Source organism: bacterium (assembly GCA_024742285.1).
Lineage (GTDB): Bacteria > Myxococcota_A > UBA9160 > UBA9160 > UBA4427 > UBA4427.
Genome location: JANSYR010000001.1, coordinates 285,507 through 400,849 on the forward strand (window position 1 = coordinate 285,507; position 115,343 = coordinate 400,849).

At 68.1% G+C, this 115,343-nt stretch carries 102 protein-coding genes, 1 tRNA gene and 1 riboswitch (2 of these 104 cut by a window edge); of the genes, 51 read left to right on the forward strand and 52 right to left on the reverse strand.

Features of this window, described 5'->3' with window-relative positions:
• Positions 1-656, forward strand: the 3' portion of a protein-coding gene (locus tag NXI30_01285; protein ID MCR9092825.1) for a PEP-CTERM sorting domain-containing protein. The gene continues 1 nt to the left of window position 1, outside the view; 656 of the gene's 657 nt are visible here — the last part of the coding sequence; its start codon straddles the left edge of the window (only 2 of its three bases are visible, at positions 1-2); the stop codon is at positions 654-656.
• Between the two features lie 45 nt (positions 657-701).
• On the opposite strand, the gene NXI30_01290 is transcribed toward NXI30_01285, so the two are convergent.
• The 4 genes from NXI30_01290 to NXI30_01305 all read right to left on the reverse strand — a co-directional run bounded on the left by NXI30_01290 (position 702) and on the right by NXI30_01305 (position 5,232).
• A complete protein-coding gene (locus NXI30_01290) occupies positions 702-1,931 on the reverse strand; it encodes a winged helix DNA-binding domain-containing protein (protein ID MCR9092826.1) in 1,230 nt (409 codons plus the stop codon).
• Positions 1,928-3,184 carry a hypothetical protein gene (locus tag NXI30_01295; GenBank protein MCR9092827.1) on the reverse strand — a complete coding sequence of 419 codons (1,257 nt, stop codon included), beginning with the start codon at positions 3,182-3,184 and terminating at the stop codon, positions 1,928-1,930. The genes NXI30_01290 and NXI30_01295 overlap by 4 nt, the downstream gene beginning before the upstream one ends.
• A 61-nt stretch (positions 3,185-3,245) precedes the next feature.
• Entirely contained in the window at positions 3,246-3,692 is a 447-nt protein-coding gene (locus NXI30_01300; protein MCR9092828.1) for a hypothetical protein, read from the reverse strand.
• Positions 3,693-3,762: 70 nt separating this feature from the next.
• Positions 3,763-5,232 (reverse strand): aldehyde dehydrogenase family protein, encoded by a 1,470-nt coding sequence (locus NXI30_01305; protein MCR9092829.1) that lies wholly within the window; start codon positions 5,230-5,232, stop codon positions 3,763-3,765.
• Positions 5,233-5,405: 173 nt separating this feature from the next.
• On the opposite strand from NXI30_01305, the gene NXI30_01310 reads away from it, so the two are divergent.
• Positions 5,406-6,188, forward strand: coding sequence for an SDR family oxidoreductase (locus NXI30_01310; protein ID MCR9092830.1), 783 nt, complete (start codon positions 5,406-5,408; stop codon positions 6,186-6,188).
• A gap of 20 nt (positions 6,189-6,208) precedes the next feature.
• Here the strand turns inward: NXI30_01310 and NXI30_01315 are convergent, their stop codons facing one another.
• Positions 6,209-6,838, reverse strand: a complete 630-nt coding sequence (locus tag NXI30_01315) for a glutathione S-transferase family protein (protein ID MCR9092831.1) — start codon at positions 6,836-6,838, stop codon at positions 6,209-6,211.
• 117 nt (positions 6,839-6,955) lie between these two features.
• Here NXI30_01315 and NXI30_01320 point away from each other — a divergent pair, with 117 nt between their 5' ends.
• From NXI30_01320 to NXI30_01340, 5 genes are all read left to right on the forward strand, one after another.
• On the forward strand, positions 6,956-7,753 hold the full coding sequence (locus NXI30_01320) for a hypothetical protein (protein MCR9092832.1): 798 nt from the start codon (positions 6,956-6,958) through the stop codon (positions 7,751-7,753).
• Positions 7,754-7,781: 28 nt separating this feature from the next.
• A complete protein-coding gene (locus NXI30_01325; protein MCR9092833.1) occupies positions 7,782-9,971 on the forward strand; it encodes a molybdopterin-dependent oxidoreductase in 2,190 nt (729 codons plus the stop codon).
• Between the two features lie 79 nt (positions 9,972-10,050).
• Positions 10,051-10,830: a DUF3050 domain-containing protein gene (locus tag NXI30_01330; GenBank protein MCR9092834.1), complete on the forward strand. Its 780-nt coding sequence runs from the start codon at positions 10,051-10,053 to the stop codon at positions 10,828-10,830.
• Positions 10,831-11,038: 208 nt separating this feature from the next.
• Positions 11,039-11,464: a DUF411 domain-containing protein gene (locus NXI30_01335; GenBank protein ID MCR9092835.1), complete on the forward strand. Its 426-nt coding sequence runs from the start codon at positions 11,039-11,041 to the stop codon at positions 11,462-11,464.
• 525 nt (positions 11,465-11,989) lie between these two features.
• A complete protein-coding gene (locus NXI30_01340) occupies positions 11,990-12,289 on the forward strand; it encodes a hypothetical protein (GenBank protein MCR9092836.1) in 300 nt (99 codons plus the stop codon).
• Positions 12,290-12,335: 46 nt separating this feature from the next.
• Here NXI30_01340 and NXI30_01345 read toward each other — a convergent pair whose 3' ends face one another.
• A complete protein-coding gene (locus tag NXI30_01345; GenBank protein MCR9092837.1) occupies positions 12,336-13,565 on the reverse strand; it encodes an amidohydrolase in 1,230 nt (409 codons plus the stop codon).
• Positions 13,566-13,674: 109 nt separating this feature from the next.
• Between NXI30_01345 and NXI30_01350 the strand changes: the two genes are divergently transcribed.
• A complete protein-coding gene (locus NXI30_01350) occupies positions 13,675-14,901 on the forward strand; it encodes a cytochrome P450 (GenBank protein ID MCR9092838.1) in 1,227 nt (408 codons plus the stop codon).
• Here NXI30_01350 and NXI30_01355 read toward each other — a convergent pair.
• A complete protein-coding gene (locus tag NXI30_01355) occupies positions 14,898-15,824 on the reverse strand; it encodes a LysR family transcriptional regulator (protein MCR9092839.1) in 927 nt (308 codons plus the stop codon). The genes NXI30_01350 and NXI30_01355 overlap by 4 nt on opposite strands.
• A 128-nt stretch (positions 15,825-15,952) precedes the next feature.
• Here NXI30_01355 and NXI30_01360 point away from each other — a divergent pair, with 128 nt between their 5' ends.
• From NXI30_01360 to NXI30_01370, 3 genes are all read left to right on the forward strand, one after another.
• Positions 15,953-16,372: a VOC family protein gene (locus NXI30_01360; protein MCR9092840.1), complete on the forward strand. Its 420-nt coding sequence runs from the start codon at positions 15,953-15,955 to the stop codon at positions 16,370-16,372.
• A gap of 3 nt (positions 16,373-16,375) precedes the next feature.
• On the forward strand, positions 16,376-18,052 hold the full coding sequence (locus NXI30_01365; protein MCR9092841.1) for a pyridoxamine 5'-phosphate oxidase family protein: 1,677 nt from the start codon (positions 16,376-16,378) through the stop codon (positions 18,050-18,052).
• A gap of 94 nt (positions 18,053-18,146) precedes the next feature.
• Positions 18,147-19,283, forward strand: coding sequence for a phytanoyl-CoA dioxygenase family protein (locus NXI30_01370; GenBank protein ID MCR9092842.1), 1,137 nt, complete (start codon positions 18,147-18,149; stop codon positions 19,281-19,283).
• 139 nt (positions 19,284-19,422) lie between these two features.
• Here the strand turns inward: NXI30_01370 and NXI30_01375 are convergent, their stop codons facing one another.
• Positions 19,423-19,557: a hypothetical protein gene (locus tag NXI30_01375; protein MCR9092843.1), complete on the reverse strand. Its 135-nt coding sequence runs from the start codon at positions 19,555-19,557 to the stop codon at positions 19,423-19,425.
• 91 nt (positions 19,558-19,648) lie between these two features.
• Here NXI30_01375 and NXI30_01380 point away from each other — a divergent pair, with 91 nt between their 5' ends.
• The 4 genes from NXI30_01380 (at position 19,649) to NXI30_01395 (ending at position 22,512) form a co-directional block, all read left to right on the forward strand.
• On the forward strand, positions 19,649-20,200 hold the full coding sequence (locus NXI30_01380; protein ID MCR9092844.1) for a DUF427 domain-containing protein: 552 nt from the start codon (positions 19,649-19,651) through the stop codon (positions 20,198-20,200).
• 151 nt (positions 20,201-20,351) lie between these two features.
• Entirely contained in the window at positions 20,352-21,008 is a 657-nt protein-coding gene (locus NXI30_01385) for a hypothetical protein (GenBank protein MCR9092845.1), read from the forward strand.
• A 132-nt stretch (positions 21,009-21,140) separates the two neighbouring features.
• Complete coding sequence (locus NXI30_01390) at positions 21,141-21,926, forward strand: SDR family oxidoreductase (GenBank protein ID MCR9092846.1); 786 nt, start codon at positions 21,141-21,143, stop codon at positions 21,924-21,926.
• A gap of 202 nt (positions 21,927-22,128) precedes the next feature.
• Positions 22,129-22,512, forward strand: a complete 384-nt coding sequence (locus tag NXI30_01395; protein ID MCR9092847.1) for a hypothetical protein — start codon at positions 22,129-22,131, stop codon at positions 22,510-22,512.
• A gap of 33 nt (positions 22,513-22,545) precedes the next feature.
• Here the strand turns inward: NXI30_01395 and NXI30_01400 are convergent, their stop codons facing one another.
• The 4 genes from NXI30_01400 to NXI30_01415 all read right to left on the reverse strand — a co-directional run bounded on the left by NXI30_01400 (position 22,546) and on the right by NXI30_01415 (position 32,608).
• Positions 22,546-23,382: a hypothetical protein gene (locus tag NXI30_01400; protein ID MCR9092848.1), complete on the reverse strand. Its 837-nt coding sequence runs from the start codon at positions 23,380-23,382 to the stop codon at positions 22,546-22,548.
• Positions 23,383-23,694: 312 nt separating this feature from the next.
• A complete protein-coding gene (locus tag NXI30_01405; GenBank protein MCR9092849.1) occupies positions 23,695-24,354 on the reverse strand; it encodes an EthD domain-containing protein in 660 nt (219 codons plus the stop codon).
• A 92-nt stretch (positions 24,355-24,446) separates the two neighbouring features.
• On the reverse strand, positions 24,447-24,989 hold the full coding sequence (locus NXI30_01410; GenBank protein ID MCR9092850.1) for a hypothetical protein: 543 nt from the start codon (positions 24,987-24,989) through the stop codon (positions 24,447-24,449).
• 14 nt (positions 24,990-25,003) lie between these two features.
• Positions 25,004-32,608, reverse strand: a complete 7,605-nt coding sequence (locus NXI30_01415; protein MCR9092851.1) for a hypothetical protein — start codon at positions 32,606-32,608, stop codon at positions 25,004-25,006.
• 283 nt (positions 32,609-32,891) lie between these two features.
• Here NXI30_01415 and NXI30_01420 point away from each other — a divergent pair, with 283 nt between their 5' ends.
• Positions 32,892-34,442: a hypothetical protein gene (locus NXI30_01420; GenBank protein MCR9092852.1), complete on the forward strand. Its 1,551-nt coding sequence runs from the start codon at positions 32,892-32,894 to the stop codon at positions 34,440-34,442.
• Positions 34,443-34,485: 43 nt separating this feature from the next.
• Here the strand turns inward: NXI30_01420 and NXI30_01425 are convergent, their stop codons facing one another.
• The 4 genes from NXI30_01425 to NXI30_01440 form a co-directional block, all read right to left on the reverse strand.
• Entirely contained in the window at positions 34,486-35,391 is a 906-nt protein-coding gene (locus tag NXI30_01425) for a PEP-CTERM sorting domain-containing protein (protein MCR9092853.1), read from the reverse strand.
• Between the two features lie 396 nt (positions 35,392-35,787).
• Positions 35,788-36,579 carry a PEP-CTERM sorting domain-containing protein gene (locus tag NXI30_01430; GenBank protein ID MCR9092854.1) on the reverse strand — a complete coding sequence of 264 codons (792 nt, stop codon included), beginning with the start codon at positions 36,577-36,579 and terminating at the stop codon, positions 35,788-35,790.
• 308 nt (positions 36,580-36,887) lie between these two features.
• Positions 36,888-36,964, reverse strand: a tRNA-Arg gene (locus NXI30_01435).
• Positions 36,965-37,199: 235 nt separating this feature from the next.
• Entirely contained in the window at positions 37,200-37,793 is a 594-nt protein-coding gene (locus NXI30_01440) for a phaC PHA synthase (GenBank protein ID MCR9092855.1), read from the reverse strand.
• 215 nt (positions 37,794-38,008) lie between these two features.
• Between NXI30_01440 and NXI30_01445 the strand changes: the two genes are divergently transcribed.
• Positions 38,009-38,806 carry a crotonase/enoyl-CoA hydratase family protein gene (locus NXI30_01445; GenBank protein MCR9092856.1) on the forward strand — a complete coding sequence of 266 codons (798 nt, stop codon included), beginning with the start codon at positions 38,009-38,011 and terminating at the stop codon, positions 38,804-38,806.
• Positions 38,807-38,887: 81 nt separating this feature from the next.
• Here NXI30_01445 and NXI30_01450 read toward each other — a convergent pair whose 3' ends face one another.
• Both NXI30_01450 and NXI30_01455 read right to left on the reverse strand, forming a co-directional pair.
• Complete coding sequence (locus NXI30_01450) at positions 38,888-40,537, reverse strand: NAD(P)/FAD-dependent oxidoreductase (protein MCR9092857.1); 1,650 nt, start codon at positions 40,535-40,537, stop codon at positions 38,888-38,890.
• Positions 40,538-40,543: 6 nt separating this feature from the next.
• Positions 40,544-40,714 (reverse strand): YqaE/Pmp3 family membrane protein, encoded by a 171-nt coding sequence (locus tag NXI30_01455; GenBank protein MCR9092858.1) that lies wholly within the window; start codon positions 40,712-40,714, stop codon positions 40,544-40,546.
• A gap of 132 nt (positions 40,715-40,846) precedes the next feature.
• On the opposite strand from NXI30_01455, the gene NXI30_01460 reads away from it, so the two are divergent.
• A complete protein-coding gene (locus NXI30_01460) occupies positions 40,847-41,269 on the forward strand; it encodes a PaaI family thioesterase (protein ID MCR9092859.1) in 423 nt (140 codons plus the stop codon).
• Between the two features lie 47 nt (positions 41,270-41,316).
• A complete protein-coding gene (locus NXI30_01465; protein ID MCR9092860.1) occupies positions 41,317-42,180 on the forward strand; it encodes an NAD(P)-dependent oxidoreductase in 864 nt (287 codons plus the stop codon).
• A 39-nt stretch (positions 42,181-42,219) separates the two neighbouring features.
• Here NXI30_01465 and NXI30_01470 read toward each other — a convergent pair whose 3' ends face one another.
• Entirely contained in the window at positions 42,220-43,455 is a 1,236-nt protein-coding gene (locus NXI30_01470) for a CoA transferase (GenBank protein ID MCR9092861.1), read from the reverse strand.
• Positions 43,456-43,678: 223 nt separating this feature from the next.
• The gene (locus NXI30_01475; protein MCR9092862.1) at positions 43,679-44,965 is read right to left on the reverse strand and encodes an acyl-CoA dehydrogenase family protein; all 1,287 of its coding nucleotides are present in this window, start codon (positions 44,963-44,965) and stop codon (positions 43,679-43,681) included.
• A 110-nt stretch (positions 44,966-45,075) separates the two neighbouring features.
• Between NXI30_01475 and NXI30_01480 the strand changes: the two genes are divergently transcribed.
• Positions 45,076-45,837: an SDR family oxidoreductase gene (locus tag NXI30_01480; protein ID MCR9092863.1), complete on the forward strand. Its 762-nt coding sequence runs from the start codon at positions 45,076-45,078 to the stop codon at positions 45,835-45,837.
• A gap of 13 nt (positions 45,838-45,850) precedes the next feature.
• Here NXI30_01480 and NXI30_01485 read toward each other — a convergent pair whose 3' ends face one another.
• Together NXI30_01485 and NXI30_01490 are read right to left on the reverse strand one after the other, a co-directional pair.
• Positions 45,851-46,624, reverse strand: coding sequence for an SDR family NAD(P)-dependent oxidoreductase (locus tag NXI30_01485; protein MCR9092864.1), 774 nt, complete (start codon positions 46,622-46,624; stop codon positions 45,851-45,853).
• A 157-nt stretch (positions 46,625-46,781) separates the two neighbouring features.
• A complete protein-coding gene (locus NXI30_01490; protein ID MCR9092865.1) occupies positions 46,782-47,633 on the reverse strand; it encodes a thioesterase family protein in 852 nt (283 codons plus the stop codon).
• A gap of 244 nt (positions 47,634-47,877) precedes the next feature.
• Between NXI30_01490 and NXI30_01495 the strand changes: the two genes are divergently transcribed.
• A complete protein-coding gene (locus NXI30_01495; protein ID MCR9092866.1) occupies positions 47,878-49,023 on the forward strand; it encodes an amidohydrolase in 1,146 nt (381 codons plus the stop codon).
• Here NXI30_01495 and NXI30_01500 read toward each other — a convergent pair.
• On the reverse strand, positions 49,020-49,931 hold the full coding sequence (locus tag NXI30_01500; protein ID MCR9092867.1) for a fatty acid desaturase: 912 nt from the start codon (positions 49,929-49,931) through the stop codon (positions 49,020-49,022). The genes NXI30_01495 and NXI30_01500 overlap by 4 nt on opposite strands.
• A 106-nt stretch (positions 49,932-50,037) precedes the next feature.
• On the reverse strand, positions 50,038-52,212 hold the full coding sequence (locus NXI30_01505) for a malate synthase G (GenBank protein ID MCR9092868.1): 2,175 nt from the start codon (positions 52,210-52,212) through the stop codon (positions 50,038-50,040).
• Positions 52,213-52,309: 97 nt separating this feature from the next.
• Here NXI30_01505 and NXI30_01510 point away from each other — a divergent pair, with 97 nt between their 5' ends.
• From NXI30_01510 to NXI30_01520, 3 genes are read left to right on the forward strand one after another with little or no spacing between them, the layout of a single operon-like run.
• A complete protein-coding gene (locus NXI30_01510) occupies positions 52,310-52,963 on the forward strand; it encodes a TetR/AcrR family transcriptional regulator (GenBank protein ID MCR9092869.1) in 654 nt (217 codons plus the stop codon).
• The gene (locus NXI30_01515) at positions 52,960-53,820 is read left to right on the forward strand and encodes a TauD/TfdA family dioxygenase (GenBank protein MCR9092870.1); all 861 of its coding nucleotides are present in this window, start codon (positions 52,960-52,962) and stop codon (positions 53,818-53,820) included. The genes NXI30_01510 and NXI30_01515 overlap by 4 nt, the downstream gene beginning before the upstream one ends.
• Before the next feature lie 43 nt (positions 53,821-53,863).
• Positions 53,864-54,508, forward strand: coding sequence for a DUF2270 domain-containing protein (locus tag NXI30_01520; protein ID MCR9092871.1), 645 nt, complete (start codon positions 53,864-53,866; stop codon positions 54,506-54,508).
• Here the strand turns inward: NXI30_01520 and NXI30_01525 are convergent.
• Positions 54,505-55,668, reverse strand: coding sequence for an epoxide hydrolase 1 (locus NXI30_01525; GenBank protein MCR9092872.1), 1,164 nt, complete (start codon positions 55,666-55,668; stop codon positions 54,505-54,507). The two genes, NXI30_01520 and NXI30_01525, sit on opposite strands and share 4 nt — an antisense overlap.
• 127 nt (positions 55,669-55,795) lie before the next feature.
• Between NXI30_01525 and NXI30_01530 the strand changes: the two genes are divergently transcribed.
• A complete protein-coding gene (locus NXI30_01530) occupies positions 55,796-56,893 on the forward strand; it encodes a dihydrodipicolinate reductase (GenBank protein MCR9092873.1) in 1,098 nt (365 codons plus the stop codon).
• Here NXI30_01530 and NXI30_01535 read toward each other — a convergent pair.
• Together NXI30_01535 and NXI30_01540 are read right to left on the reverse strand one after the other, a co-directional pair.
• Complete coding sequence (locus NXI30_01535; GenBank protein MCR9092874.1) at positions 56,890-57,369, reverse strand: pyridoxamine 5'-phosphate oxidase family protein; 480 nt, start codon at positions 57,367-57,369, stop codon at positions 56,890-56,892. The two genes, NXI30_01530 and NXI30_01535, sit on opposite strands and share 4 nt — an antisense overlap.
• Before the next feature lie 34 nt (positions 57,370-57,403).
• Positions 57,404-58,666 carry a cytochrome P450 gene (locus NXI30_01540; GenBank protein MCR9092875.1) on the reverse strand — a complete coding sequence of 421 codons (1,263 nt, stop codon included), beginning with the start codon at positions 58,664-58,666 and terminating at the stop codon, positions 57,404-57,406.
• Positions 58,667-58,922: 256 nt separating this feature from the next.
• Here NXI30_01540 and ccrA point away from each other — a divergent pair, with 256 nt between their 5' ends.
• Together ccrA and NXI30_01550 are read left to right on the forward strand one after the other, a co-directional pair.
• Positions 58,923-60,176 (forward strand): crotonyl-CoA carboxylase/reductase, encoded by a 1,254-nt coding sequence (gene ccrA / locus NXI30_01545; protein ID MCR9092876.1) that lies wholly within the window; start codon positions 58,923-58,925, stop codon positions 60,174-60,176.
• A 299-nt stretch (positions 60,177-60,475) separates the two neighbouring features.
• Positions 60,476-60,562, forward strand: a riboswitch (cyclic di-GMP riboswitch).
• 10 nt (positions 60,563-60,572) lie between these two features.
• Complete coding sequence (locus tag NXI30_01550) at positions 60,573-61,916, forward strand: HDOD domain-containing protein (protein ID MCR9092877.1); 1,344 nt, start codon at positions 60,573-60,575, stop codon at positions 61,914-61,916.
• On the opposite strand, the gene NXI30_01555 is transcribed toward NXI30_01550, so the two are convergent.
• Positions 61,913-62,830, reverse strand: coding sequence for an alpha/beta hydrolase (locus tag NXI30_01555; GenBank protein MCR9092878.1), 918 nt, complete (start codon positions 62,828-62,830; stop codon positions 61,913-61,915). The two genes, NXI30_01550 and NXI30_01555, sit on opposite strands and share 4 nt — an antisense overlap.
• 140 nt (positions 62,831-62,970) lie before the next feature.
• Between NXI30_01555 and NXI30_01560 the strand changes: the two genes are divergently transcribed.
• The 10 genes from NXI30_01560 (at position 62,971) to NXI30_01605 (ending at position 71,671) form a co-directional block, all read left to right on the forward strand.
• Entirely contained in the window at positions 62,971-63,942 is a 972-nt protein-coding gene (locus NXI30_01560) for a hypothetical protein (protein MCR9092879.1), read from the forward strand.
• A gap of 29 nt (positions 63,943-63,971) precedes the next feature.
• Positions 63,972-64,400: a hypothetical protein gene (locus tag NXI30_01565; protein ID MCR9092880.1), complete on the forward strand. Its 429-nt coding sequence runs from the start codon at positions 63,972-63,974 to the stop codon at positions 64,398-64,400.
• Between the two features lie 49 nt (positions 64,401-64,449).
• Positions 64,450-65,457, forward strand: coding sequence for a hypothetical protein (locus NXI30_01570; GenBank protein ID MCR9092881.1), 1,008 nt, complete (start codon positions 64,450-64,452; stop codon positions 65,455-65,457).
• A complete protein-coding gene (locus tag NXI30_01575; protein ID MCR9092882.1) occupies positions 65,457-66,827 on the forward strand; it encodes an MBOAT family protein in 1,371 nt (456 codons plus the stop codon). Before NXI30_01570 ends, NXI30_01575 begins: the two co-directional genes overlap by 1 nt.
• 92 nt (positions 66,828-66,919) lie before the next feature.
• Positions 66,920-68,131, forward strand: a complete 1,212-nt coding sequence (locus tag NXI30_01580; GenBank protein ID MCR9092883.1) for a cytochrome P450 — start codon at positions 66,920-66,922, stop codon at positions 68,129-68,131.
• Between the two features lies 1 nt (position 68,132).
• Positions 68,133-69,410 carry an MFS transporter gene (locus NXI30_01585; protein MCR9092884.1) on the forward strand — a complete coding sequence of 426 codons (1,278 nt, stop codon included), beginning with the start codon at positions 68,133-68,135 and terminating at the stop codon, positions 69,408-69,410.
• A gap of 85 nt (positions 69,411-69,495) precedes the next feature.
• Complete coding sequence (locus tag NXI30_01590) at positions 69,496-69,963, forward strand: hypothetical protein (GenBank protein ID MCR9092885.1); 468 nt, start codon at positions 69,496-69,498, stop codon at positions 69,961-69,963.
• A 46-nt stretch (positions 69,964-70,009) separates the two neighbouring features.
• A complete protein-coding gene (locus NXI30_01595; protein MCR9092886.1) occupies positions 70,010-71,101 on the forward strand; it encodes a hypothetical protein in 1,092 nt (363 codons plus the stop codon).
• Positions 71,102-71,125: 24 nt separating this feature from the next.
• Entirely contained in the window at positions 71,126-71,422 is a 297-nt protein-coding gene (locus NXI30_01600; protein ID MCR9092887.1) for a hypothetical protein, read from the forward strand.
• Positions 71,423-71,494: 72 nt separating this feature from the next.
• Complete coding sequence (locus tag NXI30_01605; GenBank protein MCR9092888.1) at positions 71,495-71,671, forward strand: hypothetical protein; 177 nt, start codon at positions 71,495-71,497, stop codon at positions 71,669-71,671.
• A 22-nt stretch (positions 71,672-71,693) separates the two neighbouring features.
• Here NXI30_01605 and NXI30_01610 read toward each other — a convergent pair whose 3' ends face one another.
• Genes NXI30_01610 through NXI30_01620 form a run of 3 tightly spaced genes read right to left on the reverse strand, consistent with a single transcriptional unit; the run spans position 71,694 to position 74,205 of the window.
• Positions 71,694-72,617, reverse strand: coding sequence for a hypothetical protein (locus NXI30_01610; protein MCR9092889.1), 924 nt, complete (start codon positions 72,615-72,617; stop codon positions 71,694-71,696).
• A complete protein-coding gene (locus tag NXI30_01615; GenBank protein MCR9092890.1) occupies positions 72,614-73,843 on the reverse strand; it encodes a phosphotransferase in 1,230 nt (409 codons plus the stop codon). The genes NXI30_01610 and NXI30_01615 overlap by 4 nt, the downstream gene beginning before the upstream one ends.
• Positions 73,840-74,205: a hypothetical protein gene (locus tag NXI30_01620; protein ID MCR9092891.1), complete on the reverse strand. Its 366-nt coding sequence runs from the start codon at positions 74,203-74,205 to the stop codon at positions 73,840-73,842. The genes NXI30_01615 and NXI30_01620 overlap by 4 nt, the downstream gene beginning before the upstream one ends.
• 107 nt (positions 74,206-74,312) lie before the next feature.
• Here NXI30_01620 and NXI30_01625 point away from each other — a divergent pair, with 107 nt between their 5' ends.
• A complete protein-coding gene (locus NXI30_01625) occupies positions 74,313-74,741 on the forward strand; it encodes a nuclear transport factor 2 family protein (GenBank protein MCR9092892.1) in 429 nt (142 codons plus the stop codon).
• Positions 74,742-74,976: 235 nt separating this feature from the next.
• Here the strand turns inward: NXI30_01625 and NXI30_01630 are convergent, their stop codons facing one another.
• Genes NXI30_01630 through NXI30_01645 form a run of 4 tightly spaced genes read right to left on the reverse strand, consistent with a single transcriptional unit; the run spans position 74,977 to position 79,734 of the window.
• Complete coding sequence (locus NXI30_01630; protein MCR9092893.1) at positions 74,977-76,191, reverse strand: cytochrome P450; 1,215 nt, start codon at positions 76,189-76,191, stop codon at positions 74,977-74,979.
• Positions 76,192-76,204: 13 nt separating this feature from the next.
• Positions 76,205-77,140, reverse strand: a complete 936-nt coding sequence (locus NXI30_01635; protein MCR9092894.1) for a cyclase family protein — start codon at positions 77,138-77,140, stop codon at positions 76,205-76,207.
• 38 nt (positions 77,141-77,178) lie between these two features.
• Complete coding sequence (locus NXI30_01640) at positions 77,179-78,924, reverse strand: amidohydrolase family protein (protein ID MCR9092895.1); 1,746 nt, start codon at positions 78,922-78,924, stop codon at positions 77,179-77,181.
• A gap of 30 nt (positions 78,925-78,954) precedes the next feature.
• Entirely contained in the window at positions 78,955-79,734 is a 780-nt protein-coding gene (locus tag NXI30_01645; GenBank protein MCR9092896.1) for an SDR family oxidoreductase, read from the reverse strand.
• Positions 79,735-79,792: 58 nt separating this feature from the next.
• On the opposite strand from NXI30_01645, the gene NXI30_01650 reads away from it, so the two are divergent.
• Complete coding sequence (locus tag NXI30_01650; GenBank protein MCR9092897.1) at positions 79,793-80,563, forward strand: glucose 1-dehydrogenase; 771 nt, start codon at positions 79,793-79,795, stop codon at positions 80,561-80,563.
• A gap of 94 nt (positions 80,564-80,657) precedes the next feature.
• The gene (locus NXI30_01655) at positions 80,658-81,299 is read left to right on the forward strand and encodes a nuclear transport factor 2 family protein (GenBank protein ID MCR9092898.1); all 642 of its coding nucleotides are present in this window, start codon (positions 80,658-80,660) and stop codon (positions 81,297-81,299) included.
• Between the two features lie 280 nt (positions 81,300-81,579).
• On the opposite strand, the gene NXI30_01660 is transcribed toward NXI30_01655, so the two are convergent.
• On the reverse strand, positions 81,580-81,759 hold the full coding sequence (locus NXI30_01660) for a hypothetical protein (GenBank protein ID MCR9092899.1): 180 nt from the start codon (positions 81,757-81,759) through the stop codon (positions 81,580-81,582).
• Positions 81,760-81,903: 144 nt separating this feature from the next.
• Positions 81,904-83,727, reverse strand: a complete 1,824-nt coding sequence (locus NXI30_01665) for a glycoside hydrolase family 15 protein (protein MCR9092900.1) — start codon at positions 83,725-83,727, stop codon at positions 81,904-81,906.
• Between the two features lie 26 nt (positions 83,728-83,753).
• Here NXI30_01665 and NXI30_01670 point away from each other — a divergent pair, with 26 nt between their 5' ends.
• The gene (locus NXI30_01670; GenBank protein ID MCR9092901.1) at positions 83,754-85,985 is read left to right on the forward strand and encodes a bifunctional alpha,alpha-trehalose-phosphate synthase (UDP-forming)/trehalose-phosphatase; all 2,232 of its coding nucleotides are present in this window, start codon (positions 83,754-83,756) and stop codon (positions 85,983-85,985) included.
• Here NXI30_01670 and NXI30_01675 read toward each other — a convergent pair.
• Positions 85,951-87,018: a potassium channel protein gene (locus tag NXI30_01675; GenBank protein ID MCR9092902.1), complete on the reverse strand. Its 1,068-nt coding sequence runs from the start codon at positions 87,016-87,018 to the stop codon at positions 85,951-85,953. The two genes, NXI30_01670 and NXI30_01675, sit on opposite strands and share 35 nt — an antisense overlap.
• A gap of 64 nt (positions 87,019-87,082) precedes the next feature.
• Positions 87,083-87,655, reverse strand: coding sequence for a hypothetical protein (locus tag NXI30_01680; GenBank protein ID MCR9092903.1), 573 nt, complete (start codon positions 87,653-87,655; stop codon positions 87,083-87,085).
• Between the two features lie 484 nt (positions 87,656-88,139).
• Here NXI30_01680 and NXI30_01685 point away from each other — a divergent pair, with 484 nt between their 5' ends.
• Both NXI30_01685 and NXI30_01690 read left to right on the forward strand, forming a co-directional pair.
• Positions 88,140-89,303: a lipid-transfer protein gene (locus NXI30_01685; GenBank protein ID MCR9092904.1), complete on the forward strand. Its 1,164-nt coding sequence runs from the start codon at positions 88,140-88,142 to the stop codon at positions 89,301-89,303.
• A 3-nt stretch (positions 89,304-89,306) separates the two neighbouring features.
• Positions 89,307-89,750: an OB-fold domain-containing protein gene (locus NXI30_01690; protein MCR9092905.1), complete on the forward strand. Its 444-nt coding sequence runs from the start codon at positions 89,307-89,309 to the stop codon at positions 89,748-89,750.
• A gap of 37 nt (positions 89,751-89,787) precedes the next feature.
• Here NXI30_01690 and NXI30_01695 read toward each other — a convergent pair whose 3' ends face one another.
• The 10 genes from NXI30_01695 to NXI30_01740 all read right to left on the reverse strand — a co-directional run bounded on the left by NXI30_01695 (position 89,788) and on the right by NXI30_01740 (position 101,523).
• A complete protein-coding gene (locus NXI30_01695; protein ID MCR9092906.1) occupies positions 89,788-90,279 on the reverse strand; it encodes a polymer-forming cytoskeletal protein in 492 nt (163 codons plus the stop codon).
• A 1-nt stretch (position 90,280) separates the two neighbouring features.
• The gene (locus tag NXI30_01700) at positions 90,281-91,810 is read right to left on the reverse strand and encodes an amidohydrolase family protein (GenBank protein MCR9092907.1); all 1,530 of its coding nucleotides are present in this window, start codon (positions 91,808-91,810) and stop codon (positions 90,281-90,283) included.
• Between the two features lie 81 nt (positions 91,811-91,891).
• The gene (locus NXI30_01705; protein MCR9092908.1) at positions 91,892-92,662 is read right to left on the reverse strand and encodes a DUF2238 domain-containing protein; all 771 of its coding nucleotides are present in this window, start codon (positions 92,660-92,662) and stop codon (positions 91,892-91,894) included.
• Positions 92,663-92,698: 36 nt separating this feature from the next.
• Complete coding sequence (locus NXI30_01710; protein MCR9092909.1) at positions 92,699-92,887, reverse strand: universal stress protein; 189 nt, start codon at positions 92,885-92,887, stop codon at positions 92,699-92,701.
• Positions 92,888-93,070: 183 nt separating this feature from the next.
• On the reverse strand, positions 93,071-93,724 hold the full coding sequence (locus NXI30_01715; GenBank protein ID MCR9092910.1) for a hypothetical protein: 654 nt from the start codon (positions 93,722-93,724) through the stop codon (positions 93,071-93,073).
• Positions 93,725-94,227: 503 nt separating this feature from the next.
• Positions 94,228-96,081, reverse strand: coding sequence for a hypothetical protein (locus NXI30_01720; GenBank protein MCR9092911.1), 1,854 nt, complete (start codon positions 96,079-96,081; stop codon positions 94,228-94,230).
• Between the two features lie 373 nt (positions 96,082-96,454).
• Positions 96,455-97,750 (reverse strand): ATP-binding protein, encoded by a 1,296-nt coding sequence (locus NXI30_01725; protein MCR9092912.1) that lies wholly within the window; start codon positions 97,748-97,750, stop codon positions 96,455-96,457.
• Between the two features lie 192 nt (positions 97,751-97,942).
• Positions 97,943-98,818 (reverse strand): LLM class F420-dependent oxidoreductase, encoded by an 876-nt coding sequence (locus tag NXI30_01730; GenBank protein MCR9092913.1) that lies wholly within the window; start codon positions 98,816-98,818, stop codon positions 97,943-97,945.
• A gap of 48 nt (positions 98,819-98,866) precedes the next feature.
• Entirely contained in the window at positions 98,867-100,414 is a 1,548-nt protein-coding gene (locus NXI30_01735) for an alpha/beta hydrolase domain-containing protein (protein MCR9092914.1), read from the reverse strand.
• A gap of 446 nt (positions 100,415-100,860) precedes the next feature.
• On the reverse strand, positions 100,861-101,523 hold the full coding sequence (locus tag NXI30_01740; protein ID MCR9092915.1) for an aspartyl/asparaginyl beta-hydroxylase domain-containing protein: 663 nt from the start codon (positions 101,521-101,523) through the stop codon (positions 100,861-100,863).
• Positions 101,524-101,680: 157 nt separating this feature from the next.
• On the opposite strand from NXI30_01740, the gene NXI30_01745 reads away from it, so the two are divergent.
• Together NXI30_01745 and NXI30_01750 are read left to right on the forward strand one after the other, a co-directional pair.
• Positions 101,681-102,901, forward strand: coding sequence for a hypothetical protein (locus tag NXI30_01745; GenBank protein ID MCR9092916.1), 1,221 nt, complete (start codon positions 101,681-101,683; stop codon positions 102,899-102,901).
• Complete coding sequence (locus NXI30_01750) at positions 102,856-104,073, forward strand: hypothetical protein (protein ID MCR9092917.1); 1,218 nt, start codon at positions 102,856-102,858, stop codon at positions 104,071-104,073. The genes NXI30_01745 and NXI30_01750 overlap by 46 nt, the downstream gene beginning before the upstream one ends.
• A 139-nt stretch (positions 104,074-104,212) precedes the next feature.
• Here the strand turns inward: NXI30_01750 and NXI30_01755 are convergent, their stop codons facing one another.
• Entirely contained in the window at positions 104,213-106,447 is a 2,235-nt protein-coding gene (locus NXI30_01755) for a fused MFS/spermidine synthase (protein ID MCR9092918.1), read from the reverse strand.
• Between the two features lie 123 nt (positions 106,448-106,570).
• Here NXI30_01755 and NXI30_01760 point away from each other — a divergent pair, with 123 nt between their 5' ends.
• Genes NXI30_01760 through NXI30_01785 form a run of 6 tightly spaced genes read left to right on the forward strand, consistent with a single transcriptional unit; the run spans position 106,571 to position 114,676 of the window.
• A complete protein-coding gene (locus NXI30_01760; protein ID MCR9092919.1) occupies positions 106,571-108,670 on the forward strand; it encodes a DUF1588 domain-containing protein in 2,100 nt (699 codons plus the stop codon).
• A 31-nt stretch (positions 108,671-108,701) separates the two neighbouring features.
• Positions 108,702-110,066, forward strand: a complete 1,365-nt coding sequence (locus tag NXI30_01765) for a DUF1552 domain-containing protein (protein MCR9092920.1) — start codon at positions 108,702-108,704, stop codon at positions 110,064-110,066.
• Between the two features lie 23 nt (positions 110,067-110,089).
• Positions 110,090-111,265 (forward strand): hypothetical protein, encoded by a 1,176-nt coding sequence (locus NXI30_01770; GenBank protein ID MCR9092921.1) that lies wholly within the window; start codon positions 110,090-110,092, stop codon positions 111,263-111,265.
• 13 nt (positions 111,266-111,278) lie between these two features.
• Positions 111,279-112,202 carry an amidohydrolase family protein gene (locus NXI30_01775; protein MCR9092922.1) on the forward strand — a complete coding sequence of 308 codons (924 nt, stop codon included), beginning with the start codon at positions 111,279-111,281 and terminating at the stop codon, positions 112,200-112,202.
• Positions 112,203-112,233: 31 nt separating this feature from the next.
• Positions 112,234-113,907 carry an amidohydrolase family protein gene (locus NXI30_01780; GenBank protein MCR9092923.1) on the forward strand — a complete coding sequence of 558 codons (1,674 nt, stop codon included), beginning with the start codon at positions 112,234-112,236 and terminating at the stop codon, positions 113,905-113,907.
• 55 nt (positions 113,908-113,962) lie between these two features.
• Entirely contained in the window at positions 113,963-114,676 is a 714-nt protein-coding gene (locus tag NXI30_01785; GenBank protein ID MCR9092924.1) for an alpha/beta hydrolase, read from the forward strand.
• Positions 114,677-114,737: 61 nt separating this feature from the next.
• Here the strand turns inward: NXI30_01785 and NXI30_01790 are convergent, their stop codons facing one another.
• Both NXI30_01790 and NXI30_01795 read right to left on the reverse strand, forming a co-directional pair.
• On the reverse strand, positions 114,738-115,253 hold the full coding sequence (locus tag NXI30_01790) for a nuclear transport factor 2 family protein (GenBank protein ID MCR9092925.1): 516 nt from the start codon (positions 115,251-115,253) through the stop codon (positions 114,738-114,740).
• 30 nt (positions 115,254-115,283) lie between these two features.
• Positions 115,284-115,343, reverse strand: the 3' end of a protein-coding gene (locus tag NXI30_01795) for a dienelactone hydrolase family protein (protein ID MCR9092926.1). It continues 687 nt past the right edge of the window; 60 of the gene's 747 nt are visible here — the last part of the coding sequence; its start codon lies off the right edge, out of view; the stop codon is at positions 115,284-115,286.

The following is a 115,343-nucleotide window of genomic DNA, read 5'->3' on the forward strand; positions in this document are numbered from 1 at the left end:
TGACGCTCTCGATCGCGATCCCCGGGGTCGCCTCCGCCCTCGCGGATCGGGACCACGTGTTCGACATCGATCCGATCACCGGGGCGGCGACCATGACCGTCGAGGATCCCTCCGGTTACGGCGCCTTCGTCTCGTTCCTCTCCGGTGAGGTTCCCGGCACGCTCGACATCCAGATCGAGAGCTTCGGGCCCTCGGAAGGCGGACTCGTGGGCGACATCCTCGGGATCCAGCTGGCCTCCGACGATGCGTTCGTGTTCGACCTCGACGCGAGCGGTCCCGACGTCGACCGGGTCTTCGACTTCCGGGACGTTCAGAAGAGCGGTCCCGCCCCGGAGCCCAAGCCCATTCGCGTGATCGACTTCGGGCCCGGCGGAACGTTCGCGCTGAATGGCCTGAGCGAAACGAACTTCACCCTCTCCGACCCGACGGGATCCGTCTCTCTGCTGGCGCTCGGCGGCGTCAGCCTCAGCGTCTTCCTCGGGTTCGATGGGGTCGACAATCCCGACGTGCCCGGGATCCCCTTCCCGGGCGACGTCCTCGTGCTCAAGCCGAAGGCGAAGATCCCCGTGATCCCGGAGCCGGGGACCTCCGCCCTCATGCTGCTCGGCCTGATCGGACTCGCGGCGACCTCGCGGCGCCTGGAGACCCAGGCCTAGCGCCGAACGAGATCCCGGTCGGAAGGGACCCGCGCGCAATCCACGTCAGTCGCGCGATCCCGAAGACCGCAGCGCCGTCGACAGCGTCCGTGCGAGGTTTCCCTTGCGCCCGACGCGCACGCGATCGGCGCCCACGAAGCGGGCGAGCTCCTCGAGCTCGCCCGCTGCCGTTTCGGCCACCTCGAGTGCGTCCTCGCCTTCCTCGACGTGCGCCGCCCGCACTTCGAGGACGCGGGCTTCGCGATCCGTCTTGAGGTCGAAGCGCGCCACGAGCCGATCGCCCATCAAGAGCGGCAGGACGTAGTAGCCCCAGCGCCGCTTCTCCTTCGGGACGTAGATCTCGATCCGGTAGTCGAAGTCGAAGAGGCCCTCGATCCGCTTGCGGCACCAGACGACGGGATCGAAGGGGGAGAGCAGCGCGGTGGCCCGGATCTCGCGCGGCCTTCGCGCTTCCGGATCGAGGTAGGCCCTGGGCTTCCAGCCCTCGACGTCGGCCTCGACGAGACGCCCGTCCTCGACGAGCGCAGCGAGCCGCGCCTTCGCCGGCTTCACCGGGAGCCGGAAATAGTCGACGAGACAGTCGGCGCTCGCGATCCCGTGCGCGCGCGCCGAGCGGAGCAGCAGCTCGTCGAGGGAAGCCTCGAGCCCCGGTGTCGGACGGTTCAGGATCTCGCTCGGCACGATCCGCTCGAGGAGATCGAACTCCTTCACGAAGCCGGGCCGTCGCCGGATTCCGAGCTCCCCCGTCCGGAAGAGCCAGTCGAGGGCGCGCGCGCCGGTCGATCGGTTGCTCCACCAGTCGCCCTGGTTGGGCCGCGGATCGGAGAGCTCGCCCGCGGCGAGGGGTCCGCGGCTCTTGATCTCGTCGCGAACCCGATCGAGGTAGGCCGGATCCTCGAGCACGCTCTTGAAGTATCGACCCCAGGTCTCGCCTTCCCGGGCGCGCTGCTTCACGAAGCGCAGCCAGGGCTCCATCTCGACGGGCAGCAGCGAAGCCTCGTGGCTCCAGGCTTCGAACCAGGGGTAACGGCCGCGATGGGGGCGGTAGGCGACTTCGTCGAGGAGCTCGGCCCGATAGGCGCCGAGCCGCGAGAAGAGCGGCATGTACTGCGTCCGCATCACGACCGGCACCGAATCGAGCTGGAGCAGGTGGAGCCGGTCCATCACGCGGTGCAGATGGCGACGATCGATCCGACCGGGCGGGCGCCGGTCCGCGAAACCCTGGGCCGCGAGCGCGATCCGTCTCGCCTCGGCGTTCGAGAGCGACTCGGTCAAGGCGCGAGGCCTTCGGGAAGCCTTCGCAGATAGGCGGCGGCGCGTTCCGCCTGCTGCCTCGCGCGCTCGTCGGGCGTCACGATCGGCGTCTCTTCCGGCAGGTGCTCGCGGAGCTTGCCGAGGGGCACGACCCGGCTCGTCGCCCCGAGATCCGCGCCGGGAGCGCCCCCCTCGAACTCCGCCCAGCGGAGCGTGAGGATCCCTTCACGCATGTCGCTCGGATCGAGCCAGTTCGGCACGCCCGGGTCGTGCTTCGACACGACGTAGGTCAACGTGCCGTCCGCGTTGCGCACGGACTGGGACAGGTTGAGGCTCCCGGTCCGGTCGACGATCCCGTTGGTATTGCCCCAGTAGTTCGTGATCGGGGCGATGAAGTAGCCCGCGCCACCGAGGTGCACGTCGATCACGAGCGCCTCGTCGTCCTCGAGGTCGAAGTGGCCCAGGATGTAGATCTGGTTGCGGAGCGCGCCGTCGGTGTCGCGATCGATGGTGAAATCGAGGACGTTCGCCGGCTTGTCGTAGGCCTGCTGGTTGTAGCGACGGGTGTTGCTCGCGAAGACCGCCATCGTCTCGGCGACCCGCTCCGCCTCTTCGTCGAAGGAAAGCTCGGGCTTCGTGGACGCGGGACCGAGTCGCTCGATCGCGAGGTCGTTCGGCGTGTCGACGGTCCAGTCCTGCAGGACGTCGCGGATGTAGAACTCGAGGGCCTTCGTCGAGGAGCGGATGTGGTTGGGCCGATCCCCTTTCGGGTCGGTGTCGACGAAGATCTCGAACGTCCGGTCGGATTCGAGGACGAGGCCGGAGCCGTCGAGGACGTCGACGGTATTCCAGTCGTGGTCCCAGAGCGTGAAGTAGTTCTCGGGGAGTCGGTGCTCGGGGACGCGACCGGTGATGCGGTAGCGCTCGGAGCCCGAGATCGGGATCTGGCGATAGACCGAGTCCGGGTTGTCGACCCCCCAGCGCGTCCCGGGAATGCGGTCGCCACCGAGGGGATGAGCGAGGCGCGTGATGCAGATCGTCTTCGGGCGGAGGGGATCGCGATTCGAGCCCCAGACCGCGGCCGAGAACATCACCTCCTCGAACGCCCGCTCGAAGCACGCCCGCATGTCGTCCCCGGGCGGGGGACTCCCCTGCCCGAGCCATTCGTCCCGGACGCGCTTCCACGCGGCGCGGACGGTCGCGTGCCGGGACAGCGCGAGCGCGTGGTGCTCGTGCGTGTGCTGCTCTTCGGTCGCGACGGGATGATCGGGCACGGCGGGCTCCTCGGCGCGAAGAGCGCCTCGAGACCAAGCTAGAGCGGATCGAGGCGCCGGGCTAGCGAGCGGCGTACGCCGACGGGACGTCCACGACGCGGGCCTCGTCTTCGAGGAGCGCCTTCACGCCGTCGAGGGTTTCGTCGTGGGCTTTCCGCGCCTGCGACACGACGAAGGGCCGGAGGAGCCACGGGGCGTCGACGAAACAGCGCTCGACGAGCCGCGTTCCCCCCTCGTGATCGACGAGCCCGTAGCGCGTATGGAGTCGCACGCTCGGCTGCTGCCACGCGTGACCGCGGATCTCGTCGTCGCCGCGCGGCTCGAGCGCCGCGACGTAGACGGTCTTCAGCTTGAAGGGGCCGAGCGGAATCCGATCGATCACACGGTGGACCTTCGCTCCGGGAAGCGCCTCCATCTCCGGCAGGTCCTGGATCGACTCGATGAAGGGATGGAGCGGGACGTAGCCGTGGAGGTCGCACAGGAACGCGTGCACGACCGCTCGCGGCACGCGGATCTCGCGCGCGAGCGTGAAGTCCGGCTCGGACTCCGCCCCGGGCAGGAAGGGGGAGCGCAGGGGTTCAGCCCGCCGGGATCGCGATCGTCTTCGACTCGAGGTGCTCCTCGAAGCCGATGAAGCTGTGCTCGCGCCCGATCCCCGAGTCCTTGTAACCGCCGAAGGGAACGTCCCAGTTGTAGTAGACGCCCCCGCAGACCGAGAGGGTGCCCGTCCGGATCTTCCCGGCGATCTCGATCGCCTTCTCGACGTCGGGGCCCATGATCCCGCCGGACAGACCGTAGTGGCTGTTGTTGGCGATCCGGATCATGTCCGCCTCGTCCTCGTAACCGATCAGCGTCTGGACCGGACCGAAGACCTCGTTCTGGGCGATCTCGGCGTTCTCGTCCGCGATCACGGCCGTGGGCTCGTAGTAGTACCCCTTGTCGTGCCGTTCCGATCGCTTGCCGCCGACGAGGAGCTTGGCGCCCTGGTCGATCGCGCGCTGGACGTGCGCCTCCACGCGCTCCCGCTGCATGGTGCTGTTGAGCGGCCCCATGATGTTCTCGGGATCGAAGGGGTCACCCCACTTCACGTTCTTCATCGCCTCGGCGAGGGCGTCCGCGCAGGCGTCGAGCTCGCTCTTGGGCACGAGCAGGCGCGTCAGGATCGCGCAGCCCTGTCCGGCGTGGAAGCAGACCGAAGCGCCCATCGCGCCGGCGACCATCGGCAGGTTCGGCATGTCGGGCATCAGGATCGCCGCCGACTTGCCGCCGAGCTCGAGCTGGACCGGCTTCAGGCTCCGGCCGCAGACTTCGCCGATGTGCTTCCCGACTCCGGTCGACCCCGTGAAGCCGACCATGTCGACGCGCGGATCGTTCGTGATCGCCTCGCCGACCGCCGCGTTGTCCTCGCTCGTCAGGATGTTGACGGCACCGGCCGGGATGTCGGTCTTCGTCGCGATGACCTCGCCCAGGAAGTTGGAGCACCAGGAGGTCGTCGGCGCGCCCTTCAGGACGACCGTGCAGCCTGCGGCCATCGCCCAGCCGAGCTTCTTCAGGTTGATGTCGTTCGGCACGTTCCAGGGCGTGATCGCCCCCATCACGCCGCGCGGCTCGCGGAGCACGTAGCGCTGGGTCTTCGCCCCCATCACCTCGGCGACGCCCATGTCCTTCTTCCACTCGAACTGATCGAGGTGGTCCGCGTAGTTCCCGAGCCACTTCACGCAGTCGTCGAGCGCCGCGCCGTAGGTCATCTGGATCGGACACCCGACCTCGCTCACGGTGATCTTGCGAAGCTCCTCGAGACGCTCCTGGAGCCCGTCGCGGAGCTGGCGGAGACAGCGCGAACGAAGCTCGTGGTTCGTCGACCAATCGGTCTCGTCGAAGGCCCGCCGCGCGGCGGCGATCGCCCGGTCGGTGTCCTCGACGGTCGCGTCCGGGACCTGACCGAGCACCTCCTCGGTCGCCGGGTTGAGGTTGTCGAAGGTCTTGCCGCCGGTGCCGGAGACCAGCTCACCGTCGATCAGGAGTCGCGCGTTCTCGTACAGGCTCATGGCGTTCTCTCGTGATGGGGGTTGGGGTCGAACGGAAAACGTTACCCCAGGAAGGCGCGCCCGGGCTTGCCCTACACATCTTCGGAATACCTCGAACCGGGGCGTCCGCGGCCACCGACTCGGGTGATAGACTGGCTCGCCCGGGCCGTGGGGCCCGAAGAGGAGACACGACGATGGGACGACTCGAAGGAAAGACCGCGATCATCACCGGCGGCGCCCAGGGAATCGGCCGGGCCTACTGCCTCCGGTTCGCCGAAGAGGGCGCCAACGTCGCCTGCATCGACCTGCGGATCGAGCAGGCCAAGCAGGTCGCTCAGGAGATCAACGAGAGCGCCTCGACCGGTCGCGCGATCGCCCTCGAAGTCGACATCACGAGTGAACCGGAGTGCGCCTCGATGGCGGAGGAGGTCGAGCGCGAGTTCGGCTCGATCGACGTCCTGATCAACAACGCCGCGCTCTACTACGACCAGGACATCATGGACCAGTCGATCGACTACCTGCGCAAGGTCCTCGAGATCAACGTGATCGGTCAGCTGATCTGCGCCCGATCGGTCCTGCCCGCAATGAAGCGCCAGGGGAGCGGCTCGATCATCAACATCGCGTCGACCGCGGCCTACCCGCTCCCGCTTCCGCCGATGCCCTTCGAGACGTTCTCGACGAACGCCTACGGGCTCTCAAAGTCGGGCATGATCTACATGACGAAGATGATGTCCCGGCAGGCCGGCCAGGACGGCATCCGGGTGAACGCGATCGCGCCGGGCGTGACGATGTCCGAGGCGACCAAGAAGATCGTCCCGCAGTTCGCCCTCGACGGACTCAAGGCAGGCTCCCCCCTCGGCTCGACGCTCGAACCGGACGATCTGACGGGGACTGCGGTCTATCTCGCCTGCGAAGACAGCCGGCTCATGACCGGACAGACGTTGGTCGTCGACGCCGGAGTCTGGCTGAACGGCTAGACGGCGGCACCCGCTCGGGATCAGCCCCCGTCGCCAGCGCGCTCCTTCGCCCGCTGATAGGCCGGCCGCGATTTGATCCGCTCGAGGTATCGCTGCATCGCCGGGTAGGGTCCGATCTCGCCGCGGTTGTCCACGACCTCGACGACCCAGCCCATCATCACGTCCGCCGCGGTGAAGCGTGGGCCGGCGAACCACTCGCGCTCCGCCAGCACGCTCTCCATGTACGCGTAGAGCTGAGCCATCCCGTCCTTCGCCATCGCCGCGAGCATCGACTCCCCGGGCGGTCCCGCGAGACCCGCCGCCTGGAAGTGGTCGAGCAGGATCGGGAGCATCGCCGAGCCCTCGGCGAAGTGCATCCACTGCAGGTAGTCGGGCCAGTCCTCGTCGGCGGGATCGGGCCGTAGCCCTCCATCACCGTACCGACCCACCACGTACTCGAAGATCGCCCCGCTCTCGATCAACATGCGCTCGCCGTCCCTCAGCATCGGCGCCTTGGCGTAGGGATGGAGCTTCCCCAGATCGGCGCCGGCACGCCCCGTCTTCGGATCGCGTTGATGGGTCTCGATCGCGTAGTCGACACCGAGCTCCTCGAGGAGCCAGACGAGGCGATCGGAGCGGGAGTTCTCGAGATGGATGATCGTGAGCGACATGGCAGCCTTTCGGTGTCTCGTGTCTCTCGATGCTATCCGACGCGACCGCGACTCGCCGAGCGGCGGTTTCGAGACGTGCCGCCTACCTTTGGGATCCGTTGATCGAGGGAGCCCCGCATGTCCCATCCCGTCGTCCGAATCCTCGAACCCGAGCGCTGCGAGTCGGTGCTCGCGGACATCAACGACTTCATCGACGCGCACTACACCGAGGCGAACATCCGCGCACGCCGCGCCCACGTGTACGAGTACGGCCTCGACATGGACGCCTTCGCGTTTCCGATCCACGCGCCGGGCGCCGCAGAGACGGACCACCTTCCCGGCTACCGCCTCGACGAGTTGCCCCCTTCCGTCGCGCGACTCACGGAGCGGGCGGTCGAAGCGCTCGACCTCGAACGCGGCCGCGTCCTGTGGAACGTCGGCCGCTACGCGGCGCACGCGGATGCGCTTCCTGCCCACTACGACGGCGAGCTCTTCGAGTTCGACGCCGACCCGGTCGGCGGGAACACCGTCCACAGCGGCATCCGCCCGCGAGAGGTCGCGCTCCTCACCCTCCGAAACGAGTCCGCCGGCTGTCAGACGACGCTCCACGACGCGGACGGGAAAGTGACCGAGACGCGCATGGAGCCCGGCGAGCTCCTCCTCTTCGACAATGTCGCCTATCAGCACGGCGTCCCCGCCACGGGGGCGAATCAGTGCGTGTCGGAGGAGGAGGCCGCGCGGCGATGGATCCGGGTCACGACGGGCTGGCGCTCGATGGACGAGGGCTTCGACTGGGACGACGCGCGCGAGCTTCGCCCGATCGACTTCCGCGAGTCCATTCGCCTGCACGACGACTTCATGGCGACGAAGTGGCCCGCCCTCGCGGAGGAGGACATCGCTCGCGCGACGCTGCCCTTCCCGCGACGCTACGTCTGAACCCGCCCATCGACCCGAGGGACCCCCCGTGGAAGCCGCCGCCGTCACGACGAAGAAGACCCTCTGCCGGATCTGCACGGCCCAGTGCCCGATCCTCGTCGACGTCGACGCCGACGGGCGGCCGATCGCCGCGCGGGGCGACAAGGACAACCCCCACTCCGAGGGCTTCTTCTGCCTGAAGGGCAAGCACTTCCCCGAGCTCCACACCGCGGACTCCCGCCTGCGCCACTCCCTGGCGCGAGGCCACGACGGAGCCCTCTCGCCGATCGAGGCGGAGCAGGCGATGGACGAGGTCGCCGCGCGGCTCGGCGCGATCCTCGAGGAACACGGCCGCGAATCCGTCGCGGTCTACATGGGCACGCTCTTCTACCAGCTGCCCCAGACCGCCTCCGTCGCGACGGCCTGGATGGACGCGCTCCGTCTCAGGCTCCGATTCAGCAGCGGCACGATCGATCAGCCCGGCAAACAGACCGCCGCCGCCGCCCACGGACACTGGCTCGCGGGCAGCTTCGTCTTCGACGAGTCGGACATGTGGATGCTGATCGGAACGAATCCCCTCGTCGCGATCAGCGGCGGCCTCCCCCACGCGAATCCCGCGCGCCGCTTGAAGCGCGCCCAGGCCCGTGGTCTCCAGCTGATCGTGATCGACCCGCGTCGGACCGAGACGGCGAAGCAAGCCGCGATCCACCTCCAACCACGGCCCGGAACCGACCCCGCCGTCCTCGCAGGCCTGATCCGCGAGATCCTGCGCGCGGACCTCGTCGACCACGACTTCCTTCGCGATCACGTCGACGGTCTCGAGACGCTTCGGGAGGCGGTCGAACCGTGGTCGCCCGAGGCGGTGGCCGAGCGCGCCGACGTCGACCCGGATCTCCTCGTGCGCGCCGCTCACGTCTTCGCGCGCGCGAAGAAGGGGGCCGCGACCGCAGGGACCGGCGCGAACATGTCCGGCTGGAGCAACGTGTCCGAGTACCTCGTGCTCTGTCTCAACTCGATCTGCGGCCACTACCGCCGCGCCGGCGATCGAATCGCGAACCCGGGCGTCCTCACCACGCGACGCACCTTTCCCGCCCAGGCGATCGCGCCCTACCCGGTCGACGGCTTCGGCAAGCCCCTGGTCTCGCGGCCGGATTCGCCGCCCGCGGTCTGCGGTCTCCCGACGTCGGCGCTGGCCGACGAGATCCTCCATCCGGAGAGCGGGATCAAGGCGCTCATCACCATCGGTGGCAATCCGATGCGCGCCTGGCCGGATCCGAAGCGAACCCGTCGCGCGCTCGAAGCGCTCGAGCTCCACGTCTGCGTCGAGCCCCGCCTGACGGACACGGCCCGACTCGCCGACTACGTGCTCGCGCCGAAGCTCCCGCTCGAGACGCCCGGCTGCAGTCTCTCGACCGAGAACCTCTTCACCGTCTCCCCCGCCCTCGGCTACACCGAACGCTACGGCCAGTACGCCCCCGCCGTCGCCGAACCGCCGGAGGGATCCGACCTGCGCGAGGACTGGCAGTACTTCTATGGCCTCGCGAAGCGTATGGGCCTCTCGCTCGAAGTCGCAGCGGGCGTCTTCCCGATCATGGGCTGCCCGACGCCGCGGAGTCCGCTCGACATGGAGAACGAGCCCACCTCCGACGACATCCTCGATCTGGTCACGAAGGACGCGTGGATCCCGCTCGAGCGTCTCCGGAAGGATCCGCAGCACCCGCTCTTCGACGACGAGCCCGACGTCTTCGCCCTGCCCGCGGACCCGGAGAACACGGCGCGACTCGACGTCGGCAGCGCACTCATGCTCGACGAGCTCCGCGACTTCGGCGCGGGTGATCGATTCGCCCGCGCCGGCTACGACTACCGCCTGATCAGCCGCCGCATGTCGAACACCTTCAACTCCGTCGGCACCGACATCGACGCCCTGACGAAGCGCTACGGCACGAATCCGGCCTTCCTCCATCCCGACGACCTCGCCTCCCTGGGGCTCGGGCGCGGCGACCTCCTGAAGCTCCGCTCTTCGCACGGTGAGCTCGAAGCGGTCGCCTGGCCCGACCCGGATCTGCGTCGCGGGCTGGTCTCGATGTGCCATTGCTGGGGCGGCGATCCCGAGGAAGCGACCGATCCGCGCAAGGCCGGGGCCAACACCGGTCTCCTGATCAGCGTCGAAGAAGACTGCGCACGCTTTTCGGGGATCCCCTTGATGAGCGCGATCCCGGTGGACGTCGCGAAGGCCTGACCGCCCCGGCGGAGGACGGGCTGGAGCGCGACGAATCGCTGCACTCCGCTCCCGTGTCGGCGGTTATGATCCGGGCGCCGTGGAACCGAATCCCCTCGAACGACGACTCTTCGCCGAGCGCGACGCGCTCCTGACCCACCCGCTCTACTCGGCCCTCGCGAGTGAGACCGCAGTGCTCCGATTCATGGAGCGCCACGTCTTCGCGGTCTGGGATTTCATGTCCCTCGTGAAGTCGCTCCAGCGAAGACTGACCTGCGTCGACGTGCCCTGGGTGCCCGTCGGTGATCCGGTCGAGCGCCGGTTCCTGAACGAGATCGTCCTCGACGAGGAGAGCGATCTCGATGCGGACGGCCATCCGCGATCGCATTTCGAGATGTACGTCGACGCGATGGGCGCCGCGGGCGCGGATACGAGACCGATCGAGCGCTTCGTCGACGCGCTCCGCAACGGCGAGCGCGTCGAGCATGCCCTCGACGCTGCGGATCCTGCGCCGGGCGTTCGCCGCTTCGTCGAGGGCACGCTCGAGCTCGCCGGGGCGAGCGACGTCGAGGTCGCCGCGGCCTTCGCCTATGGCCGCGAGCTCGTGATCCCGCCGATGTTCCAGGAGCTGGTCGGGAAGCTGCGCGAGCGCGACCCCGAGCGGTTCGCTCCGCTCGCTTTCTATCTGGAGCGGCACATCGAGACCGACGGCGGGCAGCACGGCCCGATCGCCCGACAGCTCGTCGACCGTCTCGTGGGCGACGACCCGGGGCGCACCGACCTCGCGATCCACGCGGCTCAGCGCGCCCTCGAAGCGCGGCGCGCGCTCTGGGACGAGATCTGCACCGCGATCGACGCCGCGTCCCCGGCCCGGCCCTGACTGCAACGGATCGCGGCAGCCCGCCGGCAACGGGCCTCCGAAGGCAACCCGCAGCCGACGCGCGGTGTCGAGCCTTCACGACTACCCTTACCACGCGTACACCCCACGCCGAACGCTCCGACGGTCGGCTCCGGAGGTCCCATCGATGACCAAGTCCCGTCCCGCACGCTTCGGCCCCGGCTTCTTCGCCGCCTTCGTCGCCGCCTTGATGGTGACCGGCGCTTTCTCCATGTTCGGCAGCCGCCCGGCGGACGCGACCACGATCCAGGTCTACAAGACCCCGACCTGTGGCTGCTGTTCGAAGTGGATCGACCATCTCGAAGCGGCGGGCTTCTCGGTCGAGGCGACCGACCTCCGCGACCTTTCGCAGTTGAAGGCGGAGGCCGGCGTGAGCCGCAGCCTCTCCTCATGCCACACGGCGATGATCGACGGCTACATCCTCGAGGGCCACGTTCCGGCGAGCGACGTCAAGCGACTGCTCGCCGAACGCCCGGCGATCACGGGCCTCGCGGTGCCCGGCATGCCGATGGGCTCTCCGGGCATGGAGCACCCGGATCCGAGCCGGCACGAGGCGTATGACGTGCTCGCCTTCGGACCGGAGGGCACCCGGGTCTTCGCTGCCCATACCCCATGAGGCCCCTGAGGCGCGCCGAGCCCGTGGGTCCGCGCTAGCCCTGCCCGCAGCGCATCATGCCAAGGGACTCGGTCGAAGGCGGCGACCCCGGCAGTCGGTCGAAGCGTCCCCTTCCGACGAAGCGCCGGGAACAGGACGGGCACTCGCTCGCGTCCTGCGCGACCGGCCGCAGACAGCGCGCACAGAAATGGTCCACCGCTTCAGGGGCGTTCTCTTCGAGACGGGTCGGCATCGTCTGGGTCTCCGCATCACGGGCGACGGCCGCGCGAAACGGCCGACACTCCAGGAGTGAGATGCCGTAAGGGCCGTTTCGGGACCCGAGGATTCACGGATTCTCGCGAGGCGCCGTCCAGCCGCGGGACGCGTCGTCAGCTTTCGCGGGGGCCGCGGATTCACCTGATTCACACGCGATTCCGGCTACTTGCAGCATTCCCCCGGGCTGGTTAGGTTCCGCCCCGACTGAAATCCACCCCGCCGGCGGCGCGTCGCGACCCGCAGTCCCGCCCGCCCAGGAGACCCTCTCCCATGTCGATCGAAATTCCCGACGAGTTCAGCTCGGTCCCGATCCTCACGTTCAAGACGCTCAAGAACACCGAGCTCGGCGCCCTCGAGATCGAGCGCGAGGACGACGGCTCCGTCATCGTGACCGGCATCCTCAAGCTCGTGACCGAGTCGATGCTCCAGTCCTACCCGCGCAGCGTCCTCGGCAAGTGGACGCCGAACCGCGCGCGCATCCGCTACAGCGCCGAAGACGCCGCCGGCCGCGACTGGAAGAACTACGAGACCGGCGAGTCGATCGACGTCGAGGGCGCACTCGCCCTCTAACTTGGTCGCCTGCGGGCGCTCGGCGACGGGTCTTCGGCGCTGCGCGTCAGCCGGCCGCGCCTGCCATCGCCTTCTCGGCGCGGGCGCGCTGGAACGTGATGCAGGTCGAGTCGGCCGGGATCTCGTCGAGGGGCTCCCGGACGAGGGTCGGCGTGATCGCGACGTCCTCAGCGCGTGAACGGAGCGCGTCGAGGTCGAACGAGTAGAGCGCGGCCGCGTTCTCGCCGAGCATCATGCGCACTTCGTCTTCCGGCACGTCCGCGAAGGCGAAGCGCATGTTCTCGCGCGAGTACGGGTAGCAGCCCTCGTAGTGGGGGTAGTCGTTGCCCCAGAGGATGCGGTCCTTGCCCACGATCTCGCGGCCGGCGATGTCCGCGGGGCTCGGGAAGCTCGCGCCGTACCAGCAGTTGCGCTTCGCGTAGAAGCTCGGGAGCTCCTCGAGAGGCGGGTCGTTCGACGTGTCGATCTCCCCGATCGCCCCCATCTTCCACGCCAGATACATCCCGTCCATGTGCTTCATGACCGCCGGCGCCCAGGCGCAGCCGCTCTCGGTCAGGATGAACTTGAGCCCGGGGAAACGCTCGAAGACGCCGCCCATGATCAGCGTCGTATAGCCGCGCTGGACGTAGAAGGTCATCTCCATCGCCCAGAGCGCGTTCGAGCCCTGCGCGCCCGAGTAGGTCGGGCAGCCCTGACCCGAGTGCTGATTCATGACCAGGTCGTGGTCCTGGATCGCGGCCCAGAGCCGATCGAGGGATCGGTCGTTCAGCTGCGGAAGGTGCACGTCCGACGGGGCGGGGAGCGGCAGCAGGACGCCGCCGCGAAGCCCGTTCTCGGCGATCCACTTCACGTCTTCGATCGCATCGTCGACGTCGTTCAGGTGGATCAGCCCGATCCCGGCGCGGGAGATCGGATCCTCCTGGCAGAACTCCGCCAGCCAGCGGTTGTGGGCGCGGGTCCCGGCTCGGAAGCGTCGGTACTGCTCCGGCGTCGCCGGCGGCGCGACGTGGAAGGCTTTCTCGTAGAAGGGCGGGACCGTGTTCGGGAAGATCACTTCCCCGACGACGCCATCGCCGAGCAGGTCGCCGCGGCGGAGCTCCGCGTCCCAGTTCTTCGCCTTCTTGCCGCCGATGTGTTTCTTCGCCGGGTTGCTGTACCCCCCGCGCCATTCGTCGAACTCGCCCCGGAATTCCGGGTCGAGGTAGTCGCGGTAGCCGGCAACGGAGTTGCCGGCGTGGGTGTCGGCGGTGATCACGATGTAGGGCGCTTCGGGCATGCTGGATTCTCGGGGTTCTGGGGTCGTTCCGGAGGCTTCAGAGCGTAACGAACCCGCTCGGCGCCGCGGGCGGCGCCCCCTCGCGATTCCCCTATCCTGAATCGACCTCATGTCGAACACCGGCTCCCTCCTCCTCGACCCCGACTTCGTGCGTGATCCCCACGCCGGGCTCGAGCGATTGCGCGAAGAGGAGCCGGTCTACCGAGACCCCCACCTCGGGTGGTGGTTCATCACGCGCTACGCCGACGTGAAGCGCCTGCTCGCGGACCCGAGCCTCGCCAAGAACCGGACGGAGTTCGAGGACTACGTCGCGCCCGACCCTTCGACCTTCGCTGGCCGATTCGACCGCTCGAGCGTCCTCAACAAGACGCCCGACGGTCACCGGATCTGGCGGAGCCGCGTCGCCGCCGGCTTCACGCCGCGTGCGGTCCGCCGGATGGAACGGCAGGTCCGGGAAGTGGTCGAACAATTCGCAGCGCCGATTCGCGAAGCGTCCGGGCGTGTCGACCTCCTCGCCGCCTTCGCCGACCCGATCCCGAACACGGTGATCGCGCGCATCGCCGGGATCCCGCCCTTCCCCGGCGACGAGGCCCGATTCCGCACCCTCGCCCAGGATGTCCTCCGCCGGTACGTCTTCTTCGCCGACGAGGCGAACGTCGCCCGGGGAAACGCAGCGCTCGAAGAGCTCGCGGAGTGGATCCTGAAGCTGACCGCGGAGCGGCGGCAGGAACGACGGGAGGACCTGGTCTCCGACCTCATCCACAACACCTCGGCGGAGGCGAATCATCCGCCGATGGCCGACGACGAGATCATGGTCTTCGTCTCGAGCCTGATCTCGGCGGGATCGGAGACCACGACCCTCGGCGCGTGCCACATGTTCCGTCATCTCTTCGACCATCCGGATCAGTTCGCGCTCGTGCGGAAGGATCCGTCGCTCGTCCCGAATGCCGTCCGGGAAGCCCTCCGCTACGACTTCGGCTCCCTCGCCGCGGTGACGCCGCGCTACGCGACCGAGGACTTCGAGCTCCACGGCAAGACGATCCGGCGCGGGGACTCGATCATGCTCTCGCCGGCGAGCGCGAACCGAGATGCCTCGGTCTTCGACGATCCCCATCGCTTCGACGTGACCCGCGACGCGCGCGAGGCGCTCACCTTCGGCCACGGGGCCCACTACTGCCTGGGCGCCAACCTGGCGATGCAGGAGCTCTCGTTCATGCTGGAAGCCGCCCTCGAGTTCCTGCCCGAGGACGCGGTCCTCGAGAGCGGGGACGACGACTGGGAGCAGGTCGGAATCATGCGCCGCCCGATCCGGATGATCGTCGACCTGCGGCGTTAGTTCGGACCCGAGTCCGATGCCCCGCCGAGCGCCGCGAGATCGGCGCGGAGCACGGGCCGCATCCAGTCGAGGAAGGCGCGGATGCGCGCCGACACCATGCGCATCCCCGGATAGACCAGGTGGACGGGAACCGGGTCGACGGCGAATGCGTCGAGGACCGACCGGAGTCGACCGGCCCGAAGGAGTGGGGCCGCCTGATACGCGAGGAACTGTCCGTACCCGAGCCCGGCGGCGCAGGCCTCGAGCGCGACGGCCGCCTGGTTCGACTTGAAGGCGCAGGGAACCGCAACGGTCGACGGGCGCCCGTCGTCCACGAAGCGCCAGACGCCACCCGGCGCCGTCCCCGAGAACACGACGCAGTCCCGCTCGGCGAGGTCGCTCGGCGCCGTCGGCAGACCGTCCCGGGAGAGCCGCTCGGGCGATGCGACCACGACGCGACCGATCGAACCGACGGGCACCGCGATCATCGACGAATCGGCGAGGGGGGCCAGTCGGATCGCGACGTCGATCCCCTCCTCGACGAGATCGACCACGCGGTCGAGGAGGACGAGCTCGACCTCGACCTGCGGATGCGCGACCGCGAAGTCGATCAACGCGGGCGCCACGTGCTGCTGGCCGAAAAGGACGGGCGCGCTGACCCGCAGCGGCCCCCGTGGCGCAGCCTGGCTCGCGACGACGGCCTCCTCCGCGTCGGCGACGTCGGCCAGGATCCGCCGCGAGCGTTCGAGGAAGTCGCGTCCTTCCGGCGTGAGCGACTGGGTCCGGGTCGTCCGTGCGAGCAGGCGGGCCCCGAGCGACGTCTCGAGGGTCTGGAGCGTGCGGACCATCGTCGGCAGCGATTTCCCGAGCGCCTCGCCGGCCCGGGTGAGGCTCCCCCGGTCCACGATCTCCACGAATGCCTGCATGGCGGCCAGCTTGTCCACGCGATCTCTATTACTCAAATATTCGGAGTAATCATATCAATTATAAAGCATTTATCCGAATGAATGGCGTCCGTAGGTTCCGGGCGTGGTCGCAGCCTTCTCCCGCGGCCCCTCCAGGAGAACGAGCCATGACTTCCAAGCAGCCGCTTCCCCGAACCGCCGGCGTCCACCACGTCGGCCTGACCGTGCCCGACCTCCACGAGGCGAGCACCTTCTTCCGCGATGCCCTCTCCTTCGAGGCGATCGGAGGCGTCCCCGACTACCCCTCCGTTTTCCTGAGCGACGGCAGCGTGATGCTGACCCTCTGGGAGGCGGCCAACGGACCGGACGCGACGCCCTTCGACCGCCGCCACAACCTCGGCCTGCATCACCTCTCCCTAGAGGTCGCGGCGGAGCAGGATCTCGACGCCCTCCACGCGGACCTCACCGCCCGCGATGACGTCGAGATCGAGTTCGCCCCCGAGACGCTCGGCAACGGTCCGACCCGACACCTCATGTGCGCGATCCCGGGCGGCATCCGCCTCGAGCTGGTCGCGCCGGGGGGCTGAACGATGGCGCCCCCCCACTCGAGTACGTCGAACCCGGCCCTGCCCTCTCCCTTTCACGACGGAGAGCGCGCCGTCCACGAACGCCTCGGCATCCAGGACATCGAGCCCTGGGCACGCCGCGTCGTCCGTCCCTTCCTTCCCGAAGAGCACCGCCGCTTCCACTCGGCCCAGCCCTTCCTGGTCGCCGCCGGCCGGGACGAGGAAGGACGACCGTGGTCGACCTTGCTCGTCGGTGACGAAGGCTTCGTGACGTCGCCGGACGACCGCACTCTCGCGATCGACACCCGGCCCGCAGAAGGAGACCCGCTCGCCGACGCGTGGCACGCCGGTCTCGACGTCGGCCTGCTGGGCATCGACCTGGCGACGCGCCGCCGGAACCGCGTGAACGGCCGCCTCAGCGCAAACAAGCGCGGCCTGTTCCACTTCGCGGTCGACCAGAGCTTCGGGAACTGTCCGCAGTACATCCAGGAGCGGGTCGTCGAACGCGTCGCCGACCACGTTCCCGGAAGGACCGAACGCAGTGCCGACCTCTCTTCGGCGCAGCAGGAGAAGATCGCCGAGAGCGACACCTTCTTCCTCGCGACGGGACATCGCGGCCGAGGCGAGCACGAATCGTTCGGCATGGACGCCTCGCACCGCGGCGGACCGGCCGGCTTCGTCCGCGTCGAGTCCGCCCGCCAGATCGTGTTCCCGGACTACGCCGGCAACAACCACTTCAACACGATCGGCAATCTGGTCGTCGACGACCGGATCGGCCTCCTCTTCGTCGACTTCGAGCGCGGCGACGTGCTACAACTGACCGGCCGCGCCGAGATCGTCTGGACGGGACCGGAGCTCGCGCGCTTCCCGCGCGCCCAGCGCCTGGTCCGCATCCGGATCGACGAGGTCGTCGAGCGAAGCGACGCCCTGCCGCTCCGCTGGCGCCCCGCCGCCTGGCACACGCTCGAAGTCGTCGATCGCGTGCAGGAATCGGATGACGTCGTCTCGCTCGTACTCGCCGATCCGAGTGGCCGCGCGCGACCGGACTTCGAAGCGGGCCAGCACCTCCCGCTCCGGCTCCGCTTCGACCCGCCAGGGGCCGTCGCCGAACGCACCTACTCGATCTCGTCCTCCCCGCTCCAGGACCCCTACCGGATCAGCGTGAAGCGAGATCCGAACGGCCTCGTCTCGAACGCGATCCATGGGCAGATCGAGGTCGGGGACCGACTCGAGGTCGGAAGGCCCTCCGGCGACTTCACGCTCCAGGACGACGACCGTCCGGTCTTCCTGATCAGCGCGGGGATCGGCATGACGCCGCTCCTCTCGATGCTCGGAACCTGGACCCGCCGTGCGCGTCGAGGACAGGACGTGCCGGCGATCGAGTGGGTCCATACGGCCCGCGACGGTGCCCACCATCCTCTCCACGAAGAAATCGACGTCGCGTCGACCTGGATCGATCGCTTCCGGTCCTTCGTCGCCTACACGCGGCCTCGACCCGAGGATCGGGAAGTCGGAGGCTTCGACCACGAGGGACGGCTCGATCTCGACGAGATCGCCGAGCGCGTGAAGGCGATCGGAGCGCGGGTCTATCTCTGCGGGCCGACCTCGTTCGCCAACGCCTGTGCCGCCGCGCTCGAACGAGCGGGCGTGCCAACGGAGGACCTCCTGTCGGAGTCGTTCGGCGGTGAGGCGGCGGGCTGATCGGTCCGACCGGGAGTCCGGGCGGGGAATCGGTCGGCTACCCTCGGGCGCGGTTCGCACGCGGGCGAAACGAGTCCCGCGCCAGGAGGACCCGATGACGCCCGCCGACGAACTCCACGCCTACTTCGACGCCGGTGAAGCCCGCGCACAGGCCCTCGGCAACCGCGGTCCGCTTCGTTTCGACGAACGGGGTCGCCTCGCCTCGGAGATCCTCGACGCCTATCACGAGATCGGGTTCTACGTCTTCGAGGGCGCGATCGACACCGAGGAGATGGCCGAGCTGGAAGCGGGCCTGGCCGACCTGCTGGAGCGCACCCCGGCGACCGAGGGCGCCTCGGTGGATCGCAAGGGCCGTCCGCTCGAGCCGGGACTCCCGAGTCTGCAATGGGCCCGCCCCCTCTCGGATCCGTGGGGCGGGACGAAGCTCCTGAACGGGCGGCATCCGGTCGCCATGGATCAGCCCGAGGCCGCGGCCGATTCGCCCGAGAAGGCGATCTTCCTTCTGCTCGGTCTCTTCGAATCGATGCCTTCTGCGCTCCGCCTCTCGGCCCACCCGGGAATGCTCCGCGTCGCGGAGTCGCTTCACGGGGCGAACTTCGTTCCGTACAACGACTCGATCTTCCTGAAGGAGGCCGGTCTCGGTGCGGCCGTGGCCTGGCATCAGGACGGCACGACCCATTGGGAGAACCCGGACTGGGACCCCGACATCCATGGCGCCAACTTCATGGCCCAGCTCGCGCGGACGACCGCGGCGAACGGTCTCTGGGTGCTTCCCGGGAGCCATCGGCGGGGACACATCGACATTCCGGAGCTCGTCGCGGAACACGAGGGATCGACGCTCCTGCCGGACGCGGTCCCGATGCTCTGCGAGCGGGGCGACGTGGCCGTCTGCAACCGCCAGTGTCTGCACGGATCGTTCGCGAACGACTCTCCGGATCCACGTATCACCCTCGTCTGGGGCTTCTTCCGCCACGACGCCGTGCTCGGTGCGGAGGTCGACATGCCGGCGACGCACCCGGACCAGCCGCCCGAACGCCGCCGCTATTCCGAAGACGATATCCACGAGCGTGCCGAGCTCGTCCAGCTGGCGATCGAGGCGCGCGCCGCCCATCGGCCGGAAGAGCCCCCCTACGCCTATGGACCCGGTGTCTACGCCGCCGGGCGGCACGCTGACGCCGCCGCGCGTTCGGCGGCGCTCCGCGGCTACCGCAACGGGACGATCTTCGTCTGAAGGGTCAGTCCCGGGCCGCCAGGATCGATTCGACCTTGGCGCGGAATTCCGCCGGATAGTTGTCCGCGAACTCGCGCCAGAACCAGCGATCGCCTGCCGTCCCGAGGACGCGTCGAACGAGCGTGACGCCCTGGGACGCTCAGGTCTCCGGTGAAAACTCCGTGACCACCGTCTGCGTGTGGATCTCGAGTACCGCCTCGGTCACGTTCTGGATCACGAGCCGATCGCGAAGCCGCTCGAGATCGTTGAGGCCCTCCGGCGCTGCGTTTCGCACTCGCCTCGAGGCGGCGGCACGACGATAGGCCGGCCCTCCCGGTCGGCGCGAGCCGGGAAGCTAGTGTCCGCATCGCCCGAGGAGAGACCTGGTGACCGAGTTCCTGCAGGCCGATGCCCGGATCGAAGCCTCCCGTTCGCACTGGCGCTATCGCGGTCAGGCACGACCCGACTTCGCGATCGCGCCGAAGGACGGGCAGGAGTCGGTCTGGGACTACCCGCGCCCCCCGCGACTCGCCGCGGACCCGCGTCGCGTCGAGGTCCGACTCGGGGACCGCGTGCTCGCGACGACGGACCGGGCGATTCGCGTCCTCGAGACCGCCAGCCCGCCGACGTTCTACATCCGCCCCGAAGACGTCGACGACGCATCGCTCGTGCCGAGCGGGCGGACGTCGCTCTGCGAGTGGAAGGGACCGGCGATCGACTTCGACCTCGCGAACGGGCCGGAATCCGTGGCGTGGAGCTACCCGCGCGTGTTTCCGGAGTTCGCGAAGATCGCCGGCTGGTTCGCTTTCTACCCCGCGCGCGTCGAGTGCTTCGTCGGCGGTGAGCGCGTCCGCCCCCAGCCGGGGGGCTACTACGGTGGATGGATCACCGACGAGATCGTCGGGCCGGTCAAGGGAGAGCCGGGGATCCACGGCTGAGCGCGGATCGACGACGACCGAAGATCTCGTCGCGTCGGCACGACGAAGTCGCTCGATGTGTGCGATCCTGGGACGAGATCGTCGCCGCGAGAAGCGACTCTCCGATCCCAGCGACGGGCCGAGGTTTCGGTCAGAAACGCGAGCCCGGACCATGATTCGCCCCACGAGCCTCGGCGCGCGCGCGCTCACGCCGATCGCGCTCGTCGTGTGCCTGCTCGCCGCCGGCGCCGCCCGCGCAGTCGAGGGCCACGTCGGCCTCCAGGTCGGCACCCACTTCTGGCCCGCCTACAGCAACCGCGACCAGGTCGAGGCGGACACGACACCCGGCTATTCGTGGATGGCCGTCGGCGGCATCGATCTGGGAAGCGAGATCTTCCCGGAAGAGTCGTGGCTACGAACGCGCCTCACGCCGCGCCTGCGCGTCCGAATGGAGATCGAGGTCGGGCAGCGCTTCAGCGACCTCCACGGCGTAAACGACGACCTGGGTCAACGCACGGCCGACGGCAAGAAGATCCGCGCGACCAACGCGTTCTTCAACCTCTGGCCGGCCTGGGCGTTCAGCGACCGCGTCACCGGCTACCTGGGTGGCGGCATCGGAAGCGCCTGGATCCAGACCCTCGGCAGCGACCGGATGCGCCTCGCACTCCAGGGCGGCGCCGGCTTCCTGATCGAGCTTCCGACCGAAGCGATCCCCATGACCGTGGACCTCGGCTGGCGCTCCTATTTCGCCTCGAGCGCCGAGTACCGGGACCGGCTCGTCGACTACAACACGCACGGGCCGACGGTCGGGATCCAGCTGACGTTCTGAACGACGGCGCGCGAGCGACGCCGAAGCGGATCGGGCCCCTGAATCGGGAGCCACGAGCGGCCGTACCCCGTAGACTGCAGGAGCGGGTCCACCCCCCGCGGCGACCGCGCCCTCCCGGAAGGAACGACTCCCATGACCCGACGTGTCCAGGACAAGGTCTCGATCATCACCGGCTCGACGAGCGGCCTCGGCGCCGCGACCGCGGCGCGCTTCGCCGCAGAGGGCGCTCGCGTCGTCGTGAGCGGGCGGAACGAGGAACGGGGCGCGCGCGTCGTCTCGGCGATCCACGAGGCGGGAGGCGAAGCCGCATTCGTTCGCTGCAACCTCGACGACGAAGCCTCGATCCAGGCGCTGATCGCGAACACGATCGACCACTTCGGACGCGTCGACAACGTGATCGCCAACGCCGCGGCGACGGCGACCGACTCCGGCGAGAAGGGCAAGGGGATCCTCGAGATGAGCAACGAGATCCTCGAGGCCTCGATCGCGACCAACGTCCGCGGTCTGCTCTGGCTCTTCAAGCACAGCCTGCCCGCCCTTGTCGAATCCGCCGACCCGGCCTCCAAACGAACGAGCTCGATCGTCGCGATCGGAACGTCGGGGACGCGAAACGGCGCCCCGGGCAGTCCCGTCTACTGGGCGACCAAGGCACCCGTCGAGGTCATGGTCCGGTCGCTCGCGCGAGAGTTCGGCGGCGCGGGCGTCCGCGTGAACTGCGTCTCCTCGGGACTCGTCGAGACCGAGTCCGAGATGAAGACGATGACCGAAGCGTTCCGCGACTACGTGCTGAGCCTGAACGCACTGCCCTACTTCGGGCAGCCGGACGACATCGCGAACGCATGCCTCTATCTATCCAGCGACGAAGCGAACTATGTGACCGGGACGACGCTCACGGTGAACGGCGGGGCTTCGTTCTAGCCGGTCGGCTCGAGCAGAGTCGATCGGCTCGCGAAGCGTCCGTCAGTGACCCAGTCGCGCACGACTCTGCCTCATGCGCGTCGCATTCGTGCGCTTCTGCACGCACATGTGCGCTGATTCCGGAAGCCTGACCGGACGTCGCGTCGCTCGTGACGGCTATCCTCGACGTCGCCGCGGGCGAATCGGGGGGCGAGAACGCACGATGCCGATGACCTATTCGATCGACGTGGACGAGAAGCTCGTCTACATCGTCGGCCACGGTCGGCTCACCGACGAAGAGATGGTCGACTGTGTCCGGGACCTGCGATCGGACCCCATGCTCCAGCCCGATATGAACGTGTTCTCGGACATGCGCGCGATCGAGATGGGCTTCACGCCGAGCGGCATCCGAAAGATGCTCGACGTCATGGTCGCGACGGAAGACCGTCGGTCGGAAGCCTGGGCGGCGCTGGTCGTGGCTCGGGACGTGACCTTCGGGATGGCGCGCATGCTCCAATCGAGAGCGAGGGAACACGTTGCCCCACACATCGAGGTCTTCCGTGACGTCGAGAAGGCGCGGGACTGGCTCGAAGAGCATCGCGCCTAGCGCCGAGCGTGCGGCACCCGGAGCGACGCGCGTCTACGCCGGAGCCAGGGCGCGCGCCAGGGCGTCGTGGAAGAGCACGCATCCCGCTTCGTTGCGTCCGAAGAGCGTGTGCTCGACGCGATCGGAGCGCAGGCTCGCGTGGACGCGCGCAGCCTCGGGATAGTCCTCTGTGCCGGTGATCCCGTTCGCGAAGACGAACTGCTCGGCGAGGCGTGCGCGCTGGGCGTCGGACGCGACCGGCCCGCGCGTGAAGAGCGCCTGCGTGACCTCGGTCTCCCCGGGCGAGATCGGACGGAAGCGCGAGATCGCGAGGACTCCGTGGTAGTGGCTCAGGATCCGGTCGGGCGCCAGGAAGTACTGGACGACTGCGTGCTCGAACAGGTCGCGGTCGGGTTCCGCGCGACCGTCGAGGTCGAGGATCGACTTCATCGGTACGACCAACCGATTGTGGGGCCCGAATCCGTGGGCGCTCGCGGCGATGCCGAGATACTGCGGCGCGAGGGACTCGCGATGGAGCGAGAACACGTGATAGGACTCGAAGAAGGTCTCGAGCAGGAGCTTCCAGTTGCCCTCGAAACGGTCGGTCTGCTCGGCGAAGGGAACGAAGTCCGCGTAGCCGTTCGAGTCGATCTCCTCGGAGAGCGAGGATAGCCAGGCGGCGACGTCGACCGAAGGCGCGCCCCGCTTCGGATCGACGACGATCAAGCCGGAGGCTTCGCCTGCGGCGAGCGATCGCAGGCCGTGGTCGGCGGGGTCGGTCGACGCGAACCCGTCGCAGGCGTTCGGTCGGCTGAGCAGACGGCCATCGCGCGAATCGTAGGTCCAACCATGGAACGGACACGCGAACGCGCGCGCCCTTCCCGCGCCCACGGACGACCGGGGCCGCCCGGTGGCGGCAGATGTTCTCGAAGGCCGCGACGGTCCCGTCGGACCGACGCGTGACGACGATCGGAACGCCGCCGACCTCGTAGCTGGCATGGTCCCCCGGATCCGGAAGCTCGCTCGAGAGCGCCGCCACATGCGGCTGACCCAGGAACCAGGAATCACGCTCCGCGCGGGCGTGATCCTCGTCGACGTAGTGCGAGACCGGGATCCGCCGCACATCGTTCGCCATCGCGGTCCCACCCGCAGCGTGCGCCGCGAGCACCTCGTCGATCAGGGCAAGCTCGACGTCCCGCCGCATCAGCTTCCTTCTCCGCCTCGGGCCCGCGCGCTCGCGCAGACGAAGGACGTCGCGAAGCGCAGGTCCAGGAAGTCTTCGTGGGAGCTGAAGGCGCGCTGGTCCTCCTCGCTCGGGAAGTAGCGATTCACGAAATCGTCGGTCGTCCGGAACCAGAGCTCCGAGATCGCGAGGACCCCCTTCGACTCGGGCGTTTCGCCATGGGTCGCTTCGACGTCGTTCTGCACGTACTGCCAGAGCGCCGGCATGTACTTCCGCGCGACGCCGACGTGGTCGCGGTAGTGGCCCCGGAACGATTCCAGGGAATAGCCGTCGGATCCGTGAAGGAAAGACACCTGTTTGACGACATCCTCCGGCGCGGCTTCGTCTTCGCGCTTCGACGGCCAGCCGATCTTCGAGGACACCGTGTACCGGAAGGACTCCTCGAAGACCGAAGCCCACTCGGAGGGCAATCCGGCTCCGACCTCCAGCCATGCGAGCGCATCGATCTCGATCGGGAACTCGAAATCGAATCGAGCGCGGGCTTCGTCCGAGGGATGCGGGAGATCGAGGAAGGCCTGGGTCGAAGCCGCTCCGTCGAGCCGATCGACGAATCGATCGAGCCCGAGTGTCGCTGGGTCGGCCGGACCGTTCCTGTATCGCAGGATCGCCACGTCACGCATGGACGGGAGTGTCGCTGATCGAGGGCGAGTCTGTCGATGCCGAAGTCGTCGCGCCGATCCTCGCGACCGAGGGCTGCACGGGAGGTCGATCGCTAGTCCAGGGACGGGCCGCGCAACAGCACCTCTGGAAAGATCCGAAGCGCAGCGCGCGCGGAATCAGCATCGGCGTAGTAGCCGAGCGGAAGCCGCCGATGGACCGAAACCAGAGGCGCGGAGCCGACGACCGATCCGGCGTGATACGCGACGCCGGTGAGCAGCGGGTTCGAAACTCTCTCGAGCCGCGCGTCGGCCTCTGGCGAGAGCTCGAGCAGGACGACGTACAGGTGCCCGGCCGACCGACGCTCGACCTGCCTCTGCTCGACGGAGAGAAGCTCGCCGACTCGAAGGGTGAGCACCGGGTCGCGCGACACGACATGCGGCACACGTTCACCGTCGGTCGACGAGACGGTCTCTTCGAAGCATCCCTCCCGGCACACGGTCTCGACGAGGGGGGACGGGGGAGCGGACGCTGGTCGCAACTCTGCCGTTGCCGAATGAATGGACACCAGGACGTCTTCTGCCTCGTGCAGCGAGGGATCCGAAACATGCAGCGGGATGTGACCCGCTGCGAGGCCAGCGGCGAGCACCGCGTACAAGAGTCTGAATCCGTTCATTCGGTTCCTCGCAGCTTCTTGATCCGAGTGGGGGTGAGGGCATCGAGCCGGTCGTAGAACTGATTGATGTACAGAGCTGAAGTCGGTTTGTGGCTGGTCTGATGCATGGCATTCAAGTGCAACATCAGATCGTAGATCTGCCCGTCTACGACGTCCTGCTGGTTCGCGATCGCTTCCCCGCGACGAATCAGCGAAGCGCGATCCGACCCCTCGGCCCGAATCTGGTTCAGGTTCTGTATCGCCGAGTCGACCAGGTCGACCGGGTCTCCGCCCATGGGTGGTCCGGAGGCTCCGAAGGCCCGGTCCAGGCTGACCTGCAGTAGCACGAAGACCGCGTCCAGCTCTTCGGCAAGCTCCGACGCCTGGTACTGCAGCTCCTGCATGGCGCCCTGATGCCGATTGAAGTGCTTTCCGTCCAGCGCTGGATGGGACTCCATGTCGACTTGCGCGGTAGATAGAGTCGAGGCCGTCGATGACGAGAGAACGCGATTCGACGCCGGTGTCAGCCGCCTCGTCGTCGTCGTCTCCGTCTTCTCGGCAAGCACGGTCTCGCTCCCGTCCTCTCCCTTCAGTACGAGCGTCGTCTTCTTCGTGGTCGTCTCTTCGTGATAGGAGTTGCCCGTGTTGCCCCGAATCGTCCCCCCGGCGCCCACTTCTCCCAATCCGTTTCCCACGCCCCGGTTGAACATGCCGGTCGGGTCGTCGTTGACGACTGGATTGTTTCGAGCGTAGGAATAGCCATTGTAGGCCTGCGCGTCCGTTGCGTCCGGAACCAGGGGATCTACCGAAAGGAAGGTTCCCGAGTGTGGATTCATCCATCTCGCGTTCATGTAGACGAGGCCCACATCCGTCTGACGATCGTGCCCGGCGTAGTAGCGACGGGATCTCTCGACACCGCTCCCGGACGATTCCGCCTCCTCACCAAACGGCTTGTAGGCGACGTGAGACACGCGCTGCCCCGCCGCGTCGATCTCGATCAGACTGCTCCCGATCGCATCGGCCATGATCCATCGATAGATCTCGGTTCCACCCACGTGCGGATTCACGGGTGGTCCGCCCGCCCAGACGCGAACCGGCAACAGCGCGACACCGAACGAGACGCCCATCGAAAGTGCGCCTCGAACCGGTAGAGGGGAGCGGGCCAGCGCTCTCGCCAGCAGTGAAAGCAGCATCATCGCGAGGGCGCACAGCGCGAACTCGAGTGATCTCTGGACTTTCGGGGGCATCTCCCATCCCGGTAGCAGCCCCACCACGCGGACCGCTCCACCCGTGACATGCTTGTACGCGACACGCTGCCCGATCGCGAAGACTTCGATCCAGTACTCCTGCGCGCTGCCAGAAGTGGGCTTCAGACGGAAGTCTGCACCCGCGTATCGGTAGCGTGTGGCTCCCATTTCCTCGCGCCGTTCGCCGTCGCCTCCGTACTTGACGCTCAGACGATCACATCCGCCGGCGACCGACCCCACGCACGTCATGCGACCTCGACCGTCGAAGGTGTAGTGGCTCTCGTTCGCCCCGCGGACCTTCGACTCGAGGTTCCCGGCCGCGTCGTATTCGTATGCCCAGGGTGTCGTGCCCTCCAGTCGCGTTCGGATCGCGTGCGCCGTCTCGTCGCTGGCATAGCCCTGGATCATGCCGGCATGATTCGTGAGGTTCCCCCGGCTGTCGTATCCAAAGGGGTACTCCTCGAGACTCCCGTCCTTGTCTTCGTCATACCGCCAATGAGACAGTCGATTCCGACCGTCGTACCGGTACTCCATCTCGTATGCATGGCTCCCGGACCCTGCGCCGATCGAAGCATCGACTCGCAAGAGATTTCCTGCTGAGTCGTACGCAGGGAGCGTACTGGCGCCATCCGGACCGAGGACGCCGTACACGAACTCGATGTTCTCGTCGGATCCGAGATTCGAGACATGGCCGTCGCTCGCGCGTCGTCCGGAGTTGCCGTCGTAGGTGAAGTTCCGGACGCCGCCTGGAGTGTGCATCGCGGTCGTACGGCCGATCCCGTCGTAGTCGATGTCGGAAACGATCTCGGTCGCCCAGGCAGACGTGCAATCCTCGGTCGTGTCCATGCCGAGGCTGCACACGGCCTCGAGGAGGGGGCCCGAGAAGTCGTAGCCGATGGTCTCGACGATGCCGTCGAGCGCGACGGGATACGAGATTCGAGTGGTGCGACCCATCAGGTCGTACTGGTAGTTGCTGAGCAGCTGCGGCGAGCCCGTTGCGCTGCGAATCTCGATCTCGATTCGACCGAACTCGTCGTAGAAGAACCTCTTGCCGAGATCGCCGTCTCTCACCTCCTCGACCTGAAGGAGGTCGGCGTCATACGTGAAGACCGTGGGCGCCTCGTTCGTGACCGAGATTCGTTCGGGTCGACCGAGGTCGTCGTACTCCGTTGCGACTTCGATATCTCGCGCATCGATGGTCGCTTCCAGCTGGCCGTACGCGTCATAGGAGAGCGTACTGACGCCGGCGTCCGGATCGTCGATCTGCACGATCCGTCCAAGCGTATCGAGGCCGTAGCGGAGCTTCTGATTCGCTTCGGCTCCGAACCGGTAGGGGCCTGTTCCGGTCGTCGCGATCGCGGTCGGGTCGGTGCGCTCGAGGAGCTCGCCGGTCCCGTCGTAGGTGAGCCGCGTGATGTCCGCGTTCTCGCAATCGACGCCGCTGATGTCGGTGAGATTCGGCTGAAGTGCCTGGTTGCATTCCGCGATGTAGACGGGACTCCCACCTGCGAGAAGCTCTTCGCGAAATCCCCCCAAGGCGTTCTTGCGCAGCACTCGATCGACAGACTCGACCGGCGAGGCACCATCGATCGAAAGCGTGTCGGCGCCGTAGTCGGAGACGAGCACGCCGCCGATCGGCGTGTCGATTCGAGTCGTTCGACCGAGCCCATCCCTCGTCCAGACGGTCGAGGTCTTCGAAGGCTCTGAGACGGCATCGCAGCTTTCCAGGATCGAGCTGAAGTCCGCCGATGATCCTGGCGTCACGGCTGGACATGCGAACGGCTCTGTTCGTTCAACCGTCCCGGAAGCCGGACTCGCGGTGACCTGTACTCCGGCCCCTCTGGTCGACGCGGACGACATCGATTCGAGAACGCTCACCGAGAGATAGGTACCCCCGAAGCCGTCGGAGACGGCGATCGACGACACTCCCTCGACACCTCCGGGCTCGGCATAGGCCGTCGTCGCGGTGTACGGAAGATGGATCTCCGCACCCCCGCTTCCGGGTTCGTAGGCGATACCGGACGTCGGGGAATCGACGTAGTGAGTCTGTGAGAGCAGCACGTGTGCGCTGCCGTCCCTCGGAACGAACCACTGATGCGTCGGACGGCCATGCTCGTCGAAGCCCGTCCGGGTATTCGGCACGTCGAGGTAGTCGGACTGCATCGATGCACCCGCCGCAAAGACGGGGTGCGGCGTCGAAGTCGACCAGTTCCCCAGGGCATCCCGAGTGCCCACGATCATGCTCCTCGAGCCGTGTCCTACTGCGCACCCCGCGTCGCCGTCATAGCAGTAGATCGTGGAGCGCCCGAGGCCCGAGGCGCTCTCGTTCTCCTGCTGTCGCGTCTCGAGGAGATTCCCGTTCGCATCGAATCGGTTGTAGGTCCACAGCCATCGGGACGACCCCATTCCGTCACGCGACGCCTCCAACCGCTTCGTGAGGCCGACCTTGTTCCGGGTGTCCGTCCCTGCTTGATCGGCGTACTCGAAATGCGTGTCCGAGAGAAGCGAAGTGTCCGTGCCCTCGTTTCGATAGACGGTGGTTTGCGCCACGCGCCTCATCAGATTCCGCGACACATCCTTTGGCGCCGGAGTCGACACGATTCGGATCGCGCGGCCGGGAACGTCCTCTCGGACTTCGGACACGAAGTTGTATCCGTGGGCATCGTCGTAGTCCCATTCGGTGGTCGATACCGAGCCCTGCAACTGCCTCATCACCGAGCCATACTCGTTCGCGCCAGTGGAGCTCTCGGGCCTTCCGATGTAGGCGAGATCGAGCCCGGAGGCCCCCGGCCCCGTCGCCCACCCGCCTTCAACGGAGACCGGGTCCGGCAGTTCCCAGAACGCGTACTCTGCCCTCAGCGGCATGTCTACGGAATCGTGGATCCAGGAGAACGACGGAACACCCACTCGGCCGTGCTTCTGGAAGAAGAGCGTGGTCGACCTGGTCAGATCCGCTCCCGTCTCCTCGACGAGGCGGAACCCCAGGTCGTTCTTCGTCTCGAGACACCGCCGTGGATGACCGTAGGCGAAGGCCGTTTCGGCTGGCTCGATACTCGGGCCCGTCACGATCCGTCGCGCGAGTACGGACTTGTTGGGCCAGTGCACGACGTCGTTCACGCTCGGCCATACGGGGTCCGGTCCGGGTGGCTCCGCCAGGCCGTCGTTGGAAGCGTCGCCGTCGTCGCTCGCCCAGGTCGCGTGCCAGAGAGCGGTCGATTCACGCGTACCGTCGCGCTGCTGGATCAGGCTCGCGTACTCGAACTCGACGACCACCCCACGACCGTTGTCGTAGGAGCGCAGCAGATCGGTTCGATCTCCGCCCGTGGTGGAGACGTACGAGTTCTGATCGTCCCTCCAGTCGGAAAAGGTCCTCTCGGAGGCAATGAAATCGACGATCCCGTCGCCGTTGAAATCGGTCATCCCGTATCCGGCGGGTTTCGGAGAGGACAGGTCGTTGTCGGTTCCACGAATGAGCAGCCCGCCGCTCGGTTTGTACTTGAACGCGGAATCCTTGACCCACACCGAGCCGGACTTCCCCGGGTTATGGAGATAGACGTACTCGATATCCTCCGTGAACGATTGGTGGTTCTCGCCCAACATGTCGACCCACCCGTCTCCATTGAGATCGACGAACTGAACTTTTCGATTCGGCGGAATGACGGAGACGGAGGCGCGACCTGCCGGGCTATCGCCCACGACGACTTCCATGAAGTCGGCGAACTTCTCAGGACTCTCGTACCGAGAGGCCTGATCTGCGCACGTGGCCACGCCATCGACGGCCGAGCTGGAACACCAGGCGCCATGCCGAGAAGCCGCGGCGGCGTAGTCTCCGGCGAAACCGCGATTCAGGAAGACGCCCCCTGCGCGACTGAACTCATCCAGCAGTGCGCCGCCCGGGCTGAAGATCATGTCGGGCAAGCCGTCCCGGTTGAAGTCTGCGAACCGCACGCCCTTGTCGACGTTGTGCGTGTTCGCGAACCCCCAGGTTCCCGCTGACGCGTTGGGCACGATGACGGAGCCAGGCACGTCTCCGTCGAACTGGATGACCTGGGCATGTGGATACGGCGGGTCGTAGGCGGGCGCTCGAACCCAATGGGGATCGCCGGATGCTCCGGTGGCCTGTGGGTTCTGGAGGTAGGCCACGCTGACGGGATCTCGTGTCTCGCGAAAGGCTGAAGGAAGACTCGTTCCGATCTTCCAGTAGTTGTTCTGGAAGAGTGCGTCTCGATCCGCCGACTCCGTCACGATCAGGTCCGGATAACCATCACCGTTCAGATCCTGGAAGGTCGGAGCGAGGTCGAACGTTCCGACACAGAAGTCCCAACTGTTCGAGAAGATGCCTTCATGCCATTCCCGATTCCCGCCGAAGCCGAGATTCAGGCAAGCACTCATCGCCCCCCGGTTCTCATCGAGCTGTCGGTAGCTTTGATCTTTCAGCACCTCCCGGTGGAACATGTCCGCACTCTCGAGCGCGATGATCCCGAAATCGGGCAACGAGTCGGCGATGACGCCGTCGGACGGGTCTCGACCGTCATCGAGATCCCAGCCCTGTCCGTTGTTGATGAAGACGATCCGTGTTCGCTCGCCCTCGACCCAGTTCGCGGCCGAGGGATCGTCCTCCGTCGGGGAATCGCAGGCGCCGAGGGACATGTGGTAGCCGGACAGGTAGACCGACATGACCAGGTCGGAGAGCCCATCGGCATTGAGGTCGGTGAAATAGAACTGCGGCCATGGCCGGATCTCGCTGTAGGCTGGCTCGTCCCAGGGCGGCGGCTGCGGATACCCGAAGTTCGACTGCCACTCCGTCGGATGATGACTTCGCTGGCTCGTCGCATCGAAGTAGGGAGCCTTCGCGGACTGCACGGCCGGGGCGAACTGGACGGAGCCTGCGGCTTCGACGAACTCGACCTCCGGGCTCGATTCACCCGGCATCAGGCATGTCCCGAAGATCGGGATCGGCCCATCGTCCCAGCCTTGCCGATAGATCTGAGTATTCTCGACCTGACGGACTCGATGACGAGGGAGATCGAAGCGAAGCGAGGTCAACCTCTCGGTCCACTCCGCGGACTCGTTCATGGGCCCGGTCGGATGATTCGGATCCGCCGTATTCGACCACTCCGGCCGGTCGAAGCCCGTGGTTCCGTTGTTGATGAAGACCTGTGGACTCGCCTGGTAGTTGACTGTGATGTTCCAGACTGACGCCAGAATGGGCGGATCATCGAGGGGATCCTGCGCGGAGGCAGCGGGGAGATCCGCGATCAGGTCCGGCAATCCATCCCCGTTGACATCGGCCACCTGCATGTTCTCGCCCGAAGCGAAGAACCCGCCACTTCCGAAGTTGGATTCGTAGGGGAACCAAGGAGGCTGTCCATCGTACGCGTCGAGCGTACCCTGAGGCTCCCACCGTTCGGTACGCGATACCTCACCTTGGTCCGTGTACTCGAAGGTCGCCGCCGGTAGAGAGGCGCAGTCGCCGGGAGTCGGGACCGGGTGTGCGCCTGGGTCGCAATCCGTGCCGAATCGCTGGATCGAGACGAGACGCGACTGCGTCGTGTCGATGGCCGTCTCGTATCCGAGCATCAGGCGGTGGTGGACCGCGCCGTTCACGAGAACTCGAATCTCGCGAAGCCTGCTCGTCTGCACGCGCTCGACTCCCCCAGCGAAGCTGTAGGTGGGATCGGGCCGCGTGGTCTCGTAGATGAACCTGACGAGTCGAGTATTGCCTGCGTAGCTGACGGTATGCAGAGCACGGACACCCTGGTTGCCGCTCCCGCCGTTCGTGTACGTGTAGCTGATTCGATTGCCGAACACGTCGGTGACGCTCGACAGATACCACTCGGCGGTGCCGCCCGGACCCCGCACCTGCGCGGAGAGGCCCTCACCGAACTCTTGAATCAGCCCGTCGGGAGACGTGACGACCCAGCCACCGGGCGCCAGCGAGGAATGCTCGATCTTCTGAAACGACTCCGTCAGCGTGTGATAGCTGCCATCGGCGTCTGGACCGACGAGCAGCTGCCCGGACAGCTCGTACCGAGGACAGCTCGAGTAGTCGGGGACGCCGAACCGCGTTGAGCAGGAGATCATCGGAATCGGCAGGCTCCACCCGATTCCGAGGATCCCGTTCCCTCCATCGCTCGAGTAGGAAAGCGCGAGCGACGGTTGATGACCATTGGTGCCGGGCGGCAGATCGATCGGGATGGACAGGACACTCGCTCCGGTCGATTCCGAGGCGTCGCCCGACACCACGGACAAGTCGACGTTCGGTTCGCCGATCGTCCCGTTGTCCGCCGTCTGGCCATGCGAGATCGCGAAGGATGGGCGTGGAGCCAGGCTCACGAGCTGGACTGCGGCGAGCGCGAGGAGGCCGAGTCGCACTCGGTCCGGAACGAACGACGGGGAGGTGACCGTCCTCGCCCTCCGTCTTCGCTGGCAATTGAGGAGGAGACGAATCGCGGATCGCATAGCCTGTCCTTGCACGCCGCGCGACGCCGAGGCTACGTCACGCTTCTCACACGTTGGGCAACCAACATGCGACTTCCGACGTTCAGAAGCAGGTCAAGTCGCACATCTCCGGGTGGAGTGTCGATCGAGTCACATGTGTGCAGGACGGTTCTCTTCGCTCGTTGATCATGGCGCGAGCTCTTTCGCGTTGCTGGCCGTGCTTGGTCTCCCCGTCGGAGCCCTGCACTGGGATTCGAGCGCCGGTAGCCTCGCCCTCTCCCTCGCCGGGCTGTTCATCGCGATGGATCGGATTCGTTCCCGTCCGGGGCTCGTGTCCGCTCTCGCCGCAGGAGGCGCCTTCGCGATCGGCTACGGGGCGGGTAGCGCAACCTGGGTCCCGGGCGCGCTCGATTCGCTGGGCGCAACGCGGCTCGAGAGCTGGATCGGCTACGTCGCGGCGATCACGTGGGCAAGCCTCCCCCACGGACTCGCGTGCTCAGCGGCGCTCTGGATCTGCTCGTCGGGATCGAAGCCCCTGGCGCCGCTACGGGCGGCGGTCGGCGTCGCTCTGTGCGAGCACCTTGTCCTTTCGATCCCGGGCTCGGTCCCCTGGACGCTGTGGGGGTACGCCGTGTCGGGTGCGCCGGGTCTCTCGCAGCTGGCCGTCGTCGGCGGAGTTCCAACGATCTCCGGCGTGCTGGTCGCGGCGGGACTCGCCTCGTCGAATGCGCTTCGGGGCACGACGTCGGCTGCAGACAGGCGACTCGACATCGCGATCCTCGCCGCGGTGACGAGCATCGCCCTCGCCGCCGACGAGGTGGCCCGGGCGATTCACGAGCGCGCCGAGTCGACCGGGCTCCCGATCACTTTCGTGGCGATCCAGCCGAACGCGCCACGCACCGAGCGTCTGAATCCGCGACTCCTGGAACCCAACCTCGACAGACTCTTTCGTTTCGCCACGAACGAGCGGAATCGCACAGCGGCCGGCGAGCCACCCATCCTCGTCCTACCCGAGAACGCGGTCGTGCTCGAGCGCTCCCTCTCGACGGCCGTCGATCCGCTGAGTGAGGCGATCGGAGCGATCGGGAGCCCGGCGATTCTTGGACTGGGCCACCCGAGCGGAGAGAGCGATGGGGCGGCATACGCCACCTCAGTGGCCTACTTCGCGCCGGACGGTTCGATGGTGTCCAGCGCTCGCAAGCACGCCGGTGTGCCCATCGTCGAGGCCGAGACATCGCACCCGATCGGCCGCCTGATCAGCCGGCTGATCGGAAAGGCGGGCGCCGGACCTCGGATCGTGGAGGACGACTCGCTCTCACCCCTCGCTGGCGACAGCGGAGCCGCCGTCGCGCTGTGCTTCGAGGTGCTCTTTCCGAGGATCGTGTCGGCCCGGCGTCCGACCGATGCTCGCTTGATCGCGAACCTCGCCGACGACTCCTGGGTCGAGAGCGAATCGGCTACGCGGCAGCTGTCGACCATTGCCAGCTTCCGCGCGATCGAGGAACGACTCCCCGTGCTGCGGGTCGCTCATGGAGGGTTGACCATCGTCTACGGCCGATTCGGACAGCCGATCGAGGAACTCCCGCTCGACGAGTTCGGAGCGTTCTCTTTCGAGGCCCCGGCTCGCAAAGACCTCCGAAACGTCGAACGCGCTGCCCAGCTCCTTCTCGCGTTCGGCTCGGGGTTGCTCGTATGGTCGATCCATCCGGTCACGGCAGCATGCATGCGTGCCGGACGAAACCCGGCAGAGCGGCACGCTGATCGATGAAGGCGCGTGCCTCGCGTCCGCAGAAGCCCGGTCTCCGCGGTGCTCAGCCGATCCCTTGATCCGCACCGGGGACTCGAGTGGCAACCGCCGAATGGCTCCTTGGCCGTCGGCGCCGAGCCCCGAACGCCAGTCCAACGAGCCCCACCGCGAGGGCCGAGAGCAGCCCCGGCTCCGGCACCGGGCAGATGCACACCCCGTCCACCTCGATCATCCAGGCCGAGGGCGCGCAGACGTATTCCCCTTTCACGGCACCGAAACCCGGCTGGCTCTTCCACTGCACGCGTTCGCCGGTGAAGACCACGTCGCCTTCGAAGACGGCCGAGTTGTGGATGATGCGATCGCTGTCGGGGATCTGTACGTCGGGCAGAATCGGCTGGCCGTTTCCGCGCCACCAGCTCTCCGCCTCGAACGGCATGATGCACGTCGTCGACTTGTCCAGGGCGCCGCGATCACCGAACCCATGCGGCAGGGTCGTCGGACTCGGTGAGCGGAAGCCCGTCGGGCCCATTCCGCAATCGTAGAAGGGTCCGCCGGTCGCGGTCGGCGGCGGGCTCGGAATGGCAGGCTTCACAGGGCATCCAGACATCAGATCATCCTCAACACGGGTACTGTCGAAGTCGGCCCAGACGCTCTTCGTCTGTGTGACGTTCGTGCAGTCGCCCACGAGCAGCAGTACGGAAGCGCCCACCTTAGAACCGAGCCTCTCCTTTTCTGTGATGCCGATGACATCGCGTACACGCGGGACCGAGAACTGCGAGTTCAGAGACCTGTCGTCGAGCTCTCCGCCCCGAGCGCGGTCTCGAACTCGATTCCCGATGAGACCAATTGTTCGAGGATCGCCGGGTCTCACTGACGAAGTCGGATCGCAGAACGCCCGCAACGGGAAGCAGCTGTCCGCGATTGGTCCGAGCCCTTCCATCGAAGCGTCGCGCCTTCGCAGGCTGGGCACTCGCTGGAGGGGAGGCGTCCCCACCTCGACCGATCATCGGAGTGGCCGAGACACGGGGGTCGCCTCAGAAGACATCGCGCTGTGGAACGACGCGAGCGTCAAATCTCGAAATCCGAGGAGATTGGATCTCGGGGATCATGCGCTCAGCGCGGAATCCATCCGGTATCGCCCCCGAAGCAAGGGAGTTGGCCCAGCGGGCGAATCGGTTGGGCGATCGAGAGATCCTGCGCGCCCGGCACAACTCGAACGTGCGACCGCTGGCTCCGCAAGCCCACGGGCGAGCTCGCTACGGATCCATCCAGCTGGCTGACTGCGATCGGCCCTTCGAACCGGGCAGCCGTTCGCGTTCCGTCAGAACGCTGCGCCGAAGCGCAGGAAGTGGCATGGGGAGACTCGTCACGGCCGACGCGAGAGCCCCATTCCGACCAACCCGAGGCCGAGGAGCACGGCTGCGGAGGGTTCGGGGCTGAAGATCGGAGCCTCCGCCGCGAGGACGGTCACGGTCCACTCGTCGTTCTCGAACGGCACCGGGCGCGCGCCCGGACCCAACACCACGAACCCATGATCCCTGACGGATGGGCTCAACGTCGGATCCGGCACTCCGAACGTGAGATCGAACTGCACGTCCTCGAAGACGACGTTGGCCTGGTATCGGAGTCTCACGTGCACGTCGCCGTCGCGGACCGCGAACCCATCGACGCCGGTATCGTTCAGGCCGGAGCCACTCGCCGGCGTGAGCGTGAGTCCCTCGATCGCGAGTACCAGGTTGTTGTTCGGCATCCTCGGATCAGGGTTCTGCCAGAGATAGAAGGGGTGGAGCTCCCGGGGACCGGGTGCCGACCCGATCCCGCCGAAGGACACGTCGCCGATTCGGTCGATATCGAAGAACGACGCTGCCCGCTCACCCCCCATCCACTCCAGCGCACCGACCGAGTGAATCGAGCGATCCGCGTCATGGCCGAACGCCGTGAGCTGCAAACCGTGGATGTCGATCTCGCGTTCGTTTCGCAGCTGCAAGTCGACGGTCAGGATGTCGCCCGCGGAGAGCTCGGTCGTGGAGTCACCGGTCGAGCGCACGTCGACGATGTCGACACCCAGCGCGAAGGCCGAGCTCTCGAGCAGAAGCAGAGGAACGACGACTCGAATCGCGAGCCTCGGCAGGAACCCGCGAAAATCGATCGACACCATAGAGATCCCCTCCTGGCTACTGACTGGTAGCACCTGATCGACAAAGGCCTCGGCCATGAGGTTGACGACCCTTCCATCCTGGATGCCTACGTCTCGAACTCGATCGTGGCGCCCATTCTTCGCTTCCAAGTAGCGCAGAGACCGAAGACGCGTGCGTCCCACTCGCCAATGGAGAGCGGCGGGCTCGGCCAGTACCGCCCGCTCCGACTGTCCGATCTCAACGGAGGAGAAGGCTTCATCGGAGTCCCCAGACGCGAAACGCGTGTCGTCGAGGCGAAGCGGTGGAGGAACCTCGAGGAAGAAGATCATGGCGCGCCCGGCACGACTCGAACGTGCGACCCCTAGCTCCGCAAGCTAGTGCTCTATCCAACTGAGCTACGGGCGCGCAGATCTTCCGGTGATGGCGTTCTCGGCTGGGAGCCGAAGCGGACCGCGGGAGCGGCACCGACCGGGGAGAGCCCCGAGGCCATCGGGAGGCGGATCCTAGCGGTTCCGCAGGCCGGCGCCCAGACCCCGCCCGGAATGCGGCCGATTCGACGGCAAACGCCCGGAATCGGGCGGTTTTCGGCCCGCGCCGACGCCGGGCCGGGGCCTCGATGCCGCCGCCGGCAGGTCGCCGATCAGTCGGGCTGCTTCGCGTAGTTGAAGAGCGGGAAGAACGGGAAGAAGCCGTTCTCGGCCATGTTGATGAAGCCGATCTGGAGGCCGTCGATCTGCTCGGTGATGTTCACGAAGCCGATCTGGAACTTCGACTTCTTCGAGATGTTGAGCGCGCCGAGGTCCGCCACCGTCTCGCCCTTGGCGATCTGGACGATTCCCACGTTGAAGGCGTTGCGCGTGTCGTTGACCATGTTCACCAAGGCGATGTTCGCGCCGCTGTCCTCGCCGGAGTGATAGTTCATGAAGCTCAGGGCGACGGCGCCGTCGGACTTCCCGGTCACGCGACTGATCCCGCCCACGATCGCCACGCCGGTGCGAACCTCGGTCTGGGAGACCGAGAAGAGACCCAGGTCGAAGCCCGAGATCTTCCGGTTCTTGCCCCAGAGAAGCGAGGCACGCATCCCGTTGACGCCTTCGTCGTCGGGGAAGTTCCGGTTGGGGACGCCCAACTGGAAGCCGGCCTCGGCCAGGGCGACTCCCGGCAGGGCCACGGCCAGGAGCAGGGAAACGACGAGCGCGAAGAAGGCGCAGTAGAGAGCGGACTGGCGGATCACGGCGACTCCGACGGGCGCTCGCGGACGGGTTCTCGAGCGCGGATCCGGGGGGACGCGCGCAGATTAGCGAAGCCGCTCGCGTCGGGTTCGATGGAGCGCCGCGAATCCTCCCGTCTTCGGACCCGGGGTCGTTTCCTCCAGACGGCGCACGTGACGCGCGTCACGTACCGTCTGCTCGACGCCGCCAGAACCGCGCGACGCGGCAGGAGAGCCCGATGAGCGACAACGAAGGCTCGATCTCGACCGAGGTGCGCGGGCACCTCTTCCTGATCGGACTGAACCGCCCCGAGAAGTACAACGGCTACACGCCGACGATGGCGAGGCAGCTCGGCGCGGCGATGACCCGCCTCGACGAGGACGACGATCTCTGGGTCGGCGTGATCTTCGGCCACGGCGACCACTTCACGGCGGGCCTCGACCTGCCCAAGTGGACCGGTCGCATGTCCGAGGGCGAGAGTGCTTCGAGCGACGACGACCGGGAAGAGCGGCTCGACGTCGTCGGTCTCGGGCGCGCCTGCCGGAAGCCGATCGTGACCGCCGTCCACGGGATCACCTTCACCTTCGGGATCGAGCTCGCCCTCGGCGGGGACATCGTGATCGCCGCCGACGACGCTCGCTTCTCCCAGCTCGAGCCGAAGCGCGCGATCCACGCGACCGGCGGCGCGACGATCCGCTTCGTCCAGCGCTGCGGCTGGGGGAATGCCATGTACCACCTGCTCACGTCGGACGAGTTCGACGCGACCGAGGCCCACCGGATCGGCCTCGTCCAGGAGGTCGTCCCGGCCGGGCAGCAGCTCGACCGCGCGATCGAGATCGCCGAGCAGATCGCGGCCTGCGCACCGCTCGCCGTCCAGGCGACGAAGGCCTCGTCGCGGCGCTATCTGCTCGAAGGCCACGACGCGGCCGTCGCCGCCCTCGCGCCCGTCCAGAAGGAGCTCCTCGCGAGCGAGGACGCGAAGGAAGGCGTGCAGTCCTTCGTGGAACGTCGGCAGGCGGAGTTCAAGGGACGCTAGGCGGCGCGGTCGTGGGCTCCGAGCTCGCCGAGCGCCCGCAGGCGAAGGCCCAGAGATCGCCGAGCGCCCGCAGGCGAAGGATCAGCCGAATGAGAAGCCTCGCCACCCGTCCTTGATGACGCCTTCGCAGATCTCGCGGTAGACGCCCACGCCCGCCGCGTAGGGCATGAAGACCCGCGGCTTGCCGGGCACGTTCGCCCCGAGGTACCAGGAGCCCGCCTTGGGCATGAGCGTCGCCGAAGCGACCTCGTTCACGTGCGCGACCCAGCCTTCTTCGGCCTCGCCGTTCGCCGCCACGGTCGTCGCCCCCCGCGACTCCATCTCGGCCAGGCAATCCATCACGAGATCGACGTGCTGCTCGATCGAGAGGACCATGTTCGAGAGGACGGAGGGGCTCCCCGGTCCGGTGATCGTGAAGAGGTTCGGGAAGTCCGAGACCATGAAGCCGAGATAGGCGCGCGGGCCGGCCGCCCACTTGTCTGCGAGGGATCCGCCGCCCACGCCGCGAACGTCGATCTTCGCGAGCGCGCCGGTCATCGCGTCGAAGCCCGTCGCGAGCACCAGCGAATCGAGCTCGACCGTCTCCGCCGCGGCGCCGCCGAGCTGGATCCCGGTCGCGGTGATCCGTTCGATCGGGGACTGCTGGAGGTCGACGAGGCGGACGTTGTCCCGGTTGTAGGTCGCGTAGTAGTCGGTATCGACGCAGAGGCGTTTGGTCCCGATCGGATAGGAGCGCGGGCAGAGCGCCTCCGCGGTCTCTGGGTCTTTCACGATCTCGCGGATCTTGCGGTGGACGAAGTCGGCGACGCGCGCGTTCGCGGCCTCGCTCGTCATCATGTCCTCGGCGACGCGCAGGAACATCGCGCCGCCCATCTGCCAGAAGCGCTCGCACGCAGCATCGAAATCGGCGTCGTCCGGCTCGAGCGCCGACGTCATCAGCGGCTCGAACTCTTTCGGCTCGATGTCGAGGTCGCCGAACCCGGAGGCGAGGCCGAGCTTGTGGAGGCGGCGGTGCTCCCGGTAGTTCCCCTTGAAGCCGGCGACCCAGTCCGGGTCGAGGTCGTGGTTGTGGGCGGGGACGCTGAAATTCGGCGTGCGCTGGAAGACCGTCAGCTGGTCGGCCTGCTCGGCGATCACCGGGATCGACTGGATCGCCGACGAGCCGGTCCCGATCACGCCGACGCGCTCTCCCGAAAAGTCGACGCCCTCGTGGGGCCAGGCGCCCGTGTAGATCGTCGGCCCGCCGAAATCCGCAAGGCCGGGAATCTCCGGAACGAGCGGGACCGAGAGGCATCCGGTCGCCATCACGACCACCGACGCCCGGGCGACGTCGCCGCCGTCGGTGCTCACGGTCCACTCGCGGGTGGCCTCGTCGTAGTGCGCAGTCTCGACTCGGCGCTCGAAGCGGATGTCTCGGCGCAGATCGAAGCGGTCGGCGACGTGACCCAGGTAGCGGAGGATCTCCGGCTGGGTCGCGTAGCGCTCGCTCCACTCCCACTCGTTCTCGAGCTCGGGCGAGAACGAGAAGGAATACGCGAGGCTCTCGGCATCGCAGCGGGCGCCCGGATACCGGTTCCAGTACCAGGTCCCACCGACGTCGTCGCCCGCCTCGTAGACGCGACAGGTCCGGCCCGCCTCGCGGAGGCGGTGGCTCATGTAGAGCCCGGCGAAGCCGGCCCCCACGACGATCGCGTCGAAACGCGCGCCCTCGTCCCTCGCAGCTTCCGCCATGGCTCGCTAGGCCGTCTTCTTCGTCACGACGAGCCAGAGCGCGTGGACCATCCCGGGGAGGCCGCCGAGCAGCGTCAGCACGATGTTGAGGAAGAAGTGGAGACTGAGCCCCACCTGCAGGAAGGCCGCCACCGGCGGCAGGAAGATCGCGAGGATGATCTTGACGAGGTCCATGATTGAGGCGCTCCTCGATGGCGGCCGATCGCCCGCCGCCGGAGGACGGGGGCGCGACCGATCGCGCCACGATAGCAAGGTCGCGCGAGCGCGATCCGGATCGACAGGGTCTGTCGAGCGCGCTTCCCTCTGACGATGACCGAATCCACCCTGACTCCGGAGCGCGTCAACGAGGCCGTCGCCGCGAGCTGGCGAAGCGCCCCGAACCGCTGCCTCGAGATCTCGCCGACCCACGCCGTCGCGGTCCACGACGTCGATCAGACCACGCTCCGGCCGGGCGAGCTGGTCTCGGGCCCCACGCTCTTCGCGCTCGCGGACCTCGTTCTCTGGCACCTGACCTTCGGCGCGACCGGCCGGATCGAACCGATGGCGCTCACCTCCGATCTGTCCATCCGCTTTCTGCGGCCGGCCCAGGGCCAGCGCGCCTATGCCCGCGCCGATCTCGAGAAGGCGGGGCGGATGATGGTCGTCGGGACCGTGCGGATCTGGATGGACGACGATCCGGACAGGCTCGTCGCGACGGCGCAAGGGACCTACGTTCTTCCCCGCAACGATTGAACCGAACCGCAGCGGCCCCGCCGCGCGCTCACGAGAGGAATCCCCCAATGGCAACCCGCGTCGGCTACATCGGACTCGGAGACATGGGCGGCGCGATGGCCGGCAACCTGGCGCCCAAGGGCTTCGACACCCGCGTCTACGACCTGAACCCCGTCGTCGTCAAGGAAGTCACCGAAACGGGCGCAACCGCCGGCACGAGCTGCCGCGAAATCGGCGCCCACGCCGAGGTGCTCTCGATCTGCGTCCCGGCGGACGCGCACGTGGAAGCGGTGCTCCTCGGCGAGGACGGCGCGCTCCAGGCACTGGCCGAGGGCTCCATCATCCTGATCCACAGCACGGTCCAGCCCGATACGATCGAGCGGATGGAGCGGGCGGCGGCGGAGCGGGGCGTGGGACTGATCGACGCCTGCGTGACCGGCGGCCGCGCGGTGGCCGAGGCTGGCGAGCTCACGATGCTATGCGGCGGGAAAGAAGCGCTCGTCGAGCGGGCGCGCCCGGTCCTCGAGGCCTACGGCAAGACCGTTCTCCACGCCGGCCCGCTCGGATGCGGCGCGAAGCTCAAGCTCGCGGTCAACCTGCTCACTTACGTGAACTGGGCTGCGGTCGCGGAGTCGTACCGGCTCGCCGAAGCGTCCGGGCTCGACCCGAACGTCTTCGTCGAGGCCGTGAAATCGAACGGACAGCTGTCACAGATGCAGCAGCGCTTCGTGTTGAACTGCGCGATGCCCCAGGAAGCCATCGAGTCGGACGACTTCCAGAAATTCATCCGGCTCCAGATGCACACCGCCGAGAAGGATCTCGCCCACGCCCTCGAGCTCGGGCGCAAGAGCGGCATCGCCCTGCCCGCCGCCGGCCTGGTCTCCCAGGAAATGGCGCGGATCTACCGGGTGGTCGACGACGGCCGCCGCTAGGCGACCGTCGTCTTCGGATCTTCGCGGCGTACGCGCTCGTTAGCCGAGCGCGCCGTCGTCGCGGAGCTTGGCGATCTCGTCGGCGCTCTTGCCGAGGACGTCGCCGAGCACCTGATCGGTGTTCGCGCCGAGCTCCGGGGCCATCGTCGGACACGGCGGCAACGAGCCGTTCACGTAGACCGGGAGCGGCAGCTGCTCGCAGCCGACCTTGTCCGTCGGGTAGAAGCCCATGCGGTGCTGGAACTGCGGATCGTCGCCGATGTTCGCCGGCGTGTTGAAGGGCGCGATCGTCGTGTTGTACTCGGTCGCGAAGTCGAGCCACTCCTTGCAGGTCTTCGTCATGAAGACCTTCTTGAGCTCGGCCTGCAGCTCCTCGTTGCCGCGCGCGTGGTCGGCGTACTTGCTGCCCGGCCACTTCTCGAAGAGGTCCATGCGGCCCGTGCCCTCGCAGAAGTTCTTCCAGAACGCCTGCTCCGACGCCATGAAGAGGACGTGTCCGTCCTTGGCCTCGTAGGCCTGGTATCGAACGCCTTCCCACATACCGGCGAGACCGGCGGGGCGCCGCACGTAGTCGTCGGAGGGGTTGCCCGTGACCTCGCTCTCGGGGCGGAGGTACGCGCGCTCGGACTCGATCCGGTACCAGTCCATGTACGCCGAGGCGTCGGACTGGGCCATCTCCATCTCGCAGCCCTCGCCCGTCTCGCGGGCCTTGATCACGCCGGCCAGAATCGCGATCGCGCCGACCATCGGTCCCACGTTGATGCCCACGTTCGGCATCGTCGGCGGGATGCGCTTGAAGCCCTTCTCGTCTTCCATCGGCTGGACGATCCCCGACCAGGTGTCGTAGGCGATGCCGTGGCTCGGCATGTCCTTGTAGGGGCCGGTGGCGCCGTAACCGGAGAGCGTCGCGAAGACGATCTTCGGGTTGACCTTCTTGAGGTCCTCGTAGCCGAGACCGAGCTTCGCGAGGGAGCCGGGGCGCATCGCCTCGACGACGACGTCGGCGGTCGCGACGAGATCCTTGTAGAGCTGCTTGCCCTCTTCGCTCTTCAGGTTGAGCGTGATGCTCTTCTTGCCACGGTGGGTGTGGAGGTGGAGGAGCGAGACGCCTTCGACGATCGGCCAGGTCATCTGGCGGATGTAGTCACCCGACGGCGGCTCGACCTTGATCACGTCGGCGCCGAGGTCGGAGAAGAAGGTGGCGACGTGGCCGGGGCCGAGCAGGCTCGACTCGATCACGCGGACGCCGGAGAGGAGGTTCTTGTTGTCGCTCATGGGGGTCGTCTCTCTTTCGATCGGGCTTTCGATCAGGGTCGTTGCGGATGCGCGGCGCCCTGGTTCGGGCCGCGCCGATTAACGGTACGCACCGTATCGTAATTAGGTGGAGCCGGAGCCTACCCGTTCGGCGACGGTTCGGCACCTCTCCCGGTGCCACCCGATTCGATCCCTTCGGGGACGGACAAGGCGCGCCGGTCGACGGGCCCGCGAAGCGCCAGCGCTACTTCCGGCCGCGCTTCTCGCGATAGGCCTTCCAGCGCTCCGCCGCCTCTCGCAGCTCGGGGTTCAGCGCGAAGATGGGCTCCATCTTCGCCCACGCCTCTTCCTTCTTGTACGGAATGAACTCGCGCGGGAAGTGGCCTTCGTGGGGCAGGTAGTCGCGCAGGACGCGGCGGGCGACGGTCGCCTTGTGGACCTCGTCGGCGCCGTCGGCGAGCCCCATCGTCGGGGCGTCCGCGTACATCGACTGGAGCGGCGTCAGGTCCGTCGTCCCGAGCGAGCCGTGGATCTGGAGCGCGTCGAAGGAGATCTCGCGAAGCACCTTCGCCATCGTGAACTTGACCGCGGCGATCTCCGTTCGGCACTCGCGCCCCGAGGTCCGGTCCATCTTCCATGCGGTCTCGAGCACGAAGAGGCGGAGCATCTTCAGCTTCGCGTAGGACTCGGCGATCTTCTCCTGGACCATCTGGTGGTCGGCGATGATCGCGCCGTGGGACTCCCGCGAGAGCGCGCGCTCGCACATCATGTCGAAGGCGAGCGTGCACTGGGCGATCGTGCGCATCGCGTGATGGATCCGCCCGCCCCCGAGCCGACGCTGCGCCAGCACGTGGGCGCCGTTCTCCGGCCCGAGCAGGTGGTCGAGCGGAACGCGGACGTCGCGGTAGAAGATGTGATTGTGGTTGCGGGGCTCGGGCATGATCTCGACGCCCGGCGCGTCGCGGGGCACGACGAACATGCCGTTCGTGCACATCACGAAGAGGATGTCGGCGACGCGCCCCGCCGACGTGAACCACTTCTCGCCGTTGATGACCCACTCGTCGCCGTCCTTGACGGCAGTCGTCTTGAACAGCGTCGGATCCGATCCGCCCTGGGGCTCGGTCATCGAGTAGGCGGAGAACATCTCCTGGGCGAGCAGGGGCTCGAGCCAGCGCTTCTTCTGCTCCTCGGTCCCGTGGGCGGCGAGCATCTCCATGTTGCCCGTATCCGGGGCGGCGGCGCCGAAGAGCTGGGGCGCGGCCGGGTACTTGCCGAGGATCTCGTTCACGAGCGCGAGCTTGAGCTGGCCGAAGCCGGGACCACCGAGCTCCTCGTCGAGGAAGAGCGCCCAGAGCCCCTGGTCCTTCACGTCCTGCTGGAGGTCGCGGACGTAGGCCCGGACGGCCGGGTCGGGGAGGCGCACGGCGTGGGGGAAGATGTGGCCGAGGGGCTCGACCCGCTCCTCACAGAACTGCTGAATCCAGTCGAGCTTCTCCTGAAATTCGGGCTCGGTCGAGAAATCCCATGCCATACTGCTTCCTTTGTCGTCGCGGGGCGGATCGTCGACCCGCGAAGCTACCGCACCCAGCGGGCCCCGCGAATCCGACCCGCCACGACGGGACCGGGGAAGGAAAGCCTGAGATGAGCGCACTGCGCGAAAAGAACGTCCTGATCACCGGCGCAGCCTCGGGCATCGGAAGAGCCCTCGCGAGCGCCGCGCTCGAAGCAGGCGCCCGCGCCACCCTCGTCGACATCGACGAGCGTGCGCTCGCGGAGGTCGCCGCCGGGACCGACGCCACGCGGGTCGCCATGAGCGTCGCGGACGGGGACGCGTGGAAGACGCTCGTCGTGCCCGACGACGGCTGGGACTTCGTCGCGCTGAACGCGGGCGTGATGAGCGCGCCGCGGGACGCCCCCGCGGAGGCCTCGGACTTCATGGCCATCACCGACGACCAATATCGGCGGATCGTCGGCGTGAACCTCGACGGCGTCGCCTTCGGTCTCCGCACGACGCTCCCCCGACTCGCGGAAACCGGAGCGATCGTCGCCACCGCCTCGGTCGCAGGACTCCTCGGCTTCGCGGCCGACCCCGCCTACTCGATGACGAAGCACGGGGTGATCGGACTCGTCCGCTCGGTCTCGGCGCAGCTCGCGATGCAGGGGCGACCCCAGCGTGTCTGCGCGATCTGCCCCGGCGGCGTCCAGACGAACATCGTGCCCGATTTCATGGCGGGCACGATGGACGACGCGGCGATGATGGACCCCGCGGTGATCGCCGCCGAGATCGTCGACCTGTGGACGTCCGGCGAGAACGGCGAGGTCCGCGCGAAGGTCCTCGCGGACCGACCCGCGGAACGCATCGGCGAGCCGCGGGTCGGCGGATTCGACATGGCGGACCTGTGATCCGGCTCCTCGCCTAACGCGGACCGAATCGCTGACCGGCGTCGAGCCGGATCGTGCCGCCGTTCAGCATCGGGTTCTCGATGATCGCCTTCGCGAGGAGTGCGTACTCCCGCGGCTCGCCCATCCGGAGCGGGAACGCGGCCCCCGCGACCAGGGCGTCCTTCATCTCCTGGGGCGCCTGCTGGACGAGGCCCGTATTGAAGAGCGAGGGCGCGATCGCGTTCACGCGGACGCCGATGTTCCCGAGATCCCGCGCGGCGACGAAGCTCATCGCGGCGATCGCGCTCTTGGCGGCGGCGTAGGAGACCTGGCCGATCTGGCCCTCGAAAGCGGCGATCGAGGCCGTGCTGATCACGCAGCCGCGTTCGGCGTCCTCGTTCGGCTCGTTCTTCGCCATCTGCTCTGCGCAGAGCCGGAGGAAGTTGAAGCTCCCGACCGTGTTCAGCTCGAGGGTCTTCGCGAAGTTGTCGAGATCGTGCGGTCCCTTCTTGCTGAAGGTCCGCGCGGGACCGCCGATCTGGCCGCCGGCGAGGTTCACGCCCACGTGGAGCGCCCCGAAGTGACCGACGACGTCTTCGATGGCCGCCCCCACGCCGTCGTAGTCCATGATGTCGATCGCGCGGAAGATCGCGTCGCCGGGAAGCGTCCCCGCCACCTCCTCGCCGGCCGAGCTCGCGAGGTCGAAGATCGCGACGCGCGCGCCCTCTTCCGCGAGGAGCTCCGCCGTCGCGCGGGCCATGCCCGAGGCGCCGCCGACGATGATCGCGACCGAATCCTTGATCTGCATGTCTGCCAGTCCTTTGCGTTGGCCGGGAGGCTCCCGGACGAATCGTTCGTGCGTCGCGTGCGCCTCGGGTCGAGCCGCCCGCCGCGGGTCGCAGCGTCGCCGACCGCGTGTCGCTCTGCAAGCGAGCGCGCCCCCGGCGCAGGACACGGCGGGAGCGCTAGAGCCCCTTCCTCGGGTCGATCGGCTTCGCTGCGGCGCGAACCATGCTGTCCTGGGAGAACGTCGAGACGAGCCGGCCCGCACGATCGAAGACCCGCCCTTCCCCGTAGACGCGACCGCGACCGGTCACCGTCGCCGACTGCCGTACGAGGACGGATTCGCGGAGATCGAAGCGCTCCTGGAAGTGGATCGTGTGCGCGATCACGCCGGTCGAGAGCGTTCGGTGCGCGTCTTCGATCCGGACCGTGTCGGAATGGGGCCTGAGCCCGAGACCGATGATCTCGCCGGGCTGCGACCAGGCCAGGATCGCCTGCTGGGCCGCGACGTGATCGAGCGACTCCGGGTAGCGAAGCCAGAAATCCAGGCGGGGCGTGCCATCGGAAGCCGTGGCCTTCGGATCGACGACCGTCCGCGTCTCGCTCCCGGGAAAGCACTGCGAGACCTCATCCACCGCGAGCGTCCCGGGGTCGGACGTCGGCGGCTCGAGTGCGGGCCCGTGGCGGATCAGATCCGGCTCGTCGCCGCTCAGCAGGAGCAGCCCGCGCGAGAGCAGCCGCTCCCCCTGGTAGGCAGTCACGGTGACGCTCCCGAAGGATCGCCCGGCGTGGGTCGTCTCCGTGCGGAGCGTCAGTGGCTGTTCATAGGTCCCCGTGCGAGAGAAGATCGCCTGGATCGACTTGACCTCGAGCGTCTCGCCGAGTTCCGCGTCCGCGGCCATGATCATCTGCGCGAGGAGCTGACCGCTGAAGACGACGCCCCGCCCTTCAGGATCCTGCTCAGGATGGGGCGCCGCATAGCATCCCTCCCCTTCCTTCTCGAGGCGCAGGACGTTCGGCAGGACATCGCTCATCGGGGTCGGACTCCTCGTTCTCCGGGCAGCGCGAACGGCGCGCGACCCGTCTATGCTAGATCGCTCGGATCGTGACGTCCGGACCCCGGCCGGCCCCGGAGAAGCGAAGCCGCGAGCTACGTGAACGGACAGGTGATCTCGGTGGACGGGGACTCGGGGGGCGATGCGATGAAGTTGCCCCTTCCGTAACGCAGGCCCCATTCGCGCGCGCGTCCTGATAGAATCGAGTCCGGAGGACGAAACGATGGATGCCCTCTCGCAGATGCCGGTCGTCGACGTGGATTCCCACTGGACCGAGCCGCCCGACCTCTGGAGCTCGCGCGCGCCCGCCAAGCTCAAGGACCGCGTCCTGCGCGTCCACCGGACCGACGACGGCGTCGAGCAGTGGATCATCGAAGACGGCCAGGTCATGGGCTCGGTCGGCTACTGCTCGATCCGAAAGGACGGGTCGAAGACCCAGGCCTCGATCGCGATGGACTCCTTCGAAGAGGTCCACCCGGGCGCGATCGACGTCGAACCCCGCCTCGCCTACATGGACGAGCACGGTCTCGCGATCCAGATCGTCTATCCGAACATCCTCGGCTTCGCCGGCAACCTGCTGATGCGCGTCGAGGACGAAGAGCACCGTGCGTTCTGCGCGACGGCCTACAACGACGCGGCTGCGGAGATGCAGAAGGCCTCCGGCGGACGGCTCTACCCGCAGGCGATGCTGCCCTTCTGGGACGTCCCGGCCGCGATCCGCGAGCTCGAACGCGCCCAGGACGACCTTGGCCTGACCGGCGTCGTCCTGACCGACAGCACCGACGACTGGGGCCTCCCGTCTCTCGGCGACCCCCATTGGGATCCGCTCTGGGACGCACTCCAGTCGCGCGGCATGCCCGTCAACTTCCACATCGGGGGCGGCGGCGGTCCCATGAAGCTATGGGGCACGTATCCGCCGGCGCGCGCCTTCGCCGCGCTGTCGACGATGGCCCAGATGGGCAACCTCGTCTGCATCACCAACCTGATCTATAGCGGCGTGCTCGATCGCTTCCCGAGCCTCAAGTTCGTTTCGGTCGAGAGTGGGATCGGCTGGCTCCCCTTCCTGATCGAGAGCCTCGAGTACCAGTACGACGAGAACGGCGTCGACGACCTGAAGCTCCGGCCGATGGACTACTTCCGGCGACAGATCTACGGCTCGTACTGGTTCGAGAAGAATCCCGCGCCGGCGATCGAAGCGCTCGGCGAGGACAACCTCATGTTCGAGACCGACTTCCCCCACGCGACGTGTCTCTATCCGGGGGTCCAGGACACGATGCGTCAGAGCCTCGCGGGACTCGACGAGCGCGTCCAGCGCAAGCTCCTCTACGAGACCGCGGCCCGGGTCTACCAGATCGACGTCGGCGTCTAGCGAAGACGGAGCGCGCGGAGCACGGCGTCCGCGTGGAACGCGAGATAGCCGCTCGAGAGGTGCTCGAGATCCGGCGCGAGCCGATCATGGAGCGCAGGGAGTGCGTGGTAGGGCACGCCCGGACTCGCGTGATGCTCGGCGTGGTAGGGCATGTTCCACATCAGCGTGCGAACGAGCGCGTTCGTGCGGATCGTCCGGGTCCGATGGATCTGGCTGCCGTCGTTCGGCAGCCCCGTGTGCTCGGGCATGAGGTAGAAGCCGAGCAGGAGATGCGCGATCGGCCACGCGAGCAGCGCGAACGCCACCGCGGGCGAGTTCACCGCCGCAACCCCGACCGCCGCGAAGACGAGGAGCGCCGCGCGACTCTCCCACACGACCCGATCCGCGCGCGTCTCCCGGATGAAGGGAAAGAAGCGACGCCAGAGACCGCGCGGCAGGAGCGCGCAGGCGATCGTGAAGCCGAGCTTGCCGACCATCAGGAACTGACCGCTCACGAGGAAGAGGTAGCTCAAGGGATCTCGCGGGTAGCCGTCGAGGAGCGCCGGCGCGCCGGAGATCTCGGGATCCTGCTCGAGATCCTGGGTCGAGCGGTGGTGTTCCCAGTGGAACTCGCGAAAGAAGCTCGGCGCCTGGAGCATCGCCAGCGCGCCGAGCCAGACCCCGACCTCGTTCGCGGTGCGCGAAGCGAAGGCCGTCTGATGCCCTGCTTCGTGAAGCAGCGGGAAGAAGGTCAGGACGCAGACGCCGAGGAGCGAGACCGCGACCCAGCGGAGCGGATCGTTCGCCTCGGCGAGTTCGAGCGTCGCAAGCAGGCAGGCGACCGTCGCGACCCCCTGGACGCCGAGGTGGATCACCGCGGGCGCGTCCTTTCGCGCGATGGAGGAGCCGTCGTCCGCGGTCGTCGCCATGGGTGCAGGATACCCGGGGCCTGCCTCGACGCGGTGGAGCAAATGGTTGCGCTTCGCCTAACGAAGGCAGTGCGAAGGACGGCGCCCCAGGGGCAGGCGCCGAATCTCAGTCCGGGTTCCGCTGCTGCTTCCGGCGAGCGCGTCGCGCGTGCAGGATCGGCTCGGTGTAGCCCGAGGGCTGCTCCGCCCCCTGGAAGACGAGATCGTACGCGGCGAGAAAGGCCTCGCCCGTGTAGTCGGGGGCCATCGGCTCGTAGGCGGGATCGCCGGCGTTCTGCCGATCGACGACCTCGGCCATCCGCTCGAAGGTCGCGCGGACCCGGGCTTCGTCGACGACGCCGTGCCGAAGCCAGTTCGCGATGTGCTGACTCGAGATGCGGCACGTCGCGCGGTCCTCCATCAGACCGACGTCGTGGATGTCCGGCACCTTCGAGCAGCCGACCCCGTGATCGACCCAGCGGACGACGTAGCCGAGAATGCCCTGCGCATTGTTCTCGATCTCGGCGCGAACCTCCTCCGCGGTCCAGGACGGAGCGATCGCGACCGGAATCTCGAGGAGCTGATCGCGCGTCGCGCGAGGACCTCCGGCGCGGAGCACCTCCTGACGCGCGCGGACGTCGACCCGGTGATAGTGGGTCGCGTGAAGCGTGGCGGCGGTCGGCGACGGCACCCAGGCACAGTTCGCTCCCGAGCGAGGATGGCCGACCTTTTCTTCGAGCATCTGGGCCATCCGATCCGGCGCGGCCCACATGCCCTTGCCGATCTGGGCTCTGCCGAGGAGACCGCAGGCGATCCCCGTATCGACGTTCCAGTCCTCGTAGGCCGAGATCCAACGCTCCGCCTTCATGTCGCCCTTTCGGACCATCGGTCCGGCCTCCATCGAGGTGTGGATCTCGTCTCCCGTCCGATCGAGGAAGCCCGTATTGATGAAGGCGATCCGGGCCTTCGCGGCACGGATGCACTCGAAGAGATTGAGCGTCGTGCGCCGCTCTTCGTCCATCAGTCCGATCTTGACCGTGTCGTGCGGTAGGTCGAGGACGCCCTCGACCCGGGTGAAGACCTCGTCCGCGAACGCAACCTCGTCGGGGCCGTGCATCTTCGGCTTCACAACGTAGATCGAGCCGGCCGGCGAGTTCATCCGCTCACCGTCGAGATCGCGCTTGGCGGCCAATACCGTCACGAACGCATCGAGGAGGCCCTCCGGGACCTCCTGGCCGTCTCGATCGAGCACGGCGGGCGTCGTCATCAGGTGCCCGACGTTCCGGACCAGGAGAAGCGAACGCCCGCGAAGCGTCCGCGTCTCGCCGTCGCGTCCGACGTAGGTCCGGTCGCTCGCCATCGCCCGGACGAAACGCTCGCCGCCCTTCGCGACTTCGGTCGTGAGCCGTCCGGTCACGAGGCCCAGCCAGTTCCGGTAGCAGGCGACCTTGTCCTCCGCGTCGACCGCCGCGACCGAATCCTCGCAGTCCATGATCGTCGTCGCCGCGGACTCGAGAAGAACGTCGCTCACGTTCGCCGGATCGCCTCGTCCGACGTCGTCCTCGGCGTCGATCCGGATCTCGAGATGGAGTGCGTTGTGCCGGAGCACGAGGGAGCTCGGAGTCTGCGCATCACCGGTATGCCCGACGAAGAGATCCGGCGCCTCGAGCGCGACCGATCCCTCCGCGCCGCGCACGGCGACCTCGAGCCCGGCCGGACCGACCGCAAAACCGATCGCGTCCGACCAGGACGCCCCCACGAGCGGAACGACCTCGTCGAGGAAGGTCCGGGCCCAGGCGATCACGCGCGCACCCCGCGCCGCGTCGTAGGGCCCCGGCGGCGGAAGGTCGCCCAACGCATCGGTCCCGTAGAGCGCATCGTAGAGCGAGCCCCAGCGCGCGTTCGCAGCATTGATCGCGTAGCGCGCGTTCGAGACCGGCACGACGAGCTGCGGCGCGGGGATCCGCGCGACTTCGTCATCGACGTTCTCCGTCGTGATCGCGAAGGCGTCGCCCTCGTCGGCCAGGTACCCGATGGACTCGAGGAAGGCGCGGTAGGCGGCGTCGTCGTGGGGCTTGCCTTCGCGGTCGCGGTGCCACGCGTCGATCCGCGCCTGGAGCTCGTCGCGCCGGCGCAGGAGTTCGCGATTCCGCGGTCCGAACTCGTGGATCAGGGACGAGAGCCCCGCGAAGAAGCGACCGGTCTCGACCCCGGACCCGGGCAGCAGCTCTTCGACGAGGAAGGCATGGAGGATCGGATCGAAGTGGAGGTCGGCCACCTCGACGCGGTCGGGTGCGGGCATGGCAGTCGGGTCTCCAGGGCGTGCGGACGACGGTGTAGCACCGATTCCTAAAAAAAGTGACTTGTCACTTTCTTTTTTCGGGCGTACCCTGTCGGCCATGGAACCCCTCGAAGTCCCTCGGACGCCAGCGCGCCGGCCGAGCCAGGCCCGAAGCCTGCGGACCCGGGCTCGCCTCCTCGAAGCGACCGTCGAGGCCCTCGTCGAGCTCGGATACGCCGGGGCCAAGACGACGGAGATCGCCGACCGGGCCGGGGTCAGTCAGGGCGCGCTCTACAAACACTTCCCGACCAAGCTCGACCTGCTGGACGAGGCCCTCGGCCATCTCCTCTCGCGACTTCGGCGGCGCTTCGACGATCGATTCTCGTCGGACCCCGAACGGGAGACCGATCCGGCCGGCAGCGTCTTCCGACACCTGTGGAGCGTCTTCACGTCGGCGGAGCTCCAGGCTGGCTTCGAGCTCTATCTCGCCGCGCGCACGGATGCGGCCCTCGCCGAGCGCGTCGTCCCGGTGATCGAACACCACCGCACACGGATCAGCCACCGGGCGCGGATCCTCTTCCCGGAGGCCGCACGGCGGGACGAGAACTTCGACGGCGCCGTCCAGGCGCTCGTCAGCACGCTTCAAGGCGCCGCGATGGTCGGCGCGCTGCTTCCCCCCGAGAGCGAGCTCGCTGAGATCCAGCAGCGCTCGATCGAACGCATGGTCCGCGCCGAGTTCGGGCGGATGAGCCCGACGAGGAGCCCCGCATGACGATCACCGTGACCCCGACCGACCAGGCCTGCGGCGCTTTCGTCGAAGGCGTCGATCTCTCCCGCGAGATCGCCCCGGAGACCGTCGCCGAGATTCGCGCGGCCTGGCTCGAGCACCACGTCCTCGTGTTTCCCGACCAACGACTCACGGACGAGGACCTGGAGCGGTTCGCGCTCGACTTCGGCCCCTTCGGCGAGGATCCCTTCTTCGAGTCCATCCCGGGCCATCCGCACGTCGCTGCGATCGAGCGCAGGGCCGACGAGACGACCTCGATCTTCGCCGAGACCTGGCATACGGATTGGAGCTTCCAGAAGAATCCGCCGATCGGAACCTGTCTCTACGGAATCACGATCCCTCCGCGGGGCGGCGACACGCTCTACGCGAACCAGCACCTCGCGCTCGAACGGATGCCCGAACAGATGCGCGCGCGATTCGAAGGGCTGACGGCGATCCACTCCGCGCGCCTGGGCTACTCGAAGGACGGCATCTACGGCGACGTCGAGTCGGACTCCGACCGGAGCATGAAGATCGTGGCCTCGGACGAAGCCCTCGAAGAAGAGTCCCATCCCCTCGTTCGCGCTCACCCCGAGACCGGTCGCCTCGGGATCTTCGGCGCCCCGCTCTCCTACATCGTCGGATTCGAGGGCGTCGGAGCGGAGGAGAGCACGCAGCTCATGAAGGACCTCCACGCCTGGCAGACCCGCGAGGAGTTCCTCTATCGCCACGCCTGGCAGAAGGACATGCTCGTCCTATGGGACAACCGGAGCGTCCTCCACCGCGCGACCGGCGGCTACGAAGGCCACGATCGGCTACTCCATCGGACGACGATCGGCGCGCCGATCGCAGAGGATGCCTGACCGACCTTCGCCCAGACCTTCGCAGGAGGAGCCGAGGATCCGCATGAATCTCGATCCCGGATCCAGCACGACCGTTCTCGTCCACTACTACCGCGCGATGGTCGGGCGGGCGGATACCTGGCGCGTGCGGATGGACACGACGACCCACTGGGCGATCGGTGCGACGGCGGCGTTGATCTCGTTCGCCCTCGGCGCGCCCGAGATCCCCCACTACGTCGTCTTCTTGGCGTCCTTCCTGACCTTCATCTTCCTGCTCCTGGAAGGAAGGCGGCTCGCCTTCTACCACCTCTGGCAGCAGCGCGTCCTCCTCCTCGAAGAACACTTCATCTCCCGGGCCACCGCGCCGGCGGCCACGCGAGACGGCGAGATCGACCTCGACGCGCTCCACCGTGCGCTCGCGCCCCATCTCGGGCAGACGGTGCCGACGATGTCGCTTCGCAAGGCGATGTCGCGACGGCTCCGGCGGGTGTACGTCTACCTCTTCCTGTCGCAGGTCTTCGCCTGGATCGTGAAGCTGGCGATCCATCCGTCCTCGGCCGCCTCTTTCGACGAATGGCTCGCGCGCGCCTCGGTCGGTGCGATCCCGGGCGCCGGCGTCCTCACGCTCGTGATCGGCATCATGCTCGTCGGCGCCGTCCTCGCCGCCTTCGGCGGTGGCCCCTGGTCGAAGGACAAGACGCCGCTCTAGCGAGCGCGAACCGCACGACCGAACGCGCGCACGTCCTCCAGGAAGAAGTCGGGATTCTCGAAGGCCGCGAAGTGGCCGCCGCTCGGCGCCGCGGTCCAGTGGACGATGTCCGTGTAGCGCCGCTCGGCCCAGACCCGCGGTGTCTGCAACATCTCGCCGGGATAGCGGCAATAGCCGACGGGGACGTCGACCTGGCCGCTCCAGGGATCCGCCGCGTAGTTGCCCGCGCGCATCGACTCGCAGTAGAGGCGCGAAGCGGAGTGGGCCGTCTCGGTGAACCAGTAGAGCGCGACGTTCGCGAGCACCTGATCCTTCGTGAAGCCGTCCTCGAGGCTGGCGTCACTCCAGGACTCGAACTTCTCGAGCTGCCAGGCGAGGAGCGCGACCGGCGAGTCGTGCATGCCGAAGGCGAGGGTCTGGGGCTTCGTTCCCTGGATCGCGCTGTAGCCGGTCCCGTCGGCGACGTTCGTAGCGGCACGCGAGAACGCTTCGAGCTCCTTCGGCGTGACCCCCTCCCAGACGTCCGGCGCGCTCATGTCGGTCGGCAGCGCGAAGAGCATGTTGAAGTGCGCGCCGATCACGTGCTCGGCGTGCGCCTCGGCGAGTCTCCGCGTGATCACGGCGCCCCAGTCCCCGCCCTGCGCGAGATAGCGCGCGTAGCCGAGCTGCTGCATCAGGTCGTCGATCGCGGCGGCGGCGCGGTCGACGTGGAAGCCGGCGGTCCGCGTCGGACCGGAGAAGCCGTAGCCCGGGATGTGCGGACAGACGACGTGATAGGCGTCCTCGGCGGCGCCGCCGTGGGCCGATGGATTGCGAAGCGGTTCGATGATCTCGAGGAACTCGACCACGCTCCCGGGCCAGCCGTGGGTGATGAGGAGCGGCGTGGCCCCCGGCTCCGGCGACGGCGCGTGCAGGAAGTGGATCCGCTCGCCCTCGGCGGTCGCGATTCCCTGCTCGTAGGCGTTGAACTTCGCCTCGACGGCGCGCCAGTCGAACGAAGTCCGCCAGTGCTCCGCATAGGCCTTCACGGTCTCGAGATCGGCACCGTAGCCCCAGCCGGCGTCGGGGAGCGTCTCGGGCCAGCGGGTGCGCGACAAGCGCTCGGTCACGTCCTCGATCGCGGCGTCGGGAATGGAGGCTTCGAAGGGTTCGATCGACACAGGATCTCCTGGTTGCGCGCCTCGGCCGGCGGGGCGCGAATCGCGGAGCCCGAGCATAGGGATTTCGAAGCCGAACTGGCTCCCTCGCTCCGGGCGTGGAAACGTTCCGGCTCGCGAGGAGGAAGCCATGGATCGGTATCGAGTGATCGTCTGGGGAACGGGCTTCGTGGGTCGAAGCGTCCTACGGAACCTGATCACCCATCCCGCCTACGAGGTCGTCGGCGTCCTCGTGAATGATCCGGGCAAGGACGGGCAGGACATCGGCGAGCTGACGGGCCTGCCGGCCGCTGGACTGAGCGCCAGCCGGGACGTCGACGAAGTCCTCTCCCGTGCGGCGGAGGCGGTCTGCTATTTCGGGCCGAGCGCCCTCCACATGGAGACGAACCTCGCCCACCTGACGAAGTCGCTTCGCGCCGGCAAGAACGTCGTCGAGACGACCGTCGGTGCGCTGCAGAATCCCGAGCGCGCGCCGGCTGCGATCCGCGACACGATCGAGGCCGCGTGCCGGGACGGCGGGACGACCTACTTCTCGGGCGGCATCGATCCCGGCTTCGGGAACGATCTCCTTCCCCTCACGCTGCTGGGACTCTGCGGGCGCGTGGACCGCGTCCACACGACCGAATACCTGGACGCGGGCTCCTATCCGGATCAGGAGAGCCTGGCGTCGATGGGACTCTGCTCCTCCCTCGAGGATGCGGCGCTCCTCGATTCACCCGGGCTGATGACGTCGATCTGGGGTGGACCGCTCTACATGATCGCCCAGGCCCTGGGTGTCGAGGTGACCGATACGGTCGAGCGCTACGAGCGATGGGCAACGCCCGAAGCCATCGACTTCGAGATGGGGCGCGTCGAGGCGGGCTGCGCCGCAGCTCATCGGATCCAGCTCTCCGGCGTCGTCGGCGGAGACGAACGGATCGTGATCGACCACATCCACCGCGTCGTTCCGGATGTCGCCCCGGAGTGGCCGCGGCCCGCCTCCGACCCGGCCCACGCCAACCGCGTCGAGGTCACCGGCAGCCCGAACATCGTCCAGGAGACCGTGCTCGCCGACGAGTTCACCGGCGACGGCAATGCCGGCGGCTGTCTGGCCACGGGCATGCGCGCGGTCAACGCGATCCCCGCCGTCGTCGCGGCGAAACCGGGGATCGTCTCGACCCTCGACCTCCCCCTGATCGCCGGGCCCGGCGGAATGGGTCACGCGAAGCCGCTCTCTCCGCTGGGCTAGGCCTGCCAGACGAACACCTCTCCACCTTGTCCGAGGAGCGCGGTCCCCGGAAAGACGCGCAGTCGCCACGGATCGAAGCGCAGGACCGAGAAGCTCTCGACTTCCGGTCCCGTCCAGCCGGGAATGATCTTGGGGTCGTAGCCGAGGGGCTCGGGGAGCTCGAGATACTTGTCCCAGGCCCAGCGGCGCGTCTCGAGATCGAAGTGCCATTCGGCGGCACACTCGGCGACGCAGGTATCCTGATCGGGCGCCCAGTAGTTGATGCTGACGTAGGGGCTGTGTTCGAGATGCCCGCGCTTGATCGGCGTGGCCGCCGTCGCCACCCAGCCGACGAGTCGCTCGCCGTCCCACTCCCAGAAGGGGTGGAGAACGCGGCTGCGCGGGCGGTTTTTCGCGTCGATCGTCGCCACGCTGGCCCAGACGATCCGATGCGCCATGGCCTGGAAGGCCAGGGCCGTCTCTTCGAGGGTGCTCATCTCGCGATTCTCCTTGTCCTCGACTGAACGTCGCTCAGCTCGCCTCGAGCGCCAACCGGGTCGGACCGCGCACGAGGAAGGAATCGACCCACTCGCGCGGCTCGGGCGTGCGCGTACGGTCATCCAGATGAGGAAGCAGGGCCTCGATCGCGCAACGGGCTTCGAGCCGCGCCAACGAGCTGCCGAGACAGAAATGCTTGCCGAAGCCGAAGCCGAGGTGGCCCTGGACGCGCCGGTCGACGTCGAAGCGGTCGGGATCGGCGAACTGACGCTCGTCCCGATTCGCGGAGCCGAGGAGCGGCGCGACCATCGCGCCCTTCGGAATCCGCACGCCCCGGATCTCGGTCTCGCGCGTCGTCTGCCGGAAGACGATCTGGACCGGCCCGTCGAAGCGCACGCCTTCTTCGATGGCGCCTTCGATCCGCCGCGGGTCCGCGCAGAGCTTCGCGCGCTCCTCGGGATGGTCGAGGAGCGCGTTCACCGTGTTGCCGATCAGGTTGGTCGTGGTCTCGTTGCCGGCGATGAGGAGCACCATCACGAAGGTGACGATGTCGTAGTCGCTGAGCCCCCGGCCGTCCTGGACGGCGACGATCTGGGAGATCAGGTCGCCCTGGGGATTCGCCCGACGCGCCTTCGCGGTCTTTCGCAGGTAGGCGGCCATGTCGACGAACATGTCGACGAACGGCTTGGCGAGTCGGTCGGCCCGCCCTTCGTTCGTCGAGATGCTCTCGATGACCGTATCGGTCCAGCCCTTGAAGGTCGCCAGCATCTCGGGCTCGATCCCCAGCAGCTCGGCGATGATCGTGACCGGCAGCGGCACCGCCAGGTCCTTCACGACGTCGAAGCGCTCGCCGCGGGCGAGCGGCGCGACACACCGGGCCGCGACCTCCCGGACCCACGGCTCGAGACTCGCGATCCCCCGCGGCGTGAAGCCGCGATTCACGATCGTGCGCATCTCCGCGTGCTCGGCGCCGTCCTCCATGATGAGGCCCCGCGCGGTCCCGAAATGCTTCGGATGCATGCGCGCCTTGAGCGCGACCAACCCGATGAAACGGATCACCCGCCAGGAGAGGTCCGGCGGCCCCTCGACGCCGCCTTGCATCAACATGATCCGCATGCCGTGGGACGAGAACGTCTCGTGCTCCTTCAATACGTGCAGGACGTCGTCGTAGCGGGAAACACACCAGACGTTCGCCTCGGGCGCGAAGTGGACCGGCGCCTCGTCGCGCAGGCGCCGATACGCACCGTAGGGGTCGGCACGGAGCGCGGGATCGAAGGGCTCGAAGCGGAGGGTCATCGCAATGGAACCTAGCGTCGGTTCGAGCATGACCCAGCCGAGTCGAACGAGAGAGACGCAGCTTCGGACGCCGACTATCCTGGTGCGTGTCGAACCCTTCGACTCCCGGTCGCCTCGAGGATTCCGTCCCCGAGGAGGGCTCGACGGAGACCCACTCGACACGGCGCCACACGATCGTGGCGACGCGCCCGACGATCGCGGAGAACGCACGAGATCGGGGTAAGGCCGGCCGTCCGGGTCGCCGTTAGGAGGCTGTATGAAGATCTGCCCGCTCGGTGAGTCGCCCGACCTCGGTGTCGTTCCGGAACAGATGCACGCTTCACTGATCCGCCCGGAGCGCTACGGCGAGCCGCGCGTCGCGTTCGCGCAGGAAGTCGTCGACACGCCGAAGCCCGGCCCCGGCCAGGTGCTGGTCCAGATCATGGCGTCGGGAATCAACTACAACAACGTCTGGGCCGCCCTCGGCACGCCGATCGACGTGATCGGCTCGCGCCAGCGTCGCACGGGCGACACCGATCCCTTCCACATCGGCGGCTCCGAGGCCTCCGGTGTCGTGTGGGCTGTGGGCGACGGAGTTCGCGAACGCGAGGTCGGCGACGAGGTGATCCTGAGCTCCTGCCACTGGGACGAGGGCGCCCCCGACATCCGCCTCGGCACGGACCAGATGACGAGTACTTCGCAGACCGTCTGGGGCTACGAGGACAACTTCGGCTCGTTCGCGCAGTTCTCCGTCGTGGACGAATACCAGTGCATCCCGAAGCCGCCTTCGCTCACCTGGGAAGAGGCGTCGTGCTTCATGCTCACGGGCGCGACCGCCTATCGCCAGCTGCACGGCTGGGAGGGACACACCGTCCGACCCGGCGATCCGGTCCTGATCTGGGGCGGCGCCGGCGGGCTCGGCTCGATGGCGATCCAGATCGTGGCGGCGGCGGGCGGCAAGCCCGTGGCCGTCGTGTCCAGCGAGGACAAGTTCGACTACTGCCGGAAGCTCGGTGCGGTCGGGGTGATCAACCGGAACGACTACTCCCACTGGGGCCGCCTGCCCGACCTCGACGACGCCGAGGCGATGAAGCCCTGGATGACCGAGGTGCGGCGGTTCGGCAAGGCCTTCTGGGACGCGCTCGGCGAGCGCAAGAACCCGCGAATCGTCTTCGAGCATTCGGGCCAGGCGACGATCCCGACCTCCATCTATCTATGCGACAACGGCGGAATGGTCGTCGTCTGTGGCGGGACCAGCGGCTACAACGGCGACGTCGATCTGCGCTTTCTCTGGATGCGACAGAAACGACTGCAGGGATCACACTTCGCGAACGTGCAGCAGTGCCATGCAATCACCCACCTGATCGCGGCCGGCCACGTGGATCCCTGTCTGAGCTGGACGGGCGAGTTCGCGGAGGTCGGCGAGGCCCACCAGCTGATGCGGGACAACATCCATCCCCACGGCAACATGGCGGTGCTGGTCAACGCGCCCCGCAAGGGGCTCAAGACGCTCGCCGACCACCACGGCTGACCCGCCACGATGGACGGGCCGGCCGAAGGCCGCCCGCGCAGGGCGCCCCTTTCGCTGGACGTCGCGCGCGATCACGACCACGCGGCCCGGCTCGCGCTCCGCGCGCGAGAGCTGGAGCCCCAGAACCCCGTCGTGCAAGACGGTCGCGTCCGGCGCGCATGTCCATGGATCGTGCCGCTTCGACGCGCGAGGCGTCGCGCTCCCAGGGTAAAGATCCCGCGTGGCTGGACGATAGACCGGGTGTCTCATGGGTTCGTCGCCACGCCCGCCCGAGGGCCGGACGTCGGCCCCGAGACCGCTTCACGAAACGGCAAACCTGCGGAAACGCAGGGGCGCAAAGCCAGTTGCCCTCCCGGACTTGATCCGCGGGTCGAACGGCTGTCGAAGGAGCTCCCGATGCCCCCCGCTCTCCACGCACAGACGGCGCCCGCGCCGTCCACGGAATCCCCCCAGCTCGCCCCTCCCGCCGAACGAACGAATCAGGATCGGCAATTCTGCTTCGTCGGGCGCCAACCGATCCTCGATCGCAAGGGTCGCGTCGTGGCACACGACCTGCTCTTCCGCGATTCGGAGCGCGCCACCGAAGCCAGCTTCGACGCGCCGCTCGCCGCGACGGTGCAGGTCCTGCTCGCGACCTTCGCCGAGCTCGGTCCGGCGACGCTGATCGGCGACCAGCCGGCCTTCGTCAACGCCGACCCGACGCTCGAGATCGCGGAACACCTCGCGGGCCTTCCGAAGGTCCCCCTGATCTTCGACATTCCTGCCGGGATCGAGATCGACGACACCTTCCTGGAACGAATCGATCTCGTCCGGAGCGCCGGCTTCGAGCTCTGTCTCGACGACTACGACTACAAGGACCCGCGCGAGGTGCTGCTTCCGCTCGTCCAGTACGCCAAAGTCGACTTCTCGCGGCACAAGTCGGCGGCCCTTCGCAAGATCGCCCGGACGCTCAACGAGCATCAGCTGGTCCGCGTCGCCACGCGGATCGAGACCGAGCGGGGGCAGCGGATCTTCGAGCAGCAGGAGTGGCACCTGGCGCTCGGCTATTTCTTCGCCCACCCCGAGCAGGTCGCGCGCGCTCGGCCCTCGATCCGTCGGAGCCGGATGCTCGAGCTGCTCGGCCGGATCGACGACGACACGCCGGCGGAGGAGATCGCGAAGCAGCTGAAGCGCGTGCCGCATCTCACGATGAACGTGCTCTCGATGGCCAACCTCGTCCGCGACGACGCGGCCCAGCGGATCGAGTCCGTCGAGCAGGCGGTCGTGATGGTCGGTCGGGATCGCCTGATGCGCTGGCTCCACCTCCTGCTCTTCGCAAGCGACGATCCCAACGGACTCGCGGATCCGCTCTGCCAGCTCTCGAGTACCCGCAGCACCCTGATGGAGCGCCTGGCGCGCTTCTCGGGGCAGGACGACCTGAACCCCGATCGCGCCGCCCTCGCCGGCCTCCTCTCCCTCGCCCCGGCGCTCCTCGGCATGAGCGTGAAGGAGGTCTGTCGCAAGCTCGCGCTCGAGTACTCGATCGAGAAGGCGCTGCTTCGGCGCGAGGGTCCGGTCGGCGAGCTCCTAGCCCTCGTCGAGTGTCGCGAAGAGCAGGACTCCGTCGGGATCGCAGAGAACCTGGCGAAGCTCGGCCTCGACTGGCCGGACCTCGAACGTGCGGCGCTCGAGACGATCGGCTGGAACCAGGAGCTGTCCGGCCTCCAGACGACCGGCGACCGACCCGTCCGCCTCGGCTAATCCTCCGCCGCGAGCGCCTTCTTCATCACGCCGAGCATCGACTCACGGAACTGCTTCGTCGCCGCGGAGTCCGCCACGATTCCGTCGAAGCCGTGGAAGACGCCGTCGACCACGATCGTCTCACACTCGACTCCGGCAGCCCGCAGCCGCTCGGCGTAGGCCATGTCCTCGTCGCAGAAGAGATCGAGAGCGCCGACCCCGATCCAGGTCGTGGGCAACCCGCCGAGGTCTTCGTTGCGCGCGGGAACGGCGATCGGATCCGCCTCCGCCGCACCCGCTTCGTGTCCCAGATACGACGACCAGCCGATCCGGTTCGAGCGGTTGTCCCAGAGACGGAAGGCGCTCTCGTCGAGGTCGGTCCGCAAGACCGTCCGATCGTCGAGCATCGGGTAGACGAGGATCTGCGCCGCGAGTCGGATCTCGCCCTTCTCCCGCGCGTGCAGCGCGACCTGTGCCGCGAGACCGCCGCCGGCGCTCGCGCCCGCCACTGCGATCCGACTCGCGTCGACGTCGTCGCGCTTCGCGAGCCAGGTGAGCGCGGCGTAGGCGTCGTCGAGCGCGGCGGGGAAGGCGTGCTGCGGAGACAGTCGATAGACCGGCGCGACCACGACCGCACCGAGCTCGTCCGCGATCCAGCGACAGAGCGCGTCGTCCTGTTTGGGCGACCCCATCAGGAAGCCCCCGCCGTGGAGCCAGAGGACCGCCGGCATCGGCCGATCCCCCGCCGAAGTCGGCCGATGGACCCGAAGCGGTCCCGCTCCGCTGTCGTCGAACTCGACGTCGTCCGGATCCGCACCGCGGCCCGCGAGGCCGCCCAGGAATCGGAGGAGCGGGAGGTTCCAGGAACGCGCGATACCGCGCGGGAGGAAGCGGGCGGCGGACTGGTACTCGGGGTCGAAAGGGCTCGTAGACATGGGGAGGGTCTCCGACGGTCGATCGCAGGGCGGGGAAGGACGATCCGCCCCCGCGCACACACCCTTTCTAGCAGGCGACGGCCGGGGACGAGAGCCCCCTCGGACGGGGCGCATGATCCCCCTGCGATACCCTGCGGACCATGGCGACGGCCGACGGCGTGCAGCACGAATCGCAGGGCGACGATCGTCTGCTCGAACGGCTCTTCGGCCTCACCGCCGGCGGAAACGGGTCGGTCGCCCGCCGCCAGCTCTTCGCCCTGGGCCTGCTCGTTACGACCCATCTCGTCCTGGAGATGGGTGGGTGGGCGCGAGAGGCGACGCCGCGCGCGCTCGCCATGCGCGGCGTCGTGGCCGTCGCGGTGCTTTCGCTCGGTCTACAGCTGGCGCCGTGGATCCTGCGAAGGCGGCGGACCGTCGACGAGGACGTGCTCGACCGCGCGAGGGGCCGTGCGGCGTGGGCGATGCCGATCCTGGTCGCCGCCGCCCTCGGCATGCACGCCCTCCTCTTTCCGGCGGCCGCCAATCACGCGGGACTCCTCGCCCTCGTATTCGTCGTCCTCGCCACCTTCGACGTCGCCCGCGACGAAGAGGCGCTCGCCGCGAGGGCGACGCTGCGGTGGCTCACGGTGATCGTGCTCTTCAGCACCGGTCTCCAGAAGGTCCTCTACGGCACCTACTTCCACGGCGACTTCCTCGCCTGGCAGCTCGCCCACGACGAACGCTTCCTCTCGTTTCTCCAATTCACCGTGTCCGGCGAGGAGATCGAGCGGCTGCGACGGCTCGCCGGCGGCGCGACCGACCTCGGGAGCTATCGATCCTCCGACCCGATGCTGCTCGTCGCGTCGAACGTGGCCTACCTGGGCGAGCTCGCCCTGCCCTTCGCCCTCGTCTGGAAGCGAACCCGCGCCTGGGCGATCCCCGCCGCGTTCGCGCTCTTCGTCCTGATCGAGGCGGGCGCGAGAGAGCTCTTCTTCGGCGTGCTCTTCCTGAACCTGCTCCTGCTCTTCGCGGAGCGGGACTGGCTTCGTCGGCTCGCGCCGATCTCGATCGCGCTCTATCTCGCCGCCTTCGCGAGTCGCATGGGCTGGCTGCCCGGATGGAATCTCAATTGAGGCGCGGACCGGACACGTACCGAACGCGCGTGCGCGCGATGATTCTGCTGCTCGGACTCGTCGCGGCGTGGCCCGTGGCCCACTACACGTGGGTCCAGCACAGCGGGGTCAGCCCCTGGAAGTTCTTCGGCTGGGCGATGTACACGACGCCGCGTTTCCAGGCCCAGTTCGAGTTCCGCGCGATCGACGACGGATCGGGGGTCGAGGCCGAGTCGGGGCGCCTTTTGCGCTATCCGCGCCGGCGTCCGGAGGCCCGTCGGGCCCTGGCCGCCTACCGCCAGGCGGAGCTGGCCTGGCTTCGCCAGACCGATCCAAGCGACCTCGTGAGGGCGGTCTTCGCGGCGTATCCCCGCGTACGGCAACTCGAACTCAAGCGACACCTCTACCGGTACGATGCAGAAACGGGACGCCCGGTACGGGAGACCGACGTGAGGGTTTTCGACCGCCGAAGCCTCTGACCCGACGGGCCCACGTTTCCGAGCCCCCGACGAAGAGGACGATCGCGCCGTGTCCGCCGACCTGCGAAATCTGATCCTCGTTCTCGTGATCGTGTTCGGCCTGCCCGCGCTGATCCGACCGGATCTCACGCCGACCCCCGTCGAGATCGGCTACGGCACGGGCGAGAAACCGGCGGGCGCTCGGACCTTCGATGCCTCGCCGATCGCCGAGCTCGAACGCGTCCAGCCCCGCTACCTCTTCATCGGCAACTCGAACACCTACACGCGGATCGACGAGGACCACCTGGCCTCGCTCGTCGGCGGCCCGGTCCTCGTCCAGGCCGAGTCGAATACCGGCGGCGTGCACTGGTACCTCCAACTCAAGAACCACCTCGTCGCGAGCGAGGCCCGCCCGGAGCGGGTCTTCGTCTTCTACCGGACCCGCGAGCTCGGCGACACGTACACCCGCGCGCCGGAGCAGCGCCACGCCTGGTCCCGCGAGCACGAGCCCGCCCTCGCGGCGATCGGCGAGGCGGACTGCTCGACGACCGGCGACGCATTCCGTGCCGCCGCCTATCGGCTGACCCAGACGCTCTGGCCGACGGTGGACATCCGCTCCGACGACCTCATGAACGTGGCCCTCGCCCTCGCTCCCGAAGCGCTCTACCAGGGAAGCGAGCCCTACGCCTTCCGTGAGGCACTCGGGCGTCGCTTCGGACTCGGCCACCTCCGCCCGACGGTCGGGGACGATCTGCTCGCCGGCGCGACCCTCGAGGTCGATGCGTTCGAGCGGCGCACGCGGTGCTCCACCCTGCCCTCGCTCCTCGCCCTCGCGCGCGACGAGGGAATCCCGCTGACGCTCGTCCGGATCCAGACCCGGACCTGGCCCAACGGTCCCGAGGTCGAGGCCTGGCATCAGTCGCTCTTCGCCGCTGCCGAGCGCTACGGCGTCGAGACCGTCGACTTCTCCGGAGACCCCGAAGTCCCGCGAGCCTGGTACGGAACCGCCGACCACATCGCCGAAGCCCACGAACGCGACTGGACCGAGCTCTTCGCGCGTCGGGTGCTGGATCTCTGATGCTCTTCCAGTCCTTCGAATACCTGGTCTTTCTCGCCGCCATTCTCTCGGTCTGGTGGCGCCTGCCCCGACGCGGTCAGAACGCACTCCTGCTCCTGGCCGGCGGAATCTTCTACGGCTGGATCCACCCCTGGTTCCTGATGCTGCTCGCGACGAGCACGCTCACCGACTACGCCTGCGGACTCGGCCTCTCGCGCGGGGGGACGGGACGTCGACGCTGGCTCGCGCTCTCGCTGACCGTCAACCTGGGCATGCTCGGCTACTTCAAGTACCGGGACTTCTTCCTCGAGAACGTCCTGGCCCTCGGCCTCGGCTTCTCCGAGCCGACGCTGCGGTTCATCCTGCCGGTCGGCATCAGCTTCTACACGTTCCAGACCCTGGCCTACACGATCGACGTCTATCGGGGACGCCTCGAACCCCACCGCGACCTGCTCGACTACGCGGTCTACGTCTCGTTCTTTCCCCAGCTCGTCGCCGGTCCGATCGAACGCGCCCAGCGACTGCTGCCCCAGGTCGCGAACGAGCGGCGCTTCGATGCGGTCGCCGTCCGCGAGGGCATCCTGCTGATGGTCTGGGGCTTCTTCAAGAAGCTCGTGATCGCGGACAACGTCTCGATCACGGTGGACCGCATCTTCAGCCTGAACGATCCGAGCTGGCCGCTGCTCTGGGTCGGCGTCCTCGGCTTCGGCGTCCAGATCTTCGCCGACTTCTCGGCCTACACGGACATCGCGCGGGGAACCGCCCGCCTGATGGGCTTCGAGCTCGCCGAGAACTTCCGCCATCCCTACCTGGCGCGCGGACCGAGCGAGTTCTGGCGACGCTGGCACATCACGCTCTCGACCTGGTTTCGCGACTACGTCTACATCCCGCTCGGCGGGAACCGTCGTCGCCACGGGATCAACCTCCTGATCGTGTTCCTCGTCAGCGGGCTGTGGCACGGGGCGAGCTGGAACTTCGTGATCTGGGGCGCCTACTGGGGCGTGCTGCTCCTGCTCGCCCAACGGCTTCCCTCACCCCCGCGCTGGGCAGCGCCGCTCCAGATCCTCGGCACGTTCGCGCTGACCCACGTCGGCTGGTTGATCTTCCGTGAGAGCGATGGCGACTGGCTCTGGCGACTCCTGACGCTCGATCCGATGGCAGCACCCGAAGCGGACTGGCGATTCGCCGGATTCCTCCTCGTGCACGTGCTCGTCTGCGCGACACCGCTCGTGATCCAGACCACGTTGGACGTGGTCTCGCGCGCACGGCTCGGCGAGCGCTGGGAGGAGCGCACGTTGCCGTGGCGCGCGCTCGGCGCGTCCCTGCTCTTCCTGGGGATTCTGACCCTGCGCAGCAGCCGCGGACCGGACTTCATCTACTTCCAGTTCTGAGTCCGGCGGACGACCCACCCGATCCGCAACGACTCGCTACGCTGGGCTCCGGCCCCGGCGCGACGTCTCTTGCGCGCAGATCGAGGGACGGGATGGACCACGCGATCGACCTCCACGACCATCGGCAGACCCAGAACATGGGTCCCCTCCTCGCGCGCTGGCGTCGGGACTCGCCCGTGGTCCGCCTCGACGGCGGGCAGGTCTACGTGGCTCGGATGGCCGACTGCTGGACGGTGCTTCGCGATCCGTTCACCTTCGCGAACGGCAACGGCTTCAAGGCCGTCGAGATGCCCGACGAGGAGCGCATGCTCGGCGAGATGGATCCGCCGCGACATCCGGTGCTGCGTCGGATCCTTCGCGGTTCCTTCGACAAGCATGCCGTCGAGGCGGCACGCCCCTTCGTGCGACGGGAAGCGACCCGACTCCTGCTCGACTGGGAACCCGACTCGCAGCGCGATCTGATCTCGACCTTCACGGATCGCATCAGCAATCTCTCGAGCTTCCACCTCGTCGGCTTCCCGGTCGAAGACACCGATCGGATCGTCGCCTGGGCGCGCGAGCTCCTCCACAGCGAGTGGACGTCGATGAATCGGACCGAGCGCGGCGAGGGCCTGGCCGGCGCCTTCCCCGAGTTCGCCGACTATCTGGACGAACTCGTCGACTCCCATCGCGGGCGGAACGACGATCCGAGCTTCCTCACGCGCCTCGCGCGAAGTCGACACCACGGCGAGCCCCTCTCCCCGACCGTCCTCCGGACGCTCGCCGCGCACATCGTGCTCGGCGGCATCTCGACCACGACCAACCTCCTCGGGAGCATCCTCTATCGCCTGCTCCGCGAGCCCGATCTGCACGCGACCTTGCGTCGCCGACCGGAGCTCGTGCCCGCCGCGGTCGAGGAGAGCCTGCGACTCGACCCGCCCGTGCTCTTCGTCATGCGCGTCTGCCGCAAGCCCGCCCTGATCGCCGACGTTCCGATCGAGGAAGGCGACTCGGTCCTGGTCGGGATCGCGTCCGCGAACCGCGACGAGGCGGTCTTCCCCGATCCGGATACCTACCGTCTCGATCGGGGCCTGCCCCGCCACATCTCCTTCTCCGGCGGTGCCCACCACTGCATCGGCGCCGCCGTCGCACGCCTGGTCGCCCAGGAGGTCACCCTCGCGTTCGTCGAATGCTTCGCCCCCGGCGACGTGGCCCTCGCCCCGGACTTCACGTTCGAGGGCGTGCCGGTCTTCCTCGAGTACGGTCCGGAACGACTCGACGCGATCCGGGCGGGGACGTCACGGAGCGCCGGGCCCGAGGCATGAGTTGAGATCTGCACCCGCCTCGGATCCGCCGGAGACCCACGACCGCGTCCGCACCTTCGACTCGCTCTCCGACCTCGGCTTCCGCTGGTTCTTCATCGCCTCCCTGGGCGTCTTCGGTGCGACGAACAGCTTGATCCTCGTACGCGGCTATCTCGTCTTCGAGATCACCGACTCCTATGCCGCACTCGGAGGCCTCGGCCTCGCCGGCGTCGTCCCGGGAATCCTCGCGACGCTCTACGGGGGCGTCGTCGCCGATCGCTGGCCGAAGTTCCGGATCGTCCAGATCGGGCAGAGCCTGATGGCGGCGTTCGCGTTCGGGATCGGGACGCTCCTCTACCTGGATCGCCTCGAGTTCTGGCATCTCCTCGTGTCGACGTTCGCGCAGGGCGGCATCTTCGGAATGCTGGCGCCTGCGTGGCAATCGATCATTCCCGAGATCATGAGCCCGAATCGACTGATGAACGCCGCGGCCCTGAACATGGGCGGAATGAACGTGGTGCGACTCGTGATGCCCGCCGCGGCCGGCGTCGCGCTGGGCGTGACCGAGACCGAGTTCGTCTACTTCGCGATCAGCGGCCTCTTCGTCCTCTCCGTCGTCGCCCTCGCCCGCGCCCATCGGGCGACCGAGGGGGTTCGTCGCGAGCGCGAGGCAGCGACGAGATCGACGGGAGACGACTCCGTGGGGCCGGTCGCTTCGCTCCTCGACGGCTGGCGCTACGTGGCGCGCCGCCCCGCGGTCTGGATGCTCCTCGCCAGCAACGTCGTCTTCACGTTCCTCTCGATGCCCTTCATGCATCTGCTTCCGGGATTCGTGAAGGGCGTGTTGGGGGGTGGGCCGGAGATGCTCGGCGCGATGATGAGCACGCTGAGTCTGGGCGCCCTCGCGTTGACGCTTCGAATCGCGTCGATGCGCGCCCGGAACCGCGGGCGAACGGTCCTGTTCGGAAACGCCGCGCTCGGGCTGGTCTTCGTCGCCTTCGCCTTCGCGGAGAGCGTCTGGCTGAGCTTCCCGCTCCTCTTCTGCATCGGTGCCGGCCAGTCCCTCCGAAATTCGCTCTCGAACGTCCTTTCCCAGACCTATGTGGACGATGCCTTTCGCGGGCGTGTGATGGCGCTCGTCGCGATGCAGATGAACGCGGCGCAGCTCGGCACCTTCGCGATCGGCATGGCCTCGGAAGCGCTCGGCGCTCGGGTCGCATTCGCCGGCATGGGCGTCGCCCTGCTCCTCATGAGCCTCTGGTTCTCGCTCTGGTTCGTGCCGATGCGAAGTCTCCACTGAAGACGTCCGGCCGGTCATCCGGTCCGTTAGTATTGGAGCACCGAAGAGTCCCCGCGGAGAGTTCCTCGAGACCAGGGAAGAATGCATGAGCACATCCGAAGAACCCCGTCTCGCCTTCCGACACGTCGAGGAGGAAGACTGGTACGAAGTGAAGGCCCAGATGCACGGGGACAAGCGGGTCTCCGTCTGGGAGAAGTACCTGGAGTGGACGCCGGACCGGCTGTGTCTGTACGCGCGCTACGACCCGGGCATGGTGATCGAACGTCACGGACACATGAGCGACCACATCGTCTACGTCCTCGAGGGCGAGATCGTGATCGGTGACCAGCGATGCACGAAGGGCATGCACGTGACGCTGGAGAAGGGAGCGATGTTCGGCCCGATCATCGGCGGCCCGGAGGGCGCGCTGCTCTACGAGATCATGATGGGCGATCCGCGCGCCGTTCCGGAGGACAAGGAGGCACACGAAGCCTTCTGCAAGGAACGTGGGATCGAGCTCTTGCCGAACCCGCCGCTCGAGTTCCCGGACTGGGTCGGCGAGAGGATGGACTGATGCGCGCTTCGCGCGTGGGTCGACCGCGAAGACGAGGACCCGCCTCGTGACCGAATTGCTCCCCTCGAAGATCGACGCGAGCGAATGGCCCGAGCTCAGCTATCGGCTCGGTCTGACCGACGGACTGCCGACCTTCCCGCCCGAACGAAAGGTCGTCGACGCTTTGGTCGAAGGTTCGGGCCTCCCGGCCGACCACGAAGTCGGTGAGATCCCGCCGCGACGACGAAGCGCGAACGTCGAAGCGATCGCGGCCAACGCCGCGATGGCCGGTTGCCGACCGGAGCACATGCCGGTCGTGCTCCGGGCGATCGAGGCGATGCTCGAGCCGCGCTTCAATCTGGCGGGCGTCGTGACGACGACCCACCCGTGCTGGCCACTCGTCCTCGTGTCCGGGCCCGTCGTGAACGCGCTCGAGATGGCGACGGGCGAGTCGGTCTGGAACGGCGGCGGCGCGCGCGCCAACCTCGCGATCGGCCGCGCCATCCGGCTCGTGCTCTGGAACCTGGGCGGGGCCTATCCGCGGGAGCCGGTCCAGGAGATCATGGGCCATCCGGGGCGGATGGCGTTCTGCCTGCCCGAAGAACCCGGGAACACGCCGTGGCCACGCTTCCACGAGACCCGCGGCTTCGACCACGACGAGAGCGCCGTCACGGTCTTCGCCTGCGAGTCCCCGCAGATCGCGAATCTCTGGGGCGTCGCGACGCCGGACGAGGGAAGCGTCGGCGAGCGTTGGCTCGAGCTCGTCGCGGACCAGATGAGCGCGCGGGGCAACTCGAACACGCACACGATGGGCGAGATCCTCGTCGTCTTCAGCCCGTCGATGGCGCGGACCCTCGCGAACGAAGGCTTCACCCGCGAGCGCGTCCAGAAAGCCCTCTGGCAGACCGCGCGCCGGCGGCTCGGCGACATTCGCGTCGAGGCGGACGGTCGCCCGGCGGTCTCCGAACGCGCTCACTACGACTGGTGGCCCGACTGGGTGGACCAGCAGGATCCGGAGTCCCGTGTCCCGGTCACGGCGTCGCCCGACGCGATCCACGTCGTCGTGAGCGGCGCCGACAGCATCCCCTGCGCGTCCGTCTGCCCATCCTGGGGACATCTCGGCGGCTTCGCGATCACGCGTTCGCTCGATACGGACTAGACTGAATCGAACAGGAGGAACGCCATGATCGAGCTCGTCGACCCCCGCGGCGCCATGCCGGAACGTTCGAAGTCGCTCGCGCGCCGAGTCGGCTCGCCCGAGGCGCTGCGCCGAGTCGGCTTCCTCAGCAATGAGCCCGAGCACATGACCGGCCCGCACTTCCCGGGCTATACCCGCGTCCTCGAGCGGGCGCTCCGCGAACGGCTCGGCATCCGCGACTTCCACCTCGAGATCAAGCCGGTCCTGTCCCGGCCCGCCGAGGCGGAGATGATCGAGCGCTTCAGCGGCTTCGACGGGGTGATCAACGGCCTCGCCAAATGAGGCTCCTGCACGTCGGGCAGTCTGCTCGACGCGGTCCACCTGGAGAGGCAGGGCACCCCCACCCTGACCTTCGTGACGGAGCCCTTCGCCCACGCGGCGCGTACCCACGCGAAGATGCACGGCCTCCCCGACCTGCCGCTGATCGTCGTGCCGTCGGACTACCTCGATCGATCGGATGAGGCGGTCGCGGAGAAGCTCGCGCCGCTGATCGACGAAGTAGTGGCTTCTCTGTCGCAGGACCCCGCCTAGCGCCGCGACCGGGTGAACGACTTCAGAGCCGCGCACGCCCCGCCGCGAGCCAGTCCGTCTCGGACCAGACGTCGTGGTTCTCACCCCAGAGAACGCATCCCGCGCCATCCCAGCGCACGAGGTTCAAAACGGCGTAGACGCCATTCCCGGCATTCGACGCCATGGTGTTCACGCACGTCCCCGTGACCTCGAGCCGCCGCCCCGCCGCGTCTTCCGCTTCGAGCCGGGCGGCCACGGGCATCCCGTCGCGAAGCGTGGTCTCGCGAACGCCGTCGACGAGCGCGGCCTCCACACCGTCTCGGAGCAGATAGCCGTGGGTGACGGCTTCCCGTCCGTCGTCGTCGGGCCGGATGTAGGCGAAGAACGCGTGCCCCTCGCCGGTCGCGTAGGCGTTGCCGAGGCGCAGCCGCTCGGGCATGTGGCGCGGTCCCCAGGACCGGTCCCGGATGGTGTGGCTGTCGACCTCGACGTCCCGTCCGTGGAGCGACAGACGGCCAGTGGCCCGCCCGGATTGCTCGAAGTGCCCCGCGAACATGCCCGGCGACGCCTCTGGCGGAACGGGGTTCGGCGGCATCATCGCTTCGAAGGTGAGATCGAGGGACGAGTGCGGCCCTTCGTGGCGGAGCGCATAGCGCGTGAGCGGCGACAGGCATTCGATCTGGAGCCGGCCCTCGACGTCCAGTCGAAGCAGATCCGGTTCGCCGTCGAGCGAGACCGTCATCCGGTCTCCGAAGAGCCCCTGCGAGTCCCCCGTCCAGCCCGCGACCGTCGCCTCGAGCTCTCCCAGGTTCGGACTGACGCGAACACGAACCGACGCCGAGAGCGACTCCTCGGGGAGGAAGAACGGAAACCACATCGTCTCGATCCAGGACGGATCATCGGACGCCGGCCGATGAAAGGCATCGTCCGTCGCCGTCACGACCAGCGCGGGATCCCGACCGATCATCGCGTCACCAGCGGCTGGGGCAGACGCCCGAAGAGAGGGCCGAGGAGCGCCTTCCGCGTCTCGGCGAGTCGATGCATCCGCTTCGCGTAGAAGCGCGCCAGATCGGCGACGCGCTCGTCCGGAAGGGGCTCACCCGAACCCGACACCCCGCGGAGCACCGCGTCGATCGCCGGCGCGTCCTGGAACGACTCGGGATCACGTCCCAGGAGCGCGGCGATCGCCTCGCGCTCCTCCGCGAGCCCATCCTCCGCGGAAGACGGCGGCGCGGGTCGTGCGATCCCGAGGTTGTCGCAGAGGACGAGCGCCGCCGCGCGGACCAGCAGCGTCTGGTACATGGTCATCTCCTCCACGTCGGTGGCCGCCGTCGGATGCGCCAGTCCGAGCCCGATCATCAAGCTGTTCCGAACGAGGACCAGCGCGCGGTAGTAGTGGACCCGCGCGAGGTCGACGGGACGTCCCGAGGCCTTCGCGTACTCCTCGAAGCGAAGCGTGAGGTCTCCGATCGGCGTCGCCATGTCGCGAATCGCGACCGCCGCCAGGTCCTCCATCGGATCACCGAAATGCGCGACCTCCCAGTCGACGATCCCGGTCACCCGCCCCTTCTCGTAGAGGAAGTTGCCCGGTCCCATGTCGCTGTGGACGAGGGAATAGCGATCGACAGAGGTCGGCACGTTCGCCCCGAGCCAATCGAGCGCGAACGAATAGAAGGGGTCGGCGGTCTCCCCGAGCGCCGCCGCGGCCCCTCGCGCCTGCGCGATCGTCCCCCGCGCGCAGTCTTCGGGTGCGGCCGGGAGCGTGAGGTGCGGGATGTCGAGCGTGTTCGGATCGAGACCGTGGAGCTTCGCCGTGAGGGCCATCAGATCCGCGGCGGCTTCTTCTTGAAGCGCCTTCGGCTGGTCCGGCGCGGGAAAATCCGATCGGCCGGGAAGCCGCGAGAGCAGGATCGCCGCGTGCGCGTCGTTCGTAGCGACCACCTCGGGAACGGGGACCCCGCTTCCCGCGAGGGCCCTGAGCACGACCGAATCCCGCGCGCTCCCGCCGCCCTCCCGCTTGTCCTGGAGGAGGAAGAGCGGCCGCGGCGCTCCGTCGACTTCGACGTCGACGTTCCACGCCGATCGGCTCGCACCCTCGTGGTGCGAAACGCTCGCCACCACCGTGCCCGCGGTCACCCGCTCGACCCATCCACGCAGGTCGTCCGCCAGCGGGATCGAGTCCGTCGGACTCACTCGCCGGACTCGACGACGGGAAAGAGCCGGACGATCCCCTCCGGACCGACGTCGACTTCCTGATCGACGACGACCGTCGGCGATCCCTCGATGTCCATGAAGCTCTCGAGGTCTGTCCAATGGGCCCGGCCGCGTTCGGTCTCTTCGTAGAACTGCGACGTCGCGGCGAGGCTCTCGGCGTCGGGCCAGTGGTTCTCGGCGATTCCCACGTAGGGCGTCGGGCCCTGGATCAGGAGGAGCCGGTTCTTCGTGATGTAGGGGTGGTCGACCAGATCGAAGTCCCGGGTGTGTTCGGCCCAGCGCTCGAAGAACGCCTCGTCGGTCCAGCCCTCGCGCTTCTTGACGAACGTGAACGTGATCATGTCCCACTCCTCGGCTTATGGGCGTCGCTCCGCCCTGGTCATCCTAGACGGGCGGAGACTCGCCTACAATCTCCGCGCGCGTTCGACGCGCGTCGATCGGGAGAGCCATGCCGGACCGCCGCTACACCCTCGAAGAGATGCAGGATCGCTTCGCCATCATGGACCTCTACGACCGCCAGCTGGCGGCGGCCGAGGCCTTCGACATGGACGCCTACGACACGACCTTCGCCGCGGATGCCCGCGTCGACCTCTCCGACTTCGGCCAACCGGAGTGCAGCTACGCCGACTACCGGGCCTGGCTCCTCGGCCTCCGCGGGACGATGGTCGAGGCCCAGCGAACGACCGGCGGGCTACGCCTCGAGCTCGATGGGGCCAGTGCGCGGACCCGGGTCCCGGTCGCGTGTCACGTCACGATGCAGATCGACGGAGAGCGACGGCTGACGCATACCGGGATCTTCTACAACGACGCGCTCGAGCGCCGCGACGTCGGCTGGCGGATCGTCCATCGCGTCGAGGAGCGGGCCTGGACGGGCTGATGCCGACCGGCCGACGGGTGCCTCTCTGCGACCGATGACCTCGAGGCCCGCCCGACAGAGCCAGGAACCCCACGCCCAGCAGGACGACGAAGCCCGGCTCCGGCACGACCGAGAGCCGATAGGTCCCCCGCGCCGTCCGCGCCGACTCGCCCCGGGTCGCCTCGATCACGTAGCTCCCGGTCTCGCTCGGGACGAAGCCGAGCTCGGTATCCGCCGACCTGACGCGCGATCACCGCTACGCCCCCTGGACGTCCCACTCGAGCGGAACGGGCGTGGTGATCGTCAGCGTCCCGCCCGACGCGTATCGGATCTCCGCCCCCTCGGCGAGGCGCAGATTGGGGAGACGGGGCAGCAGCTCCTGGAGCGTGATCGCCAGCTCCGTGCGCGCGAGCGCGTGGCCGCTGCACATGTGGATGCCGGTCCCGAAGGAGAGCGAGTCGGCCTTGAGTCCCGGGCGATCGAAGTCGACCTCGAAGGGCCGTTCGAACCGGTCGGCGTCGAGCCCCGCGATCGTGGTCGAGAGCAGGACCATGTCGCCTTCGCGCATCGGGACGCCGGCGAAGGAGCAGTCCTTCGCGACGATCCGACCCAGATTCGGAGCGCTGAAGCGACGGAGCAGCTCCTCGACGGCGTTCGGGATCTTCGCGGGGTCATCGATCAGCTGCTGGCGATGCTCGGGGTGGGTCGCCAGGAAGAGGATCTGGTGGAGCGTCGCGCTCGTGACCGTGTCGAGTCCGGCCAGCATCAGCATCGTCGCCATGCTCGTGAGCTCCGCCTTGTCGAGTCGCCGCCCATCGATCTCCGCGCGCAGCATGGCCTCGAGGACGTGCGCGTCCCGAGGCGCGTCGCGGTCGACCCTCTCGGCCTCGATCCAGGCGTCGAGCAGCTGGGCGACCTCGGTCATGCCGCCGAAGACGTCCTCCGGCGTCGTCCCGCGGAAGACGCGCTGGACGCCGGAGTCGAACTCTCCGCGACGATCCGGCGAGACGCCGAGCATGCTGAGGAAGATCTGGACCGGAAGCGGCTCGGCATACTCCGCGTTGAAGTCGGCGCGGCCGGTCTCGAAGAAGTCGTCGATCCGATCCCGGGTCATCGCGCGAAACTCGTCGGCGAGGGCGTCGATGATCCGCGGGGCGAACATCTGGCGGGTGAAGATCTGCTGGTAGGCGCGGTGCTCCGGCGGATCCAGGTTGTTCGGGATCAGTCGGTACGGGCTGTCGATCCGCGGCACGCTCACGCTCTTCGCCGAGAAGAGGTCCGGACGCATCCACGCCTCTTCGATCCGCGCCGCGCGGGCGAGAACCCAGTGGCCGCCCAGGTCCGGAGACCAGAAGACCTCGGGCAGATCCGCGGCGCTCGCGAAGAACGTCCACGGATCGGTCGCGATCCGCGGGTCGAGACGGAAGTCGAAGGCGTGGACGAGCTCGTCGGGGACGTGATCCGGGATCATGGACGGGCGGCCCCTACATCACCGCGATCGGATTGACGGGACAACCGGTCGCGCCCGGTACGCGCATCGCCCCGAGCGTGAACAGGAAGGTCCAACGCCCCGCCGAAGCGCAAGCCTCCGAGAGTTCACCGAGGGCGAGGTTGTCGATCAGCGGAAGACCGAGGCCGGTGATGCCGACCTGATGGATCGGAAAGGGCCATTCCGGAATCCCGAGTCCCGGAAGCGGATCCGAGATGCCGTCGCTCCCGAGCACCGAGATCTCGCGCTCGCGCAGCCAGGGAAGGCACTCGGCGTGGAGGCCGACCATCCCGTCCGCGGGATCGAGGGGCCCGCCCGCGAGGCGCCGGCGCGCGCAACGCCCGCTTGCCACGAGCAGGATGTCCCCCGTCTCGACGACCGCTCCCTGGCGCTCGAGCGTCTCTTCGACCTCTTCGAGCCGGATCGCTTCGTTGCCATCGATGTACTCCGTCCCGCGCGCATGGGCGAAGTCGACCAGGACGCCGCGGCCCACGACGCCATCGGCGAAGCTGAGGAGCGTGTTCCGACGCGCGCCATCGCTGCGCACGTCCTCCGCCGGAAACCCGTTGTACATCTTCCCGCGTACGAACATGTGGCAGAGCGCGTCGATGTGCGTGACCCCGAGACCGTGCACGTGGGCGCCGACGAAATCCCGCGCGGCCTCGTAGCCGGGGAAGCCGCTCTCGTCGCGCGCATCTCCCGCTGCCAGCATGTGGTGCTGGGCGGGCACCGGGGTCTCCGGCGACGGCGTGAGCTCGAGATCGTGTGCGAGGCTGATCGAGCGTCCCTCGCGAACCAATCCGGCGGCGCGCGCCGCGTGCTCCGGACGCAGGTGGTTGAGCGTCCCCCGTTCGTCGTCCTCGCCCCAGCGCCCCCAGTTCGAGAGCGATTCGAAATACTGGTCGAGCGCTTCCTTGGTCGGCGCGGCCATCGGCTGGTCCTCCTACTGATTCCTCGCGGCCGAAGCCGTCAACCATTTCCCGCAACGCGACGATTCCGGATCAAGCGCCCGGCATGTCGCCCCGTCGACGCCCCGTCCCGGAAGGCGATCTCGCCCGCGACCACCGTCGTCGCAAAGCCGATCGCGCCCTGCGAGAGACGCAGACCCCCACCGGGCAGATCGTCGACGAGCCGTGGCACGGCAGGACCCACGGCGGCGGGATCGAACACGTTCAGGTCCGCCAGCATGCCTTCCCGGAGCAACCCGCGATCCGTGAAGCCCCAGGCCTGCGCCGGCTCGAGGGTCAGCATGCGCACGCCCTCTTCGAGCGTGAAGGCCCCTGCATCGCGCACCCAGTGCCCGAGCAGATGGGTCTGGATCGAGGCGTCACAGATCTGGCTCAGATGCGCGCCGGAATCCGAGAACGTCATGACGGTCCGCGGGTGGCGCAGCACGTCGAGCAACACCTCCTCGTCCTGCGGATAGAGGCTCGGCTGGATGAAGAGCCGCTCGAAGTCGCTCTCGAGCGCGAGGTCGATCATCGCCTCCGCCGGCGACACCCCCCGCGCCTGGGCGACCTCCCCGACCGTCGGCCACGGCGGCAAGCCGCGATCGTAGACCCGGAGCCGGTCCCAGTCCGGCTTCCGCGGCATCGCACCGATCCCGCGCCAGCGATCGTAGTCGCCTTCCATGGCCGCCTTTGCGAGGCGCGCCCGGGTCTGCGGATCGCGCAAAGCGCGCTTCTGCTCTTCGATCGGCTGCTCGCGGAACGGGATCCACTCCGGCAGGACGTCGAAGGGCAGCCGCGTGCGGAACCCGAGCAGGACCGAGATCCCGCGGCAATGGCTCTGACCGATCATCCGGCCCCCCGCCGCGGCGATCCGGTCGATCCGGTCGAGCATCGCGCGTCCGCCCTCACGGGTCGCGATCAGCCCGGCGGTCACGGGGACGCCCTGCTCGACCGCGATCCGCCGGACGTGCTCGAAGACGACCTCGCGCTCCTCCGGGTCGGCCGAGAGGAAGCCCTCCGTCCCGCCTTCGAGCATCCCGATCCCGAGCTCGCCCATCACGTCGACCAGGGCGTGGAGCTCGTCCCAGCTCGCGATCCGGGACGCGACGGGGCGGTCGTCGGAAGTCTCGTGGTGCTCGCTGCGGGAGGTCGTGAAGCCGATCGCGCCGGCGACGAGCGCCGCCTTCAGCTGTTCCCGCATGCGCCGGAGATCGTCTTCGTCGGCCTCCTCCTCGAAGGCCCGTTCGCCCATCGCCCAGGTCCGGAGCGCCGAGTGTCCGATGTTCGCCGCATAGTGGATCGACTTGGGGACGCGGTCGAGGGCCTCGAGGTACTCGGGAAAAGTCTGCCAGGTCCAGTCGATCCCTTCGGCAAGCGCCGTCGCGTCGATGTCCTCGGCCCGTTCGAGGTTCCGGAGGACGAGGGCGCGCGCGTCGTCGTGGACCGGCGCGATCGTGAAGCCGCAGTTGCCCATCACGACGCTCGTCACGCCCTGCCAGCACGAGTTTGCGCCGCACGGATCCCAGAAGACCTGGGCGTCGAAGTGGGTGTGGCCGTCGATGAAGCCCGGCGTGACGGCGAGGCCGTCCGCGTCGATCTCCTCGCGACCCCGCTCCCCGAGGCGACCGATCGCGGCGATCCGATCGCCCTGGATCCCCACGTCGGCGCGGTAGCCGCCCGTTCCAGAGCCATCGACCACGAGGCCGCCACGAATCACGAGGTCGAAGGCCACCCTGCCCTCCTGCGTTCGCCGAGAAGCGATCACCGAGCCCGTTCGGCCTCGGCTCGGGACACGCTACTGCGCCACGTATCCACCGTCGACAGAGAGCGCCGCCCCGAGCACGAACGACGATCGCTCCGAGCAGAGCCAGAGCGCGGCTTCCGCGATCTCCTCGGGCTCGGCGATCCGGCCGATCGGATGCAGCGCTTCGAGCTCCTGCTGGAGCGCCGGCGTCTCGCGCACGACGTCCTCGACCATCGCCGTCCGCGCCGTCCCCGGGCAGATCGAGTTCACGCGGATTCCCTGCGATCCGTACTCGAGCGCGGCCGCGCGAGTGAGACCGATCACGCCGTGCTTGCTCGCCACGTACGCCGACTGGCCCGGGAAGCCGATCAGGCCGGCTCCGGACGCGCAATTGACGATCGCGCCGCCGCCGGCCGCGAGGATCGCGGGAATCTGATGCTTCATGCAAAGGAAGACCCCCGTCAGCATCACGTCGATCGTCCGCCGCCACTGCTCCTCGGGCATGTCCGCGACGAAATTCGGGGGCCCCGAGAGCCCGGCGTTGTTGTACGCATAGTCGAGACGCCCGAAGCGCTCGGTCGCCGTGGCGACTGCGCGGCCGACCGCCGCGTCGTCGGCGACGTCCGTCTCGACGAACACGGCCTCGGCGCCGGTCTGGCGGATCTCCTCGGCGACCGACGCCCCCGCCTCGCGATCGATGTCCGCGAGAACGACGCGCGCCCCCCGTGCCGCGAAGAGCCGACTCGCCGCGCGGCCGATCCCGGAGGCCGTGCCCGTGATGAAGGCGACACGTCCTTCGAACTCGTCGGTCGTCTCGAACGCCTCGCCCATCCCGATCCTCCTCGTCTGGCCCGAAGCAGGGCCCGAACGGCTGTGCCAACATCCTCGCATGGGCAGAATGGATGGCAAGGTCGCGTTGATCAGCGGCGCGGCGCGCGGCCAGGGCGAGGCCGAAGCCCGCCGATTCGTCGCGGAGGGTGCACGAGTAGTGCTAGGCGACGTGCTCACCACCGAGTGTACCGCCGTCGCCGACTCGCTCGGGGACGCGGCGCGCGCGCTTCCCCTCGACGTGACTCGCGAGGGAGACTGGGCACGGGCCGTCGAGACGGCCCTCGACGCGTTCGGTCGGCTCGACGTGCTCGTGAACAACGCCGGCATCGTCCGAACCGGCGCGCTCGAATCGACCTCGCTCGAGGACTACCGCGCGGTCATCGACGTGAACCAGGTCGGCACCTTCCTGGGCATGCGCGCCGTCGTCTCCGCCATGCGCGAAGCCGGCGGCGGCTCGATCATCAACATCTCGTCGAACGCCGGCATCGAAGGCGTGCAGGGCGTGATCGGCTACGTCGCCAGCAAATGGGCGATCCGCGGCATGACGAAGACGGCGGCCCTCGAGCTCGGGCGCTACGGCATCCGCGTGAACTCGGTCCACCCGGGTGGCGTCGCGACGCCGATGATCGGCGCCGACGACTTCGACTCGGTCGATCAGGACGCCGTATGGGCGGGCCAGCCGATCCCCCGCGTCGGCCAGCCCGAAGAGATCGCGAACCTGGTGCTCTTCCTCGCCTCCGACGAGAGCAGCTACTCGACCGGCTCGGAGTTCGTCGCCGACGGCGGCGGACTCGCCGGCAACACCGCGCGCGGGGTCGACACGGACTAGCTAGCGCCGCCGCTCGCCGCCCGCTGGAGAGGCGCTCGACAGGATTCCTGGTTGCGGTTCACTCGATGGGGAGCCATCTGCCATCGAGGTCCCCATGAACCCTGCCCGCTTCGTGTCCGCTTCCCCTCTCCTGGTCTCGCTGTCGCTCGTCGCGATCCTTGCCGTCGTGGTCGCCGCCGCGAGTCCCGACCCGTCCGACGTGCGCGACCAGCTCGCGCTGATCGAGCTGACCCACCGCTACGCCTGGGCGATCGACACCGTCGATCGCGACGAGCTTGCCCGCTTCTTCACCCCTGACGCGAGCGCCCACTACGTCGAGGTGGGGCCGAAGATCCTCGGCCTCGACGTCCGCCTCGAAGGCTTCGACGAGATCTGGGACTGGCTCTACCAGGGCCTCGCCCATCGCAAGGGACCCGCGGGCCTGCCGATGCACTACATGTCGAATCACCTGATCGAGCTCGACGGCGACACGGCCCGCCTCCGCTACTACATGCACAACCGCAGCCTGGCCGCAGGTGGCGTCTATTACGCCGAGGCCGTCCGGACTCCAGCCGGGTGGCGGATCGCGAAGCTGCGCCTCGAAGAGCAGACCTGGAAGCCGGAGGTCTACGAGAACACGCCGAAGCCCGACATGAAGCGCGGGCAGGCGCCGCAGTCGTCTCCGAGGACTCCCGCGGGCGCCGACCTCTCCGCGAACCTGCGCGACAGCGGACACGATCCTGTGTCACGCGGGTAGCGCCCCTCGAGAAGTCCCAGCGCGACAGGTCGATCCGGCCGTTCTCCGCGTGGGGGGCGGATTCGGAGCTCGCGCAGCCGGACAGGATCGCCGAAAGGACGATCCCGAGAACGAGGCGGAGGCGGCTCCTGTGGGGACGGATGGGCTTCACACGGGAAAGCCAATCCAGTCGAGACGCCCGAAAGCGCCGCACGGGAGATACGCGCGGTCATGTGTGGAGTCGTACACACACTGGCCCCGGGTTCCACCGCAGCGACCCTCGGAATGCGCAGAAGCGGGCCTAGTACCCCGTCTCGTTGTGCCTTCGCAGGCTGAGCGCGGTCCGTCGCTCGCGCATCTCGTCGCGGGTCTTCTGGAGCGCGGTCACGGTCTCCGTCTCGTCGTCGCCCATCGATTCGAGCGCCAGACTGATGGTGTACATCCATTCGTCCAGCAGTCGGTCGTCGATCGTCTCTCGCATGGCTCTCTCCTGTGCCGAACAGGGCGGAACCTAGCGGCGAGGCTGAACCGTGTACACCGCTCGCGCTGCGCGAATCGCGTCCGATCCGGTTCCCGAACCGCCCGTGTGGGCGGAGGCTCGCACCCTTCGCTCCGATCGCTCGGACTAGAACGCGTCTTCCCAGGAGCGCGAGAGCCGCATCGCCGAGTTGATCAGACCGACCATCGAATAGGTCTGCGGGAAGTTCCCCCAGAGCTCGCCGCTCTCGGTGTCGAGGTCCTCCGAGAGGAGCCCGACGGCGTTCCGCTTCGCGAGCATGTTCTCGAAGAGCTTGCGGGCCTCGTCCCTGCGGCCGATCGCGGCGAGGGCGTCGACGAACCAGAAGGTGCAGATGTTGAACGCGGTCTGCGGAACGCCGAAGTCGTCGGCGACGATGTACCGGTAGAGATAATCGCCCCGTCGGAGGTCGCGCTCGACCGCGTTCACCGTCGCCACGTAGCGCGGGTCGTCCGCACGGACGAAGCCGAGCTGTTCGAGGAGCAGGAGCGACGCATCCGACTCCGTCCCGTCGAAGGTCGCCGCGAAGTACGGCGCTCCGTCCAACGAGCCGTCGGCGCGGGGCCCCGCGGTGGCGCGCGTTTCGATTTCCTCGCGCATCTCTTCTGCGTGCTTCCGCCAGTAATCCGCACGCTCGGGCCGCTCCAGGCGACCGGCGATCCTCGCCAGCCGGTCACAGGCCGCCCAGCACATCACGGCGGAGAACGTATGTACGCTCGCTCGCGTCCGCAGCTCCCAGAGACCGGCGTCGGGCGTGTTCCAGACGCGGATCGCGCGCTCGCCCACGACTTCGAGCAGCCCGTAGAGCTGCTCGCTCGCGGGATGGAGCAGGCGCGCATCGAAGAAGGCCTGGGTCGCGGCGAGGACGGCGGACCCGTAGACGTCGTTCTGGATGTGCTCGTGGGCCTGGTTGCCGACCCGAACGGGGCCCATCCCCCGATAGCCGGGCAGCGCCGCTTCCTGGCGCTCGATCAACGCACTCTCGAGACCGATCCCGTAGACCGGTTGGAGGCTGCCCTCCGGCCCCGCCCCGGCCACGAGATTCGTCAGGTAGGCGAGGTAGCTCTCCATCGTGCCTGTCGCGCCGAGGCGATTCAGGGCATGGATCACGAAATACGCGTCCCGCAGCCAGCAGAAACGGTAGTCCCAGTTCCGCTCGGAGCCCGAATGCTCGGGGATCGAAGTCGTCAGCGCGGCGACGATCGCGCCGGTCTCCTCGAAGTGACAGAGCTGGAGCGTGATCGCGGCGCGAATCACCGCCTCCTGCCACTCGAAGGGAATCGAGAGCCCACGGACCCATTCGAGCCAATGTCGGCGCGTTCGCTCCTCGTATTCCGCGACGGTCGAGGCGATCGGATCCTTCCAGGTCTCGTCCGGCCCCAGGATCAGATGGATCGGCTGCCCGAGGGTGAAGGGCGTCTCGTCTTCGATGTAGGCGAGCGGCGCGTCGGTCGTCAGCCGCAGGAAGATCCCCTCCGTGATGTATCGGATGTGGTTCGAGCCGCGGGTCGTCGCGGCCTCGGCCTGGCCATAGTTCCCGCGCGGACGCAGGCGGACGCGGATCCTCGGCTCGCCGGCGAGGGGCGTGATCGTCCGCATGATCATCGTCGGGCGATAGACGCGGCCGTAGTTCGCGAATCGAGGCGCGAAGTCCCGGATCTCGATCGCCGAGCCGCGGGAGTCCCGGAGCGTCGTCTTGACGATCGCCGTATGCCCCTCGTAGGACTGCTCGCTCTCGACGAGATCGAGCAGCTCGACGGCGAATACGCCCTCGTCGTCGATCGTCTCGTCGAGCAGCGCACAGAAGACCGGGTCGGAGTCGAAGCGCGGCAGGCACGCCCAGACGAGTCGGGCTTCGGCGTCGAGCAGGCCGGCCCAGGAGCAGTTTCCGATCACGGCGAGCTCGAGAGACGGTCGATTGGGCATTGGCATCCTCCGGAAGCGCCTATCTTTGCGCAATGGTCGAGCGGACGAAACGGGGAAAGCTGATCGTTGCGAGCAATCGGCTCCCGGTCACGGTGAAGCGCAGTCAGGGGAAGCTCCGCGCGGAGCGTTCGTCCGGTGGGCTCGTGGCGGCGATGGAGCCTGCCATGCAGCGCCAGGGCGGGGTCTGGATCGGTTGGCCCGGAACCCAGCTGAAGGCCGGTGAGACGTTGGAAGTCGAGGGAGCCACCTTCGACATGGATCCGATCCAACTCTCGCCCTCGGAGACGAAGCGCTTCTATCACGGCTTCTCGAACGGCGCGCTCTGGCCGCTCTTCCACTCGCTACCCGAGCGGATGCAGCTCGACCCCCGAAACTGGTCGACCTACGAAACGATCAACCAGCGCTTCGCCGACGCGATCGTCGAGCAGCTCGAAGACGACGACCTCGTCTGGATCCACGACTACCACCTGGCGCTCTGCCCCGAGCTCGTGCGGCGGGCAAGGCCCGATGCGCGAATCGCCTTCTTTCTCCACATTCCCTTCCCGCCCTTCGACCTCTTCCGGATCCTGCCGACCTACCACGCAGTCCTGCGCGGGCTCCTGGCCAGTGACCTCGTGGGATTCCACTGCCCCGGCTACGTCGCCAACTTCGAGGACTGCGTCGAACGCCTGCTCGGCGTACGCGTCGATCGGGCGAACGGCGAGATCGAGCACGGCGATCGGGTCGCCCGGGTCTCGGACTTCCCGCTCGGGATCGACTACGCGCGCTACGAGAAGGCCGCGCGTGAAGGACCGCGGCCCCGGCGCGCGCCCCACGAGAAGATCATCCTCGGCGTGGATCGCCTCGACTACACCAAGGGTATCCCCGAACGCCTGCGCGCCTACGAACGGATGCTCGAGCTCCATTCGGAGATGCGCGGCGAGGTCAGCTTCGTGCAGATCGCGGTGCCGTCCCGGGAGCAGGTCACCGAGTATCAGTCGCTCAAGCGCGAGATCGACGAGCTGGTCGGACGGATCAACGGACGCTTCGGGCGAAGCGACTGGACGCCGATCCGGTACATCCACCGCTCCATCGACGGCGCCAAGCTTTCCGCGCTCTATCGCGACGCGGCGGTCGCCCTCGTGACGCCGCTCCGGGACGGCATGAACCTCGTCGCCAAGGAGTTCGTCGCGAGCCAGACGGATGATCCAGGCGTGCTCCTCCTCTCGCGGATGGCGGGCGCCGCGGAGACGATGCGCGAGGCACTCCGTGTGAACCCCTACAACGTCGAGGGCGTCGCCGAAGCGCTCCACCGAGCGCTCGTCATGCCCTCCGACGAACGCGAGGCGCGCATGCGGGCGCTCCAGCGACGGGAGCGCAAGCACGACCTCGGCGAGTGGCTCGATCTCTTCATCGGCCGGGCGACCGCGCCGCGACACTCGATGCGCCCGGTCGCCAAAGACGACTTCGAGAGCTGGCTCGGCGCGTTCTCGGGGACGCATCCGCTGGCGATCTTCCTCGACTTCGACGGCACTCTCGCGCCGATCGCTCCGCACCCCTCGCTCGTGAAGATCGGAGACGGCATGCGAGAGGCGCTCGCTGATTGCAGCGGCCGCCCCGACACCGATCTCGCGATCGTCTCGGGGCGCGGACTCGCGGACGTCCGCCGGATGGTCGACAACGATCGCTTCGTCTACGCCGGAAACCACGGACTCGAGATCGCCGGCCCGGGGATCGAGACGTACCGCCATCCCGACATCGCGCACTACGAGCGCCGGGCCGTGGAGCTCGTCTCGGATCTCGAACGCATCGAGGCGGACGGGGCCTGGGTCGAAGCGAAGGGGGCTTCGCTGACCTTCCATTTCCGGGAGGTCGAAGCGGAGGAGCACGAGGCCCTCGCGGAGAAGGCGCGCGCGGCGATTCGTGAGGCGGGATTCCAGGCGCGCGATGCCCTGTGCGCGGTCGAGGCGCGCCCACCGATCGGCTGGGACAAAGGCCATGCGGTCCTTCACGTCCTCCGAACGAAGTATGGTCCGGGCTGGTCGGAGTCGGTCCGCGTGATCTACGTGGGCGACGACGAGACCGACGAAGACGCCTTCCGGAGTCTGCACGGGCTCGGCATGACGTTCCGCGTCGGCGCCGCAACCCAGCCGACGCGCGCCCGCCGACGACTGAGCGACGTGCGGGCCGTCGAGACGATGCTCCAATGGATCGCCGGACGTCCGCAGGGAAGCACCTTCGACCGCGCGATCAGCCCGCCTGCACCCGAGCACCCCGGTACATGACCTCGCGACGCATCTCGTAGCGTCGCCGGAGCTCCGGCAGGTCGTCGGCGTGCCCGATCACGACGACCGTATCGCCTTCGGCCAGGAGCGCGGACTCGTCGGGATTGACGTCGACGCTGCCGTCGGCGCGTCGCAAGCCCACGATCAGGAACCCGTGATTGCCGCCGATCTCGATCTCGCGGACGGGTCTCTCGATCAGCGGAGAGCCCTCGACGACACAGAGCTCCTCCATTCGGAGGCCGAGCTGACCGAGGTCCTGGCCGAGGTCGATTCCCGTCTGAGAGGAGGCCTGGAGCAGTGACTCCGCAGAGGGATGGACGATCAGGCTCGCGATCCGGTCGGCACCGATCGCCGTAGGGAGCACGACGTCCGTCGCCCCGCTCCGCGTGAGCTTCGACTCGCTGCTCGGATGCTCGGCCCGCGCGATCACCGGGAGATCCGGGCGCAGTCCGGTCGCCGTCAGCGTGACGAAGACGTTCGCCGAGTCCGTCGGCAGGACCGTCGCGAGGCGGCTCGCCTGCTCGATCCCGGCCGCACGAAGGACGTCCTCTTCGGCCGCGTCCCCGCGCACGACCGCGTAGCCCGCCACCTTCGCTCGCTCGATCCGCTCGACGGATTCGTCGATCACCACCAGCTCCTGCCGGGCTTCGGCGAGGCGCTGCGCGAGGATCGCGCCGACCCGGCCGTACCCACAGACGATCACGTGATCCCGCATCTTCTTGATCTCCAGGCCCTGCCGCCGCTCGCGGAGCGCACGGTTGATTTCCCCTTCTGCGACGAACTGGACGAACCCGCCGACCGCGTAGACCGCCGTCGCATAGCCCGCCACGATGAGCCCGCTCGTGAAGAGCCGAAGCCCCTCGTCGTCGACCGGCCGGACTTCGCCGTAGCCGACTCCGAAGATCGTGATGACCACCATGTAGGTCGCATCGAGCAGCGACCAGCCCGCCGCGACGTACCCCCCGACGCCGACGGCACAGGTCGCCACGAAGAGGGCGAGACCCTGGAGCATGTGCCGCATCGTCGATCGCAAGCCGACTCCGATCTCGCGCCACGCACTCACCGGATCGGGCGCGAACGCGTCAGGGGGTGCGTCGCTAGAGCGGAGGGGCCTTTCGCCAGTCGCGCTCGAGAGCCTGCTCCGAGACCACGGCCGAGCTCGGCGCCGTGACCGGCGCGAGCCAGAACCAATCGTCGACCTCGCCGTCGCGGGTCCGGATCAGGCAGCGACGCGGGCGGAGGCCGAAGCGGCCGAAATGCGCGAGGACGTGGGCCACCAGCCCGCTCGAATCCTTGCCGACGACGTTGGCGTAGACGTGGCCGGGCTCCTCACGGGAGAGCCGGACCGAGATCGAGATGACCGGCGTCGGAAGCGTGGGCACCGCCCTCGGCGACCGGCGAGCCATCTGCAGGAAGTCGTGGCGAAGCGGGCCGCGCGTCGGGGAATCGATCAGGAAGCTCGCGGCCCACACGCCCTGCTTCGTCTTCATCGCCTCGGCCTCGACGACCTGCAGATCCGTCGCGAAGAGATGGAGACAGAAGTTGCCGAGCCAGTCCGATCCGAATCGGCCCCAGAGGTCGAGCCGGTGCTGCGCGCCTTCGAGATCGCACTCGAAGCCGTTCGGCTCGATCGCCGCGCGCGCAGCGACGTCATCCAGCGAACCAGGCATGTCCGCTTCCCCCAGCTTGGCGTTGTCCGTGCCAGGAGAGGGGTGCAATGCGCATGCCGCGTAGAGTCGCGCCAGATTGCGCTCGAATCGGTCTCGATCGACCCGCTTTGCGACGGTGTGTGAGCGCCTGACCGAACCGCCTGCATGGAAGCCGGTCAGCGACGCCTTCGGAGCGCGCACGAACCTGCGCCCCGCCCGCCGAGCGGACAGGCGCCCCAGGCCGCCGAAGAAGGTGCCGAAGGGCCCGGATCAGGATCCTTCGTGATGGTGATGGTCACCTTCCGCGCCGTCACCCCGTGATGGTGGCGTTCGTATTCGGAAGCGTGGCCGTCCGCGCCGTGATGATGCTCGTGCTCTCCTGGCTCCCAGACTTCCCCGGAGTAGCCACACCCCACCCCCACGTCGCCGCGACCGGGGGTTGCCAGCGGAGTTAGACTCACCGAGCGCCCCGTGGGCGGGGAATGACACGGTCCGAGGAGATGAGATGAGCGGAACGATCCGGGACGAGGCCGCGATCGTCGGAATGGGATCGACGGCGCTCTCGAGCAAGGGCGGACTCGAAGAGGACGAGCTCACCCTGGCCTGCCTCGCGATCTCCGCCGCGATCGACGATGCGGGTCTCGAGCCGTCGGACGTGGACGGTCTCGCGCTCTTCGACATGGAATCGAAGCGCGAGGTCGAAGTCGCGCGCAACCTCGGACTCGGCGAGATCACCTTCTTCGCCGAGGTGGGCTACGGCGGCGGTGCGGCCTGCGCGACGGTCGGCCACGCCGCGATGGCGGTGGCGTCCGGCCAGTGCGACGTGGCGGTCGCCTGGCGCGCGCGAAAGCGGGCCGCGAAGAGCACCCGCGTCTGGAGCCAGGCGCCCAAGCGGCTCGATGATTCGGATCAATGGACGCGGCCCGCCGGGCTGCTCCGACCGGTCGACGAGATCGCGATGCTGACGCGGCGCTACATGCACGAGTACGGCGTGACCCGCGAGCAGCTCGCGAACGTGGCGCTCACGCTGCGACGCCACGCGAACCGCAACCCGAGAGCCGCGATGTACGAGAAGACCCTGGACCTCGACCAGTACCTCTCCGCGCGATGGATCTCCGAGCCGCTCTGTCTCTTCGACAATTGCCTCGAGTCCGACGGCGCCCTCGCGGTCGTGATCACCTCCGCGGAGCGGGCGCGGGACCTGCCGCACGAGCCAATCTACGTCCACGCCTATTCGCAAGGCCTGCCCGAGCAGCATCAGATCATGAGCAACTTCTTCTGCGAGGATCCGCTTCGCGGCCCCTCCCACGCGGCCGCGCGACGGCTCTGGGCGAACAGCGATCTCAAGCCGCACGACGTGTCCTGCGCGCAGATCTACGACGCGTTCTCGCCTTTGATCCCGCTCTCGCTCGAGGGTTACGGATTCTGCGAGCGCGGGGAAGGCGCCGCCTTCACGGAAGACGGTGGTCTCGACTGGGATGGCGGACGGCTTCCGGTCAACACGTCCGGCGGCAGCCTTTCCGAGGCCTACGTCCACGGCTTCAACCACGTGATCGAAGCCGTGCGCCAGCTGCGCGGGGAGTCGACTGCTCAGGTCGAGGACGCCTCGAGCTGCCTCGTCACCAGCGGCGAGTGCGTGCCGACGAGCGCGCTGCTCTTGAGGAACTGAGCGATGGAGTCGGGATGGATCCTGCCGGATCTCTCGAATGAAGCGACCCGCGGCTTCTGGGATGGCTGCGCGGAAGGCGAGCTGCGCATTCAGACCTGCAGCGACTGCGGAGCGACGCGGATGCCGCCGCGGCCGATGTGTCCCCGGTGTCGCTCGGTGGACTACGGATGGACGGCGATGTCCGGCGAGGGGCGGATCTGGTCCTTCGTCGTGGCCCACCCGCCGCTCCTCCCGGCCTACGCCGAGATCGCGCCCTACCCGGTGGTGACCGTCGAGCTGCTGGAGGACCCGATGATCCGGATCGTCGGCGGCCTGGTCGGCGGTCCCGGCCTCGACGCCGCCTCCGTCGATACGAAAACGATCGAGATCGGCGATCCGGTCCACGTCGTCTTCGCGAAGGTCGAGGACGTGACGATCCCCCGTTGGACGGGGGCGAAATGGGCGTGATCAGGCTCCAAGGGAGGATCTGACGAGCGCGGTGGGCTCAGTCGTCGGGCGCGTCCCCGCCCTCGACCAGGACCGGAGCGGGCTCTCGATAGTTCGCAGCGCCGCTCGCGTCCTCCAGTCTCGGCAGGACCTCTCCCTCCTCCGGACCGATCACGATCACGCCCCGAAAGCGGGCACCTTCCTCCACGACGATTCCGGCGGTATGGATCTCGCCTTCGACGCTCGCTGACTTGTGCAGGATCGTCTGACGGCGAACGTGGAGGTCGCCGACGACACGGCCGTGGATCTCGACGGACTCCGCCTCGATCGTCGCGTCGACCTCGGCGGGCGCCGCGACCACGACCGACTTCGAGCCGTGGATCTGCCCCTCGATCCGCCCCTCGATCCGCACGTCGTCGGCAAAACGAAGGTCGCCCGCCAGCACGCTGGCCTCCCCGAGGAAGGTCTCCGCCGGGACCCCCTTCGGTCTCGAGACCGGACTCGCCGGCGGTACATCCGCTCGCGTTTCTTTCTTCTTCTTGAAGGGCATGTCACCTCGCTCGCGCCCGGGATCGGGCCTCGGGACCGATTCGGTCGCTCGCGGGAGAGCCCTTGTGTCGCGGGCTACGGCAGCGGAGACGCAGCGACCTTCTCGACTGCCCCCTCCACGGCCGTCCCCCGGAAGAAGTCCGGATTCGCCTCCGTTCCGTATAGAAGCGCGCGACGTTCTCGAAGACGAAGCGCCGGAACTGGTCTCGATCGAGCCAGCCCTTCTCGACGTTCTCCCAGGCCTCTTCGAGGACCTCGGTCATGTCGGGCACGTCCCAGTGGCCGATGTCGGAGCTGAACATCGCCGAGAGCTCGCTCCCGAACGGGATCCGGTCGCGATCGAAGGCGCTCGCGGTCATCGGGTCGTCGGCCTCACAGCCGAAGAAGAAGTTCGGGACGAAGCGGTCGCGCACGTCCTCGGGCCGCTCGACCCCGGTCTTCGCGAAGTCGTCATGGGGCCCGTCCGTCGCCCATCGCCCCGGATGATCGTCCGCCCCTTCGACCGCGCGCTCCTGGAGGACCCCACCGTACTGGCTGGCCAGATCGGCGAAGAGGGCGTCGTCGCGCAGGGTCGGATCGTAGTTCCGGATCGCGTCGGGATTCCGCTTCTCCCAACGCGAGAGCAGATCGCCGAAGAGGCCCACGCCCCAGTGGACGCCACCTTCGAGCAGACCGATCCGAAGGCCGGGAAAGCGCTCGGTCACACCGCCGAAGAAGAGCGACTTGGCGAACGCTTCGCCCGCGGCTCCGAAGTGACCGATGTGATTGTACATGTAGGTCGAGGTCGAGCGGCGAAGTCCGATCCCCATCGAGCCCGAGTGACATGCGGGCGAGATCCCGAGCTCGACGCAACGACGCCAGAAAGGATCGTAGTCGTACATCGAGTCGAGACCGAGCGTGTCCCACCAGACGTTGTAGGCGGACCCATCCGGATCCTCGACCCGTCGCTCCACGAGACCGGCGATCATCGCCGCCTTCAGCCCCAGCTCGCCAGTCGCGAACTCGAGCATCTCGATCGCTTCCTCCGGCGAATGCATCGGAACGACCGCCGCCGGCGTCATCCGGTCGCTGAACTCCGCGAACGCTTCGGCGGCGTAGCGGTTGATCGCACGGCACGCGCCGATCCGCGCCTTCTCGTCCTGGAGCAGGGGGTAGATGAGGGCCGCGCTGCCGTACATGACGGCGAAGTCGATGCCGATCGCGTCGAGTCGCTCCGCGAGCAGCGCCGGGAACGTGGCGGTCGCGAGGTCGAGCGTGTTCGCGGTGGGCGCCGCCCACCAGGCGGTCCGTGTCGCGCGGCGCCGGAGGCGCTCCGCGGGGTCCATCCCGACGTAGCCCCAGGTCCCGGTTCCGAGGGCGACGTCGCCGGCGAGCAGCGCGTTGGCGTCGATTCCTTCGTCCGCGAGGTAGGAGGTCAGCGCGGGTTGGTACTCGAGGTAGTGACCGTCCGCGTCGATCACGGGATGATCGAGGTCGGCGCGAATCCGCTGGGCCTTCGTCATGGAAGGGTTCGTCATCGAGGGGGTCGCCATCACGCATCTCCTGGGCTCGACTCGATGTCACGATAGGTCGCTGGCCCCGGCTGCGCCGCGCTCTCTCGGCAAGGAGACGCGCTAGAGCTCCTCTGTCGCCTCCGGCGCGTCACCCTCGTGCCTCAAGCGCTCGACCGCGACTTCGCCCAGCGGCATCGGGTCCTTCACGCGCAGGCTCTCGACCCACTCCCGGGTGAAGTCCCGGTCGAGGCCCGCGTGGATCCCGGCGATCGCGACCGAGGCGATCAGAGAACCGAGGGTCGCAAGGGCGCTGTCCTTGTGGGAGTCCCAGATGTCGCCCTGGGTCCCGAGGTAGGCCATGCCCAGCTCGCCCCCGAAGACGAGCGCGGCGGCCCACTCGATCAGCTCGAAGAGCAGCGAGCTCGACATCACGACGAGCAGCGGAAAGAGGTACGCCCAGAAGCCGCGCGCGTTCGCGACGCGAAGGAAGATCTCACGCGTCGGATACGTGATCAGGACGCCGTAGAGGAAGTGCACGAGCCGGTCGTAGTGATTGCGCTCCCAGCCGACCAGGTCGTTGAGCCCCCGGCCGAAGACCGCCTCGAAGCCGGCGTCGTAGGGCACCTCCGCGTAGGTGTAGTGCGAGCCGATCTCGTGCAGCACGAGGAAGAGCAGGAGCGAGACGTACGAGATCCGCGACAGGGGAAGCCGGCGAAACGTGACGACGAAGAACGGAACCAGCACGAAGACCAGGACGTTCTCGAGCAGCCAGTCCTCCCGGTAGATCGGCGCCCAGGCGAGCGCGAGGAAGACCACGAGGAAGATCGCGAGCACGCCCGTCGCGAAGCGGCGATGGGCGTCGGGGTCGAACGCGGTCGGAGCGGTGGGCACCGAATGAGACGCGACGTCGCGGGCGCGACGCACCGATCAATTCGCCGACGGCGGGACGGTCAGGACGAGACAGGACGCCGTCCGAACGACCGCGACCGCAACGCTGCCGAGAGCGACATGCTTGAAGCCGATCAGCCCCCGGCTCCCCATCACGATCAGGTCGGCGTGGCGCTCGAGCGCCTCCCTTGCGTGCTCGCGGTCGCCGAGGGGATTGCGGTGGGACATGGGGAAGCTCCTTCGCTGCGCGCCGATCGATCAGCGAATACTTCCCCACGTTTGTTCACCCGAGACGGCACGTCAAGGCGGACGATCGCGACGTCGAGAGCGTGTGCAGGACGCGCCGCCTGTCTCGGCGCGACCGGAGCCGCGCGACGCGCGGCGCCCAGACGGTTCTTCCCTGAGACGCGTCTAGCGCAGGATGACGGGCTCCTCGGGCTGGGACGAGAGAACGGGCGGCGGCTCTTCGTCGGGCTCGAACACGCCCCCTACCCAGCGCACCCGCTCGCCTTCCGGCGTTCGCCCCTGCTGCATCTTGACGACCATCTGGACCGCGTCACCGGCACGGGTCAGCGAGACCGGAAACAAATCGTCGACCACGAGCGGAACGTCTGCAAAGACGCGGAATCGCGCAACGGGCAGCGCGCTGCCCTCTCCACGTCGACCCCGCTCCGAACCGGTCGGAGGATGCACGTCGATCCGCCAATCGAATCGCGCCCCGGAGCGGGCGAGCTTTCGTCGCGACGGATGGGCGACGAAATGGACGGAATCTCCCTCGTCGACCGGCTCGATCTGGAGATCGGTCGTCTCGGGCAATAGATTGAAGAACACTCTCCGAATCGAGGATCGGGGCCCCACGCGTTCGGGCTCCATTTCCACCTCGAAGACGAGCGCGCCGTCGTCGTCGGCCTCGACGTGAACGATCCCGTACTCGTCGACCTGGCCGGTCTGCAGCTCATGGGTCAGGGGAAAGCTCTGTGCCGCGGCGAGGCCGCCGCAACTGAGGGAAACAAAGAGACCGGTGGCGATCGCGAACCGCCATCGGAAGGGGCTGAGGTCGGACATCGAGAAGATCCTCCGGAGTCGGGCCACCGAACGGCCCGGCTCTCCCCCTCTCGACCGGAATACGCGACCGAAACGTGACGCACGTCATGCGGTCCCGGGGCTCAAGGGCAGCAAGGATGCCCACGTACTGCCGATTTTCCGTTCGCCTCGACCAGATCTCGGCCCGGGCGCCAGGTCACGTGCGGCGGGCCCGGCCGAGGGGTGGAGCGCAGCTCGCTCTCGACGCTCGTCGCGCCTTTCGGCGGAACGAGCGGCACCCGATCGAAGCGTTCGTCGTACCCGACCGGCGCGGGATCACCGTAGCGATCGGGCGGGACGGTGTCCGCAGCGAGCGCGCCGACCGCCACGTGCATCACGGAACCGATTTCGAGCGTCGCGCGAATCCATCTCGTGTCCCGGTCTTCCGAGGAAGTGCGGTCGCAATCGCCGTTCCGGAGGCGGGTGCTTCCCGAGCGCGCTTCGAGGGCGCCCCGTGGTCAATCGATGTGACGTCTCCTCGTGTATCAGGACCGATGGACACGCCCGCGGCGGCGAAGCCCGACGAGGAACGCGAAGCCCCCGACGGCGACGCCAAGGCCGAATCCCGGTTCCGGCACCGAGGTGAACTGTATGGTCTCGCTCGGATTCCGCGGAACGGACACACCCGCGTTCCAGCGATAGTCGACCGCGTACGGAGCCTCGACGACGAGGACCGTGTCCGGAACGGCGACGTCGGTCGTTCCGAGAGGAACCTCGCCGCCGTTCGGGTCGCGGAGGACGAGGCTCCCGGACTCTGCGGGATCGCCCGGGAACGGCGCGCCGTCGAGCAGGAACGTCGGGACGACGGTCTTCATGGTCAGGTCGACCACGACCGTCTGATCGATGGCGAGCAGGGTGTCTTCGACCGCGTGGAATCCTTCGTTGCGCGGCACCATGATCGAGCCCGCCTCCCAGTCGTAGACGACGTCGTAGGATCCGACGACGACGCGCGGCGACGGCGTCGTCTCGTTCGTACTGCGGAGGTCGATCTCGTCCCCCGGCTCTGCGCCGACGAGGGTGAAGCGCCCCCGCTCGAGCTGGCTGGGCGGAAAGGGCTGACCGTCGACGAGCAGATCGGACGAGACCTGGATCGTCTCGATGTCGATCGCGACGGTTTCGTCCTCGTCGATCCGGACGCTGCTCGCGATCTTCGCATTCTTGTTTCCGGGCGCGACGGTCCAACCGATCACCCCCCGGTAGAAGACGTCATAGGTTCCCGCGATCAGCCGCCTGGTCGGCGGGGGCTCGTGGGTCGACCCGAAGTCGATCTCGTCCCCGTTCGGTCCGACGAGCACGATGTCGCCGCGCTCCGCCTGGGACAGAGGAGGAGGACTTCCGTCGAACGTGATCGCGCGACCCACCTCGAAAGTCGTCACCGGAACGGACAGGACGAGGAGCTGGCTCGGGTTGGCAGGGGGCTGGATGGAGACGTCTTCGAGGACCACCGCATTCGAGTTCGCCGGCACGAACCCGCCGCCCTGGAGACGCGAGTAGGCTACGTCATAGGTTCCGGCGATCACGACCCGCGACCCCGTCGGGGCGTTCGTCGGACCGAAGGCGACCTCGTCGCCGCTCTCGAAGTCGACGAGCCGGAGCTCACCGCGCTCGGCTGAGGAGAGCGGAAAGGGCGCGCCATCCAGGCTGGGGTCGAGGAAGAGCGGATGGGCGGTCAGGTCGACGGTGTAGTTGCCGTCCCGACGGAGCGTGACCTCGTCGACGACGGCGTGCGTGTTCTGCGGAACGATCGAGCCGGAACGGTACGAGTAGATGACCTGGTAGGCCCCCGGCACGACGCGCGCGACGATCGGGGAGTTCGCGCCCTGGCCCAGCAAGAACTCCGCCCCTGAGTCGACGTGGCGGAGCAGAAAGTCTCCCGTCTCTCCGACCGCTGCCGGGAAGGCCACACCGTTCAGCAGCAGGGTGAAGGTGATCTCGACCGTCGGAACATCGATGTCGAACACGCCCGACGCGTCGAAGGCGACGTCAGAGGAAATCGGGGTCCCCGTGTTGATCGGAAGGGACCCGGACGAGAAGAGAAAGTCGTAGAGGACGCCGTACTCGCCCGGGACGACCCGAAGCGGGCCGTAGGTCTGCATGTTCGTCGCACCGACGGAGATGGCCTCCCCGCGCCGATCGAGGAGCGACAGGATCGCCACGTCCGCCGCCGAAGCCGGGGTTGGCACCCCGTCGACGAGGAAATCCCCCGAAATCTCGACGCTCGGCACGTCGACGTTCAGCACATGCGCGATCGGCACGATCTGCGCAGAGGCCCCCGACGCGGCCAGGAAGACGACGGCGAAGACGAAGCACGCAAGCGTTCGGCGGTGGCTCGAGCTCATGGCGAGACTCCCGGCGCCAGCGATCTCCGGGGCTGGAGATCGGGACGACTCTCTCGATGAAGAGAGCATATGGGAGCCGAGAGGCCGTTCCGTGGCGGGCTTCACAGAGGCGTCGATCCGCGACCCCGCGCGCCCTCGCGATCAATCTCGGCACCGTGCGACGGGTCCGACGACAGGAGACGCGCGTCGGCATCACCGGCGGAGCCCTGAAGTCGAAGCTTCCCGGTCGGATCCGTTCGACGCGTTCCTGCCCTGTTCCAGGCGACGACTCGGCGGCGACCGCAGGCCCGCGGGAACGGATGGCCTCCGTTCGACGCATTGCAGTGCCTCGCGCGCGGAACCTTCCCTTTCGTCCGCGAGTAACCGACCCGACCTAGCGTGACGCCTTCGGCAGCTCTACGCGGAAGCGAGACCCACGCCCGAGCCGCTCGACGTCGATCATGCCGCCGTGGTCCTCGACGATCGAGTGGCTGATGCTCAAGCCGAGGCCCGTCCCGCCCGCCCGCAACCGCGTCGTGAAGAAGGGATCGAAGATACGCGGAAGGGTCGTGTCGTCGATGCCGTCGCCATCATCCTCGACCTCGATCACGACCCGATCCCCCTCGCAGGTGGAACGAATCGTCACGCGTCGAGCGCCGGGCGTCTCGATCGCGTTGCAGAGCAGGTTCTCGATCACCTGTTCGATCTGGATGCGATTGGCTTCGATGGGCGCCGTGGGCGCGAGACGTTCGATCGAGACTCGGGGACTCGCCTCGCCGAGGCGGCGGTTCGAGGCGCCCACCACGGCCTCGATGCACTCGTTCGCGTCGAGCGGAATCTTCTCGATCGCTTCGTCGTTCGCGAATCGCTTGATCCCCTTCACGATCGACTTGCAGCGTTCGACGCTGTCGATGAGACAGTCGACTGCCCGCGCTCGTACCTCTTCCGACTCGCCGTCGAGGGCCAGTTCGTCGGAAGCCATCCGGATGGAACCGAGCGGGTTGTTGATCTCGTGCGCGATTCCGGACGCGAGGGTCCCCAGAGCGGCGAGACGCGAGGCGCGGCCGAGGCGCGCATGGGCTTCGGCGAGCTCGCGCGTGCGCTCCTCGAGGACCTCCTCCAGCTCGCGATGCTGATTCATCAGGTGCTCGTGAGCGTCGAGTCGGTCGATCTCGGCCATGGCCCGTGAGGCGAAGATCGCCAGGATCGTCTGCGCCATCTCGTGCCGTTCGGGGGGCAGCGGCTCGTCGTCGAGAACGCAGAGTACGCCGATCGGCTCGCCCGGAGACGCGACGAGCGCAGACCCGACGTAGGACTCGACCCCCATCTGCTCGAGCAGCGTGTCGGATGGGAAGGCATCGCAGACCTGCGCCGGATAGACACAGCAACCCTGCTCGAGGACGTTCTCACAGGGCGAACCCACCAGCTCATACGAGAAGTTGGGCAAGAGGAGGCCGTTCGACCAGGCCGCGATCGTGTCGACGCGCGCCGCGGCGCCCTCGTCCCGGATACGACCGACGATCGCATGGCGGGCGTGGAGAACGGACGCGAGATTCTCTACGAGAGACGAGAAGAAGGCGGGGCCCGTGGAACGGGCGGTTCCCTCCATCAGTGCCGCGAGGACTTCCATCGGAGAGAGGTCCAGCGACGCGCGCTTCATGCGCCGCACTTCGGGAATCGGCGTAGACATTCCAGGAAGATCGCAGGACCCGCCGTTCCTCGAAATTGGGGAAAGACCCCACCGAAGGACTCCACGTCAGGTGGATTCGACGCAGGAGACCGGTCGGTGTGCGCTGCGCCGCGCGGGCGGGCGCCGAGAGCCAAGGGTGCCCCGGATCCGGCGATCCCGAGCTTCGGGAAGAAGCCCGGGAGCGGCGGCCGTCTACATCTCGTTCGCGGGCTCGACCAGCGATTCCGCGAGAGGCTCGAACACGCCGCGAACCGCTTCGGCATTCGGGACGGCCCCCAGCGCCACGACCTGATCGACGCCTGCGTCGCGATAGGCGGCCAGCTCGCTCGCATCGAGCGCGTCGCCGGGCATCACGGTGATCTCGAGCTCGCTCCGCGTGCGTCCGCGCTCCTCGAGGAACCCGTCCAGCTCGCCGAGGAGTGCCACCATCTGCTCCGGCGTCTTCATGGCGGCGTTCCAGCCCTGCCCGTACTCGGCGATCCGTCGAAGCGCCGGCCGGCTCTCCCCGCCGAAGATCAGCGGCGGGTGCGGCTTCTGTACGGGCTTCGGTGCGAAGCGACAAGCGGGCAACGAATAGAACTCGCCCTCGTAGCGCGAGGGATCCTCCGACCAGAGCGCCTTCATGACGGACACGTAATCGTTCGTGCGAGCGCCGCGACGTTCCCAGGGCGTGCCGAGCGCACGCATCTCTTCCTCGAGCCAGCCCACTCCGATGCCGACGTCGAGGCGACCACCCGAAAGGACGTCGAGGGAGGCGATCTCCTTCGCTGCGTAGATCGGATTGCGCTGTGGAAGGATCAGCACGCCCGTCCCGATTCGGATCCGCTTCGTGTGGGCCGCGAAGAAGGAGAGAACCGGAAAAGGGTCGAGGACGTTCGCGCCGGCGCCGCCGGGCATCCGCCCGTCGTCCGAGTAGGGGTAGCTCGGCGCGTACTCGTCGAAGAGGACGGCGTGCTCCGGCACCCAGAGCGAGGAGAACCCACACTCCTCGGCGACGCTCGCCACCTCGATCGCCATCTCGGGGGTGGCGAGGTCCGCGGGGAGCGGAGCGAAGAGTCCGATCTTCATGGAGCCTCTCTGGACGCGGGCCGTGCTGCCCGCGCGGCAACTGACCGGCTAGTGCGACGCCCCTCCGCCCACGTCGGCGTTGAAGGCCGCGTTGAGGATGTCGAACGCGTCTTCCCTCAGGAGCAGGCCCTGACGACGGAGGGAGAACGTGCTCCAGAAGACCTTGCCGAAGTAGGAGAAGCGCCTCGGGTAGAGCTCTTCCAGCTGCGCCTCGGAAAACGGAAAGACCGAACCGCTCAAGAAGCACGCGAGGGCGCCGAACTGATCCAGCGGCGGCGGCAGGGCGGGGTCCGCGAAGTTCATCGATCCATAGGTCGCGAGCGGCGCTTCCATCGAGGGGAGTCGGACGCCGCCGGTCACGTTGCCGAGCGCGTCCCGAACGAGCGCTCCGTCCTGATCGTCCATCACGCGACCGCGCGGGGCAGGCCAACCGAATCGCGCCTGTCGCTCCATGCGTTCCCAGAGCGCGTTCAACACGTTGTTCACGAAGACCGGCCCGTCGGCGGTCGTGTTGATCTCGTTCGCGCAAAGATCCGCGAGCTGGACCGGAGCCGGACCGAAGACACCCGCCGGAATGACCTCGATGTCGATGTGGACGGTGTTGTGCGCCCCGCCGGCCACTTCGTAGTACCGATAGGTCGGTGTGTCGGACTGACGGCCGAACACGTTGAAGCCGAGCGTCTCGAAATCCGTCTGCGTGATCAACTGGTAGACGGGGACCGGTAGATCGGTCCGAACGTTCGTATCGGGGAAGGCCAGGCGCGGGGTGCAGTCGGGAAAGGCCGGCGACTCGTCCTCGCCGCAGATCGGCCCTCCGTTGATCCTGCGCGCGCGGATCCCGGCCTGGACGAAGTAGCCGTCGGTGACGCCCGGCTCGTGGAAGGCGCTCGCGTAGGTGATGACGGACCCGGCCTGTTGGGACTCACCGGCCTGAAAGACTCGCTTGACGCGGTAGGCGGAAGGAATCGGCCCGGCTTCGCCGCCGTTCCTGAGGACGTTCGCGATCTGGCTCATCATCTCGTAGGCCAACCCGTCGTCGGGCAGGCTGAGCGTCGAGTATCGGCTCCCGCAGCTCGGCGGGAGGATCCCGAGCAGACGACACCCGCCGAGCAGATAGTCGAGTGCCTGGTTGGAGTTCGTCACGCCGACGTAGATGATCCCTTCGCGGGCGAAGTATTCGGCGGACGGATCGTAGACGGGTGCCGTGTCGAAGCCGGCGGTCGAGTTCCACCACTCTACGACCACGGTTCCGTTGAACTTGTGCGGATCTGCGGGGCGGCGGACGATCAATCGCGTCTTGTAGGGAAGATCGGCCGCGATCTCGACCAGGTCCGTCGGTCCGGACGGGGGGTCGTTCTGGTAGTTGAACAGATCGGCCGCACCCTCGACGAAGAACTCCTCCTCGACGTAGGCCTGAGGCAGATCGGCGACCAGGCGCGTTCCTGGCACGAAGGCCTCGCCCTGTTCCGTCGGGGGGCGCGTCACCGTCACGGGCGCCGTCGGATCGGCGATGGCCGGAAGGGCGAACGCTACGCCGAGCCCGAGGAGTATCGGGACGAGCAGCGCGATGGTGGAGTCGGAACGAAAGCGGAACATGGCGGCCTCCTTGTGACTTCTCGTCAACGTCGCCACCTTGGCAGCCTGTTCCCCCGAAAGCAAGCACCGATGATGCGCTGCCACGCCCTACAGTCTCGGTGAAGCGGAATCACACGAATGTCTGTTCGATGTCGCGGCTCGGCACCTTCTCCACTCACGACCACTGCTTGCGCCGGCGGTCGATTCGATCGATCTCCGCTTCGTATTCGCCCCGCTCGAAGCGGAACGGGCCGAGCTCCTCGTAGGACCCGCGCCGAAAGCCGTGCCGGCAGGCCCGCCCGCCCTGCAACCCGACCGGGCTCGACGTGAGCCTCGGTGGAACGACCCACGCGCTTCGTGCCGGGCAGCCGATCGGCCATCACTCGATCTCTCATCGCCCGCCTGCCGAGTCCGACGAAGGTCCTCACGGCAACACGCCTCGCGCGTCGAGTCGCGAGCTCGCGATCTCAGCCCTGCGTCGTCGAGAGACGAGACACGATCTTGCGAACGCGACGACCGACCGCTCCCAGCGTCACGCCCGGCCGCGAGACGATCCGAACGAGGAAGCGGAACAGCGACCCGGGACAGAGGACGTCCACGATCAGATGGATTCTCGGCTCATCCGCATCGTTGAACGCCTCGTGGGGCAGTCGATTGTCGAACCACCAGAGCTCCCCCTCACGCATCCGCACCTCTTCCGACTCGGCTCGAAGCCGACTCCCGAGCGGACTCCGCAAGACCAGGTGGTAGCGGTCGCGAAGGTGGTAGTAGAGGCCGCGGTCGACGTGTTGGTACACACGTCCATGCGGGCGCAGCCGGACCAGGGCAGCGCGGCCGACGCGACCGTGCGAACGACGCGTGAGCCGATCGACGAAGGCCTGGACCATCGGGAGCCGTTCGGCGGCGTCCGTCGGGTGACCGAGGTAGCCGAGCGGACGGCGGCGACGTTCGTCACGAAAGTTCGCGGCGCCCGGATGGAGCGTGATCGCGACCGTCTCCGTCTCGCGCTGGACCGCCACCTCGGCCTGGCGACGCGGGTCCGCGGTCCAGATCTCGGGGTGCGCATCGATCTCCGAGAGGATCGCGGCGATGTCGACGTCGAATTCGATCTTACGGAAGCGAGTCGACATGGGCGTGGCGTCTACTCCTGTGGTGCACCCCGAGCACGAGACCGTGCGGAGCGTAGCCGAGCGCCCAGCGCTAGAATCGGCATCGAAGCGGCAACGTCGTGACGGACCGTCCCCACCGGTCGATGGAGCGAACGTGCGGCCGCTCGAATGCGACTCGATGTCTACGCTCCCCCCCGTCATTCTGTTGGGCAACGACTGCCTGACCGGTCTGCAGATCGCGCGCATCCTCTGGCGTCGCGGAGTCCCCGTCTTCGGACTCGCCGATCGCCCGGACTCGCCCTACTGCCGAAGCCGCGCGATCGTCCGAACCGTGGCGGACGGGGGCGAGGATGCGCTCGCCTCCCTTCTCGCGCAGCTTCGAACCCGATACGAGGGGGAGCCGGCCGTGCTTCCCTGCACGGACCGCGCTGCGTTCTTTCTCGCGGAGGCCGCAGGCCGTCTGAAGGGCGGAAGAGCGCGCATCGTCCCTCCGGCAGCGACCCTCGATCGACTCGGTGACAAGGCCGAGCTCCATCTGCTGGCGCAGGATTCGGGCTGGCGCGTTCCGCAGACGTTGATCGTGCACGACGAGCCCCAGCTCGCACTCGCGGCGGATCAGCTGGACCTGCCGCTCGTCGTCAAGCCGCCGCGGCGAACCTCCACCTGGCTCGCGGCGAGCGGAGATCGCAAGGTCTGCCGCTTCGAGGATCGCGAGACGCTGCTGGAGGAAGCGCCTGCGCTGCTGGCGACGACTGACGAGCTCGTCCTCCAGGCGTGGATCCCGGGTTCAGCCGAGTCGAGTCGGGAGCTCACGATCCTCTATGATGCCGACGCGAAGTACGTCGCTTCGGTCGTGATGACGAAGGTTCGGCAGTGGCCTCCGGACATCGGCACGAGCTCGATGGCCCGGGAGATCCGGGACGACGAGATCGTCGCGCACGGCAGGGCGCTCCTCGAGTCCCAGTCCTTCGTCGGGCTCGCGCAGCTGGAGTACAAGCGCGACGAGCGGGGGGGGCCGCCGGTCCTGATCGAGATCAACCCCGGTCGGGCGACGTTGAATCAGCCACTCTGCGAAGCGGCGGGCGTCGAGATGACGTGGGCCTGGTACTGCGCCGCCACGGATCGCCCCCTCGAGCCTGGCACCCTGGACGTGGTCCATCCCGGCGCCGCATGGGTTTGCTGGAAACGCGACCTGCGGGCGGGCTTCCTTGCGTGGCGCAACGGCGAGATCTCGCTTCGTGACTGGTCTCGGTCCTACCGCGGAACGCGCTGGTCGGCGGACGTCTCGATCGACGACCCCCTCCCCTCCCTTGTGGATCTCGCCCGGAAGGCCGTTTCGCTGCTCGGGCGGCGATGGCGGCCGATGACCGAGCGAGCGGCGGCCGGGCCGACGCCATGAACAACGAGGGCCGAACGCTCGTCGTTCTCGTCGGCATCGACCGCCTCCTCGGTCTCCAGCTCGCGCGCATTCTCTGGCGGCGGGGCGACGACGTGGTCGGCGTCGCCGTCGACGAACGCTCGCACTACTGCGCGACCCGGGCGGCGAATCGAATCCTTCCCGCTGCGCCGTTCCTCGAAGATCCCTGTTCGGCGCTCGCCTCGCTCGGCGCCGAAGCAGGCCGTCGGCCGATCCTCATCCCTTGCACGGACGAGTTCGTGTGGTGGCTCGACGCGAATCGGACCGCCCTCACGGAACACGCCGACTTTCTTCTCGCCGACTCCGAGAGTCTCGAACGGCTCTCCGACAAGGCGCGTTTCTGCGAAGAGGCGGGCGCGAGGGGCGAACCGATTCCACGCACGCGAATCGTGACCGATCCAGCGGAGCTGGACGACGCCACGGAAGCGCTCGGATTTCCCCTGATCGTCAAGCCAGCTCGTCGTTCGCCCGAGTGGATGCGCGCGACCGGCGGAGCGAAGGTCCTGAAGATCGAAGACGGCGCCGGGGTCGCGAGTCGAGTGCGACCCCTGTTCGGGGTGGGCGTTCCGATCGTGCTCCAGTCGTGGGTCCCGGGCGGCGACGACTGCATGTATTCAGTCTTCGTCTGCCTCGATCGGGACCATCGACCGGCGATGCCGCCGCTGGTCGTGCAGAAGCTGCGTCAATGGCCACTCGAGACGGGCGTCGGCTGCCTGGCAAGGCAAGTGGAGGCGCCAGATCTGGCGGAGACCGCGCTCCGCTTCCTCGCCGAGCGCGAATTCGTCGGGACGGGTTCTCTCCAGTTCAAACGTGACGCCTCGACCGGACGTTTCCTGCTGATTGAGATGAACACGCGGTTCGCACTCAGCTTTCCGCTCTGCGAGGCCTCCGGGTTGGAAGCGACCCGGATCCACTGCCGATTGGCGGCGGAGGAACAGGTGACGGCCGAGACCGAGATCCCGATCCCGGGACGAAAATGGATCTGCTGGAAGCGAGACCTCGCTTCCGCGTGGGCACTTCGGCGTCACGGGCGACTGTCCGTTGGCGAGTGGATCCGGTCGCTCGCGGGACCGAAGCGATCGGCGGATCTCATGCTGGCCGATCCGATGCCCATGCTTCGCGACGCCCTCGGACGGATCACCGGACGACGCTGACGCTCGAGGCCCCGCGGCGTTCGAACGGAGCCGCTCTCCGGAACGCCCAGATGGCCGGGCAGGTCTTTGCGGTATGTCCCGAAGACGGTCGCTCCGCATCAGGAAACGGGGCTCGCAGATCGCGGGAAGAACTCGCTGCTCAGCGCGCCCGCAGGCGAGCCTGGAGCAGCATCCGCGTATTCCGCTGGCTCAGCTGCGTCGACCAGCCGATACCGGCTGCCGACCCTCGCTCGAAGCGATCGCGGCCGTACGAGAGGCGCTGGTTGTCGTCGGTTACCCGGGGCCCGCCCGCGCTGATCGCGCGGATCTCGTCGGCGTCGAGCAGAATCTGCTTCTCGATCTGGGCGAGTGAGTAGTCGAGCGGAATCGTCGCTTCGGAGAAGTCCCACGGCTCGAGGCCGCCGACCAGGACGCCCGTCTTCGTCTCGGGATCCTGCCACAGGCGCGTGTAGGGGAAGAGCTCGGCGAAGCTTCCGATGATCGCCAACGTGTCCGTCTCGCTGATCAGATGAATCGGGAGCCACTGTGCGGCGACGCCGCCGATCGCGAGACGATCGCGCACGAGCTCGTAGAACTCGGTCGAGTAGAGGTGGTTGCTGCCCGCGAAGTTGGGGGGCATCGGCTCGAGCGTGATCAGGTCGAAGCGTTCTTCGGTCCGGCGCAGGAACGCGCGGCCGTCCATCACGGTCGTCTCGACGCGTGCGTCTTCGAGGACGCCGTCGTTCGTCGAGAAGAGCGGAGCCGCGTCGAAGACGGCGGCGTTCAGATCCACGACGTCGAGGTGTCCCGGGCCGTGGTCCCGGACGGCGTCCGCGGTCTGCCCGGTCCCCATGCAGATCACGAGGGTTCGTTCGAGGTTCCTCGCAGCCAGGGCCGGGAGATGCCCCATCCAGGGCATGTAGCTGCTCGAGCCGTGTTCGAGCGACGCGATGAAGCCGTCGATCACGAGCAGGTGGGTCCCCTCGACGTCGACGACCCAGGTCGTGGCGTCCGCGCCTTCACGCACGAAGTCGACCTTGCCCTCTTCGGGCCAGCCGTGGCCCTGGACGCGATAGCGACCCGAGCTCTCCTCCATCGAGAGCGCCGCGCCGAGCCCGACCACCGCGGCGAGCCCGGCCGCCACGACGCTCCGGCGTGTGCGGGACGGGTTGAGCAGCGTCGCGCCGCAGATCGCGAGCCCGACCAGCCAGCTGGCCCGGGTCGCACCGATCGAAGGCAGGAGCAGGAATCCGGCGACCAGCGAACCGATCACGGCCCCCGCCGAGTTCACGATGTAGAGCCGACCGCTCCCGCTCGTCGAGGCGTGGGTCGCGAGCAGAGAAGGAAAGATCGTTCCGAGGAGCGCGGCGGGGATTCCGGTCAAGGCCAGGACCCAACCGAACCGCTGGACTCCGAGCTCGACCGAGAAGAGCGTGGGCGCCACTGATTCGAAGAGGGTCGGGACCGTGAATCGATCGAGGGCATCGATCAAGGGCGTCGCGACCAGGATCGCCCCACCCGCCACGGGCAGGACGAACGCGACCACGTCCCGATCGCGACGACGCGCGAGGCTCGCCAGGGCGGCGCCGATCGAGAGGGCGGTCAGGAACGCCGCGATCGTGACGGCAAACGCCTCGGTCGTCGACTGCAGCGCGGCGCGAATCGATCGGAACCACGAAACCTCGAGGGCGAAGATCGCCGCGCCGCTCAGGAAGGCGAGAGCCAGCACGCGCGGCGCGGGCCAGGCGACGTCGCGCTCCACTTCGGCGTCGTCCCCTTCGCCTCCGACCCATAGCCCAAAGACACCGACGGCGAGATTGAGCGCCGCCGCGACCCAGGCCGTGCGGGTCACGCCCACTTCCGGCAGGACCAGGAAGGTCACCGCCAGGATCCCGACGACGGCCCCGGCCGTATTGAGCGCGTAGGCCGTCGCGACGCTGGTCCCCGCGCGCCGCGCCGCCGGCGCGATGATCGGGATCGTGGCGCCCATGGCGGTCGCGGGAATGATCAGGATCACGAACGTGCCGGCGAGACGGACGAACGGGGCGAGCGCCGGCGCGCTCCGCCAGACCCCGACGTCGAGCGAGGCCAGACCGGCCAGCAGCGGCGGAACGGCCAGGCTCGCCAATCCGATCACGACCTCGGCGATGCCATAGGCGCGGAGCGGTCGCTCGAGTGCCCCCGCGCGGGCGAGCCGCGCCGCCAACCAGCCGCCGAGACTCATGCCCGCCATCATCGACGCCAGAGTCACCGCCGTCCCGTAGGCCGACACACCGAGCGCGAGCGCCGCGTGGTGCTGATAGAGGACTTCCCAGCTGAGACCGGCCGCCCCCGAGACGAGAACGGCCGCGAGCAGTGGGAACGCGGTGAGCGGCGGACGCGCGGATTCGGACACGGGCGTAGGGTAGCTAGTTCGGCTCCCCTCGCTCGATCCGGAGACCGGCCGTACTCGTCACCGCAAACCGTTTCGCTAGCGTGGTCACGACGGAGAATTCCTTTCTTCTCGAGGAGTCCGGTCGTGGTCGAGCTGGTCTACGAGATCATCGAGAACCCCGCCTATCGCCACATCCTCCTCAATCACCTCCCGATCACGGGTCTGGCGGTTGCGACGTGCGTCCTCGCCTGGGGCCTCATCGAGAACCGCTGGCGCTCGATCGCCTTCGGCCTCGTCCTCTGCGCGGCCATGTCGGCGTCGGCGATCTTCGTGCTCCAGTCCGGCGACGCAGCCTACCCCCTGCTCTTCGACGAGCTCGATGGCCCGGGGCAGGCGTGGCTCGACGACCATGCGGAGCTTGCGGCGCGATGGGGCCGGTTGATTCCGGCGAACGCATTGTTGGCGCTCGTCGTCCTGGGAATCGGATGGCGAAGCGAGGCCTGGCGCCGCCCTTCGGGACTCGCCGCCCTCGTGGGTTGCACGATCAGCCTGGGCGCCGCCGGCGTGATCGCCTCGGCCGGCGGCCACGTCCGCCACCCGGAATTCCGCGCCGCGGCGGGCGACTCCGCGCCCGTCGCCGCGCGGGAGTCGGAGCCCGCCGGGTCCCGCGTCGGAATGCGACGCCTGACCGAGGCCCAGTACCGCAACGTCGTCGCCGACGCCTTCGGCCCGGGCCTCGAGATCGCGGGCCGCTTCGAGCCGGAGAATCGACGCCACGGCCTGATTGCCGTCGGCAGCGCGCAGGCGACGATCACGGCGAGCGGCTTCGAACAATACGAACGCATGGCGATCGAGATCGCGCGACAGGCGCTCGAGCCGGACCGGCGCGAGGCGTGGCTCCCGTGCCGACCGCAGGCGGCGGATCGCCCGGATCCCGAGTGCGTCGAAGCGATGCTCCGCGAGGTCACGCCCACGCTCCTTCGTCGCCCCATCGACGAGCGGGATCTCCGCGGACGGGTGGCGCTCGCGACGGAGGGGACCGAGACCTTCGGCGACTTCTGGATCGGCGCGCGCGCCGCGCTCGCGAGCGTGATGATCGCGCCGGACTTCCTCTTCCGCGTCGAGACCGGCGCGCCGGACGCCCTCGGCGACGGAGAGGAGACGCTCTCCGCCGCGAGCCTGGCGTCGCGACTCTCCTTCTTCCTCTGGAACGCTGGTCCCGACGCCTCGCTGCTGGAGGCGACCCTGAGCGGCGCCCTCGAGACGCCCGAAGGCTATGCCGCGCAGGTCGATCGGATGATCGCGTCGCCGCGCTTCGAAGCGGGCGTGCGGGCGCTCTTCTCGGACATCTTCCAGTTCGACGGGTTCGCCGATCTCGCGAAGGATCCCGTTCGCTATCCGATCTTCACTGCGCGCGTCGCCGAACACGCCCGAGAGCAGACGCTTCGCACGGTCATCGAACACCTGGTGGTACGCGAGGGCGACTACCGAGCGCTCTTCACTTCGCGAGAGAGCTTCATGACCCGCATTCTCGGCCCCGTCTACGCCCTGCCCGTCCGCGCCGAGAGCGGGTGGGAGGCCGTGACCTTCGGGGCGGGGAGCGGTCGCGGCGGTCTTCTCACCCACGCCAGCTTCAACATGCTCCACGCCCACGCGGGGCGGAGCTCGGCGACGCTACGCGGCCTCTTCATCCGAGAGGCGCTGCTATGCGAGCGCGTCCCCCCGGCGCCCGCCGACGTCGACTTCGGTCTCTTCAACGCCGACGACAGTCCGGAACACCGGACCGCCCGCGATCGCCTGGAGGTGCACTCGACGAACGCCTCCTGTCGCAGCTGCCACAAGCTGACCGATCCGATCGGTCTCGCCCTCGAACCCTTCGACGGCATCGGTCGCCAGCGCGCGTCCGAGAACGGAGCAATGATCGACCCGAGCGGCGACCTCGACGGCCTCGATTTCGCCGACGCGCCAGGGCTCGGTGCCGCCCTGGCGGATCACGACCGCCTCGGCGCCTGCCTCGCGCGTCACGCCTACCAGGCCGCGATCGGCCGCGCGGCGAAACCGTCGGAGCGCCGATGGCTGCGGACGCTCGAGGCCCGCTTCGCCGAAGCCGGCCATCGCCTCGCCCCGCTCATCCGTGAGATCGTTCACGCGCCGGGCTTCCGGGCTGCGCCCACGGCGAAGGCGCCGACGACCTCGCTCGCGGGCGCGAGCGGCGCCTCGGACTCGATCGGAGAAGCGTTATGATGGAGCGGACGACGCGAGGGAAAGGTCTGGCATGACTCGACTCCTCACACGCAGGACGATGCTCCGACGGACGCTACGCGGCAGCCTCGGCGGGGTCGGCCTGAGCCTCGCCCTCCCCTATCTGGACGTCTTCCTGAACGGGAACGGAGATGCCCTCGCGGCGACCGGCGCGCCCCTCCCGACGCGCTTCGGCACCTGGTTCTACGGCTGCGGCATGAATCCGGACCGCTGGAATCCGACCGCCCCGGGCCGCGACTTCCCGCTGACGCCCGAGCTCGAGCCGATCGGGCCGGTACGCGATCACGTGACGGTGCTGAGCGGATTCAGTGTCCTGCTCGCCGGCGAGACCAACCACGTCCATCGAACCGGGGTCTTCGGCACGCTCACCGGCGGCGCACCGATCACGACGACCGAGGTCGACGGACCGACCCTCGACGTGCTGATCGCCGACACGATCGGCGACGCGACGCGCTTCCGATCCCTCGAGATGGCCGCGAACGGGATCGCCAAGGACAGCTACAGCCTGCGCAGCGAGAATGCCCGCAACGCCGCGGAGCCGACACCGCTCTCGCTCTACTCGCGGATCTTCGGACCGGGCTTCGCAGATCCGAACGCGGGTGAGTTCACGCCGGACCCGCGCACCCTGCTTCGCAAGAGCGTACTCTCGGCAGTGACCGAGGACCGCGCCCGGATCGACCGTCGACTCGGGCAGGCGGACCGAGCGCGCCTCGACGAGTACTTCACGTCGCTCCGCCAGCTCGAACGTCAGCTCGAGATCCAGCTCTCGGCGCCGCCGCCGCTCGAAGCCTGCCAGCCGCCCGACTCTCCGCCCGGCTCTCCCGCCGAGGCGCCGGTCTCCCAGGACGTCGAGCACGTCGCCCACAATCACGACCTGATGGCCCGGATTCTCGCGCTGGCGCTCGCGTGCGACCAGACGCGGGTCTTCAACCTCGTGTTCTCGGCCGGCGCCTCACGCCTCCACACGGTGGGCAGCCCCGACACCCATCACACGCTGACGCACGAAGAAGCGAAGGACGAGTCCCTCGGCTACCAGCCCAAGGCGACCGCGTTCGTCATGCGGAGCATGGAAGCCTGGGCCCGGTTCGTCTCGACCCTCGCGAGCGTGCGGGAAGGCGACGGCACCCTGCTCGACCATGCCGTCGTGCTCTGCCATTCCGAGACGTCGGACGCGAACAGCCACAGCGTGACGGGTCTCCCGATCATGCTCGCCGGAACCGCCAGCGGTCGGATCCGGAACGGTCTCCACGTCCAGGGTGCCGGCGATTCCGTCGCGCGCATCGGCCTGACCCTTCAGCAGGTGATGGGCCGTCCGGTTGCGCGCTGGGGCTACCGCGCGAACGAGACGTCCCGCCCGCTTTCCGAGATCCTCGCATGAGCCACCCCGACCGAGGAGTCCGCATGTCCCGACATCGATCGATCGAGTCCACCCGATTCCTCGCGACGCTCGTCGGCGTAGTACTCACCCTCGCCACCTCTGCGGGCTGTGAGCGCGGAACTGCCGCCGAAGACGCATCGGCCGACGCCACCCCCCGCGTACGCGGCTACGTCATGGCGCGGTGGTGGGACGAGATTCCCCATGACGAGCCCGGCGAATGTCCGGAAGGACTCAACGTGACCGAGGTCGAGTACTTCCCCGAGCAGTGGCAGACCTACATGGCGGAGCGGACGCGGGTCCGGGAGACCGAGGGGCGACACCTCGAGTGGGATCATCCGCTCCTTCCGCCGGACGCCTGCCAGGATCCGTTCGCGCAGCCGGATCCGGGCTACCGGACCCTCGACGGACCGGCGCGCGTGGCCGGACTCGACCTCGACGGCGTGGAATCGACCCTCGCGGACGCGTCGAGCGCCCGATGCGCCCACGACGACTTCGTCGACCCGTCGGGCGTGCGCGGAATCGACAATCAGCTCTGGCGACTGATGGGTTGCGTTCGCGGCTATCGCCCGAACGACCTGATGGACCGGCTCCACAAGGCGAACACGATGATCAAGGAGGGGGGCTACGCGATCCTGATGGAGATCGCGGGGATGGACGACCCGGTGAACGACGATCACGTGGAGGTCCAGTTCCTCTCGTCGGCCGCGCCCGTCTCGCTGAACGCGCTCGGCGAACCGATGGAGCACGTCAGCTTCGACGCCCACGCGGACACCACCTACCACAACGCCGTCGCCACGGGCCGGATCGTCGACGGTGTCCTCACCACCGATCCGGTGGATCTTCGTCTCAAGATCAAGCAGCAGACGCAGGACAATGCGGTCTTCTACCGGGACGCACGGATCCGGGCGACCGTCCTCTCCGACGGCCGGATCGAGGGCGTTCTCGGCGCCTACTGGGACAACGAGAATTTCTGGTCGATGATGAACGACCACATGATCGGCGACCGTCACCAGGGCCGGAACGCCGCCTTCAACCGCGGCTTCATGTGCGCCGGCCTCTACCACGCGATCCCCCGCGTCGCGGACGGTCACCCCGATCCCGAAACGGGGGCGTGTACTTCGATCTCGACGGCGCTCCATTTCGAGGCGAAGCCGGCGTTCGTCATCCGTCCGACGCTCGCCCTGTCCGGAGATCAGTAGAGCCTTCCCACCCATGCCGACGATTCTCGCAGTGGACGCGCATCATCACCTCTGGGACCTCGGCGTGTCGCACTACCGCTGGCTGCACCCGAATCCCGACGGCGACCCCTTTCCCGACTTCGAGAAGATCTGTCGCGACTACACGATCGCCGACTACCGGGCCGACCTCGCCGGATGTGACGTCGTGAAGTCGGTCCACGTGCAGGCGGAACACGACGCGGACGACCCCGTGCGCGAGACGGAATGGCTCCAAAGGGTCGCGGACGACCCGGACTCCGGAGGCTTCCCCCACGCGATCGTCGCCGGTATCGACCTGTCCCGACCCGACTTCGAAGGGGTCCTCGAGGCGCAGGCGGGCCACGCCAACGTCCGGGGCGTGCGCCAGATCCTCGACGCGCATGCGACGGCCGCGTCGGGGGACTCCGCGGAAGACGCACTCGCCTCTCGGGCAGCACAGCTTCGCGACGAGACGTGGCTCCAACACTTCGGACTGCTCCGACGCTTCGGTCTCTCCTTCGACCTTCAGCTCTTCGCCTGGCAGCAGGACGATGCCCGCGCTCTGCTGGAGCGCCACGACGACGTCCAGATCGTGCTCAACCACACGTTGATGCCTTTCGATCGGTCGAACGAGGGGATGGCGCTGTGGCGGCGGGGCCTCGCGTTCTTCGCGCGCCATCCGAACGTCGCGCTGAAGATCTCGGGCCTCGGCATGGCTCCGGGCGGTTGGGATCCGGCCGCCAACCATCGATTGATCCTCGAGGCGATCGAGGCCTTCGGGACCGACCGATGCTTCTTCGGCAGCAATTTCCCGATCGACGGGTTGGTGGCGAACTATCGCTCGATCTGGTCGACTTTCCGGGACGCGATCGATCCGCTCTCGGAGGACGAGCAGGTCGCAATGCTGCGCGGCAACGCGGAGCGCGTGTACCGGATCTGACGCGAGCGGCGAACCGAAGGGGAGCGAGACGATGAACGAGATCGCGATTCGAGGAGGAACCGTCGTCGACGGAACGGGCGCGCCCGCCCGCCGGGCGGACGTCGGGATCCGTGACGGCCGTGTCTGTGAGATCGAGGAGTCCGTTCGAGGCAGCGAAGAGATCGACGCGAGCGGTCGACTCGTCGTCCCGGGATTCGTCGACATCCATACCCACTACGATGCGCAGGTTCTCTGGGACCCGAGCCTCGAGCCGTCGAGTCACCAGGGGGTGACGAGCGTCGTTGCCGGCAACTGCGGCTACAGCATCGCCCCCACGAAGGAACGCGATCGCGCCTCGCTCATGCGGACCCTCGACAAGGTCGAGGACATGCGGATCGCGACCCTCGAGGCCGGCGTCTCCTGGGATTTCGAGAGCTATGGCGAGTACCTCGACCTGATCGAAGGCCGCGGCCTCGGAATCCACTTCGGAGGCTACGTCGGACACACCCCCGTCCGTCTGTACGTGATGGGCGACGACGCCTACGAACGGGAAGCAACGGAATCCGAGATCGAGGAGATGAAGCGGATCGTCGCCGATTCGATTCGAGCGGGCGCCCTCGGCTTCTCGTCCGATCGGGCAGGGTTCCACCTCGGCGACGGGGGCCGCCCGGTCCCCTCCGTCGTGTCCAGCCAGGCGGAGGTCGAGGCCCTGCTCGGTGTCGCGGGCGAGATCGGCCAGGGCGTCCTCCACGTCGCCGCAGGCGAAGCGTTCGACTGGGTCTACGACGTCCAGCCGCGAATCGGCCGCGTCTTGAACTGGTCTTCGATCCTGACCTACCCGGAAGCCTGGAGATCCCGCGCGCCCTGGCGCGAGAAGCTCGATCGACATCTCGCGGGCCGCGCCACCGGTGCCGACGTCTCCGTTCAGGTCACCTGTCGACCCATCGTGCAACGGATCGTGATGCGGGAACCGACGTCGTTCTATCAGATGCCTTCCTTCCAGGCGCTCGTCGCGACGCCGGAAGCCGAGCGGGAGAGGGTCTTCGCCGACCGCGACTGGCGAGCACAGGTCGTCGCAGAGTTCGAGTCCGGCGATTGGATCGATCCCGGATGGGCCACGTTCACGATCGCCGAGTCCGAGGTACACGCGGAGCTCATCGGTCGCTCCGTCCTCGACCTCGCGCACGAACGGGGCGGAACGCCCTGGGACGTCGTCTGCGATCTCGCACTCGAAGAGGATCTCGCGACGCGCTTCGAGATCGTCTTCGCCAACGACGACCTCGAAGGGGTGAGCGAGCTCCTCCGAGGCGAAGGCTGCGTCCTCGGCCTCTCGGATGCCGGAGCCCACGTCGGCCAGATCTGTGACGCAGTCATGCCGACGGACTTTCTCGCCGGCTGGGTGCGCGACCGATCCCTCATGTCGGTCGAAGCGGGGATTCGAAAGGTCAGCGGCGAGGTCGCGCGCGTGGCCGGTCTCGCCGACCGCGGAACCCTCGAGGTCGGGCAGGTTGCCGACGTGGTCGTCCTCGACTGGGAGCGACTCTCTCCGGGACCGGAGCGACGCGCCTTCGACTTCCCGGCCGGCGGAGAGCGCCTCACCGCGGATGCACCGACCGGGATCGAGACCGTCCTCGTCGCCGGCGCAGCGACGCGTCGGGAGGGGAAGTCGTGCCTCGGTTCGCTCGATCGTCTGCCGGGACGGGTCCTTCGCAGCGTGCCGGGATGAAGGCCTCGAACCCGATGGACTCCGGCAAGGGCCCTTCTTCCGCACGGAGCGCTCGATGGCGACGTTCGCCCTGATCCACGGCTCGATGCACGGCGCCTGGTGCTGGCGGGATCTCGAGCCGGCACTCGCGAAGCTCGGCCACCGGTCCCTCTCGGTCGATCTCCCCTGCGAAGACCCGCTCGCAGGTCTCGACGAGTACGCGCGAATCGTCATCGACGCACTCGAAGCCGCGCCGAGCGAACGCGTCGACGGAGAGCCGCTCGTCTTCGTCGGCCATTCCCTGGGAAGCCGAACGGTGCCGGTGGTCGCCGACCGCTATCCGAGCGCTCGAATGGTCTTCCTGTGCAGCGTGCCGACGCCGCTCGGCCCGGTCGACCCCGAGCGGTTCGCGGGCATGGTCACTCCCGACTACGCGCAGGCGACCTTCGAGTCCCGGGCCGATGGCACTCGCCGGATCGCCGCTGAGGACGCCCGCGAGCTGTTCTTCCACGATTGCGATCCGGGAATCGCGACCTGGGCCGTGGACCGACTTCGCTGGCAGGGCGACCGCCCCCTCGCGGAACCCTCTCCGCTCTCGCGCTGGCCGGAACGCCCGACGCAGGTCGTGCTCGCCCTCGACGACCGGGTCGCGCGACCCGAATGGCTCCTCGACGAAGCGCGTCGGTGGATCGGCGGGGGGGCGCCCATCACGATGTCGGGCGGGCACTCGCCCATGCTCGCTCGGCCCGAGGCTCTCGCGGAGATCCTGGTTTCGACGCTCCCCGACTGAGCGCGATCGGGCGGGGTCGACGTCCAGCCGGGACACCCGGCCCCACCGCTACGGCTTCACCTCAATCCGCCGTCGCTCCGCCGGTGAAGTTCTCGCGGTCGGTGTAGGTCCCGGGCTCTGGCCAGTTGGCCGACTCCGTCTCGCAGATCCGCTCGCGAAAGCGCCAGCGACCGTCGGGACAACGGACGAGCAGATCCCGATAGCGACCGAACGCCATGATGTCGGGGGCCCCGCCCTGCTCGCCGCCCGTCGAGTTGACCGCCAACCAGAAGCTCTCCGCTCTCGCGGTGTCGCCGTCGACGCGGATCAGGATCTGCGAACAGACGTGCTTGGCGTAGATGGCAGGCGGTCGCGGGTAGGCGGCGATGTACGCCCGGAGCTGCTCGTCTCCCTCGACCCGATAGATCTCTGCGAAGTCTTTCTGCGCATCGTTCACGAGGAAGAGCGCGTCATCGGTGAAACAGTCGCGCCAGACCACTTCTTCTCCGTAGTCCATCGAGTGCGCGTAGAGATCCATCGTGTGGCGAATCGCCCGCTCGATCTCCCAGTCGGGCAACACGCCGACGAAGTCCTTCATGATGCCGGATCCTCCCCGTCCGCCCTCGTCTCAGGCGGCCAGATGTCTTTCGAACAGCGAGAGCAGACGCTGGCGATGGCGCTCGTCCGC

What these genes read in the sequence shown, in the direction of transcription:
- NXI30_01345 (MCR9092837.1), bottom strand. Translation starts at nt 13,565, where the DNA reads ATGCCCGAAGCGCCCTACATCGTGATCACCGCCGACACCCACGCCGGC.
- NXI30_01645 (MCR9092896.1), bottom strand. Translation starts at nt 79,734, where the DNA reads ATGGGCGAGGCGTTCGAGACGACCGACGAGTTCGAAGGACGTGTCGCC.
- NXI30_01740 (MCR9092915.1), bottom strand. Translation starts at nt 101,523, where the DNA reads ATGTCGACTCGCTTCCGTAAGATCGAATTCGACGTCGACATCGCCGCG.
- NXI30_01530 (MCR9092873.1), top strand. Translation starts at nt 55,796, where the DNA reads ATGGATCGGTATCGAGTGATCGTCTGGGGAACGGGCTTCGTGGGTCGA.
- NXI30_01460 (MCR9092859.1), top strand. Translation starts at nt 40,847, where the DNA reads ATGACCGAATCCACCCTGACTCCGGAGCGCGTCAACGAGGCCGTCGCC.
- NXI30_01785 (MCR9092924.1), top strand. Translation starts at nt 113,963, where the DNA reads ATGGCGACGTTCGCCCTGATCCACGGCTCGATGCACGGCGCCTGGTGC.
- NXI30_01560 (MCR9092879.1), top strand. Translation starts at nt 62,971, where the DNA reads ATGGCGACGGCCGACGGCGTGCAGCACGAATCGCAGGGCGACGATCGT.
- NXI30_01520 (MCR9092871.1), top strand. Translation starts at nt 53,864, where the DNA reads ATGAATCTCGATCCCGGATCCAGCACGACCGTTCTCGTCCACTACTAC.
- NXI30_01340 (MCR9092836.1), top strand. Translation starts at nt 11,990, where the DNA reads ATGTCGATCGAAATTCCCGACGAGTTCAGCTCGGTCCCGATCCTCACG.
- NXI30_01680 (MCR9092903.1), bottom strand. Translation starts at nt 87,655, where the DNA reads ATGCCTGGTTCGCTGGATGACGTCGCTGCGCGCGCGGCGATCGAGCCG.
- NXI30_01580 (MCR9092883.1), top strand. Translation starts at nt 66,920, where the DNA reads ATGGACCACGCGATCGACCTCCACGACCATCGGCAGACCCAGAACATG.
- NXI30_01670 (MCR9092901.1), top strand. Translation starts at nt 83,754, where the DNA reads ATGGTCGAGCGGACGAAACGGGGAAAGCTGATCGTTGCGAGCAATCGG.
- NXI30_01620 (MCR9092891.1), bottom strand. Translation starts at nt 74,205, where the DNA reads ATGATCACGTTCACGTTCGTCAAGAAGCGCGAGGGCTGGACCGACGAG.
- NXI30_01685 (MCR9092904.1), top strand. Translation starts at nt 88,140, where the DNA reads ATGAGCGGAACGATCCGGGACGAGGCCGCGATCGTCGGAATGGGATCG.
- NXI30_01465 (MCR9092860.1), top strand. Translation starts at nt 41,317, where the DNA reads ATGGCAACCCGCGTCGGCTACATCGGACTCGGAGACATGGGCGGCGCG.
- NXI30_01790 (MCR9092925.1), bottom strand. Translation starts at nt 115,253, where the DNA reads ATGAAGGACTTCGTCGGCGTGTTGCCCGACTGGGAGATCGAGCGGGCG.
- NXI30_01320 (MCR9092832.1), top strand. Translation starts at nt 6,956, where the DNA reads ATGTCCCATCCCGTCGTCCGAATCCTCGAACCCGAGCGCTGCGAGTCG.
- NXI30_01480 (MCR9092863.1), top strand. Translation starts at nt 45,076, where the DNA reads ATGAGCGCACTGCGCGAAAAGAACGTCCTGATCACCGGCGCAGCCTCG.
- NXI30_01600 (MCR9092887.1), top strand. Translation starts at nt 71,126, where the DNA reads ATGATCGAGCTCGTCGACCCCCGCGGCGCCATGCCGGAACGTTCGAAG.
- NXI30_01430 (MCR9092854.1), bottom strand. Translation starts at nt 36,579, where the DNA reads ATGGTGTCGATCGATTTTCGCGGGTTCCTGCCGAGGCTCGCGATTCGA.
- NXI30_01715 (MCR9092910.1), bottom strand. Translation starts at nt 93,724, where the DNA reads ATGTCCGACCTCAGCCCCTTCCGATGGCGGTTCGCGATCGCCACCGGT.
- NXI30_01500 (MCR9092867.1), bottom strand. Translation starts at nt 49,931, where the DNA reads ATGGCGACGACCGCGGACGACGGCTCCTCCATCGCGCGAAAGGACGCG.
- NXI30_01710 (MCR9092909.1), bottom strand. Translation starts at nt 92,887, where the DNA reads ATGTCCCACCGCAATCCCCTCGGCGACCGCGAGCACGCAAGGGAGGCG.
- NXI30_01395 (MCR9092847.1), top strand. Translation starts at nt 22,129, where the DNA reads ATGCCGATGACCTATTCGATCGACGTGGACGAGAAGCTCGTCTACATC.
- NXI30_01695 (MCR9092906.1), bottom strand. Translation starts at nt 90,279, where the DNA reads ATGCCCTTCAAGAAGAAGAAAGAAACGCGAGCGGATGTACCGCCGGCG.
- NXI30_01385 (MCR9092845.1), top strand. Translation starts at nt 20,352, where the DNA reads ATGATTCGCCCCACGAGCCTCGGCGCGCGCGCGCTCACGCCGATCGCG.
- ccrA (MCR9092876.1), top strand. Translation starts at nt 58,923, where the DNA reads ATGAAGATCTGCCCGCTCGGTGAGTCGCCCGACCTCGGTGTCGTTCCG.
- NXI30_01775 (MCR9092922.1), top strand. Translation starts at nt 111,279, where the DNA reads ATGCCGACGATTCTCGCAGTGGACGCGCATCATCACCTCTGGGACCTC.
- NXI30_01505 (MCR9092868.1), bottom strand. Translation starts at nt 52,212, where the DNA reads ATGCCCGCACCCGACCGCGTCGAGGTGGCCGACCTCCACTTCGATCCG.
- NXI30_01315 (MCR9092831.1), bottom strand. Translation starts at nt 6,838, where the DNA reads ATGTCGCTCACGATCATCCATCTCGAGAACTCCCGCTCCGATCGCCTC.
- NXI30_01445 (MCR9092856.1), top strand. Translation starts at nt 38,009, where the DNA reads ATGAGCGACAACGAAGGCTCGATCTCGACCGAGGTGCGCGGGCACCTC.
- NXI30_01310 (MCR9092830.1), top strand. Translation starts at nt 5,406, where the DNA reads ATGGGACGACTCGAAGGAAAGACCGCGATCATCACCGGCGGCGCCCAG.
- NXI30_01535 (MCR9092874.1), bottom strand. Translation starts at nt 57,369, where the DNA reads ATGAGCACCCTCGAAGAGACGGCCCTGGCCTTCCAGGCCATGGCGCAT.
- NXI30_01360 (MCR9092840.1), top strand. Translation starts at nt 15,953, where the DNA reads ATGACTTCCAAGCAGCCGCTTCCCCGAACCGCCGGCGTCCACCACGTC.
- NXI30_01700 (MCR9092907.1), bottom strand. Translation starts at nt 91,810, where the DNA reads ATGGCGACCCCCTCGATGACGAACCCTTCCATGACGAAGGCCCAGCGG.
- NXI30_01335 (MCR9092835.1), top strand. Translation starts at nt 11,039, where the DNA reads ATGGTGACCGGCGCTTTCTCCATGTTCGGCAGCCGCCCGGCGGACGCG.
- NXI30_01730 (MCR9092913.1), bottom strand. Translation starts at nt 98,818, where the DNA reads ATGAAGATCGGACTCTTCGCTCCGCTCCCCGCGGACCTCGCCACCCCC.
- NXI30_01450 (MCR9092857.1), bottom strand. Translation starts at nt 40,537, where the DNA reads ATGGCGGAAGCTGCGAGGGACGAGGGCGCGCGTTTCGACGCGATCGTC.
- NXI30_01650 (MCR9092897.1), top strand. Translation starts at nt 79,793, where the DNA reads ATGGGCAGAATGGATGGCAAGGTCGCGTTGATCAGCGGCGCGGCGCGC.
- NXI30_01510 (MCR9092869.1), top strand. Translation starts at nt 52,310, where the DNA reads ATGGAACCCCTCGAAGTCCCTCGGACGCCAGCGCGCCGGCCGAGCCAG.
- NXI30_01390 (MCR9092846.1), top strand. Translation starts at nt 21,141, where the DNA reads ATGACCCGACGTGTCCAGGACAAGGTCTCGATCATCACCGGCTCGACG.
- NXI30_01635 (MCR9092894.1), bottom strand. Translation starts at nt 77,140, where the DNA reads ATGGCCGCGCCGACCAAGGAAGCGCTCGACCAGTATTTCGAATCGCTC.
- NXI30_01665 (MCR9092900.1), bottom strand. Translation starts at nt 83,727, where the DNA reads ATGCCAATGCCCAATCGACCGTCTCTCGAGCTCGCCGTGATCGGAAAC.
- NXI30_01780 (MCR9092923.1), top strand. Translation starts at nt 112,234, where the DNA reads ATGAACGAGATCGCGATTCGAGGAGGAACCGTCGTCGACGGAACGGGC.
- NXI30_01470 (MCR9092861.1), bottom strand. Translation starts at nt 43,455, where the DNA reads ATGAGCGACAACAAGAACCTCCTCTCCGGCGTCCGCGTGATCGAGTCG.
- NXI30_01370 (MCR9092842.1), top strand. Translation starts at nt 18,147, where the DNA reads ATGACGCCCGCCGACGAACTCCACGCCTACTTCGACGCCGGTGAAGCC.
- NXI30_01590 (MCR9092885.1), top strand. Translation starts at nt 69,496, where the DNA reads ATGAGCACATCCGAAGAACCCCGTCTCGCCTTCCGACACGTCGAGGAG.
- NXI30_01655 (MCR9092898.1), top strand. Translation starts at nt 80,658, where the DNA reads ATGAACCCTGCCCGCTTCGTGTCCGCTTCCCCTCTCCTGGTCTCGCTG.
- NXI30_01660 (MCR9092899.1), bottom strand. Translation starts at nt 81,759, where the DNA reads ATGCGAGAGACGATCGACGACCGACTGCTGGACGAATGGATGTACACC.
- NXI30_01770 (MCR9092921.1), top strand. Translation starts at nt 110,090, where the DNA reads ATGTCCCGACATCGATCGATCGAGTCCACCCGATTCCTCGCGACGCTC.
- NXI30_01490 (MCR9092865.1), bottom strand. Translation starts at nt 47,633, where the DNA reads ATGAGCGATGTCCTGCCGAACGTCCTGCGCCTCGAGAAGGAAGGGGAG.
- NXI30_01625 (MCR9092892.1), top strand. Translation starts at nt 74,313, where the DNA reads ATGCCGGACCGCCGCTACACCCTCGAAGAGATGCAGGATCGCTTCGCC.
- NXI30_01475 (MCR9092862.1), bottom strand. Translation starts at nt 44,965, where the DNA reads ATGGCATGGGATTTCTCGACCGAGCCCGAATTTCAGGAGAAGCTCGAC.
- NXI30_01720 (MCR9092911.1), bottom strand. Translation starts at nt 96,081, where the DNA reads ATGAGCTCGAGCCACCGCCGAACGCTTGCGTGCTTCGTCTTCGCCGTC.
- NXI30_01575 (MCR9092882.1), top strand. Translation starts at nt 65,457, where the DNA reads ATGCTCTTCCAGTCCTTCGAATACCTGGTCTTTCTCGCCGCCATTCTC.
- NXI30_01515 (MCR9092870.1), top strand. Translation starts at nt 52,960, where the DNA reads ATGACGATCACCGTGACCCCGACCGACCAGGCCTGCGGCGCTTTCGTC.
- NXI30_01305 (MCR9092829.1), bottom strand. Translation starts at nt 5,232, where the DNA reads ATGAGCCTGTACGAGAACGCGCGACTCCTGATCGACGGTGAGCTGGTC.
- NXI30_01540 (MCR9092875.1), bottom strand. Translation starts at nt 58,666, where the DNA reads ATGACCCTCCGCTTCGAGCCCTTCGATCCCGCGCTCCGTGCCGACCCC.
- NXI30_01750 (MCR9092917.1), top strand. Translation starts at nt 102,856, where the DNA reads ATGGCGGCCGATGACCGAGCGAGCGGCGGCCGGGCCGACGCCATGAAC.
- NXI30_01350 (MCR9092838.1), top strand. Translation starts at nt 13,675, where the DNA reads ATGTCGAACACCGGCTCCCTCCTCCTCGACCCCGACTTCGTGCGTGAT.
- NXI30_01725 (MCR9092912.1), bottom strand. Translation starts at nt 97,750, where the DNA reads ATGTCTACGCCGATTCCCGAAGTGCGGCGCATGAAGCGCGCGTCGCTG.
- NXI30_01550 (MCR9092877.1), top strand. Translation starts at nt 60,573, where the DNA reads ATGCCCCCCGCTCTCCACGCACAGACGGCGCCCGCGCCGTCCACGGAA.
- NXI30_01610 (MCR9092889.1), bottom strand. Translation starts at nt 72,617, where the DNA reads ATGATCGGTCGGGATCCCGCGCTGGTCGTGACGGCGACGGACGATGCC.
- NXI30_01555 (MCR9092878.1), bottom strand. Translation starts at nt 62,830, where the DNA reads ATGTCTACGAGCCCTTTCGACCCCGAGTACCAGTCCGCCGCCCGCTTC.
- NXI30_01485 (MCR9092864.1), bottom strand. Translation starts at nt 46,624, where the DNA reads ATGCAGATCAAGGATTCGGTCGCGATCATCGTCGGCGGCGCCTCGGGC.
- NXI30_01745 (MCR9092916.1), top strand. Translation starts at nt 101,681, where the DNA reads ATGTCTACGCTCCCCCCCGTCATTCTGTTGGGCAACGACTGCCTGACC.
- NXI30_01365 (MCR9092841.1), top strand. Translation starts at nt 16,376, where the DNA reads ATGGCGCCCCCCCACTCGAGTACGTCGAACCCGGCCCTGCCCTCTCCC.
- NXI30_01495 (MCR9092866.1), top strand. Translation starts at nt 47,878, where the DNA reads ATGGATGCCCTCTCGCAGATGCCGGTCGTCGACGTGGATTCCCACTGG.
- NXI30_01630 (MCR9092893.1), bottom strand. Translation starts at nt 76,191, where the DNA reads ATGATCCCGGATCACGTCCCCGACGAGCTCGTCCACGCCTTCGACTTC.
- NXI30_01735 (MCR9092914.1), bottom strand. Translation starts at nt 100,414, where the DNA reads ATGTTCCGCTTTCGTTCCGACTCCACCATCGCGCTGCTCGTCCCGATA.
- NXI30_01405 (MCR9092849.1), bottom strand. Translation starts at nt 24,354, where the DNA reads ATGCGTGACGTGGCGATCCTGCGATACAGGAACGGTCCGGCCGACCCA.
- NXI30_01690 (MCR9092905.1), top strand. Translation starts at nt 89,307, where the DNA reads ATGGAGTCGGGATGGATCCTGCCGGATCTCTCGAATGAAGCGACCCGC.
- NXI30_01765 (MCR9092920.1), top strand. Translation starts at nt 108,702, where the DNA reads ATGACTCGACTCCTCACACGCAGGACGATGCTCCGACGGACGCTACGC.